At 63.6% G+C, this 106262-nt stretch carries 79 protein-coding genes, 1 other RNA gene and 4 pseudogenes; 58 read left to right on the top strand and 26 right to left on the bottom strand.

The window, feature by feature from the left end:
• Positions 1 to 213: 213 nt before the first annotated feature.
• The 6 genes from recC to ACNFHO_RS26120 all read left to right on the top strand — a co-directional run bounded on the left by recC (position 214) and on the right by ACNFHO_RS26120 (position 11866).
• A complete protein-coding gene (gene recC, locus ACNFHO_RS26145) occupies positions 214 to 3696 on the top strand; it encodes an exodeoxyribonuclease V subunit gamma (RefSeq protein ID WP_416767834.1) in 3483 nt (1160 codons plus the stop codon).
• Entirely contained in the window at positions 3693 to 7370 is a 3678-nt protein-coding gene (gene recB / locus ACNFHO_RS26140; RefSeq protein WP_416767833.1) for an exodeoxyribonuclease V subunit beta, read from the top strand. The genes recC and recB overlap by 4 nt, the downstream gene beginning before the upstream one ends.
• Positions 7367 to 9442 carry an exodeoxyribonuclease V subunit alpha gene (gene recD, locus ACNFHO_RS26135; RefSeq protein ID WP_416767832.1) on the top strand — a complete coding sequence of 692 codons (2076 nt, stop codon included), beginning with the start codon at positions 7367 to 7369 and terminating at the stop codon, positions 9440 to 9442. The genes recB and recD overlap by 4 nt, the downstream gene beginning before the upstream one ends.
• Positions 9443 to 9518: 76 nt before the next feature.
• Positions 9519 to 10094, top strand: coding sequence for a YfiR family protein (locus ACNFHO_RS26130; protein WP_416767831.1), 576 nt, complete (start codon positions 9519 to 9521; stop codon positions 10092 to 10094).
• Positions 10091 to 11335: a diguanylate cyclase domain-containing protein gene (locus ACNFHO_RS26125; protein ID WP_063546222.1), complete on the top strand. Its 1245-nt coding sequence runs from the start codon at positions 10091 to 10093 to the stop codon at positions 11333 to 11335. Before ACNFHO_RS26130 ends, ACNFHO_RS26125 begins: the two co-directional genes overlap by 4 nt.
• A 63-nt stretch (positions 11336 to 11398) precedes the next feature.
• Positions 11399 to 11866, top strand: a complete 468-nt coding sequence (locus ACNFHO_RS26120) for an OmpA family protein (RefSeq protein ID WP_416767837.1) — start codon at positions 11399 to 11401, stop codon at positions 11864 to 11866.
• 32 nt (positions 11867 to 11898) lie between these two features.
• Here ACNFHO_RS26120 and ACNFHO_RS26115 read toward each other — a convergent pair whose 3' ends face one another.
• Positions 11899 to 12849 carry a LysR family transcriptional regulator gene (locus tag ACNFHO_RS26115; RefSeq protein ID WP_063546220.1) on the bottom strand — a complete coding sequence of 317 codons (951 nt, stop codon included), beginning with the start codon at positions 12847 to 12849 and terminating at the stop codon, positions 11899 to 11901.
• Positions 12850 to 12980: 131 nt separating this feature from the next.
• Here ACNFHO_RS26115 and ACNFHO_RS26110 point away from each other — a divergent pair, with 131 nt between their 5' ends.
• Entirely contained in the window at positions 12981 to 14504 is a 1524-nt protein-coding gene (locus tag ACNFHO_RS26110) for a CoA-acylating methylmalonate-semialdehyde dehydrogenase (RefSeq protein WP_112899232.1), read from the top strand.
• Between the two features lie 10 nt (positions 14505 to 14514).
• Positions 14515 to 15402, top strand: coding sequence for a 3-hydroxyisobutyrate dehydrogenase (gene mmsB / locus ACNFHO_RS26105; RefSeq protein ID WP_112899231.1), 888 nt, complete (start codon positions 14515 to 14517; stop codon positions 15400 to 15402).
• A 103-nt stretch (positions 15403 to 15505) separates the two neighbouring features.
• Here the strand turns inward: mmsB and ACNFHO_RS26100 are convergent, their stop codons facing one another.
• The gene (locus ACNFHO_RS26100) at positions 15506 to 16189 is read right to left on the bottom strand and encodes a FadR/GntR family transcriptional regulator (protein ID WP_112899230.1); all 684 of its coding nucleotides are present in this window, start codon (positions 16187 to 16189) and stop codon (positions 15506 to 15508) included.
• Positions 16190 to 16530: 341 nt separating this feature from the next.
• On the opposite strand from ACNFHO_RS26100, the gene ACNFHO_RS26095 reads away from it, so the two are divergent.
• Positions 16531 to 17883 (top strand): MFS transporter, encoded by a 1353-nt coding sequence (locus tag ACNFHO_RS26095; protein WP_414154317.1) that lies wholly within the window; start codon positions 16531 to 16533, stop codon positions 17881 to 17883.
• 20 nt (positions 17884 to 17903) lie between these two features.
• Entirely contained in the window at positions 17904 to 19253 is a 1350-nt protein-coding gene (gudD, locus tag ACNFHO_RS26090) for a glucarate dehydratase (RefSeq protein WP_416767830.1), read from the top strand.
• Positions 19254 to 19350: 97 nt separating this feature from the next.
• On the opposite strand, the gene ACNFHO_RS26085 is transcribed toward gudD, so the two are convergent.
• Positions 19351 to 20457 carry a peptidase C39 family protein gene (locus ACNFHO_RS26085; RefSeq protein WP_416767829.1) on the bottom strand — a complete coding sequence of 369 codons (1107 nt, stop codon included), beginning with the start codon at positions 20455 to 20457 and terminating at the stop codon, positions 19351 to 19353.
• A 200-nt stretch (positions 20458 to 20657) separates the two neighbouring features.
• Here ACNFHO_RS26085 and ACNFHO_RS26080 point away from each other — a divergent pair, with 200 nt between their 5' ends.
• The 16 genes from ACNFHO_RS26080 (at position 20658) to ACNFHO_RS26005 (ending at position 39720) form a co-directional block, all read left to right on the top strand.
• Positions 20658 to 22136 carry a RimK family protein gene (locus ACNFHO_RS26080; RefSeq protein WP_416767828.1) on the top strand — a complete coding sequence of 493 codons (1479 nt, stop codon included), beginning with the start codon at positions 20658 to 20660 and terminating at the stop codon, positions 22134 to 22136.
• Between the two features lie 12 nt (positions 22137 to 22148).
• The gene (locus ACNFHO_RS26075; protein WP_054894285.1) at positions 22149 to 23081 is read left to right on the top strand and encodes a magnesium transporter CorA family protein; all 933 of its coding nucleotides are present in this window, start codon (positions 22149 to 22151) and stop codon (positions 23079 to 23081) included.
• Positions 23082 to 23499: 418 nt separating this feature from the next.
• Positions 23500 to 24891: a GABA permease gene (gene gabP / locus ACNFHO_RS26070; RefSeq protein WP_063546206.1), complete on the top strand. Its 1392-nt coding sequence runs from the start codon at positions 23500 to 23502 to the stop codon at positions 24889 to 24891.
• 148 nt (positions 24892 to 25039) lie between these two features.
• Entirely contained in the window at positions 25040 to 26065 is a 1026-nt protein-coding gene (locus ACNFHO_RS26065; RefSeq protein ID WP_416767827.1) for a PDDEXK nuclease domain-containing protein, read from the top strand.
• Between the two features lie 249 nt (positions 26066 to 26314).
• The gene (locus tag ACNFHO_RS26060; protein WP_416767826.1) at positions 26315 to 27664 is read left to right on the top strand and encodes an NAD(P)/FAD-dependent oxidoreductase; all 1350 of its coding nucleotides are present in this window, start codon (positions 26315 to 26317) and stop codon (positions 27662 to 27664) included.
• A gap of 12 nt (positions 27665 to 27676) precedes the next feature.
• A complete protein-coding gene (locus tag ACNFHO_RS26055; RefSeq protein ID WP_232233631.1) occupies positions 27677 to 29107 on the top strand; it encodes a gamma-aminobutyraldehyde dehydrogenase in 1431 nt (476 codons plus the stop codon).
• A gap of 98 nt (positions 29108 to 29205) precedes the next feature.
• A complete protein-coding gene (locus tag ACNFHO_RS26050) occupies positions 29206 to 30234 on the top strand; it encodes an ABC transporter substrate-binding protein (protein WP_416767825.1) in 1029 nt (342 codons plus the stop codon).
• 50 nt (positions 30235 to 30284) lie between these two features.
• On the top strand, positions 30285 to 31316 hold the full coding sequence (locus ACNFHO_RS26045) for an ABC transporter substrate-binding protein (protein WP_112899221.1): 1032 nt from the start codon (positions 30285 to 30287) through the stop codon (positions 31314 to 31316).
• A gap of 69 nt (positions 31317 to 31385) precedes the next feature.
• On the top strand, positions 31386 to 32468 hold the full coding sequence (locus ACNFHO_RS26040; RefSeq protein WP_063546196.1) for an ABC transporter ATP-binding protein: 1083 nt from the start codon (positions 31386 to 31388) through the stop codon (positions 32466 to 32468).
• Positions 32465 to 33349, top strand: a complete 885-nt coding sequence (locus ACNFHO_RS26035) for an ABC transporter permease (protein WP_416767824.1) — start codon at positions 32465 to 32467, stop codon at positions 33347 to 33349. The genes ACNFHO_RS26040 and ACNFHO_RS26035 overlap by 4 nt, the downstream gene beginning before the upstream one ends.
• A gap of 4 nt (positions 33350 to 33353) precedes the next feature.
• Positions 33354 to 34175, top strand: a complete 822-nt coding sequence (locus ACNFHO_RS26030; protein WP_054894290.1) for an ABC transporter permease — start codon at positions 33354 to 33356, stop codon at positions 34173 to 34175.
• Positions 34172 to 35635, top strand: coding sequence for a 2Fe-2S iron-sulfur cluster-binding protein (locus ACNFHO_RS26025; RefSeq protein ID WP_416767823.1), 1464 nt, complete (start codon positions 34172 to 34174; stop codon positions 35633 to 35635). Before ACNFHO_RS26030 ends, ACNFHO_RS26025 begins: the two co-directional genes overlap by 4 nt.
• Positions 35632 to 36801, top strand: coding sequence for an NAD(P)/FAD-dependent oxidoreductase (locus tag ACNFHO_RS26020; protein ID WP_323452673.1), 1170 nt, complete (start codon positions 35632 to 35634; stop codon positions 36799 to 36801). Before ACNFHO_RS26025 ends, ACNFHO_RS26020 begins: the two co-directional genes overlap by 4 nt.
• Positions 36802 to 36890: 89 nt before the next feature.
• Positions 36891 to 37682: an IclR family transcriptional regulator gene (locus ACNFHO_RS26015; protein ID WP_054894293.1), complete on the top strand. Its 792-nt coding sequence runs from the start codon at positions 36891 to 36893 to the stop codon at positions 37680 to 37682.
• A 180-nt stretch (positions 37683 to 37862) separates the two neighbouring features.
• A complete protein-coding gene (locus ACNFHO_RS26010) occupies positions 37863 to 38222 on the top strand; it encodes a RidA family protein (protein ID WP_054894294.1) in 360 nt (119 codons plus the stop codon).
• A 4-nt stretch (positions 38223 to 38226) separates the two neighbouring features.
• Positions 38227 to 39720 carry a CoA-acylating methylmalonate-semialdehyde dehydrogenase gene (locus ACNFHO_RS26005; RefSeq protein ID WP_416767822.1) on the top strand — a complete coding sequence of 498 codons (1494 nt, stop codon included), beginning with the start codon at positions 38227 to 38229 and terminating at the stop codon, positions 39718 to 39720.
• Positions 39721 to 39869: 149 nt separating this feature from the next.
• Here ACNFHO_RS26005 and ACNFHO_RS26000 read toward each other — a convergent pair whose 3' ends face one another.
• The 4 genes from ACNFHO_RS26000 to ACNFHO_RS25985 are packed head-to-tail and all read right to left on the bottom strand — an operon-like array spanning position 39870 to position 49655.
• A complete protein-coding gene (locus ACNFHO_RS26000; protein WP_416767821.1) occupies positions 39870 to 41711 on the bottom strand; it encodes a peptide transporter in 1842 nt (613 codons plus the stop codon).
• A gap of 8 nt (positions 41712 to 41719) precedes the next feature.
• Complete coding sequence (locus ACNFHO_RS25995; RefSeq protein ID WP_416767820.1) at positions 41720 to 45553, bottom strand: filamentous hemagglutinin N-terminal domain-containing protein; 3834 nt, start codon at positions 45551 to 45553, stop codon at positions 41720 to 41722.
• Positions 45554 to 45563: 10 nt separating this feature from the next.
• Complete coding sequence (locus ACNFHO_RS25990) at positions 45564 to 48596, bottom strand: porin (protein WP_416767819.1); 3033 nt, start codon at positions 48594 to 48596, stop codon at positions 45564 to 45566.
• A gap of 42 nt (positions 48597 to 48638) precedes the next feature.
• A complete protein-coding gene (locus ACNFHO_RS25985; RefSeq protein WP_414154304.1) occupies positions 48639 to 49655 on the bottom strand; it encodes an alpha/beta fold hydrolase in 1017 nt (338 codons plus the stop codon).
• Between the two features lie 285 nt (positions 49656 to 49940).
• Between ACNFHO_RS25985 and ACNFHO_RS25980 the strand changes: the two genes are divergently transcribed.
• From ACNFHO_RS25980 to ACNFHO_RS25965, 4 genes are all read left to right on the top strand, one after another.
• Positions 49941 to 51533: an argininosuccinate lyase gene (locus ACNFHO_RS25980; RefSeq protein ID WP_416767817.1), complete on the top strand. Its 1593-nt coding sequence runs from the start codon at positions 49941 to 49943 to the stop codon at positions 51531 to 51533.
• A gap of 581 nt (positions 51534 to 52114) precedes the next feature.
• On the top strand, positions 52115 to 52363 hold the full coding sequence (locus ACNFHO_RS25975) for a hypothetical protein (protein WP_197893281.1): 249 nt from the start codon (positions 52115 to 52117) through the stop codon (positions 52361 to 52363).
• Positions 52364 to 52376: 13 nt separating this feature from the next.
• Positions 52377 to 52616, top strand: a complete 240-nt coding sequence (locus tag ACNFHO_RS25970; protein ID WP_153774136.1) for a DUF3077 domain-containing protein — start codon at positions 52377 to 52379, stop codon at positions 52614 to 52616.
• Positions 52617 to 52830: 214 nt separating this feature from the next.
• Complete coding sequence (locus ACNFHO_RS25965) at positions 52831 to 55695, top strand: RHS repeat-associated core domain-containing protein (protein WP_416767815.1); 2865 nt, start codon at positions 52831 to 52833, stop codon at positions 55693 to 55695.
• 93 nt (positions 55696 to 55788) lie between these two features.
• On the opposite strand, the gene ACNFHO_RS25960 is transcribed toward ACNFHO_RS25965, so the two are convergent.
• The gene (locus ACNFHO_RS25960; protein ID WP_416767814.1) at positions 55789 to 57003 is read right to left on the bottom strand and encodes a cation:dicarboxylate symporter family transporter; all 1215 of its coding nucleotides are present in this window, start codon (positions 57001 to 57003) and stop codon (positions 55789 to 55791) included.
• A gap of 101 nt (positions 57004 to 57104) precedes the next feature.
• Here ACNFHO_RS25960 and ACNFHO_RS25955 point away from each other — a divergent pair, with 101 nt between their 5' ends.
• From ACNFHO_RS25955 to ACNFHO_RS25905, 11 genes and pseudogenes are all read left to right on the top strand, one after another.
• Entirely contained in the window at positions 57105 to 58052 is a 948-nt protein-coding gene (locus tag ACNFHO_RS25955; RefSeq protein ID WP_063546177.1) for a LysR substrate-binding domain-containing protein, read from the top strand.
• 269 nt (positions 58053 to 58321) lie between these two features.
• The gene (locus ACNFHO_RS25950; RefSeq protein WP_112899212.1) at positions 58322 to 59845 is read left to right on the top strand and encodes an MFS transporter; all 1524 of its coding nucleotides are present in this window, start codon (positions 58322 to 58324) and stop codon (positions 59843 to 59845) included.
• 95 nt (positions 59846 to 59940) lie between these two features.
• Positions 59941 to 60477, top strand: a pseudogene (locus tag ACNFHO_RS25945) (MCP four helix bundle domain-containing protein); the annotation flags it as partial.
• 66 nt (positions 60478 to 60543) lie between these two features.
• Entirely contained in the window at positions 60544 to 61605 is a 1062-nt protein-coding gene (locus ACNFHO_RS25940) for a methyl-accepting chemotaxis protein (protein WP_371105665.1), read from the top strand.
• Between the two features lie 173 nt (positions 61606 to 61778).
• Positions 61779 to 62690 (top strand): LysR family transcriptional regulator, encoded by a 912-nt coding sequence (locus tag ACNFHO_RS25935; protein ID WP_054895270.1) that lies wholly within the window; start codon positions 61779 to 61781, stop codon positions 62688 to 62690.
• 131 nt (positions 62691 to 62821) lie between these two features.
• Positions 62822 to 64279: a gamma-aminobutyraldehyde dehydrogenase gene (locus ACNFHO_RS25930; protein WP_323453056.1), complete on the top strand. Its 1458-nt coding sequence runs from the start codon at positions 62822 to 62824 to the stop codon at positions 64277 to 64279.
• Between the two features lie 84 nt (positions 64280 to 64363).
• Positions 64364 to 65509 (top strand): putative ABC transporter substrate-binding protein YdcS, encoded by a 1146-nt coding sequence (ydcS, locus tag ACNFHO_RS25925; protein ID WP_054895268.1) that lies wholly within the window; start codon positions 64364 to 64366, stop codon positions 65507 to 65509.
• A gap of 209 nt (positions 65510 to 65718) precedes the next feature.
• Complete coding sequence (locus tag ACNFHO_RS25920; RefSeq protein ID WP_112899210.1) at positions 65719 to 66744, top strand: ABC transporter ATP-binding protein; 1026 nt, start codon at positions 65719 to 65721, stop codon at positions 66742 to 66744.
• A 1-nt stretch (position 66745) separates the two neighbouring features.
• The gene (locus ACNFHO_RS25915) at positions 66746 to 67696 is read left to right on the top strand and encodes an ABC transporter permease (RefSeq protein ID WP_054895266.1); all 951 of its coding nucleotides are present in this window, start codon (positions 66746 to 66748) and stop codon (positions 67694 to 67696) included.
• Positions 67686 to 68492: an ABC transporter permease gene (locus ACNFHO_RS25910; protein WP_063546171.1), complete on the top strand. Its 807-nt coding sequence runs from the start codon at positions 67686 to 67688 to the stop codon at positions 68490 to 68492. Before ACNFHO_RS25915 ends, ACNFHO_RS25910 begins: the two co-directional genes overlap by 11 nt.
• Positions 68493 to 68527: 35 nt before the next feature.
• Positions 68528 to 69952, top strand: a complete 1425-nt coding sequence (locus ACNFHO_RS25905) for a gamma-aminobutyraldehyde dehydrogenase (RefSeq protein WP_416767813.1) — start codon at positions 68528 to 68530, stop codon at positions 69950 to 69952.
• Positions 69953 to 70189: 237 nt separating this feature from the next.
• Here the strand turns inward: ACNFHO_RS25905 and ACNFHO_RS25900 are convergent, their stop codons facing one another.
• Positions 70190 to 70651, bottom strand: a complete 462-nt coding sequence (locus ACNFHO_RS25900) for a hypothetical protein (RefSeq protein ID WP_054895259.1) — start codon at positions 70649 to 70651, stop codon at positions 70190 to 70192.
• 132 nt (positions 70652 to 70783) lie between these two features.
• Complete coding sequence (locus ACNFHO_RS25895; protein WP_063546169.1) at positions 70784 to 71728, bottom strand: helix-turn-helix transcriptional regulator; 945 nt, start codon at positions 71726 to 71728, stop codon at positions 70784 to 70786.
• 177 nt (positions 71729 to 71905) lie between these two features.
• Between ACNFHO_RS25895 and ACNFHO_RS25890 the strand changes: the two genes are divergently transcribed.
• The 3 genes from ACNFHO_RS25890 to ACNFHO_RS25880 are packed head-to-tail and all read left to right on the top strand — an operon-like array spanning position 71906 to position 73625.
• Positions 71906 to 72352, top strand: a complete 447-nt coding sequence (locus tag ACNFHO_RS25890) for a hypothetical protein (RefSeq protein ID WP_063546168.1) — start codon at positions 71906 to 71908, stop codon at positions 72350 to 72352.
• A 3-nt stretch (positions 72353 to 72355) separates the two neighbouring features.
• Complete coding sequence (locus ACNFHO_RS25885) at positions 72356 to 73006, top strand: hypothetical protein (RefSeq protein ID WP_063546167.1); 651 nt, start codon at positions 72356 to 72358, stop codon at positions 73004 to 73006.
• Positions 72999 to 73625, top strand: coding sequence for a hypothetical protein (locus tag ACNFHO_RS25880; RefSeq protein WP_204360748.1), 627 nt, complete (start codon positions 72999 to 73001; stop codon positions 73623 to 73625). Before ACNFHO_RS25885 ends, ACNFHO_RS25880 begins: the two co-directional genes overlap by 8 nt.
• Before the next feature lie 214 nt (positions 73626 to 73839).
• Here the strand turns inward: ACNFHO_RS25880 and ACNFHO_RS25875 are convergent, their stop codons facing one another.
• A complete protein-coding gene (locus tag ACNFHO_RS25875; RefSeq protein WP_112899206.1) occupies positions 73840 to 74757 on the bottom strand; it encodes a LysR family transcriptional regulator in 918 nt (305 codons plus the stop codon).
• 126 nt (positions 74758 to 74883) lie between these two features.
• Between ACNFHO_RS25875 and ACNFHO_RS25870 the strand changes: the two genes are divergently transcribed.
• The 8 genes from ACNFHO_RS25870 to dctM all read left to right on the top strand — a co-directional run bounded on the left by ACNFHO_RS25870 (position 74884) and on the right by dctM (position 83943).
• On the top strand, positions 74884 to 75723 hold the full coding sequence (locus tag ACNFHO_RS25870; protein WP_063546886.1) for an FAS1-like dehydratase domain-containing protein: 840 nt from the start codon (positions 74884 to 74886) through the stop codon (positions 75721 to 75723).
• A gap of 30 nt (positions 75724 to 75753) precedes the next feature.
• Positions 75754 to 76917 (top strand): acyl-CoA dehydrogenase family protein, encoded by a 1164-nt coding sequence (locus tag ACNFHO_RS25865; RefSeq protein ID WP_323453049.1) that lies wholly within the window; start codon positions 75754 to 75756, stop codon positions 76915 to 76917.
• A 10-nt stretch (positions 76918 to 76927) separates the two neighbouring features.
• Complete coding sequence (locus ACNFHO_RS25860) at positions 76928 to 78277, top strand: MmgE/PrpD family protein (protein ID WP_416767811.1); 1350 nt, start codon at positions 76928 to 76930, stop codon at positions 78275 to 78277.
• 20 nt (positions 78278 to 78297) lie between these two features.
• Positions 78298 to 79497: a CaiB/BaiF CoA transferase family protein gene (locus tag ACNFHO_RS25855; RefSeq protein ID WP_054895251.1), complete on the top strand. Its 1200-nt coding sequence runs from the start codon at positions 78298 to 78300 to the stop codon at positions 79495 to 79497.
• A gap of 19 nt (positions 79498 to 79516) precedes the next feature.
• On the top strand, positions 79517 to 80344 hold the full coding sequence (locus tag ACNFHO_RS25850) for an HpcH/HpaI aldolase/citrate lyase family protein (protein ID WP_416767809.1): 828 nt from the start codon (positions 79517 to 79519) through the stop codon (positions 80342 to 80344).
• Positions 80345 to 80958: 614 nt separating this feature from the next.
• Entirely contained in the window at positions 80959 to 81957 is a 999-nt protein-coding gene (locus tag ACNFHO_RS25845) for a TRAP transporter substrate-binding protein (RefSeq protein ID WP_416767807.1), read from the top strand.
• A gap of 70 nt (positions 81958 to 82027) precedes the next feature.
• Positions 82028 to 82660, top strand: coding sequence for a TRAP transporter small permease (locus ACNFHO_RS25840; RefSeq protein WP_416767806.1), 633 nt, complete (start codon positions 82028 to 82030; stop codon positions 82658 to 82660).
• Positions 82660 to 83943 (top strand): C4-dicarboxylate TRAP transporter large permease protein DctM, encoded by a 1284-nt coding sequence (dctM, locus tag ACNFHO_RS25835; protein ID WP_054895247.1) that lies wholly within the window; start codon positions 82660 to 82662, stop codon positions 83941 to 83943. The genes ACNFHO_RS25840 and dctM overlap by 1 nt, the downstream gene beginning before the upstream one ends.
• A 60-nt stretch (positions 83944 to 84003) precedes the next feature.
• On the opposite strand, the gene ACNFHO_RS25830 is transcribed toward dctM, so the two are convergent.
• Entirely contained in the window at positions 84004 to 84495 is a 492-nt protein-coding gene (locus ACNFHO_RS25830; RefSeq protein ID WP_416767804.1) for a hypothetical protein, read from the bottom strand.
• Between the two features lie 327 nt (positions 84496 to 84822).
• Between ACNFHO_RS25830 and ACNFHO_RS25825 the strand changes: the two are divergent.
• From ACNFHO_RS25825 to ACNFHO_RS25815, 3 genes and pseudogenes are all read left to right on the top strand, one after another.
• Positions 84823 to 84930 (top strand): annotated as a pseudogene (locus tag ACNFHO_RS25825) (C4-dicarboxylate ABC transporter permease); the annotation flags it as partial.
• A gap of 136 nt (positions 84931 to 85066) precedes the next feature.
• A complete protein-coding gene (locus tag ACNFHO_RS25820; protein WP_416767802.1) occupies positions 85067 to 86620 on the top strand; it encodes a GMC family oxidoreductase in 1554 nt (517 codons plus the stop codon).
• A 26-nt stretch (positions 86621 to 86646) separates the two neighbouring features.
• Positions 86647 to 86865, top strand: a pseudogene (locus tag ACNFHO_RS25815) (integrase core domain-containing protein); the annotation flags it as partial.
• 88 nt (positions 86866 to 86953) lie between these two features.
• Here the strand turns inward: ACNFHO_RS25815 and ACNFHO_RS25810 are convergent.
• The 12 genes and pseudogenes from ACNFHO_RS25810 to ACNFHO_RS25755 all read right to left on the bottom strand — a co-directional run bounded on the left by ACNFHO_RS25810 (position 86954) and on the right by ACNFHO_RS25755 (position 102288).
• A complete protein-coding gene (locus tag ACNFHO_RS25810; protein ID WP_414154286.1) occupies positions 86954 to 88657 on the bottom strand; it encodes a LeoA/HP0731 family dynamin-like GTPase in 1704 nt (567 codons plus the stop codon).
• On the bottom strand, positions 88657 to 91905 hold the full coding sequence (locus ACNFHO_RS25805) for a DUF726 domain-containing protein (protein ID WP_416767800.1): 3249 nt from the start codon (positions 91903 to 91905) through the stop codon (positions 88657 to 88659). The genes ACNFHO_RS25810 and ACNFHO_RS25805 overlap by 1 nt, the downstream gene beginning before the upstream one ends.
• A 290-nt stretch (positions 91906 to 92195) precedes the next feature.
• On the bottom strand, positions 92196 to 93107 hold the full coding sequence (locus ACNFHO_RS25800) for a restriction endonuclease (protein WP_416767798.1): 912 nt from the start codon (positions 93105 to 93107) through the stop codon (positions 92196 to 92198).
• A 329-nt stretch (positions 93108 to 93436) separates the two neighbouring features.
• Complete coding sequence (locus ACNFHO_RS25795) at positions 93437 to 94639, bottom strand: hypothetical protein (protein WP_125931399.1); 1203 nt, start codon at positions 94637 to 94639, stop codon at positions 93437 to 93439.
• Between the two features lie 62 nt (positions 94640 to 94701).
• Positions 94702 to 94815, bottom strand: a pseudogene (locus ACNFHO_RS25790) (WYL domain-containing protein); the annotation flags it as partial.
• 275 nt (positions 94816 to 95090) lie between these two features.
• Positions 95091 to 99983, bottom strand: coding sequence for a DEAD/DEAH box helicase (locus ACNFHO_RS25785; RefSeq protein WP_416767796.1), 4893 nt, complete (start codon positions 99981 to 99983; stop codon positions 95091 to 95093).
• A gap of 139 nt (positions 99984 to 100122) precedes the next feature.
• Positions 100123 to 100380 carry a tyrosine-type recombinase/integrase gene (locus ACNFHO_RS25780; protein ID WP_253781919.1) on the bottom strand — a complete coding sequence of 86 codons (258 nt, stop codon included), beginning with the start codon at positions 100378 to 100380 and terminating at the stop codon, positions 100123 to 100125.
• A 345-nt stretch (positions 100381 to 100725) separates the two neighbouring features.
• Positions 100726 to 100887: a phage integrase central domain-containing protein gene (locus ACNFHO_RS25775; RefSeq protein WP_253781921.1), complete on the bottom strand. Its 162-nt coding sequence runs from the start codon at positions 100885 to 100887 to the stop codon at positions 100726 to 100728.
• Positions 100888 to 100929: 42 nt separating this feature from the next.
• Positions 100930 to 101067 carry a hypothetical protein gene (locus ACNFHO_RS25770; protein ID WP_253781923.1) on the bottom strand — a complete coding sequence of 46 codons (138 nt, stop codon included), beginning with the start codon at positions 101065 to 101067 and terminating at the stop codon, positions 100930 to 100932.
• Positions 101068 to 101088: 21 nt separating this feature from the next.
• Positions 101089 to 101325, bottom strand: coding sequence for an Arm DNA-binding domain-containing protein (locus ACNFHO_RS25765; protein ID WP_253781924.1), 237 nt, complete (start codon positions 101323 to 101325; stop codon positions 101089 to 101091).
• Positions 101326 to 101497: 172 nt separating this feature from the next.
• Positions 101498 to 101889, bottom strand: a transfer-messenger RNA (tmRNA) gene (gene ssrA / locus ACNFHO_RS25760).
• A gap of 105 nt (positions 101890 to 101994) precedes the next feature.
• The gene (locus ACNFHO_RS25755; RefSeq protein WP_063546147.1) at positions 101995 to 102288 is read right to left on the bottom strand and encodes a hypothetical protein; all 294 of its coding nucleotides are present in this window, start codon (positions 102286 to 102288) and stop codon (positions 101995 to 101997) included.
• Positions 102289 to 102641: 353 nt separating this feature from the next.
• Here ACNFHO_RS25755 and ACNFHO_RS25750 point away from each other — a divergent pair, with 353 nt between their 5' ends.
• Genes ACNFHO_RS25750 through ACNFHO_RS25740 form a run of 3 tightly spaced genes read left to right on the top strand, consistent with a single transcriptional unit; the run spans position 102642 to position 105246 of the window.
• Positions 102642 to 104081, top strand: coding sequence for a cytochrome ubiquinol oxidase subunit I (locus ACNFHO_RS25750; protein ID WP_416767795.1), 1440 nt, complete (start codon positions 102642 to 102644; stop codon positions 104079 to 104081).
• A 3-nt stretch (positions 104082 to 104084) separates the two neighbouring features.
• Positions 104085 to 105092, top strand: coding sequence for a cytochrome d ubiquinol oxidase subunit II (gene cydB, locus ACNFHO_RS25745; RefSeq protein WP_054894034.1), 1008 nt, complete (start codon positions 104085 to 104087; stop codon positions 105090 to 105092).
• 13 nt (positions 105093 to 105105) lie between these two features.
• On the top strand, positions 105106 to 105246 hold the full coding sequence (locus ACNFHO_RS25740) for a DUF2474 domain-containing protein (RefSeq protein ID WP_063546145.1): 141 nt from the start codon (positions 105106 to 105108) through the stop codon (positions 105244 to 105246).
• A gap of 168 nt (positions 105247 to 105414) precedes the next feature.
• On the opposite strand, the gene ACNFHO_RS25735 is transcribed toward ACNFHO_RS25740, so the two are convergent.
• Positions 105415 to 105660, bottom strand: coding sequence for a DUF3077 domain-containing protein (locus ACNFHO_RS25735; RefSeq protein WP_054894036.1), 246 nt, complete (start codon positions 105658 to 105660; stop codon positions 105415 to 105417).
• A gap of 236 nt (positions 105661 to 105896) precedes the next feature.
• A partial coding sequence (locus ACNFHO_RS25730) for a hypothetical protein (RefSeq protein ID WP_416767792.1) occupies positions 105897 to 106262 on the bottom strand: 366 nt, incomplete at its 5' end.

Raw genomic sequence — 106262 nt, 5'->3', positions numbered from 1 at the left:
GATGGTAGTGTGGGGTTTCCCCATGTGAGAGTAGGTCATCGTCAAGATTCATTTCGCAAAACCCCTATCTGCGCGAGCAGGTAGGGGTTTTGTCTTTCTGGCGTTCGCCAGATCTCATCGCTCCCCCGCGCCGACACCACGCACGCCACGGGACAAGCCTGCCTCTACAGGGTATGGTTCCGTCAGCGCACCCCGTCTTCCAGAGAGCACCCAATGGCCAACAGCACGTCACTGCACCCAGGTTTCATGATCGTCCAGGGCAACCGCCTGGACGATTTGCGCAACCTGGTCGTGAGCGTGATGCGCAACTATCCCCTGGCGCCTCTGGAGAATGAAATCGCCCTGGTGCAGAGCAACGGTATTGCCCAATGGCTCAAGCTCGCACTGGCCGAAGATCCGCAGGACGATGATCAAGGCGGCTGCGGTATCGCGGCGGCCATCGACGTCCAGTTGCCCGGCACTTTCATGTGGCAGCTCTATCGTCTCGTGCTGGGCCGCGACGAGATTCCCGAGGTGTCGCTGCTCGACAAGGCACCGCTGACCTGGCGCCTGGTGCGCTTGCTGCCAGCACTGATCGAGCGACCGCACTTCGAGCCACTCAAGCGTTTTCTCACCGACGACAACGACCTGCGCAAGCGCTACCAGCTCGCCGAACGTCTGGCTGACTTGTTCGACCAATACCAGGTCTACCGCGCCGACTGGCTCAAGGACTGGGCCGCTGGAGAGCACGTGCTCAACACCGCCCGCGGCGAGCGCAAGCCCCTGGCGGATGGCAACCGCTGGCAGGCCGAGTTGTGGCGTGCATTGCTCGACGATGTCGGTGCAGAGGGGATGGCGCAGAGCCGTGCCGGCGTCCATCAGCGTTTCATCGCGCGCATGGATACTCTTGAGCAAGCTCCCGCGGGCCTGCCGTCGCGGGTAATCGTCTTTGGTATCTCGTCGCTGCCGGCCCAGGCCCTTGAAGCCCTGGCCGGGCTGGCCCGCTTCAGCCAGGTATTGCTGTGCGTGCACAACCCTTGCCGCCATCATTGGGGGGATATCGTCGCGGACAAAGACCTGCTCCGGCACCAGTACAAGCGCCAACAGCGCAAGCACGGCATGCCCCTGCAACTGGACGACGAATCGATGCACCAGCACGCTCATCCGCTGCTGGCGGCCTGGGGCAAGCAGGGCCGTGACTACATCAACCTGCTCGATAGCTACGATGATCCCAACAGTTACCGTGGTGTCTTCAGCGACGGGCGTATCGACCTGTTCAGCGACGCCCAGCCCACCACGTTGCTCAACCAGTTGCAGGACGACATCCTCGAACTGCGTCCCCTGGCTGAAACCCGCGACACCTGGCCTGCCATCGATCCCAGCCGCGACCGTTCGGTACGTTTCCACATCGCCCATAGTCCGCAGCGCGAAGTGGAGATCCTCCACGACCAGTTGCTTGCGCGCTTCAGCAGCGATCCGACCCTGCGTCCGCGCGACGTCATCGTCATGCTTCCGGCCATCGATGACTACGCCCCGCATATCCGCGCTGTCTTCGGCCAACTCGACCGCCATGATCCGCGCTACATCCCCTTCACCCTCACCGACCAGGGCCAGCGCGGCCGCGATCCATTGCTGATCGCCCTGGAGCATCTGCTCAAGCTCCCCGACAGCCGTTTCGCCGTGAGCGAGATCCTCGACCTGCTCGACGTCCCCGCCGTGCGCGCCCGCTTCGGGATCAAGGAGAGTGACCTGCCGACCCTGCACCGCTGGATCGAGGGGGCCGGCATCCGTTGGGGCCTGAGCGGTGAACAACGTGCCCGCCTCGGGTTGCCCGAAGGCCTGGAGCAGAACAGTTGGCGGTTCGGCCTGCGCCGGATGCTGCTGGGTTACGCCGTAGGTGTCGGCGAGGCCTGTGACGGCATTGAGCCCTATGACGAGATCGGTGGCCTCGACGCGGCCCTTATCGGCCCGCTGGTGGCCCTGCTCGATGCCCTGGACGTGGCGTTCCAGACACTCGCCGAGCCGGCCAGCCCCGTGGCGTGGGGGGCGCGCCTGCATGCGCTGTTGCAGGTGTTCTTCCTCGCCGAGGAGGAGCACGACGAGCTGCTGCTGGTGCAATTGCAGGACCTGCGTGATACCTGGCTGGAAACCTGCGAGACCGTCGGCCTGTACGATCCACTGCCGCTCACGGTCGTGCGCGAGGCCTGGCTGTCGGGGTTGGACCAGGGCAAGCTGTCCCAGCGTTTCCTGGCCGGCTCGGTGAACTTCTGCACCTTGATGCCCATGCGCGCCATCCCATTCCGCGTAGTCTGCCTGCTGGGCATGAACGACGGCGACTATCCTCGCGCCCAGCCGCCGTTGGACTTCGATCTGATGGCCAGCGATTACCGTCCTGGCGATCGTTCGCGCCGCGAAGATGACCGCTACCTGCTGCTCGAGGCGCTGCTGTCTGCCCGCGACCAACTCTATGTGAGTTGGGTCGGACGCAGTATTCGCGACAACAGCGAACGCCCCGCCTCGGTGCTGGTCGGCCAGTTGCGCGACCATCTTGCCGCCGGTTGGCAGCTGGCCGGTGCCCAGCAAGGCCAGCGTGATGACCCCGGCCAGCAGTTGTTGCATGCCCTGACCCAGGAGCATCCCCTGCAACCCTTCAGCCAGCGCTACTTCCAGAAGGGCAGCGCACTGTTCAGCTACGCCCACGAGTGGCAGGTCTTGCATCAGCCCGTCGAGCCGGCCTCGGAGGTCGATCAGGCGCTGCCGCCCTACGACAGCGATGAGCCACTGAACCTGACGCAACTGCAGGATTTTCTTCGCCATCCGGTCAGGCATTTCTTCAGCCAGCGCCTGAAGGTGTTCTTCGAAGCGCTGGAGGCGCCAACGCCGGACGAGGAGCCTTTCGTGCTCGATGCCCTGCAACGCTACAGCCTCAGCGAGCGGCTGCTGGGCGCTGCATTGGCCGCACCCGACGACGCCGAACAGGCGCTGCGTACCCAGGCCCGACGCCTGCAGGCATGCGGGCTGCTGCCATTGGCGGGCTTCGGCGAGTCGCTGCAGGCGGAATTGATCCAGCCCTTGCCAGACCTGCTGCAGCGCCATCGCCAGCTGTTGCAGCGCTGGCATACCGTGGTAGATGGCGCTCTGCCGCTGCACTTCGAGCGCGGCCCGCAGCGCCTGGAAGGTTGGCTTGGGCGCGTCTATCAGGATGATGAACAGAGCCTTCTGAGCATCACCACCGTGCCCAGCAGCCTGGGTGCCGGGCGCAACAGTCTCAAATGGCATCGGCTGATTCCTGCGTGGGTCATGCACCTGGCGGCCTGCGCTGCCGGTTATCCATTGCACACGGCCCTGGTCGCCAGTGACCGCACCTTGCTGCTCGCACCGATGGCCGCGGCACAGGCGGGGGATCTGCTTGCCGATCTTCTGGTGGCGCGTCAGGCTGCAATGAATGCGCCCCTGCCGGTGGCGCCCAAGACTGCTTTCGCCTGGCTGGCCCAGCCAGACCCGGACAAAGCCCAGGCTGCCGCCGAGCGCGCCTATGAAGGCGACGGCCAGAACAGCTTCGGCGAGCGCAGCGAGAGCCTTGCACTGATGCGTCAGTTCCGCGACTTTGCTGCGCTCACGGCTGACGAGACCTTCGAAGGCTGGTGCGAATCCCTCTACCGACCCCTGTTTGCCGCCGCCTGGCAGACCCAAGGCAATCCGGAGACCGTCGCATGACCCAGGCCCGTCCCCTGGCCCTGAGCTTTCCCCTGCACGGCAGCCAGCTGATCGAAGCCAGTGCCGGCACCGGCAAGACCTTCACCATCTCGGCACTCTACCTGCGTCTGATCCTCGGCCATGGCGGCGAGCAAGGCTTCGCCCGCGAGCTGCTGCCGCCGCAGATTCTCGTCGTGACCTTCACCGACGCTGCGACCAAGGAGCTGCGCGAGCGGATTCGCGCGCGCCTGGCCGAGGCTGCACGTTTCTTCAGGGGCGAGCTGGACGACGCCGACCCCTTGCTGCACCTGCTGCGCGACGATTATCCACAGGAGCACTGGGGCCGTTGCGCCAGTCGCCTGGAGGTCGCAGTGCAGTGGATGGACGAAGCGGCGGTCTCGACCATTCACGGCTGGTGCCAGCGCATGCTGCGCGAGCATGCCTTCGACAGCGGCAGCCTGTTCACCCAGAGCCTGGAGACCGATCACAGCGAGCTGCTCGGCCAGGTCATGCGCGATTACTGGCGGCGCTTCTGCTACGGCATGCAGGGCGAAGCGCTGGCCTGGGTGCGCAGCCATTGGGTGAGCCCGGACGCGTTGCTGCCGCGCATCCGTCCACTGTTCGGCCGTGTCAGCAGGGAAGACGACGGTGCCGATCCACAGGCGCTGATCGAATCCGCCCTGCAGCGACGTCAGGCGCAACTGGGCGCGCTCAAGGCTCCCTGGGTCCAGTGGGCCGACGAGCTGCACGAAATCTGCCGCGCAGCGGTGGCCGCCAAGCAGGTCGATGGCCGCAAGTTGCAGGCGCGTTTCTTCGACCCCTGGTTCGACAAACTGCGCGCCTGGGCGGGTGACGAGCAGGCCATGGAGCTCGACCTGGGTACCGGCTTCACCCGCCTGACGCCTGCAGGCATGGCCGAGGCCTGGAAATCGGGCGAGCCACCGGAGCATCCGGCATTACACGCCATGGAGACACTGCGCGAAACGTTGCAGGGGCTGCCTGGCCCCGATTCGGCGGTGCTAGAACATGCTGCCGCGTGGGTGGCGGCGCGTTTCGAAGTGGAGAAGCGCCGGCGCGCCGAAATGGGCTTCGACGATATGCTGTTGCGCCTCGAGCAAGCGCTGCGTAGCGAGGCCGGCGAGCGCCTTGCCGCGCTGATCCGCGAGCAGTTCCCCGTGGCCTTGATCGACGAGTTCCAGGACACCGATCCGGTGCAGTACGGCATCTTCGAGCGCATCTACCGGATCGCCGAAAACCGCCCGGAAACCGGCCTGTTCATGATCGGCGACCCCAAGCAGGCGATCTACGCCTTCCGCGGCGCCGATATCTTCACCTACCTCGGTGCCCGCCGTGCCACGGCTGGGCGCCTGCACAGCCTGGACACCAACTACCGCTCCAGCCAGGCCATGGTCGAGGCGGTCAACCGCGTGTTCCTGCTGGCCGAGCAACGCCCCGAAGGCAAGGGGGCGTTCCTGTTCCGCGAGGCCAACGACAACCCGCTGCCGTTCATCGAAGTTCATGCCAAGGGCCGCAGCGAGCGCCTGCTGATCGACGGCCAGCCCTGCGCCGCCCTGCATTGCTGGCAGTTGCACAGTGACGAGCCGGTTGCCAACACACTGTATCGTCAGCAACTGGCCGCCAGCTGCGCCAGCCATATCGTTGCCCTGCTCAACGGCGGCCAACGAGGTGTGACGGGGTTTGCCAATGCGCAGGGCGAAGTGCGCGGCTGCCTGCCTTCGGACATCGCCATCCTGGTGCGCGATGGCCGCGAGGCGCAGTTGGTCCGTGCCGAGCTGGCTGCCCGTGGGGTACGCAGTGTCTATCTGTCGGACAAGGATTCGGTCTTTGCCGCCCAGGAAGCCCACGACCTGCTGGCCTGGCTCAAGGCCTGCGCCGAGCCCGACGCCGAGCGCCTGCTCAAGGCCGCCCTGGCCAGCCTGACGCTGGACCTGCCGTTGCTCGAACTGGAGCGGCTTAACCAGGACGAGCGGGTCTGGGAAGACTGGGTGATGCGTTTTCGTCTGTACCGCGACACCTGGCAGCGCCAGGGCGTGCTGCCCATGCTGCGCCGCCTGCTGCATGACTTCCAGCTGCCACGCACGTTGATCGCTCGCACCGACGGTGAACGTGTGCTGACCAACCTGCTGCACTTGGCCGAACTGCTGCAACAGGCGGCCGGAGAGCTGGATGGCGAGCAGGCCCTGATCCGTCACCTGGCCGAGCACCTGGCCAATGCCGGGCAGGCCGGTGAAGAGCAGATCCTGCGCCTGGAGAGCGACGAGCAACTGGTCAAGGTCGTGACCATCCACAAATCCAAGGGCCTGGAGTACCCGCTGGTCTACCTGCCGTTCATCTGCACCAGCAAACCGGTGGATGGCCAGCGCCTGCCATTGGCCTGGCACGACGAGGATGGCCAGGTGCTGCTGACGCTCACCCCCACCGACGAGCAGATCGCCCTGGCCGACGATGAGCGTCTGGCCGAAGACCTGCGCCTGCTCTACGTGGCCCTGACCCGCGCCCAACATGCCTGCTGGCTGGGTGTTGCCGACCTCAAGCGCGGCAGCCAGAAAACCTCGCAATTGCACCGCTCGGGTCTGGGTTACCTGCTGGGCGGAGGCGTCCCATTGGCGGCTTCCGTGCAGTTGGCCGACTGGCTGCAGGCGCTGTGTGCCGAGGGTGCGCCCATTGTCTGTACACCGCTGCCCGAAGCTGACGAACAGTGTTATCGCGCGCCGCAGGACGGCGCTGAACACCTGCCTGCACGCAAGCCGCGCCGCGCCGCGGCAGAGCAGTGGTGGATCGCCTCCTACAGCGCCTTGCGCGTCGGCGACCAGAGTCTCGGCGCCGACAGCTCCCAGGCCCAGCAATTGCTCGACGATGAAAACGTCGACGCACAGCGGCTGCGTGAAGTCCCGGCGGAAAACGGCGATATCCACCGCTTCCCTCGCGGGCCGAACCCCGGCACCTTCCTTCACGGCCTGCTCGAGTGGGCCGGGCGTGAAGGGTTTGCCGACGTGGTCAGCCAGCCTGCGTTGATCGAACGCACTGTCGGCCAACGCTGCAACCGCCGTGACTGGACCGGATGGATCCCGACCCTGGTGCCCTGGCTGCAGCAGCTGCTGACCCAGGCCATGCCGCTGTCGTCGGATGGCCCGGTCCTGACCCTGGCGCAGCTTCAGCAGTACCAGATCGAGATGGAGTTCTGGTTCGCCAGCCATCAGGTCGACGTGCTGCGCCTCGACCAGCTCGTCGTCCGCCACACCCACGGTGGCGCCGCGCGACCGGCAGCGCTGGCGACCCAGCTCAATGGCATGTTCAAGGGCTTCATCGACCTGGCGTTCGAGCTGGACGGGCGCTACTACGTGGCCGACTACAAGTCCAACTGGCTCGGCCCCGATGGCAGCGCCTACAGTGCCCTGGCCATGGAACAGGCGATCCTCGACCACCGCTACGACTTGCAGTACGTGCTCTACCTGCTGGCCCTGCATCGCCAGTTGCGCGCACGGCTGCCCGACTACGACTACGACCGCCATGTGGGCGGTGCCCTGTTCATCTTCCTGCGCGGTATCGGCAGCGCCGGTCATGGCCTGTATTTCGCCCGGCCGCCCCGTGAGCTGATCGAGCAGCTCGATGCGTTGTTTCGGGGCGCCTGTGCGCCCGAGCAGCAGGACCTGTTTGCCGGAGCCGCACCATGAGCCGCACCCTCGATGACCTGTTGCCGACACCGTTGCAGGCCGAGCACCTGGCGGCCCTTGCGCCGTTGAAACACAGCCAGGACCTGCTGGCCCTGCTCGACCGTTGGGTCGAGCGCGGTTGGTTGCGTGCGCTGGACCGGGCATTCGTCAGCTTCCTCGAGGAGCGTGAGGCGGGCAGCGATCCCTTGCTGTTGCTGGCTGCGGCGCTGGCCAGTCACCAGTTGGGGCATGGGCATGTCTGCCTCGACCTCGAGCAGACCCTGGCCGAGCCCGATTTCGCCTTGTCGCTGCCGCCAGAGGGCGATGCACTGGCGGGGCCGTTGCTGTTGCCGTCGCAGTTGCTCGCCACGCTTGAACCGAGCACCTGGCGCCAGCGCATCGCGGCCAGTCGGCTGGTGGCGTTGGGCGATGCCGAGGGCCAGGACGCGCGGCCCCTGGTACTCAGCGGCCAGCGTCTGTACCTGCGCCGTTACTGGAGCTATGAACGGCGTATCGACCGGTCGCTGCAGCAACGCATCGTGGCAGATGAGTCGATTCCCGCCGACCTGCCCGCGCGCCTGGAGCAGTTGTTCGAGGACGGCGCCCCGGCCGGTCAGGTGGACTGGCAGAAGCTCGCCTGTGCCCTGGCGACGCGTGCCGCGTTCAGCATCATCACCGGTGGCCCGGGCACCGGCAAGACCACCACGGTCGTACGCTTGCTGGCCTTGCTCCAGGGACCGGCGGTGGAGCAGGGCAGGCCCTTGCGCATCCGCCTGGCCGCACCCACCGGCAAGGCTGCTGCGCGCCTGACCGAATCCATCGGCCAACAGGTCGAGCGTTTGCGGGTCAGCGCCGAGGTGCGGGCGCAGATTCCTACCGAAGTGAGCACGGTACACCGCCTGCTGGGCAGTCGCCCCGGTTCGCGGCATTTTCGGCATCACGCCGGTAACCCACTGCCGCTGGACGTGCTGGTGGTCGATGAAGCGTCGATGATCGATCTGGAAATGATGGCCAACCTGCTTGATGCCTTGCCAGCGCAGGCTCGCCTGGTGCTGCTGGGCGACAAGGACCAGTTGGCCTCGGTGGAGGCCGGCGCGGTGCTCGGCGACCTGTGTCGGTATGCCGAAGAAGGGCGTTACACGCCCGCCACCCAGGCCTGGCTCGAGCAGGTCGGCGGCCAATCGCTGCAGGGCAGCGGTCTGCAGCCAGGTGATGCGCACCAGCATGCGCTGGCCCAGCAGGTGGTGATGTTGCGTTACTCCCGGCGTTTCGGCGAAGGCAGTGGCATTGGCCAGTTGGCGCGCCTGGTCAACCTGCAGCAGGCCCGTCAGGCGCGGGATCTGCTTAGCATGCCGCCTGAGGATGTGTTCGGCCTGTCCCTGCGCGGCGAGCATGACCGCGCCTTCGATCGTCTGCTGCTGGACGGCCTGGGCCGCGGTGAGGACGGCCCGCAGGGGTATCGCCACTATCTGCGCAGTATCGGTCGCCATCGGCCGGCGCCCGGCACCCCCGCCGATGTTCCGGCGTGGGAGCAATGGGCTGCCCTGGTGCTCAACAGCTTCGAAAGCTTCCAGCTGCTGTGCGCGGTGCGCAAAGGGCCCTGGGGGGTGGAAGGGCTGAACGAGCGTGTGGCGCGGGTGCTGCACAACGCTGGGCTGATCGATACCCGCCAGCCCTGGTACGAGGGCCGTCCGGTGCTGGTCACCCGCAATGACTACGGCCTCGGCCTGATGAACGGTGATATCGGCATCGCCCTGCGCCTGCCCGACGAGAATGGCGAGCCATTGCTGAGGGTCGCCTTCCCGCGTAACGACGGCTCGGGCGGGGTGCGCTTCGTGTTGCCCAGTCGCCTCAATGAAGTGGAAACGGTGTTCGCCATGACCGTACACAAGTCCCAGGGCTCGGAGTTCAGCCATACCGCGCTGGTGTTGCCTGATGCGCTAAATCCTGTGCTGACCAAGGAACTGGTGTACACCGGCATCACCCGTGCCAAGCACTGCTTCAGCCTGGTGGAACCACGGGCGGGGGTCTTTGAGGAGGCTGTCGAGCGCAAGGTGCGTCGGATTTCTGGCCTAATGCTCGACCAAGGGTGACATTCGTCAATACCTTGGCACTGCGGCCTTATGCTATCGTGCGGGTTATCTGAATCTAATTTGAGAGATTTCCCACATGACAGTGGTTGTCTCGCCCAGGGGGCGAGTGACGGGCTGTGTGCTTTCGCTAGTGATTGCCGCCCTGTCGCTGTTCGCCTCACCGGCCTGGGCGGACCCCCCTGCCACTGCAGCCCAGGTGCAGCAACGCGCCAAAGCGGTGACCCAGGTCGTGCTGGGTATCTTCAGCTATGCCCGCTGGCCTGCTGATCCTTCGCCGCTGCGCCTGTGCCTGGTCGGCCCCACCGAATATGCCGACGACCTGATCAAGGGCAATGTGCAGAATGCCGGCCAGCCCCTACAGGTGCGTCGCCTGCTCGTCGACGATTCGGGCGTTTCCGGCGCCTGCGACGCGGTGTACATCGGCAAGCTCGACGCCGGACAGCGTGACCGCCTGTTCCAGGCTCTGGTCGGGCATCCGGTCTTGAGTATCAGCGAGGCCGATGACCCGTGCACCGTCGGCAGCCTGTTCTGCCTGCACGTCGATGACGAACAGGTCAGCTTCGATGTGAACCTCGACTCGGTGGCGCGCAGTGGCGTGCGCATCCACCCCAGCGTGCTGCAATTGTCGCGGCGCAGGGCGGCGCAACCATGAAACTTACCGGCAGCCGCAGGACGCGGCCGACCTTGCGGTCAGTGCTGGGGCGAGGGCACCTGGGTGTCGCGCTGATCGCCGTCGGACTCGTGGGCGTGTCCCTGACCGTGCTCGGGGTAGCGGCATTGCGCGTCTATGCCAATCACAACCTGCACCTGATCGCCCGCTCGATCAGCTATACCGTGGAGGCGGCGGTGGTGTTCGACGACAGCGGGGCGGCCAGTGAAGCCCTGGCGGTGATTGCCGCCACCGAAGAGGTGGCAGATGCCAAGGTCTTCGACAGCCAGGGCGAGCTGCTGGCGCACTGGCAACGCGATGACACGGGCTTGCTGGCACCACTGCAGCGCCAGGTGGCCAAGGCCTTGCTGGGCGAGGCCATCCACCTGCCGATCGTCCGTCAGCAGCGCACGGTCGGACACATCGAGCTGCTGGGCCAGGGCGGCAGCCTGCTGCGTTTCCTGCTCAGCGGCCTGGCGGGCATCCTCTTTTGCAGCTTGCTCAGCGCCGCAGTCGCCATCCACCTGTCGCGCCGGCTGTTCGGCGATATCGTCCGTCCTCTGCGGGGCCTGGCCAGCGTCGCCCATGCGGCGCGGCGCGAGCGCAGCTTCGACCGGCGCGTGCCCGAGACGCGGATTGCCGAGCTCAATGAGCTGGGCAACGACTTCAACGCGCTGCTCGACGAGCTGGAGGTCTGGCAGAGCCACTTGCAGAGCGAGAACGAGACCCTCGCGCACCAGGCCAGCCATGACAGCCTCACCGGCCTGCCCAATCGCGCCTTCTTCGAAGGGCGCCTCAACCGTTGCCTGCGCAACGCCGCCCGGCAGCAGGACCATTTGGCGCTGCTATTCCTCGACAGTGACCACTTCAAGCAAATCAACGACAACCTTGGCCATGCCGTTGGCGACGAGGTGCTGATCAATATCGCCAGCCGCGTGCGTGCGCAGTTGCGCGAGCACGACCTGGTGGCGCGCCTTGGCGGTGACGAATTCGCGGTACTGCTGACCCCCCTTCATTCGCGCGAGGATGCCCAGCGCATCGCCGAGAAGATCGTCGCCAGCATGAGGCTGCCGATCCTGCTGGACGATGGCCAGCGCGTCAGCACCTCGCTGAGTGTCGGTATCGCCTATTACCCAGACGATGGCCAGGATTCGGCCAGTCTGCTCAATGCCGCCGATGCGGCGATGTACCAGGCCAAGCGCAATCGCCGCGGCCATTGGCAAGTGGCCCAGACGGAACGCTGAGCCAAGGATATGAACAACAGGAGCTGAACCGTGAAACACCCCGTTTCCCTACTGCGTTTTTCCATGCTGGCCATGTTGCTGGCTGTATTGGCCTTGACCGGTTGCCAGACCGTACCGCCCAGCGGGCTGACCCCTGAACAGATTGCCGTGCTCAAACGCGAAGGGTTTACCCCAAGCGACGAGGGCTGGGCGTTCGACCTGTCGGGCAAGGTGCTGTTCGGCAGTGACCTGGACGGGCTCAACGGCCAGAGCCAGGCGATTGTCGAGCGGATCGGCAAGGCGTTGCTGTCGGTGGGTATCGAGCATGTCCGCGTCGATGGCCATGCCGATGCCTCGGGCAAGGCGGCCTATAACCAGCAGCTCTCCGAGCGTCGGGCCCAGAGTGTGGCCAAGGCGTTGATCAACGTCGGCATGCAGCCGCGCAACATCGAGACGCGTGGGTTGGGCAGCAGTCAGCCGGTGGCAGACAACCGCACCAGTGCCGGACGTACCGAGAATCGGCGGGTGTCGATCGTGGTGGCGTCGAACTGAGGAATCGGGGAATGGCACCGGTGCCATCCGTCTCAATCCTGCGCAAACACCATTTCCCGTGTCTGCCCCATCAACAGCGGCGCATTCGCCTCGGTCACATCGCGGATGTAATCCCACAGTAGGGTGATCCGCTTCAGCTTGCGCAGGTCCTCCCGGCAGTACATCCAGAACTGCCGCGTCACCTCCACCTCCTGCGGTAGCACCGTCACCAGCCGGTCGTCCTGCGCCGCCAGGAAGCACGGCAGGATCGCCAGCCCGCGTCCCTGCAGGGCAGCGGTGTATTGTGCGATCACGCTGGTGCTGCGCAGGTGGGCGCTGGCGTTGGGGATGAGGTTGGCCAGGTACAGCAGCTCGGAACTGAATGCCAGGTCGTCCACGTAGCTGATGAACGGATGGCGCACCAGGTCGGCGACCTGGCGGATCGGTTCGTGGTGGTCGAGGTACTCACGGGTGGCATAAAGGCGCAGGCGGTAGTCGCACAGCTTGCAGCACACGTAGGGCCCATGCTCGGGGCGCTCCAGGGCGATGACGATGTCAGCTTCGCGCTTGGACAGGCTGATGAAGTGCGGCAGCGGCAGAATGTCCACCGAGATCGCCGGCCAGGTGTCGACGAAGCGGCTCAACTGTGGGGTGACGAAGAAGCTGCCGAAGCCCTCGGTGCACCCCATGCGTATGTGCCCCGACAGCGCAACGCCCGAGCCCGACACCTGCTCGCAGGCCATGTGCAGGGTGCTTTCGATCGACTCGGCATAGCCCAGCAGGCGCTGGCCTTCGGCGGTCAGCACGAAACCGTTGGTTCGCGATTTCTCGAACAGCAAGGTACCCATCGCCCCTTCCAGCGAGCTGATGCGCCGCGACACCGTGGTGTAGTCCACGGCCAGGCGTTTGGCTGCACTGCTGGCCTTGCGGGTGCGCGCTACCTCAAGAAAGAACTTGAGGTCGTCCCAGTTCAGCGCGCTGAGGGAGGTCAGGTCTTTTTGCATGTTGATCCGGTTTTTTTGTGCATTCTTGTTGGATGTTTGCACATCTATACTCGAACTCAGCCCCTGCACGCCACCCCGTTCGCTGCGGCGTAGGCGTCTTCGTTCCGACAATAATTCCAAGGAGAGCGCAGATGAACGCACCCCACACGCCCCACACCCAGGTCGAGCAGGTCAAGCTGCTGATCGACGGCCAATGGGTCGAGTCCAAGACCACCGAATGGCGCGACATCGTCAACCCGGCCACCCAGCAGGTACTGGCGCGCGTTCCCTTCGCCACCCCCGAGGAAGTCGCCGCGGCAGTCGCTGCTGGCGAACGAGCCTTCAAGACCTGGCGTGACACGCCGATCGGCGCGCGCATGCGCATCATGCTCAAGTTGCAGGCGTTGATCCGCGAGCACAGCAAGCGCATCGCCGCGACCCTGAGCGCCGAGCAAGGCAAGACCCTGGCCGACGCAGAAGGCGATATCTTCCGTGGCCTGGAAGTGGTCGAGCATGCGGCGTCCATCGGCACCCTGCAGATGGGCGAGTTCGCCGAGAACGTCGCCGGGGGCGTCGACACCTACACCCTGCGCCAGCCCATCGGCGTGTGCGCCGGCATCACCCCGTTCAACTTCCCGGCGATGATCCCGCTGTGGATGTTCCCGATGGCCATCGTCTGTGGCAACACCTTCGTCCTCAAGCCCTCCGAGCAGGACCCGCTGTCGACCATGATGCTGGTCGAGCTGGCGCTCGAAGCCGGCGTGCCGGCCGGTGTGCTCAACGTGGTGCACGGCGGCAAGCAGGTGGTCGATGCGCTCTGCACCCACCCGGACATCAAGGCGATCTCCTTCGTCGGCTCCACCGAGGTGGGCACCCATGTCTACAACCTTGGCAGCCAGCACGGGAAGCGCGTGCAGTCGATGATGGGCGCCAAGAACCACGCCGTGGTGCTGCCCGACGCCAACCGCACCCAGACCATCAACGCCCTGGTCGGCGCGGCCTTCGGTGCGGCAGGCCAGCGTTGCATGGCCACGTCGGTGGCGGTGCTGGTGGGCAAGGCGCGTGAATGGCTGCCGGATATCAAGGCGGCGGCAAGCAAGCTCAAGGTCAATGCCGGCAGCGAGCCGGGCACCGATGTCGGGCCGGTGGTTTCCAAGCGCGCCAAGGAGCGTGTGCTGGGGCTGATCGAAAGCGGCATCAAGGAAGGCGCCAAGCTCGAGCTGGATGGCCGCGACGTGAAGGTGCCGGGGTACGAGCAGGGCAACTTCGTCGGCCCGACCCTGTTCTCCGGGGTGAAGACCGACATGCAGATCTACACCCAGGAAATCTTCGGCCCGGTGCTGGTCACCCTCGAGGTCGATACCCTCGACGAGGCCATCGCCCTGGTCAACGCCAACCCGTTCGGCAATGGCACCGGCCTGTTCACCCAGAGCGGCGCGGCAGCGCGCAAGTTCCAGAGCGAGATCGACATCGGCCAGGTCGGCATCAACATCCCGATTCCGGTGCCGGTGCCGTTCTTCAGCTTCACCGGTTCGCGCGGCTCCAAGCTCGGCGACCTCGGCCCGTACGGCAAGCAGGTGGTGCAGTTCTACACTCAGACCAAGACCGTCACCGCCCGCTGGTTCGACGACGACAGCGTCAATGACGGTGTGAACACCACCATCAGCCTGCGCTAAGGAGACTGCCATGCGCATTGCATTCATCGGTCTGGGCAACATGGGCGCGCCCATGGCCCGCAACCTGATCAAGGCCGGGCATCAGCTCAACCTGTTCGACCTGAACAAGACCGTGCTGGCCGAGCTTGCCGAACTGGGCGGGCAGATCAGCACCTCGCCCAAGGATGCTGCCGCCAACAGCGAGCTGGTGATCACCATGCTGCCGGCCGCGGCCCATGTGCGCGGCGTGTACCTGAACGAGGACGGCGTGCTCGCCGGCATCCGCCCCGGCACACCGGCGGTGGACTGCAGCACCATCGACCCGCAGACCGCCCGTGACGTGTCCAAGGCCGCGGCGGCCAAGGGCATCGACCTGGGTGATGCGCCGGTGTCCGGTGGCACCGGCGGCGCGGCGGCCGGCACCCTGACCTTCATGGTCGGCGCCAGCGCCGAACTGTTCGCCACGCTCAAGCCGGTGCTCGAACAGATGGGGCGCAACATCGTGCACTGCGGTGAGGTCGGCACTGGGCAGATCGCCAAGATCTGCAACAACCTGCTGCTGGGCATCTCGATGATCGGCGTGTCCGAGGCGATGGCCCTGGGCAACGCGCTGGGGATCGACACCCAGGTGCTGGCCGGCATCATCAACAGCTCGACGGGCCGTTGCTGGAGTTCGGATACCTACAACCCCTGGCCGGGCGTGATCGAGACCGCCCCTGCATCGCGCGGTTACACCGGTGGTTTCGGTGCGGAGCTGATGCTCAAGGACCTGGGCCTGGCGACCGAGGCCGCGCGCCAGGCGCACCAGCCGGTGATCCTCGGCGCTGTGGCGCAGCAGCTGTACCAGGCCATGAGCTTGCGAGGCGAGGGCGGCAAGGATTTCTCGGCGATCGTCGAGGGGTATCGCAAGAAGGATTGATACGCGAGTGGGCTTGATCGCGGGCTGGATGGCCTTTCCCCTGTAACTGCGCACCAGGGGGAGGGCGCCGGTTCCGCGATTTTTTTTGCCCGCTGCACGCAGCTCAGTCGGGTAGCAGGCGATCACGGCTGTTGGACAAGTGCAGGCAGATCGCTGCCCTGGCCGCGTCCGGGTCCTGGCGGCGGATGGCGTTGAGAATCGCCTCGTGTTCCAGGTTGGCCAGATAAGCATGCCCCGCCAGGTTGGCCCCGGCGCGCTCGGCCTGGGCCATGCGCTTGCGCGGGATCAGGCCGTCACCCAGTTGTGCCATCATCTCGCTGAAATACAGGTTGCCGGTGGCCTCGGCGATCAGCAGGTGGAAGCGCCGGTCGGCTTCGATGCAGCTGTCACCGGCGGCGGCCAGGTCCTGGTAGTCGTCCAGGGCCTGGCGCATCTGCGCCAGTTGCCGGTCGTTGCGGCGCAGGGCCGCCAGCGCGGCGGCCTGGCCCTCCAGGCCGATGCGCAGCTCCAGCAGGTCGCGCACGCTGGCCGCGTTCTCGGGGCCTACGCGCAGGCCGGAACGGGCCTGGCGTTCGATGACGAACGTACCGATCCCGTGACGTGCCTGCACCAGGCCCGCAGCCTGCAGCTTCGACAGCGCCTCGCGGACCACGGTGCGGCTGACGCCGTAGTCGCGCACCAAGGTGTTTTCCGAGGGCAGCTTGTCGCCCGGCTTGAACGTGCCCAGCAGCAATTGCTGGGTGAGGCTCGAGACCAGGTCGTGGGCGCGGCTGTGGGTGCGGGGCATGGCGTGGGCTCTAAGTAATACCTGTGGAAGCGGCGGCTCGCCGCTGCGACGTGTTCAGCGAAAGGACTCGGCTGAACGCCCTCACATTACTTGTATGACAAGTTATCCACAGAGATTTTTTTCATCCTGATATTCACCCTCCCATTGCCTTGGTTAATCGACGTGATAAAAGCATTTCGCCGATTTTTACCCAGTTAACCGCTTGTATTTTGCTTTTTTCGCTCAATTTTCAACTTGTCGTACAACCCAGCCGGGAATATGCTCATTTCCACCTGGATGTCAGACAACTGCCTCGTCTACCGCCAGCACCCTCAATAAAAACAATGACTGGGAGATATCCCGTGAACGACACCCCCCCTGCGTCTGCCCTGCCCGGCGACGATGCGCTGGCCAGCGCCGTGACCAAGGTCAAGCGCCATGTCCTGCCGCTGTTCGTCATCATGTTCGTGGTCAACTACCTGGACCGCGTCAATATCGGCTTCGTCCGCCCACACCTTGAAAGCGACCTGGGCATCAGCGCCGCCGCCTATGGTTTCGGTGCCGGTCTGTTCTTCATCGGCTATGCGTTGTTCGAGGTGCCTTCGAACATGCTGCTGCAACGGGTCGGTGCGCGTCTGTGGCTGACCCGCATCATGTTCACCTGGGGCCTGGTCGCCACCGCCATGGCCTTCGTGCAGAACGAAACCCAGTTCTACGTGCTGCGTTTTCTGCTCGGGGTCGCCGAAGCCGGCTTTTTCCCCGGTGTGATCTACTACTTCACCCGCTGGCTGCCCGCCGCTGAACGTGGCAAGGCGATCGCCATCTTTCTCAGCGGCTCGGCCCTGGCCTCGCTGATCTCCGGGCCACTGGCCGGTGCGCTGATGCAGATCCAGGGCATGGGCCTGCACGGCTGGCAATGGATGCTGTTCATCGAGGGCATGGCCTCGGTGATCCTGTGCTTCTTCGTGTTCTTCTGGCTCGACTCCCGCCCGCAGGATGCCAAGTGGCTGAGCCAGGCCGAGCAGCATGCGCTGGTCGAGGCCATCGACCGCGAGCAGCGCGAGCGAGAGGCGGGCGGGGTGATCAAGACCTCGGCCTGGCGCCTGCTCAAGGACCGCCAGATCCTGCTGTTCTGCCTGATCTACTTCTGCATCCAGTTGACCATCTACGCCGCGACCTTCTGGCTGCCGAGCATCATCAAGCGCATGGGCGAGCTGAGCGACCTGCAGGTCGGCTTCTTCAACTCGATCCCCTGGCTGATCTCGATCCTGGCGATGTACGCGTTCGCCGCCGGGGCCGCACGCTGGAGATTCCAGCAGGCCTGGGTCGCCGCCGCGCTGGTGGTGGCCGCCATCGGCATGTTCATGTCGACCACGGGCGGGCCGGTGTTCGCCTTCGTTTCGGTGTGCTTCGCCGCCATCGGCTTCAAGGCCGCCTCGTCGCTGTTCTGGCCGATTCCGCAGGGGTACCTGGATGCGCGCATCGCTGCGGCGGTGATCGCACTGATCAACTCGGTGGGCAACCTCGGCGGCTTCGTTGCGCCCACCACCTTCGGCCTGCTCGAGCAGCAGACCGGCTCGATCCAGGGCGGGCTGTATGGCCTGGCGGTGACCTCGGTGCTGGCCGCCATCGCCGTGTTCTTCGTCCGCACCCGTGCCAAGGGTGCCCCTGTCCCTGACCTCAAGGCCCCATCGGCCCTGGGCCAATCCCATTGAACGCCTGCCAGACAAGGACAATGACCATGCAGACGACGCCTCACTCCTCGACCCCGGTCGTCACCGACCTGCGCGTGATTCCGGTGGCCGGCCACGACAGCATGCTGCTCAACCTGAGCGGCGCCCACAGCCCGTTCTTCACCCGCAACATCGTGGTACTGCGCGACAGCGCGGGCAACACGGGCCTGGGCGAAGTGCCTGGCGGCGAGAACATCCGCCAGACCCTCGAAGACAGCCGCAGCCTGGTGGTCGGCCAGCCGATCGGCCATTACCAGCGCGTGCTCAATGCCATGCGCCAGACCTTCGCCAACCGCGATGCTGGCGGGCGCGGGCTGCAGACCTTCGACCTGCGTATCACCGTGCATGCAGTGACCGCCATCGAGTCGGCCCTGCTCGACCTGCTCGGCCAGCACCTGAACGTGCCGATGGCAGCGCTGCTGGGTGAAGGCCAGCAGCGCGAGTCGGTGAAGATGCTCGGCTACCTGTTCTACATCGGCGACCGTACCCGCACCGATCTGGCCTACCGCAACGAAGCCGAGGCCGATGACGACTGGCTACGTTTGCGCCACGAGCAAGCCCTGACGCCCGAGGCGGTGGTGCGCCTGGCTGAGGCCGCCAAGGCCCGCTACGGCTTCAACGACTTCAAGCTCAAGGGGGGCGTGCTGCGTGGCGAGGAGGAGATGGAGGCTGTCACTGCGCTGGCCGAGCGTTTCCCCGAAGCGCGCATCACCCTCGACCCCAACGGTGCCTGGTCGTTGAAGGAGGCCATTGCCCTGTGCCGCGACAAGCACGATGTGCTGGCCTACGCCGAGGATCCGTGCGGCGCGGAGAATGGTTATTCCGGCCGCGAAGTGATGGCTGAGTTCCGCCGCGCCACCGGCCTGCCCACCGCCACCAACATGATCGCCACCGACTGGCGGCAGATGGGTCACGCGATCCAGTTGCAGTCGGTGGACATCCCGTTGGCCGACCCGCATTTCTGGACCTTGCAGGGCTCGGTGCGGGTGGCGCAGATGTGCCATGACTGGGGCCTGACCTGGGGTTCGCACTCCAACAACCACTTCGATATTTCGCTGGCCATGTTCACCCAGGCGGCGGCTGCTGCGCCGGGCGAGATCACCGCCATCGACACCCACTGGATCTGGCAGGACGGCCAGCGTCTGACCCGTGAGCCGCTGCGCATCGTCGACGGCCATGTACGGGTGCCGACGCGGCCGGGGTTGGGCGTCGAACTGGATGAAGACCAACTGATGAAGGCCCATGAGTGCTACCGCAACATGGGCCTGGGCGCCCGGGATGACAGCGTGGCGATGCAGTTCCTGGTGCCGGGGTGGACCTTCGACAACAAACGGCCTTGCCTGGTGCGTTGAGGCGATTGACCCGCCTGTGTGCAGGCTTGCCCGTGAAAAGGATCGCGCAGTGATTGGGGCCAGCAAACCGCTGCCAATCACCGCGCCCCAGCGCCCTTTACGCAGACGTTATCCCCCGCTCGAACAGCACCACCGCCGCCCGCACCTTGCGCCCACCGAACAGGCTCATGCGCTGGAACTCGCCATGGCTCACCGGCAGGTGCTGGCAGTCCAGCGCCAACCGGTGCCGGCCGTGGTCGGTGTCCGGATGGTGCAGGTAGACGAAGTCGGCATTGCAGCCAGTCACCAGCACCCAGTGCGGCGCCTTGCTGCCGGTCAGGCGGTAGTTGCTGATCAGCACCAGTGCCAATCCGCCCTCGGCCAGCAGTGACGGTAGGTCGAGCGGGCCGTAGCCGAGTTGCACGTCGGTGCCCTGCAGTTGCGTGCAGAAATCCTCGTGCACCAGGCGCATCACCTCTTTCTTGTTGGCCTGGCGCACGCCATCGAGAAACAGCGGGCCGTCGCTGCTCAGTTGCAGACGCACGCGAAAACCGCGGCGCCAGGCTGCCAGGGCCAGACCGTGCGGGCTGCAACCGCCGTGTCCTGAGGTCATGAACACGGTGGTTGCCTCGCGCCACAGGCGCACCTCTTCCTGGCGTGTCGGTTGCAACTGCGGGCGCAGCGCGGCCATGGCCATCAACAGGCACGCCGGGCCACAGGTGAAGTCGGTGGTCTGCGGGTAATAGGGCACCGCGCGTGCCTCGCTGGTCGGGCGCTGGAGGATGCGCTTCTCGTAACGCAGTGCGCTGACGTGGTCCTCATAGTAGTCCTCGACCTGGGCGAAGCGTCGGTAGCCGTGGCGTTCGTACAGTGCGATGGCACGCGGGTTGTCGACGCGCACCTCCAGGCGCAGGTAGGCGCGATCGTGCTCCAGTGCGCAGCGCTCGGCACGCTCCAGCAGTCGCGCACCAAGCCCTTCACCGCGCGCCGCTGGGGCGATGGCGATGGAGTACAGCCGCGCCAGCGAGGTGTTGCGATGGAACAGCAGCAGCGCGTAGCCCATCAATTGCCCATCGCGCTGTGCCACTAGCAAGCTGGCGTTGGCGTGGGCAATCATCCAGCGCAGGCTGCGGGCATTGAGCCGGTCCGAGACGAAGCACTGGTTCTCGAGGGCCAGCAAGGCCGGCAGGTCTTCAAGTGTTGCCAGGCGAAATTCGATTTGCATGGGGCCGCCGTAAAAGTTGCGTAATGAAACGAGACATTCGAAAAACATCGTGCTTAATAGAAGCGTGTGTCCCAAACACAGGGCTTCAGGCAATGTCTTCGTTTCAAGAAACCTTATCGACCGGCTCCGAGGAAAGTGCGTTATCCGGCGTGCACGCTGCGAGTTATCCGCCGACGGGCACCCCCAAGTCAAGTCAATTGATGATTATCGTGGAGCGCCGTGAAGACTGGGCTTCGTACCTTCCAAGCGAAGATATGATGACCGCTCAGGAATACCTCGAACAATCGCCAGATCCTTCGCCAGGTCAACGTGTGCAAGTTATAAACTTGTGCCGAAACTATAAGTATCTGGGCCACGGTTATTATTGTTCTTTATTGGCCGAGGCCCGGGGTCATCATGTCATTCCGTCTGTAAAAAGTATCAGCGAACTGACGCGCAAGTCGTTATATGGGTTGGCGCTGGATGAGATGGCAGGCCGCCTGGAAAGTGCGTTGGTCAATCACCCTTATGGCGAAACCGAAGGTTTCACCTTGAGCCTGTATTTCGGTCGAACCGATCTGGAACCGCTGCAGGACATCGCTCGGCAGTTGTTCGAGGCGTTTCCCTGCCCGATCCTGCTGGTGGAGTTTCGCAAGACCACTTCCTGGCACATCGCCGGGGTCAAGGCCGGGGCGTTGCACAAGTTGCGGGAAAACCAGCAGGACCAGTTCGCCAACGCCCTGGACGGTTTCAGCCGCAGGATCTGGCGCCAGCCACGCTCACGGCGGATGGCGCGCTACGACCTCGCCATCCTGCATGACCCCGACGAGGCCCTGCCACCGTCCAATGCCAAGGCGCTGGAGCAGTTCATCAAGGCCGGCCACCGCTTGGGTATCGATGTCGAGCTGATCGAGCGCAAGGACTATGCGCGCCTGGCCGAATACGACGCCTTGCTGATCCGTGAAACCACCAGCGTCGACAACCACACCTACCGTTTCGCCAAGAAGGCCGAAAGCGAAGGGCTGGTGGTGATGGACGATCCGGCATCGATCCTGCGTTGCACCAACAAGGTCTATCTGACCGACCTGCTGCGCAGCAACCGCCTGGCCATGCCGGCCAGCGAGATTCTCTACCGCGACAACCCGCAGGACCTGGAGCGGGTCGGCGAGCGCCTCGGTTTCCCATTGGTGCTGAAGATTCCTGACGGTTGTTTTTCCCGAGGGGTGATCAAGGTCAAGGACCAGGCCGAGTTGCTCGAGGCGACCAGCGAGCTGTTCGAGCATTCGGTGCTGCTGCTGGCCCAGGAGTACCTCTACACCGAATACGACTGGCGTATCGGCGTGCTCAACCGCAAGCCGATCTTTGCCTGCCAGTACTTCATGTCCAAGGGCCACTGGCAGATCTTCAACCACCAGGCCAAGCGCGACGAGGTCAACGGCGAATGCCGCACCCTGGCCGTGCACGAAGCGCCACGGGCGGTGGTGGAGTTGGCGGTCAAGGCCGCCAACCTGATCGGTGACGGGCTGTACGGGGTGGACCTCAAGCAGGTGGGCGAGCGCGTGGTGGTCATCGAGGTCAACGACAACCCCAACCTGGATGCCGGCATCGAAGACGCCTACCTGCACGAAGATCTCTACACCCTGGTACTCGAAGAGTTCATCCGCCGCCTGGAGCAGAAGCGCCGCGGCCAGGCCTGGTAACGAGGATTGAGCATGATCACCTGCTATACCCTGGCCCACGGCCAGTTGCGCGAAGGTGACGGGCTGGACAGCGAGGTGCTGCTGTTCGTCGACCCCGACAGCGCCGAGCGCGAACTGCTGCAGGCATGGTTCCACCTGGATGCCCACGCCCTGGCCTCGGCGCTGGACCCGGACGAGGTGTCGCGCATCGAGGCGCATCGCGACGGCCTGTTCCTGATCTGGAAGCGCCCGCAGAACTACTCCGGTGGTGACAGCTTCGCCTTTCAGGTGTCCTCCTTCGGCCTGTTGCTGGATGACCGTCGCCTGGTACTGATCGCCCCGGACAGCTCGCCCCTGGACGGCCTGGGCAATCGCCATGCGCTCGAGCGCCCGCTGGATGTGCTGCTGGGCATCCTGCTCGACAACCTGCACCACTACCTTGGCCACCTGAAGGTGATCAAGCTGGTTGGGCGCGAGTTGCAGCAGCGCTTCGAGCAGTCGCTGGAAAACCGTCACCTGATGCAGATGTTCAACCTCAGCGAGAGCCTGATCCACTACATCAACGCCATCCATAGCAACGGCGCAGTGCTTGCCCGCCTGCGCAGCCACGGCGAGAAGCAGCATTTCGACGCCGCTGCGCTGGCGCTGATCGACGACCTGGTCATCGAGAACACCCAGTGCCACAAACAGGCCGAGATCTACTCGATGGTGTTCGCCGGGCTGATGGACGCGCGCGGCAACCTGGCCAACAACGCGATGAACGAAACCTTGCGCAAGCTCACCCTGATCAACGTGGTATTCCTGCCGCTGAACCTGATCGCCAGCATCGGCGGGATGTCCGAGTTCAGCATGATGACGGCCGGGGTGCCGTGGTGGGCGTCCTATTCGTTGCTGGTGCTGGCGATGATGCTGCTGGGGGCGGGAATGGTACTGGGGCTCAAGCGCATGGCGCGGAGGATGGCATGAGCAATCTGCAGATAGGGCTGTGCGTGGTGTCGGTGATCGTGATCTTCGCGGTGGTGAACTACTACTGGGATCACCGTCGCGACCAGTAGCAACTGTCTTGCTCAAAATCTGAAGGTCCAGCCCAATTCCTGTGGGAGCGGGCTTGCCCGCGAAAAAACTTTCGCGGTGGATAGCATCGATTTGACCCGCCTTCGCAAGTCCCGGTGTCGTGATCGAACAGCTTCATGGCGCGCTGGAACAATTTGCCCTGCACCCGCGCTGTTTGAATGAAGCCGATCTCGACGCCGCCGCTCGCCCAACCCGTGAACAACGTCAATAAAATCACTTGAGCCGCGTGCAACTCATTGTCCAGAAAGGAGATAGTTTTCGCCTACGCCTGCCCGTCCTTCCTTGTGTCAGCAAAAAGAGAACAAGATCAATGAACACCGTGGGAACTGATGGCAACCTTGCACAAGGTTTCAAGCCACGTCATGTAACGATGCTGTCCATCGCCGGCATCATCGGTGCAGGACTTTTCGTCGGCTCCGGACACGCCATCGCGGCTGCCGGGCCCGCCACCATTCTTTCCTATTTCGTCGCCGGCACGCTGGTCGTGCTGGTCATGCGCATGCTCGGCGAAATGGCCGTCGCCCATCCCGACACCGGATCGTTTTCCACCTACGCCGACCAGGCCATCGGCCGTTGGGCCGGCTACACCATCGGCTGGTTGTACTGGTGGTTCTGGGTGCTGGTCATTCCCATCGAAGCGTTGGCCGCAGGCCATGTGCTCAACGCCTGGTTCCCGCAGGTCGATAGCTGGATCTTTGCCCTCGCATCGGTATTGCTGCTGGCCTGCACCAACCTGTTCAGCGTGGCCAAGTACGGCGAGTTCGAGTTCTGGTTCGCGATCCTCAAAGTCACGGCGATCCTGGGCTTCATCGGCCTGGGCTTTGCCGCGCTGATGGGCTGGTTGCCCAACCGTGAAGTCAGTGGCCTGAGCACACTGATGAGCGAGCACGGCGGCTTCGCGCCCAAGGGCTGGTCGGCGGTGATCGGCGCCTTCATCACCGTGATGTTCAGCTTCATCGGTACGGAAGCGGTGACCATCGCCGCCTCCGAATCCAACGACCCGGCGCGCAACATCGCCAAGGCCACCCGCTCGGTGATCTGGAGGATCAGCACCTTCTACATCCTGTCGATCTTCGTGATCATCTCCGTGGTGCCGTGGAACGATCCGCAGCTTGCGGTGGTGGGCTCGTACCAGCGGGCGCTGGAGATCATGAACATCCCCAACGCATCGTTCATGGTCGACCTGGTGGTGCTGATCGCCGTGACCAGTTGCATGAACTCGTCGATCTACATCGCCTCGCGCATGATGTTTTCGCTGGCCAAGCGCGGCGACGCCCCGGCCATGCTCAAGCGCACCTCGAAGGTTGGCGTGCCGCGTGCGGCTGTGTTCGGCAGCACGCTGATCGGGGCGGCCATCGCCATCCTCAACTACTTCGCCCCCAAGGGCGTGTTCGAGTTCCTGCTCGCCAGTTCTGGCGCCATCGCCCTGTTGGTGTACCTGGTGATCGCCATCTCGCAACTGCGCATGCGCCGGCGCCTGGAGCGCGAGAGCACGGAACTGAAGTTCCGCATGTGGCTGTTCCCCTGGCTGACCTGGGGAGTGATCGTGTTCATCAGCTGCGCGCTGGCAGTGATGATGTATACCGAGGAGCACCGCGCGGAAGTCAGCGCCACGCTGAGCCTGGCGATCCTCATCTCGTTCCTCGGCATCGTCACCACGCGCGGGCATGACCGCAAGGTAGCGGTGCGGTCGATGGGCTAGGCAGGGCGCATGTAACGGTTTATGACGAGGGGCGCTTTTACCAGGCGCCCCTCTGTCGTTTACCACAGCGACCTCGGAGCGGTCCGACATCTTTAGGATGCACCCCTGGATAGGCTTCCTGGCTTCGAACCATGCCAGGAACCCTTCGATGAAAGACCCACAACAACATGACCACGCAACCACCGCCGCTCCCGCCAGGGAGGAGCGCTTCGACGAGGTCGTGAGCCTCATCCACTCGGCACGACAACGCTGCATGCAAGCCGTAAATACGCAGCTCATCGAGCTGTATTGGCAGGTCGGTGCCTACATCAGTCGCAAGATCGAGAATGCCGAATGGGGCGACGCCGTGGTCAGCCAACTGGCCGCCCACCTGGCGCGCACGCAGCCGGGTTTGCGTGGTTTCACGCGACCGAACCTGTTCCGTATGCGCCAGTTCTTCGAGGCCTATCGTCACGACGAGGTTGTCTCACCGCTGGTGAGACAACTGCCGTGGACCCACAACATGATCATTCTCGGGCAGAGCCGACGCGTGGAGGAGCGAGAGTTCTATCTACGGATGGCCATCAAGGAGGGATGGTCCAAGCGCGAACTGGAGCGCCAGATGAAAGCCGCCCTGTTCGAGCGCAGCGTTGCCGACCCGCTCAAGGCATCAGCCTCTCTTGCCCAGGCCCACCCGCAAGCCCTCTCGGTGTTCCGTGACGCCTACCTGCTGGACTTTCTCGACCTTCCCCAGGGGCATGCCGAAGCCGATCTGCACAAGGGCCTGCTGCAGCGCTTGAAGGACTTTCTCGTGGAGCTTGGCCGCGACTTCTGCTTCGTTGGCTCGGAGTATCCACTGCAGGTCGGTGGGCGTGACTTTGCCGTGGATCTGGTGCTGTTCCATCGCGGGCTGAACTGCCTGGTCGCGGTGGAGCTGAAGGTCGGGCGCTTCGAGCCCGAGTACATGGGCAAGCTGGATTTCTATCTCGAGGCGCTGGATCGCAACGAGCGCAAGACCCATGAAAACCCTGCCATCGGCGTGCTGCTGTGCGCCAGCAAGCATGACGAGGTGGTCGAGTACGCGCTCAACCGCAGCCTGTCACCGGCCCTCGTCGCCGAGTACCAGACCTGCCTGCCGGACAAAGCGCTGCTGCAGGCCAAGCTGCAAGAGTTCTACGCCCTCGACGCCCGCTGACCCTCCCCCGAAACCGACTCGATACCTGTCTAAACGCCAGCCCAACTGCTGTAGGAGCGGGCTTGCCCGCGAACACGGGCGTAGCCCGTGCCAGGCAGCGCGATGTCTTTTTCTCGGGCAGCCCGCTCCTGCAGGTGCGCCGGAGCTATCACCACTCGTCAAATAATCAATTGACGAATATCAAATTCACTATTAGCTTAACCATTAAAGCGAACAATAAATATCGCACAGCGATACGTGAGGCTTGAATTGTACGATCCATTGGTTGATGCGAACCCAGGCCGGGCCCAGCCCCATGCGCCGTCCTACTGGGCCGATACTGCAGGTTCGCCGGTCGCCGACGATGGCCCGGTGCGTGGCAACGAAGACGTCGAAGTGGCGATCATCGGTGCCGGCTACACCGGCCTCAGCTGCGCGCTGCACCTGGCCCGCGAGCACGGGGTGCGGGCGGTGGTGCTGGAGGCGAACCAGACTGCCTGGGGTTGCAGCGGACGCAATGGCAGCTTCGCGCGCATTTCCGGTGGCCGCGTACCGCTGGCTGCACTGATCGAGCGCTACGGCGCCGACACCGCGCGCCAGTACTTCAACGAGATGCGCCTGGCGCTGGACACCACCCGCGGCCTGATCCGCGACGGCAACATCGACTGCGACGCGCAGCCGGATGGCGTGTACAAGGTCGCCAGCAAGGCCATTCACGTCGAGTCGCTCAAGCGCGAAATGGGCCTGTACAACGACCTGCTCGACTACCCGGCCCGCTTCGTCGAAGCCGCCGACCTGCAGGCGGTACACGCGGGTGCCGAGTCGTTCGGTGCACTGCACATGCCCGACGGTTTCAGCATGCATCCGCTGAAACTGGCCTGGGGCGTACAGCGCATGGCCCGCGAGGCTGGCGCGCGGGTGCACATCGGCTCGCCGGTGACCGCCTGGACCAGCAGCGCGCTGGGCCATCGCCTGGTTACGCCAGGCGGAGTGATCACCGCGCGCAAGGTGGTGGTCGCCACCAACGGCTACACCTCGCGCCAACTGCACCCTGCACTGACCGGGCGGATCCTGCCGGTGCATTCGCAGATCATCGTCACCCGGCCGATGAGCGCCGCCGAGAAGCAGGCCAGCCTGCCGGGTGCCGACTGCATGTTCGACACCCGCAACCTGCTGTTCTATTACCGCCGCCTGCCGGACGATCGCATTCTCTTCGGCGGTCGCAGCGCGGTGAACGGCCGCGACGCGGAAAACCCACTGCACCGCGAGCGCCTGCTGGCGGCGCTGTGTCGCAAGTTCCCCGCGCTGCAGGGCATCGACGTGGATTACAACTGGGGCGGCTGGGTCGCGGTGACCAACAACTCGCTACCGCACTGCTACCCGATCCAGGGCGTGGCCAATGCCTACACCGGCGGCGGTTATGCCGGCAGTGGCGTGTCGTTCTCGCTGCAGACCGGCAAACGCCTGGCGCAGATGGCCTGCGGTGAAGCCCGGCCCACACCGGTGCCGTTCCTGCACCAGGCGCCCAAGCCGTTCCCGTTCCAATCCTTCCTGCGTGTCGGCCAGCGCATGGCCTACGCCTGGTATCGCTTCAAGGACGCCGAGCGCGCGTCCGTCTAACTGGAGAGCGTCATGATCTATAGCGAGTACCTTATCGACGGTGAGCTGGTGCGCGGGCAGGGCGACGAGTCGCCGATCCTGGCCCCAGCCGACGAGCGTGTGCTGCATGTGCTGGCCGATGCCTCCCCGGCCCAGCTGGATGCCGCCGTCGATGCCGCCGAGCGTGCCTTCACCGGTTGGGCGCGCACACCACCGCGCCAGCGTGGCTACCTGCTGCTCAAGCTGGCCGAGCGCATCGAAGCCGACGCCCAGGCGCTCGGCACCCTGGAAAGCCAGAACTGCGGCAAGCCGCTGCAAAAGGCGATTGGCCACGAAGTGCCGGCGGTCGCCGATGTGTTCCGCTTCTTCGCCGGGGCTGCGCGTTGCCTGCCGGGCAGCGCCGCCGGTGAATACGTCGCCGGTAGCACCAGCATGATCCGTCGCGACCCGCTCGGCGTGGTCGGGCTGATCGCGCCGTGGAACTACCCGCTGCTGATGGCCGCCTGGAAGCTGGCCCCGGCCCTGGCCGCAGGCAACACCGTAGTGTTCAAGCCGTCCGAGCTGACGCCACTGAGCGCCCTGTACCTGGCGCGGCTGTGTGCCGAGATCTTCCCGCGCGGGGTGGTCAACATTCTCTCCGGGCGCGGTGCCACCCTCGGCGCGCAGCTCAGCGCCCATCCCAAGGTGCGCATGGTCTCGGTCACCGGTGACATCGCCACCGGGCAGGCTGTGGTCCGCGCCGCTGCAGGCAACCTCAAGCGCACCCACCTGGAGCTGGGCGGCAAGGCGCCGGTGCTGGTGTTCGCCGATGCCGACATTCCGGCTGCAGTGCGCATGATGCGTACTGGGGGTTACTACAACGCCGGGCAGGACTGCACCGCAGCCTGCCGCGTGTATGTCGCCGAGTCGGTGCGCGAGCAATTCCTCGAACAGCTGGCTGCCGAGGTCTCGACCCTGCGTACCGGGCACCCGGAAGATCCGGCCAGCGACTTCGGCCCGCTGATCAGCCGTCGCCAGCAAGAGCGCGTGCAGGGCTTCGTCGAGCGTGCCGCGGCGCTGGCGCACAGCGAAGTGCTGGTCGGCGGCAAGGTGGTCGATGGCCCGGGCTTCTTCTTCCAGCCGACCGTCATCGCCGGTGTGCGCCAGGACGACGAGATCGTGCAGAAGGAAGTGTTCGGGCCGGTGGTGTCGGTCACGGCGTTCGACGATGAAGAGCAGGTGCTCACCTGGGCCAACGAAAGCGAATACGGCCTGTCGGCCTCGGTATGGACGCGCGATGTGAAGAAGGCCATGCGCACCGCCAGCCAACTGCAGTACGGTTGTGTCTGGGTCAACCAGCACATGACCCTGGCCACCGAGATGCCCCATGGCGGGCTGCGCCAGTCGGGCTACGGCAAGGACCTGAGCCTGTACGGTCTGGAGGATTACACCAGCGTGCGGCACATCATGATCGACATCGGCTGAGGCCGAGCAACCACACAACAACAAGCAGGGATGACTGCAGGACTGGATGTCCAGACGTTTCGCCAACTGTCTAACTACAACAAATGCAGGGGTTGAACATGAAACGATTCGAATGGCGTGCAGGCACCGTGGCGGTATTGCTGGGGCTGTGCACCTGGCAGGCCCACGCGGCCGAAAGCGTGACCTTCGCCGGCTGGGGTGGCGCCTTGCAGGACGCCGAACGCAAGGCCTACCTGGAGCCCGCGGCGAAGAACCTGGGCATCGCCGTCAAGGAAGACAACATGGACGGCCTGGCGGCGGTACGCGCCCAGGTGATGTCCGGCAAGCCCAAGTGGGATGTGGTTGAGCTGGCCTCCAACGACTGCATGGTGGCCGAAAAGGAAGGCCTGACCGAGCCGCTGGACTTCTCGGTCATCAAGACCGAGGGCGTCGATCCCAGGTTCTACGGCAAGAACTGGATCGCCAGCCACGCCTATTCGACGGTCCTGGCCTGGAGCACCGAAGGCGGTGCCACCAAGGCCCAGACCTGGAAAGACTTCTTCGATCCGTCCGTGAAGGGGCCGCGCGCCCTGTACCGCAACCCGTTCACCACGCTCGAAGTGGCGCTGCTGGCCGACGGCGTGGCGCCCAAGGATCTTTACCCGCTGGACGTCGAGCGCGCCTTCAAGGTGCTCGAGCGGATCAAGCCGCAGGTGGTCAACTGGTGGAGCAGCGGCACCGACTCGGCGCAGTTGCTGCGCAGCCATGAGGTGGATTTCCTGGCTATCTGGGCCTCGCGTGTCGAAGACCTGAAGAAGGCCGGCCAGCCGGTGGACTACACCTACGACAAGGCGCTGCTCGACTATGACTGCGTGGTAGTGCCCAAGGGCGCGCCGAACAAGGCCCAGGCCATGAAACTGATCGCGCAGATCATGTCGCCGCAAAGCCAGGCCATGCTTGCCACGCTGATCCCCAATCCGCCGGTCAACAGCAAGGCCTTCGACACCGGCATCATCCCGGCGGAGCTGGCCAGCAAGCTGCCCACGGCACCTGCCAACGTCGACAAGGTGGCCTTCTTCGACCCGGCCTGGTGGCAAGGTCGCCAGGCCGAACTCCAGCAACGTTTCGACCTGTTCATCCAGAACTGATCGACCTTTCCGCGCCCGCTGCGAACGGGCGCGCACCTGGAGAAAAGCACATGCACAAACACATGATCAAAGGCGCTGCGTTCAGCCTGCTGGCCAGCGCGCTGTTCGCTGCCACGGCACATGCCGACGGTGGTATCACCTTCGCCGGCTGGGGTGGCGCCCTGCAGGACGCCGAGCGCAAGGCGTACCTGGAACCTGCCGCCAAGGCGCTGAACATTGCCATCCGCGAAGACAACATGAACGGCCTGGCCGCCGTGCGCGCCCAGGTGATGTCGGGCAAGCCGAAGTGGGACCTGGTCGAGCTGGGCATCACCGACTGCGTGCAGGCCGAGAAAGAAGGGCTGTCCGAGCCGCTGGACAAAAGCGTGATCGATACCCGTGACATCGACCCGGCCGTGGTCGGCAACAACTGGATCGCCAGCCATGCCTACGCCTCGGTGGTGGCCTGGGCCAAAGACACCGGCAAGCCGGTGGCCCAGACCTGGCAGGCGTTCTTCGACCCCAACGTCAAAGGCGCACGGGCCATGTACACCAAGCCCTGGCAAACGCTGGAGGCCGCGCTGATCGGCGATGGCGTGGCCCCGGCGCAGCTGTATCCCCTGGACATCGACCGCGCGTTCAAGGCCCTGGAGCGGATCAAGCCGCAGGTCGTCAACTGGTGGAGCGCCGGTGCCGATTCGGCGCAATTGCTGCGCAGCCGCGAGGTGGACTTCCTGGCGATCTGGAACGGGCGCGTGGCCGAGGTGGCCAAGTCCGACGATGCGGTCGACTACAGTTTCGATGGCGCCATCCTCAGCTACGACTGCCTGATCGTGCCGCGCGGTGCGCAGAACAAGGACCTGGCCATGCGTGTGATCAACCAGATCATGCAGCCGACCAGCCAGGCGACGCTGGCGACCTTGATCCCCTACGCGCCGGTCAACAGCCGCGCCTACGAGGTCGGCCTGATCAGCGCCGAGCAGGCCAGTCGTCTGCCGACCTCGCCGCAGAACATTGCCAAGGTGGCGAAGATCGACCCGCATTGGTGGGTGCAGAACCAGCAGGCGGTGCAGCAGCGTTTCGAGTTGTTCATCGCCCACTAGGACGAGGCGGGCCGTGCTGGCCCGCGTCATAACCCGTGTTCCGTGCCGCTTGCGGCCCCGAGTCTGACCATGTCTGAAGATACGAAGCTCTCGACCTCCATCGACATCGAGCATGTCACCAAGACCTACGGCAGTTTTGCCGCGCTCGATGACGTCTCCCTGAACATCCGCAGTGGCGAGTTCCTGTCGCTGCTGGGCTCGTCCGGTTCGGGCAAGACCACCTTGCTGATGGCCCTGGCCGGCTTCGTGCGCCCGGACGCCGGCAGCATCCGCTTCGGCGGGCGGGAAATGGTGTTCGAGCCGCCGCACAAACGCGACCTGGGCATGATGTTCCAGAACTACGCACTGTTCCCGCACATGAACGTTTTCCAGAACGTCGCCTACCCGCTGAAGTTGCGCGGCTACAGCCGTGACGAGATCCGCAAGCGGGTTGGCGAGGCGCTGGAAATGGTCGAGCTGGACAAGCTGGTCGGGCGGCGCATCGACGAGATGTCCGGCGGCCAGCGCCAGCGTATCGCCCTGGCCCGGGCGATCGTCTTCGAGCCGAAGATCCTGCTGATGGACGAGCCGCTGTCGGCGCTGGACAAACGCCTGCGCGAAACCATGCAGCTGGAGATCCGCCGCCTGCACGAGCGCCTGGGCATGACCGTGGTCTACGTCACCCACGACCAGCGCGAGGCACTGACCATGTCCGACCGCATCGCGGTGATGAGCCAAGGCCGGATCCAGCAGATCGATACCCCCGAAAGCCTCTATGAACGCCCGGCCAACCGCTTCATCGCCGAGTTCGTCGGCGAGTCGTCGTTCCTGCCGGTGGCCATGCGCGAGGGCAGGGCGTGGTTCCGCGACCAGCCGTTGCAGGCGGTATTCAGCGAAGGCTGCCTGAACAACCCGAGCATCCTCCTGCGCCCCGAGAAACTGCGCTTCGTCGATGACGGCCAGCAGGGCCTGAACCTGTTCCGTGGGCAGGTCCACGACGTCATCTACCAGGGCGAAAGCCAGTTGCTGCAAGTGGACCTGGGCGAAGGCACGCAGGTGTCGATCCGCCGCCCCTCGCGCAGCTCCTCCGGTGACCGCCTGCCAACGCGTGGCGATCGCGTGGTGCTCGGCCTGCACCCGCAGGACAGCCTGATCGTGGGGGACTCGGCATGACTGTGCTCAACCTGCAAGGCGCGCTGCATGGCCAGGCCCTGCAACGCGCGGGCAAGCGCCACGGCTGGTTCCTGCTCTCGCCGATGCTGCCGGCACTGCTGCTGGTGCTGGTGACCTTCGTGCTGCCAATCGGCTGGCTGTTCGGCCTGTCGCTGTTCGATGCCGACGGCAACCTCAGCGCCGAGAACTACACGCGCCTGCTGCAACCGATCTACGTGCTGGCGTTCACCCAGACCTTCAAGATCGCCCTGATCGTCACCGTGGTCTGCGTGTTGCTCGGCTATCCCTACGCCTACTTCATGGTCCACGCACCGCGCCGCCTGGCGGGCCTGGCGATGGCGCTGCTGCTGATCTCGCTGTGGACCTCGCTGCTGGTGCGCACCTACGCCTGGCTGGTGCTGCTGCAGCGGCGCGGCCTGGTCAACGACGTGTTGACCTCGCTGGGCATCGTCGACGCGCCGCTGGCGCTGGTGCACAACCTCACCGGCACGGTGATCGGCATGACCCACATCATGCTGCCGTACATGGTGCTGCCGTTGTATGCGGCGATGAAGAGCATCAACCCGCTGTACCTGCAGGCCGCCTCGACCTTCGGCGCATCGCCGGTGCGGGCGTTTCGCGATGTGTTCCTGCCGCTGTCGCTGCCGGGCCTGGCTGCGGGCGCGACCTTGGTGTTCGTGCTCAGCCTGGGCTTCTACGTGACCCCGGCGCTGCTCGGTGGCGGCAAGGTGCAGATGCTGTCGATGCGCATCGAGAGCGATGTGTCGATGTACGCCAACTGGGGCGCTGCCTCGTCGCTGGGCGTGGTGCTGCTGGTGGCCACCCTGCTGATCCTGTTCATCGTCAAGAAGATCGCCGGCCTGGGCCGGCGCAGCGAGTGAAGCCATGAACCGACCCCTGAACCACTGGCTGGGCCTGGCCGCCCGCCGCGCCTGGCTGTACTTGCTGGTGCTGGCGATCATGGTGTTCCTGCTGACGCCAACCCTGATCGTGCTGCCGATGTCGCTGTCGGATGCGCGCTACCTGAGCTTTCCGCCCAAGTCGCTGAGCCTGCAGCCGTTCTTCAGCTATTTCGCCTCGATCGAGTGGCAGAGCGCTACGCGCATCTCGCTGATCACCGCGACCCTGACCATGATCCTGGCCACCACCCTGGGCACCGCGGCGGCCTACGCCCTGCACAACAGCCAGCAACGCTACCTGGGTGTGCTGCGCGGGTTGATGATGGCGCCGATGATCGTACCGTCGATCTTCATCGCCATCGGCCTGTTCTTCGTCTATGCGCGGCTCGACCTGAACAACAGCATTCCGGGGCTGGTGCTGGCGCACACGTTGTTGGCACTGCCCTACGTGATCATCAACGTCGGCGCCGGGCTCAAGAGCTACGACATGACCCAGGAACACGCCGCCTGCATTCTTGGCGCCAGCCGCCTGCGTGCATTCTTCGACGTGACCCTGCCGCAGATCCGCTTCTCGGTGGTGTCTGCGGCCATGCTGGCGTTCGCCGTGTCGCTGGATGAGGCGGTGATCTCGCTGTTCATCAGCGGCGGCGACAGCGCCACGCTGACCAAGCGCATGTTCAGCTCGCTGCGTTCGGAGATCGATCCGCTGATCGCCGTGGTCGCCACCTTGATGACGCTGTTGTCGATCATCATGCTGGCGGTCAGCCTCACTGCGCAGCGTCGTGCCCAGCGCCGGAGCGAGTCATGAGCCTGCGCCTGCCAGGCGCCAGTGGCGCGCCGCTGAGCTTCAGCTGGAATGGCCGCCGCCTGCAGGCCCTGGCTGGCGACAGCGTCGCCCAGGCACTGCTGGCCAACGGCATTCGCGGCCTGGCCTGGACGCGCAAGGCGCACCGGCCCATGGGCCTCTCGGGGCTCTACACCACGGGCGTGCTGGCGCGTGTCGATGGTGTACCCAACGTGCGCCTGGACCAGTGCCTGGTGCGCGAGGGCATGCAGGTCAGTCGGCAGAACAGCTGGCCGAGCCCACGCTTCGATCTGCTGCGCCTGGCGCGGCTGGTGCCGTCCGGCTGGATCAAGGGCGGTTTCGAACAGAGCAACCTGGTGCCCAGTGGCGGCCGACTGTTCCAGCCCTGGGAGGCGTTGCTGGCGTTCCTGGCCGGGGTGGCCGAGCCCGCCGACCAAGGCTTCGCCGGCCCACCTCCGCCAGGCCAGCGGCTGCAAGCCGAGGTGTTGGTGATCGGTGCCGGGCCTGCTGGCTGCGCAGCGGCCAACCGGGCTGTGCAGGAGGGGCGCGAGGTGCTGCTGGTGTCCCGTGGCGAGTCGCCCGCGCGCTATGCCCGGCAAGCCGGTGCTGCGCTGCCGACGCTCGATCCGCGGGTGCGCTGCCTGTTCGGGGTGGAGGTGTTCGGTGCCTACCGTGAAGGTCGCCTGCTGCTCGGCGCACCGATCGATTCTGCACGCGGCGCCGTGGCTCTGGAGGCCGGCGAGGTGGTCCTGGCCACCGGGCGCAGGGTGGTGCCGTCCTTGGTCGCCGGTGCCTGGCTGCCCGGGGTGATGGATGCGCGCACGGCCCTGGCACTGGCCAGCGACCGCCGCATTGCGCCGGGCAAATCGGTAGTCGTGCTTGGCGACGGGCAACAGCAGGCCTTGGCCAACCGCCTGCGCCAGTTGGGGGTGCAGGTGGTGGCCGTGGCCGAGGTCAGTGAGCTGCAACGGATCATTGGGCACAACCGGGTCAGGGCTGTGCAACTCGAGCGCCTGCAGCCCTGCGATGCGCTGGTGCTGGCCGGCCCCGGGCTGTTCGACGACAGCCTGAGCTTCCAGGCCTCGGCCAGTGGGCGGCTGCAACTGGTCGGTGCGCGTTCTTCGCTACGCCGCGCAGGCAGCGCCGCCGAACCGGACCCGGCGCTGGCCCCCGCGCAGGATGCTGCCGTGTTGCTGTGTCCCTGCTTCGACGTATCCGGACGCGAGGTCGATGAACTGCTGGAGCAAGGCATCGACGACCTGGAGGTGATCAAGCGCCTGACCTCCTGCGGCATGGGCCCGTGCCAGGGCCAACCGTGCTGGGACTCGCTGCGAGCCTACGTCGCCGGACGCCTCGGCGTGCCCGTGCTGCAACTGGCCCGACCGACCCTGCGCCCGCCGCGCCGGGCCCTGACCGTGGCCCAGGCCGCCGGTCTTTGCGACGTCGTGGAGCCTCTGCAATGAACCTGAATGCCCCGCTGCCCAAGCGCTGCAGCATCCTCATCGTCGGCGCCGGCATCCAAGGCCTGTCGCTGGCGTTCAACCTGGCCGAGCGCGGCGTGCGTGACATTCTCGTGCTGGATGCCGGCTACTGGCAGGGCGGTGCGTCGGGGCGCAACGGCACCCTGATCCGCGGTGCCTTCAGCTCGGTGGAGTGGACGCGCTTCTTTGCCTACTCCAACCAGCTCTGGCATGGCCTGTCGCGGCGCCTGGGCGAGAACGTCATGTACTCGATGCGCGGCTACAGCATGATCGGCGAGCGCACGGCCACCGCCGAACTGCTGCACCGTACCCGCGAAGTGCACCGCGAATGCGGCATCGATTCGCAGCTGCTCGACCCGGCACAGTTGCGCAGGGTGCTGCCGGCCCTGGCCCACGAACGGGTCAGCGCCGCCCTGCATCTGCCGGGCAGTGGCGTGGCACCGCACCATGCGGCGATGCATGCCTATCACAAGGCCTGCGAGCGCCTGGGCGTGACCCTGCGCTATCGCACGCCGGTCGCGGCCATCGACCGCAGCGCGGGCCGCGTCAGCGGCGTGCGGGTAGGGGAGCAACGCATCGATGCCGACGTCGTGGTGCTGGCCGGTGGCGCCAACAGCAATGCCCTGGCGCAGATGGCCGGCGTGCCGCTGGAGGGTTACCCGATGCGCCTCGAAGCCATGGCCCTGGAGCCGACCCGCCCGCTGATCGGCCCGGCCGTGGCCCTGCTCGACCGGCTCTGCTACATGCACCAGACCGCCCGTGGCGAAGTGGTGGGCGGCGCCGAGGTGGCCGAGCGCCCGCAGGACACCCTCAATGCCGACGTCCCGGTGATGGCGGCGACCGCGAAGGCCTACATGGAGATGTTCCCGCAACTGGGCCAGGCGCGTATCCTTCGCCAGTGGGCCGGGCTGGTCCACATTTCGCCCGATTTCGGGCCATTGCTGGGGGCGCATCCCGCCTTGCCGGGGCTGTTCGTCAGTGCCGGCTGGTGCTACGGCCATGCCGGGGCGCCGGCGGCCGGCGAGCTGCTGGCCAGGGCCATCGTCGAAGGGACGGTGGACGAACGCATGAAACCCTTCGCTGTCGAGCGCTTCGTACAAGGGCGTCCGGTGGTCGAGCCGGGCATCGTGCTGAGTCATTTCGAATGAACAACCGTGAATGGGAGCATCCTTTCGCGGCGGCCGAGCCGGCCGTCCGGGTTGCCTCCCTCAGAGCTGTCAAAAAAGGATCGAACGCCATGAGCGCCGCTGAAGAATCGCCCCTGTTCGTCACCGCCCTGTCCAAGGGGCTGGCGGTCGTCACTGCGTTTCGCAGTGGCCGGCCGAGCATGAACCTGGTCGAGCTGGCCGAAGCCACGGGCCTGAACAAGAGCACGGTGCAGCGCTCGGTGTACACCCTCGAAACCCTCGGCTACCTGGCCAAGGATGCCGTGACCAAGCGCTATCGCCTGACCCCGCGCTCGCTCGACCTGGGCTCGGGCTACCTGCAGACCAGCGAGCTGGTCGAGCGCGCCAACCCCTACCTGCACGAGCTCAACCGCGACACCGGCGAGAGCTGCAACCTGCTCGAGCCCTGCGGCATGGACATGCTCTATGTGGCGCGCTTCCCCAGCCACAAGCAGATCCCGATCCACGTGCCATTGGGCCGTCACCTGCCGATGTACTGCACCGCAGCCGGCCGTGCCTACCTGGCGGCGCTGCCGGAGCGCGAGAGCGAGGCCATCCTCGATGCCTCGCAGCTGATCGCGCACACCTCCAGCACCGTGACCGACCGCGAGCGTCTGCGCGAGATCATCGCCAATGCGCGCAAGGACGGCCATGCCTTCGCCAGCGAGCAGTACTACGTCGGTGACATCAGCGTGGCGGCGGCGGTGGTCAATGCCGATGGCTACCCGCTGGGCGCGGTCAACGTCGCCGTGCCGCTGGGGCGTTGGAGCCTGGAGGAGGCCAGGAAGGACCTGGCGCCGAAGGTGATCAACACCGCGCGTTCGATTGCCAGTGCCGTGCGCAGCCTGCGCCCCTTGACCTGATCGATACCCCGTAAACCGGGGTCGCTGCGCGCCCCAATCGCGGGACAAGCCCGCTCCCACACGAACAGCTTTTGTCGGTAGGAGCGGGCCCCGCGATGGGCCTCGCAGCCACTCCACCCATGCCAACGCACCCCCGTATGCGTGACGGCCCCCGTTTGTCCGAAATAACCTGGAGTCCCCATGTCCATCCAACGTTTCCAGCCCAACAACAACCGCCTCAGCCACGCCCTCGTGCACAACGGCATCGTCTATGTCACCGGCCAAGTCCCGGCCGACCGTACCCAGGACGTGCGTGGCCAGACCGCCCAGGTGCTGGCGCGCATCGACGAGCTGCTCGCCGAGGCCGGCTCCGACAAGTCGCACATCCTCTTCGCCCAGGTGTGGCTCAAGCACGCCGTGCAGGACTTCGCCGAAATGAACGCCGCCTGGGACGCCTGGGTGCCGAAGGATGCACTGCCAGCCCGCGCTACCGTCGAGGCCAACCTTGCCGCCGAGAATATCCTCGTTGAAATCGCCGTTCAGGCCGCAGTCAAGGAGTAAGGTCATGGCGACGATCAAGCATCTGATCCACGGCGAATCGGTCGCCAGCGGCGGGCGCACTGCCGAGGTGTTCAACCCCGCCACCGGCCAGGTCATCCATCAACTCGAACTGGCCAACCGTGCCACCGTGCAGGCGGCCATCGATTCGGCCAAGGCCGCGTTCCCGGCCTGGCGTAACACGCCACCGGCCAAGCGCGCCCAGGTGATGTTCCGCTTCAAGCAACTGCTGGAGCAGAACGAGGCGCGCATCGCGCAGATGATCAGCGAAGAGCACGGCAAGACGATCGAGGATGCCGCTGGCGAACTTAAGCGCGGTATCGAGAACGTCGAGTTCGCCTGTGCTGCGCCCGAAATTCTGAAGGGCGAGTACAGCCGCAACGTCGGCCCGAACATCGACGCCTGGTCCGACTTCCAGCCCCTGGGCGTGGTGGCCGGTATCACGCCGTTCAACTTCCCGGCGATGGTGCCGTTGTGGATGTATCCGCTGGCCATTGTCTGCGGCAACGCCTTCATCCTCAAACCCTCGGAGCGCGATCCGAGCTCGACCCTGTACATCGCCCAACTGCTGCATGAGGCTGGCCTGCCCAAGGGCATCCTCAACGTGGTGCATGGTGACAAGGAAGCGGTGGATGCGCTGATCGAAGCACCGGAGGTCAAGGCCCTGAGCTTCGTCGGTTCGACGCCAATCGCCGAATACATCTATGCCGAAGGCACCAGGCGCGGCAAACGCGTGCAGGCGTTGGGCGGGGCGAAGAACCATGCGGTGCTGATGCCCGATGCCGAGCTGGACAATGCGGTCAACGCGTTGATGGGCGCCGCCTACGGCTCGTGCGGCGAGCGCTGCATGGCGATCTCGGTGGCGGTGTGCGTGGGCGACCAGGTTGCCGATGCGCTGATCGCTAAACTGCAGCCGCAGATCAAGGCGCTGAAGATCGGTGTCGGCACCCAGTGCGGCCTGGACATGGGCCCTCTGGTGACGGCGGCCGCACGCGACAAGGTGCTGGGCTATATCGACGATGGTGTCGCGGCAGGGGCCGAGCTGGTGGTCGATGGTCGCGGTTTCTCGGTGGCGGGCAACGAGAACGGCTACTTCGTTGGCGGTACCTTGTTCGACCGGGTGACGCCGCAGATGCGCATCTACCAGGAGGAGATCTTCGGGCCGGTGCTGTGCGTGGTGCGCGTGCAGAGCCTGGAGCAGGCCATGCAACTGATCAACGATCACGAATACGGCAATGGCACCTGCATCTTCACCCGCGACGGCGAAGCTGCGCGGCTGTTCTGCGACGAGATCGAAGTAGGCATGGTGGGTGTGAACGTGCCGTTGCCGGTGCCGGTGAGCTACCACAGCTTTGGTGGCTGGAAGCGCTCGCTGTTTGGCGACCTGCATGCCTACGGGCCGGATGGCGTGCGCTTCTATACCCGACGCAAGGCGATTACCCAGCGCTGGCCGCAGCGCAAGAGCCACGAGGCGTCGCAGTTCGCGTTCCCTAGCCTTTGAGGATGATCTGACTGGCGCTTTCGCGGGCAAGCCCGCTCCTACAGGTTTATGAGCAGCCCCTCAAATGTTGGACACCCGTCCACTTTTTGGGGGCCGCTCATGTGGGAGCGGGCTTGCCCGCGAAAGGGCCGGTCAGGCCACCACAACACTCAGCTACGGCACGCCAGCAACGCCAGCAAATGCTCGGCAAAAATCTCCGGCCTGCCCTCGAACAACCGCTGTAACGGCTTTCCACTCCCCAGATGCCCATACAGCGCGCCACGCTGCGTCGGCTCGCTCACCATGCGCACTGCCGCCTCGATGTACTGCTCCACCGTCGCGGCAATGGTCCACCCAGGCAACCCCGCCCGCCTGAACAACCCCTCGTCGATATGCTCGAACACCTCCGGCCCGGTCTTGCACACCCCCGGCAACCCCAAGGTGAAGGCGTCGATGATGCCGTTGGTGTTGCCGAACGGAAACGGACTGAGGAACAGGTCGCAACGGTCGAAGGTGTCCAGGTACTGCGCATAAGGCTGGTGCGGGTGCACTACGGCATCCGGGACATAGCGGCGGATCAGGCGCTGCAGCTGCGGATAGAGCAACCCCTGCGCCTGGCCGATGAGAAAGTGCAGGCGCACGCGGCGGCCATGGCGCTCGCTGCTGCGCTCGACGATCTGCTGGCAGGCCTGGAGAAACTTCGGATTGAGCTTCATGGTGGTGGCCGCCACGGCAATGGCCACCTCGGGGCTGTCGAGGCGTTCGCGGGCACCGAGCCTGACTTCGATCGCCGAGGGGCGGTACGGCTGGCCGTCGCTCGGCAACAGCAGCAGGCGCTCGCTGAAGCACGCCGGGTCGCCGACGAAGTCCTCCTCGACACTGATGTAGTCCACATGCCGCGAGCCGGTGGTCGCCGGGTGCCCGAGCGCGGCCACCTGCAACGGCGCCAGGCGCAGGTTGGCGACGAACAGGGTGAGCGGGAACATGCCGACACTGGGCATGTACAGCACCTGCGGGCGCGCTTGTTCGGCGAGGCTGCGCACCTGGCGCACGCAGGCGAGCAGGTCGTCCGGGGCCTTGAGTTCGATGAAGCGGTCGAACACCTTGCGCCCCAGTTCGTCGACATTGCTGGCATAGCCGACTGCCCACAGCTCGAAATGCTCACGGGCCGCTTCCAGGGTCCGCGAGTGGGTGCGGTAGATTGAATGAGCACCGGAAAACCATTCCAGCACCACCAGCATGCGCGGCTTGCCTTGGCGCGTGCTGGCTGGCGCAGGCAGCGAGGCGATGCCTTCGGCGTCCAGCTTGCGCTCGATCAGGCGGCAGATCGAACGCTTGATGCGGTGACGCTGCGGCAGGTCAGCGTAGCTGCAGTGCATGTAGACGTCGTGGATGATCGCCAGCGGCAACTGATCGAGGCTGTCGAGGCTGTCCAGCCGTTCGGGCAGCCAGGCCAGCAGCGCCTCGCGCTTGGAGTGCGCCGCAGGCGTGCCGAGAAAGCGCGGCGACAGCAGGGCCATGAACAGCGCCATCGCCAGTTGCGGGTTCTGCGTCCACAACAGTTCCACATCCAGCGGCAACTGCGACTCCGGCGAGTAGAGGATGCAGAACTTCACCCGTTGTTCCGGCGCCACTTCGAAGCGCTGGCTGTCCTGGCCGTGCAGGTTGAGGGTGCGCAGGATGTGGTCGGCGTTGATGAAGGCGCTGGCGGCGAACAGCGCCGACAGCCAGCGCTGGAAGTTGATCAGCTGGTCGAAGCCACCGGGGCTGATCTGGAACTGCGGATCGCTGAACAGCGCGCTGATCGCACAGGTCAGGCGCGTCAGCACGTGGGCTTCGAGTTCGTCCTCGGGCACTGCCGGCGACACCGACAGCCTGAACTCCCCGGACAGCTTGCCGTAGTGGCGGTCGATGATCAGCAGCAGGCGCACCAGCTCGCGCGCCGCCTCCTCGTGCTGGCGCGTGTAGCAGAGCTGTTCGAAGTGTTCCAGCGCGAACGGGGTCTGGTTCATGGCGGGCCTCAGTCTTGCGCGAGCGTGTCGTCGCCGAGCAGGGCCAGGTCCAGCTGGATCTGGTCGAGCTGCGGCTGCAACGGCGTTTGCCGGTAGTCAGGGTAGAGCACCTGGCTCCAGTTGGCGTTGGCCATCTGTTTTTGCTGGTAGCCCCGTACATCGGCGCTGCTGCGCTCGAGCAGCGTGGCGTTGACCCGCCCGCCCAGGCGCTGCACCACCGCGCCGCCGTTGGCGGTGAGGGTGGTGCTGTCGCTGCCGTGGACGATATAGGCGCCGCTGTCGCTGTCGGCATCGATCAGCAGCACACCGTCGTCGACCTGCAGCAGGTTGCTGCCGCTGGCGAAGTTCAGCGCCGTGCCACTGTCGCTGTGGGCGGTGAGCGTCAGGTTGCCGTGGCCAGCGGCGATCAGGCTGTTGGCACCGCTGCCTGAGCCGTTGAAGGTGATGCCGGTGGCGCCGTTGCTGCCGGAGCCGCTCAGGCTGATATCGCCACCTGCCGACTGGATCATCACGCCATTGGGCCCGGTGCGCAGGAATACGCCGTTGCCGCTGGCGCCGCCGTCGCTGCGCCCGTTCAGGCTGATGGCGCCATCCTGGGTGGCGATGGTGACCGAGCTGCTGGCGCTCGAAGGGTAGAAGTGGATGCCGTTGGCCTGCTGCGAATAGCCCTGGAGGCTGATCGAGCCGCTGCCGTTGGCGCGCAGGTCGGTCTGCCCGGTGAGGATGCTGATGCCATGGGCAGCGACCGCACTACCGTCGAGGCTGAGGGTGCCGTTCTCGACGCTCAGGCGGTTGATGCCGCTGCTGTAGAAGTCGATGGCATCACCTGCGGCGGTAGCGCGGCCGACCAGGCTGACATTGCCGGAGCCGGTGGTCTGGATGATGTTGGTGACGCTGAGCAGGGCGATACCGTGGTCGAGTTCGTCGTTGTTGGGCGAGTGGAAATGGCCGTCGAGCAGGATGTTGCCGCCGTTGGAACTGATGCGGTTGGTCGAGGCGGTGCCGCTGCCGCCCAGGGCGATGGCATCGGAGGTGCCGACCGAGTCGCCACGCAGGGTGATGTTGCCAGTCCCTGTGGTGATGGCTACGCCGCGCGAGCTGCCGGTGGAGTTGAGGAAGATGCCATAGCCGCCCCAGCTGTTGCTGCTGGTGCCGCTGATCAGCACATCGCCGCTGTCGCTGCCCAGGTCGATGGCGGCGCCACGGCCGGATGGCGCGATGTCGACGCCGCGCCCCGAGGCGCTGGTGCCTTCCAGCACCAGGTTGCCGCTGGCGCTGTTGACGCGGATGTTCGAGTAGTCGCCGCTGGCATCCAGGTAGAGCGCACGGAACGAGCCGGAGCCGGTGTTGATCACCGCGTTGTCGGCCCTGAGCCGCACGTCGCCGGCGCTGCTGGCGATGTTGATGCGTGAGCCCGGTGTGTTGGCGTTGCCGTTGCCCGCCGCGATCAGCGCCAGGGCCGGGGTGCTGCCGCCAGTGGTGTCGCCTTCGACGGTAATGTCGCCAGCGCTGGTCAGGTTGATCGAAGCGCTGGCGCCGGTGACGTTGAGCGCGGTGCCATAGCTGCCGCCGCTGTCGCCACCGAGCACGATGCGCCCGCCGTTGTCGCCGCGCAGGTTGACCGCGCCGGTGCCGGAGGCGGCCACATACAGGCCGCGGTTGCTGGCGCTGCTGCCCTTGAGCGTAAGCGTACCGCTGCCCACCGAAAGATTCTGCGTGGAGCCTGCGGCGGTGGAGCAGACCAGCACGCCGAAACCTAAGACGGCATTGCCGCTGAGGGTGACATTGCCCGCGCCGCGGGCGGCGATGTTGTTGCTGGTGCTGAACACCCGCGCGCCGTTGCCGCCGCCGAGGTTGTCGGCGCTGATGGCGATCGAGCCTGCGCCGTCGGTGAGCAGGTTGCTGCCGCCGGTGAGGATGAAGGCATCGCCTGTGCCGCTGGTGCTGGCCTGGCGGGCAATGATGTTTATGTTGCCGCCACCGGCATCCAGGGTACTGCCGGAGATGTTCACCGCCGTGGCGCTGGCGCCTGATGCCAGGGTGCTCGAGGTCGCGCCACGGAGGCTGATGTCGCCGCCGTTGGTGGTGATCCGCGTGCCGTTGCTGATGGCCACGCCCGTGCCGTTGCTGACGTTGGTGCTGGCGTAGCCGTTGACCGGGTCGGCCGCGCTGCCGAGGGTGAGCTTGCCGCCGTTGGTGTTGATGGTGGCGTTGTTCAGGGCGATGGAGCCGTTGCCGCTGTTGTTGAAGTTCGACAGCATCGAGACGTTCAGCGACTTGCCGTCGGCGTTGCTGATGCTGGTGCCGTTCATGTTGACGTTGCGGTGGGCGATCAGCGTCAGACTGGCATTGCCTCGGGCCTTGACGTTGTCCAGGACGTTGATGTCGCCGGAGGTGCCCGCCCCGGAAGAGGTCTGCACGATGATATTGGCACCTTCGCTGAGCGAAGCGTTGAGCGTCGCCGAGCTGAGGTTGGAGCTGCGCCCGGCGTTGGGGGTGAACGGGCTGCTGCTGGAGGTGCCATTGCTGGCACCGCTGGTGATGTTGATGTTGAACGGATCGAGCAGCCAGGTGCCGCCCTGGCCGGACGCTGCCGCCAGGTTGACCAGGCCGGTGACGTCCAGCGCGTTGCCGGAGGTCTCGACCAGCCCGCCCTTGCCGGCACCGGCGCCCGTGGCGCTGATCACTCCTTCGAAGCGGGTGCTGTCACGCGACCAGAGGATGACCTTGCCACCGTCGCCGTCGCCCAGTGCGTTGGCCTCGATGCGCGCATCCTCGCCCATGTAGGTCGCCGTGGCCTGGTGCAGCGGGCCGCTGCCCTGATAGTCGCCGCCCAGCAATACGGTGCCGCCGCCGGTGCTGCCGGAGGTGTCGATGTGGCCTTGCTCGAACAGGCCGACGTATTCGCCGGTCAGGGTCACGTTGCCGCCATGCTCGCCTGCGCCACGGCCGGAGGCGTCGATCACCCCGCTGTTGGCGACCACGCCATTGTCGCCGCCGTCCAGGACGATCCGGCCGTTGCGCTGTTGCAGGCTGCGCGCCTCGATCACGCCTTCGTTGTTGACCACGCTGCCGACCATTGCATCGCTGGTGCGCGCGCTCATCAGCACGGTGCCGCCATCGGCCTGCAGCAGGCCGCGGTTGGCGACGCTGGCACCGACCGCCGCTTCATCGACCTGCAGGTTGATCAGGCCGTCGCCGTTGTAGTCGAGGGTAATCTTCTCGCCGCCGCCGAGCACCACCGAGCCCATCCGCGCGATCACCGCGCCTTCGTTGCGCACCTCGCCGCCGAGCAGGGCAACGCTGCCACCGTCGGCGGCGCGCAGGGTGCCCTGGTTGATCACCGCGCCGCGCTGGCCGTCACCCTGGAAGCGCAGGCGACCGGCCTTGAAGTCGTCGTCGTTGATATCCAGGGTACTGGCGACCAGGCCGCCGACGTTGACCGATGCACCGTTGCCGAACAGCACGCCGCTGGGGTTGATCAGGTACACCTGGCCGTTGGCGTTGAGCTGGCCGAGGATCTGCGAGGCGTCGCTGGCGGTCACCCGGTTCAGTGCGACCGCCGAGGCGTTGGGCTGGTGGAAGTTGACCTGGGCGTCCTTGCCGATGTTGAAGCGCTCCCAGGTGGCGATCAGCTGCTGGCTGTTCTGGGTCACGTCCAGCACATTGCCGGCCTGGCTGATGCCGCCGCTGCCGGAGGTGATCTGGCCGTTCGTTGGCAGGGCGCCTGCGTCCAGCGCCATGGCGTGCTGCGGCATCAGGCCGTGCACGGCGCAAAGTACCGCGAGGGCCAGGGGTTTGAGTGTCGGTCGTTGGCGACGACGGGAAAGGGTGGCGTGCATGGTCGTCTCCTCAGAACGAATAGTTGAAGCCGGTGCCGATGGCGTTGATCGTGGTGCCCACGCCCGGCGAGTAGCCGCTGGCGGCAAAGGCGCCGACCACGGCGAAGTTGTAGTTGGCCAGCGACTCGTTCTGCAGCAGCACGTAGTGGGCGAAGATCTCGCTGTTGCGGCTCAGGCGATAACCCACGCCCAGGGCGTACTGGCGTGCACCCATGCCGCTGGTGTCGCACTGATAACCGGCCGCCGAGATCATCTTGCAATCGCCGGCCAGGGCGCGGGCGTAGCTGGCACGCAGGCGCCAGGCGCCGAGGCGGTGGCTGACGCCGAGCATGTAGGCGCGGCGCTTGTAGTCGGACAGGTCGCTGACGTTGAGGCTGTTGTTCACCACGCCGTCCTCGGCGTAGTGCAGTTCGTCGGCCACCAGCGACAGCTGGGTATTGCCGATCTGGTAGCCCAGGCCCAGGCGGTAGCTGTAGTCGTTGGACGAGGTGCCGTCGGTGACGTGGGTGTTGCTGCCGACCCCACGCGAGTTGCGGCCCAGGCTGGCGATGCCGAAGTAGTCGACATGGCGCTCGGCCGCAGCCACCGCGGTGAAGCCACCGTTCTGGTAGGTCAGGCTGCCGCCATAGAGGTAGCCGTTGCCGACGTCTTCGGCGGCGCGGGTGCCGTTGTTGGAGTAGGCCAGCTTGAGCGTCAGGCCGTTCCACTCCGGCGACCACCAGGCGACCATGCCGGACTGGCGCCGGTTGAACGCGGCATCGGAGCTTTCGCTGCTGTCGGCCCTGCTGGCCGGGCCGTTGACGTTGCTGGCCATGCTGACGTTGAAGCCCGGCGAGCCGATGATGTTGTAGTAGGCGCCAGCGGTCTTGCCGTTGAACGGATCGAGGCTGGTGGTGCTCTCCTTGAGCGGCATGTCCCAGACCCCGTAGAGCAGGGTGCCGTAGCGGTCGTCGTCGAAGGCCACGGCGGAGTTGCGCAGGCGGGTGTTGGGCGAAATCGACTTGGGCGCGGTTTCGTCGCCCGACAGCGTGTAGTTGACCGAGATGCCGTATTCGAGCTGCCACAGGAAGCGCGAGGTGTCGTTGATCGGGATACCGGCACGGGCACCGACATAAGAAACGTTGTCGCGGGCACGCAGGTAGCTGTTCATGTTGCGCCCGTTGGGCGTGGCCAGTTTGCTCTGGTCGGCGGGGGCGGCGCGGGTCGAGTCGCGTCGGTCGACGTACTCGGGCACCAGGCCCAGCGAGCCGTAGAGGGTCAGCTCGGTGCTCTTGTCACGAAAGTCCTCGCGGGTGCCGAGGTCTTTGGCCAGGCCCGCGAAGGCCTGCGGCGAGCCGCTGACCGAGAGCCAGAAACGCTTGGCGTCGCGCTCGTCGCTGGTCGGATCGTCGCCGTTGGAGAAGGCCAGGCTGGCGTTCATCACCAGGTCGCGGTGATAGATGTTCAGGCCCACCCCGTAGCCGTGGCGGCTGAGGCTGTTCTCGCTGTCGTCCCAGGGCTTCTTGTTGACCTTCACCCGCCCCGCATCGGCGAACAGCGCACCTTCGGCGATAGCGCCATGGATGTTGCCCAGGTACTTGCGCAGCTCGACCCGGCCGAGCAGGCCTTCGTCACCGGCCGCTTCGCCGACCCCATAGGCGCGCACGCCGTTGGGGCCGCCGAGGGTGAATTTCTCCGAGCTGTCGAGGTTCTTGTCGGCCCACTGACCGCTGATGGCGGCATACAGCGAGTAACCGCCGCCGAGCGCCTGCAGGCGGCTGAACGACAGGGTGCCCTTGTGGTAGGTGCCGGCGGCCTCGGCGGTCAGCGCGTCGAGGGCTGCGTCGAGCGGGGTGTTCTTGTCCAGGTGGCCGATGCCATAGCCCAGGCTCCAGCGGTTGCTGCCGGCCCAGCCGTCACGCCAGTCGCCGTACAGGGTCAGGCCGCGGAACACGGCGCTCTTGCGCACCTCGAAGGCGCCAGCGGCGTCGTCGAAGTAACGGTGTTCCTGGGCCAGGTTCAGGCCGATGTTGGCGTCGCGGCTGCGCAGCAGCGAGGCATCGACGAACAGTGCCGAAACCTCGGCGCTGCCGCTGGCGTTGGCGGTCTTCAGGCCCTTGCCGATGCTGTAGTCCATCTCGGCGTAGCTGGCGCCGACGCTGATGCCGCTGGCACCCAGCGGCAAGCGCATGCCCACGCCCTTGATATCCAGACCCTCGAAGCTGGCCTGGTTGTTGAAGTACAGGCTCTCGCCGAAGCCGAAGGCGTCGTTGAGGCTGACGTTGGTGCTCATCCGGTTGCTGCCGGTGTAGTAGTTGCCGTAGTTGTCGAAACTGACCCGGCCGGTCCAGGCAGTCATCTCGCTCAACTTCAGTACGATGTCGGCGGCGCCCGGCTGGCGCGAGGGTTGCAGAACCGCGCGCACGGAAACACCGGCAATATCGGAGAGGCGCAGCAGTACGCGCTCCATGTCCTGCTCGCGAATCACGCTGCCGCTGGGCAGTGCGTCGACGAAACGCTGTTGCATGCCGGCATTCAGGCGCACACCCGGGCCCGGCTCGGTGCGCACCGTGCCGACCTTGCCCTCACGCACCTCGAGGGTGACCACGCCGCCTTCGATTTCCTGCGGCGGCAGGTAGGCGCGGGCCACCAGGTAACCGCGGCTGCGGTACAGCGCGGTGACTCGGTCGGCGGCGGCGCGCAAGCCGTTGAGGTCGAGTTCGCGGCCGAGGTCGTTCTGCAATTCCTGTTGCAGGCGCGATTCGCTGATCTCGCGGTTGCCGGTGAGCTTGAAGGCCGTGACCTTGAAGCTGAACGACGGGCCCGCCGGATGATTGCCTTGGGCCTGGCGCTGGTCGTCCTCGGCCTCGATGCGCACGCTGCCTTGGGGCTGCTGGCTGCGCTGCGCCGGGCGCAAGCTGTCGCGGTTGGTGTCGAACAGTGAGCCGGCGCTGGGCAGGGTTTCACCCTGGGCCTGGCCGGCGAGCACGGCGGCGGTGAGGAAGGTCAGGGCGCGCGGGTGCAACGCCCGGCGCACGGAGGCGGCGAGATAAGTCCGGGTCATGGCAGATTCTTTTTGTTGTTTTTGTAGGAAGTGCGAACGGCGTCAGCGGGTCGGGAACAGGGTCCTGGCAACGCTTTTCGCGGCGAACAGGCGGGCGGCGTTATGGCCGACCTTACTGACCTGGAATTGCAGGTGGTCGATGGGGATGTGCCATTTCTGCGCGAGGAAGGCTTCGTAGCGCAGGTAGTTGAGCTGACGCTCGACACGGGTAGCGCCCTGCATGGCAGCGCCACAGGCGCGGTCCATGACCCGGTCGTCCGGTTTGTTGTCGAGCTCGCCGACCATGTAGGTCAGGTTGCGTGCGGCATAGCGCTGGAACACCTGGGTGGCGTTCAGGCCCTGGCGGGTGAAGTACGCCGGCGCCCGCTCCAGGCCATAGCGGTACTGGTTGTAGCTTGGGCACATGACCGTGAGCACCGGCTTGAAGGCGCCGTCCTGCACGCGGTTGTCGTCCAGGTAGAGGTAGGACGAGGGGCTCGACACCACGTAGCGCACCTGGATGCCGCTGGCGCGCAGGCGTTGGTCGCCGTCGCCGAGCAGGGTGTAGCGCTGCATCAACTGACCACCGGCGGAGTGACCGATGAGCACGATTTCCTTCAATGCAGGGAAATGCTGGCGGTTGCCGAGGTAGGCGAGCAGGTCGTCGAGCACGGTGAAACCGGCGATACCGGCGCGCCCGCTCTGCGACTCGGTGCCGTGCATCCACTTGTCCTTGGGCCACAGCGGCATGTCGTCGCCGGCACGGCGGTCGCTGGGGGTGAGGAAGTTGGGCGCCAGCAGCAAGGTGTCGCTGGCGCTGAAACCCGCGTTTTCCAGCAGCTTTTCGCCGCTGTCGTAATAGTCGTCGGCGTTGCGGCGCACACCATGCAGCAGCACCACGGCGCGCTGCACGGGCAGGCTGGCACGCTGCAGGTCGTTGTTGGCGAAGGCAAGGAAGTTGTAGGGGGCAGTGTCGCCCAGGCGCAGGGTCTGGGGGGCGGCGACGGCCTGGACGGCCAGCAGGCTGGCGGCCAAGAGCAGCAGGGAGCGGGCGAATGTGCGCAGGACGTGATGCGGCATGTAACCACCTCGTAAGCGTGCGGTCCGGTCGTATCCCGTGGCAGTGTGTGGGATCGGCCGGTTTGATTGGAGTTATGGCGCCGATCCTAGCAGCGGTTTTTGCCGAGATAAAATATCTTGAATCGAGTGTCTTGATATCTTGAAAGTATCAAGTTGCCATCGCCGCTCTCCATACTAGAGAGATATTGGTTGGATATTTTTAATATATTTTTAATCTTCCAAACCCGCCGCTAGCATCCCGCCATGTTCGCCCCTCCTGAGCGACACACTCGCGGAACCGAAACCATGACAACAAGAAAGACCCCGCTCTACCTGGCCATTACCTACGCCCTGTTCGCCGCTGCCACGGCCCAGGCCGCCAACACTGCCGACCTGCCGTGCAAGACCACCGCCGAATGCGCCGAGCAGGCGCGCAAGATCGGCGCCACCGTCGACAAGTCCGCGCTCAAGGGTGGCCAGCAGGAAAGCCAGTTCGACTGGCTCAACCGCATCAACAAGGCCTCCATCGTCATGCTCACCGAGCAGGGCATCGTGCCGGCCGACCAGGGCAAGGTGATTGCCGGCGGCGTGCGCTATGCCATCGACCAGGCCAAGCAGCCCGACGGCAAGCGCCCCAGCGATGTGTTGCAGCTTGAGCAGGTGATGATCGACAAGATTGGTCCGCAGGCTTCGTTGATCCACTCCGGGCGCAGCCGCCAGGACATGTACGCCACCTATCGCCTGGCCTCGCTGCGCGCCGAAGTGCTGGACTACAGCGACGCCCTGAACGCCACCCGCCAGCGTCTGCTCAAGCTGGCCTCGGTCAACGTCGACACTCTGGTGCCGGCCTACACCAACGGCGTGCAGGCCATGCCGATCAGCTACGCCCACTACCTGCTGGCCTACGAGGCGTCGTTCCAGCGCGATGCCCAGCGCATCCATGACCTCTATGCGCGCCTGAACCTGAGCCCGATGGGCACCGCGGTGCTGGCCAACTCCGGTTACCCGCTCAACCGCGAGCGCCTGGCAACGCTCTTGGGCTTCGATGGCCTGCGTGAGAACTCGCTGGATGCCAGCCAGGTGTCGACCTACGACATTCCGCTGGAGGCTGCGAGCATTGCCTCGTCGTCGGCCATTCGCGTGGGCGCGATCATTGGCGATATCCACACCCAGTACCACCAGACCCGCCCGTGGCTGCTGCTCGACGAGGGTTCGACCTACACCAGCAGCGCCATGCCGCAGAAGCGCAACCCGGGCTTGCTGATGCGCACCCGCGAGTCGGCTTCCGATGTGGTCGGTCTGGCCAACGCCACCACCGTGCGGGCGCATAACGTCACCACCGGTATGACCGACTACAAGGCCGCATTCGACGACCTGGGGCTGTTCAAGTCGGCCAACGAAATGTTCGAGCGCATGGACCTGGTGCTCGATGCCCTGCAGATCAACGCTGCTCGGGCCGAAGAGGAACTGGACGCAGACTGGACCACGTCGATGGAGCTGGCCGACACCCTGGAGCGCCAGCACCACGTGCCGTTCCGCATCGGCCACAGCTTCGCCTCGCTGATCGTCGAGAAGGCCCGCGCCGAGGGCACGCTGCCCAAGGACTTCGCCTACGCCGATGCCCAGGCGCTCTACACCCAGGCGGCGAAGAAGTACAAATGGCAGGACGATCAGCTACCGCTGAGCGAGGCCGCCTTCCGCGCCAGCCTGTCGCCGCGCGCGATGGTCGAGAGCCGCCAGGGTACTGGCGGGCCACAGCCGAACGAAGTGCGGCGCATGCTGATGGAAGCGGGCAAGCGCCTGGCGGCGGACCAGGACTGGATGAAGCTGCACCGGCAGAAGCTGGTGGATGCCGATGCGGCGCTGGACAAGGCCTTCGACAAGCTCGCCGGGCAATAACGGCATCGCAATCTCAAAAATCTAAGGCGTGCCCAATCCCTGTGGGAGCGGGCTGGTCCCGCGATCGGGCGCGAAGCGGCCGCAAACCAGGCAACCGAGAGACGTCCAGATACACCTTAGCGCCTGATTTTACGGCCGCTTCGCGCCCGATCGCGGGACCAGCCGGCTCCCACAGGGATTGGGCTGGCTCTAAGATTCTGAGCAAGACTGTTGCTCCTACAGCTTGGTAGATGCCTGGGGAGCGGCGGTGTCTTCATACTTCAGAAAATTCCGAATCTCGCCGGCAGCCCTTCAGTTCAAGGCTGCTTGGGAATTATCCTACGCGCCGCGCAGCCGTTTCTCTGTTGTTGAAGATAAGCATCGGGACTAACTTCCCCGGGTCGCCCATATGGCGACCGGGTGTGAGAGCCTGCTACACAACACCGAGCAACGCTGTTATGGCAGCTGTGCGTGGGCAGGCTTTATGCCTGGCCGGTTTTTGCTCTGTGTTGGTCCGGTCTCTCACCCCACCACAGCTGCCACCCTATCCTGTGAGAGGGATGGAGTAGTCGGCTTTCGACAACTCAACACAGGGCAACACCATGAAAAAGATCGTCCCCGATCCACCCCGCCTCAAGCTCATCAATACTCCCTACTTCTCCATCCACGCCGACCTGATTCCCCCGGACGCCCTGGCTCACGCCAGCGAGCTGTTGCGCGGTGTCAGCGAGACCCTCGACGAGCACTGTCGCTTCATGGCCGGCACCCCCGGTCTGAACATGCTCGCCAACGCCGCGCATGCCGCGGAAACAGCGCGCGCCTTGATCGAACACGCCCTCAAACGGATGTGATGGAGGTTTGTCCATGAATGAAAACACCACGCCAGGCATCGCCACGGCCCTCGGGATGTTCCGCGTACAACCCGGTATTCCCGTGGATCAGGCATTCGACGAAGTGTCGTTGCTGCTGGGCTGCGTGCGCGATCTGAGCCAGGGCAGTGACGAGGACATCGCCCCTGCTGCCCTGACAGCATTGAGGTATCTCAGCGCGATGGCCAAGGCCTTGCTGAACGACCTTGAGGTGGCCAGAAACCAGGAGGTCTGACTGCAGGCCTGCTCCCACTGGGAGGGTTGCTGACCGGCCCGCTTGTTGACCCATCACCTGATAAATCTGTCAGTTTCGCGGACAGTGAGGCGTCTCTAATATCACCGAACAGCTTACGAAGCATGGCTCAAGGCGGCTCGTATTTCCCGCATCACAGATAATGGTGGGCGACATGGATGCGCCAGTGGTGCACGCAGGTACTCCTGGGGGCCGGGTGATCGATAGTCGCGGTTTGGATGTACGCGATATCGCTGGCTATCGCCATCCGACGCTGGCGCAGGCCTTGGCCTGGCGTATCACCCGTCACAGGCATGATGCCGTCAGCCGTATCAGCGAAAGTCGTGATCCGCGCCTGCATGCCACGGGGCGGGTGAACTTCGCGTGGCAGTGCTCGTTGGGCGGTGTCACTGTGCGCACCCAGAGTGCCGACGCCGGTATTTGCCTGCACCTGAGTGATGTGCAAGGCCGACCGCTGTTGGCGCTGAGCCGGATCCGGCTGGGCGAGCGGGGTGACGAAGGTGTTGGCGAGGCGGTGGTGGACCGCTTTCATTACGAGCCTGTGAATCTGCCCGGCCGTCTGCTGGGCGTCACCGAGCAGATCATTGCGGGGGCCGTGCGTTGCAGCGAACGGCTGACTTATGCAGAGCCAACCCAGGAAAGTAGAGACCGCAACCTGGCGGGGCTATGCAACCGTCACTACGACCCGGCTGGATTGTTGCAGTTGGACGAGGTCGCGTTGACCGGCGACCCCCTGGTTTCTCGTCGACGCTTGCTGGCATTCGCGGATGATGCAAACGCACAGGCCGACTGGCAGGGCGAAGACGCCTCGGTGTGGGAGGTGCTGCTGGCGCCGCCGGGCCAGGCTTATGTCAGCCACACGACGCGGGACGCGACAGGCCTTCCCGTGAGTGCGACAGATGCCTGCGGCCACAGGCAGCGCCTGGCGTATGACTTGGCCGGGCATTTACTGGGCAGCTGGCTCACGCTGCAAGGCAGACCTGAGCAGCCGATTGTCGCGGCGTTGCACTACTCGGCTGGCGGACACAAGCTGCATGAAGCGCATGGCAACGGCATCAGCACCAGGTTCACATTCGATCCCCGCAGCCTGCGCCTGACGGGGATTCTGGTGCAGCGTCCGGCCACTTCTCCTTCCGGTGCTCGTACCCTGCAGCACCTGCGTTACAGCCATGACCCAGTGGGCAATGTGCTGCGTGTGCGCAACGAGGCCGAGGCCGCACGCTACTGGCGCAACCAGAAAGTCATGGCCGAGGGCACCTACGTCTACGACAGCCTGTATCAATTGGTCGAGGCCAGTGGCCGGGAAATGGCAGGTGCTGCTCGGCACGGCACTCGGCTGCCCGAACCTGCCGTACCGGTCGATGCGAGGGTCTACAGCCGCTACACCCGTGATTACCGCTACGACAGCGGCAACAACCTGACGCATATGCACCATCGCGCGCCTGCCTCCGGCAATGGCTACAGTGTGCAACTTACCGTTTCCGACCGAAGTAACCGCGCAGTGCTGGCTCAGCCAGGACTGCTGCCCGGCGAGGTGGATGCACTGTTCGACGCTGGCGGCCACCCGTGTGCGCTGCTTCCCGGCCAACCGTTACAGTGGACTGCGCGCGGTGAGCTGTCTCGGGTTTCGCCGATTCAGCGTGACGAAGGCGCGGATGATTGCGAGTGGTACCGCTATGCGGCGAATGGCATGCGCCTGTTGAAAGTCACACAGCAGGCCTGTGCAACCGCGCGCGCAGAGCGAGTGGTGTATCTGGATGGCCTTGAGTTGCGCAGCAAGTCGGTTGCCCAGGCGGAGGTCGAGCAACTGCAGGTGATCACTGTGGCCGCTGGTGGCGGTGCCGAGGTGCGGGTATTGCACTGGTCGAGCGGCAAGCCAGCTGAGATCGAGAATGATCAACTGCGTTACAGCTACCACGACCTGATCGGTAGCAGCGGCCTGGAAGTGGATGGGCGAGGTGGCGTGATCAGCCAGGAGGAGTACTACCCCTATGGCGGCACGGCGGTTTGGGCGGCGCGCAGCCGGCTCGAGGCGGGTTTGAAGACGATCCGTTATTCGGGAAAGGAGCGGGATGCGACGGGCTTGTATTATTACGGAAGTCGCTATTACCTGCCTTGGGCGGGACGTTGGTTGAGTGCCGATACGCTGGATGATGACGGGAAAGCGGTGGATGGTTTGAATCTGTACCGGATGGTCGGGAATAACCCGATCACGCTGCATGACCCGGAGGGGCGAGAGGGGAGGACAGGATACATTTACACGCCTTTTTCGCGCGGAGATGCAGCGAAAATTGTGGCCGTTGAGAATGCCAAACGCATACAGCTGGGAAAGAGCATTCGATCAATGGCATTCGAGAATGACCAAGAACGCGAGATCTTCAAAAAATTGCTGAAAAATGAAGCCCAGCAGCTTGAGGAACTCAATGAAAGAACTCAGGGACAGATCGAACGGTTAAAGAGCAAGCGTTCGTTGACCGCTAAAGAACGTCAGTATTTTGATCTATACAGTCGGAATATCATCGCTCGGAACGGGCAATGGGAAGCAATAAAATACCTGATGGCCGACCGCGGATCGAAATTATTTAGCGAACTGGACCCTGTACGTACAAAGTTATATGTCGTGGGACATGGCGGGCCGGGTATCAGTCGTGTTTACGCTGCTTCAAATGGCGAAAACAACAAAGGCATGTCCATGAAGAGACTGGCTCAGGAGTTTTCCGGGGGCGGATTGAACTTGGACTATGAAGATATCCGTCTAGTGCCTTGTAATAGTGCAGATGTGATTGAGCCTTCGTCATTTGAAAAGGATAGTTTGGAGCAGGCGCGTCAGCCGAAACATGATGAGAGTGCGGGAGGGCCCGGCAAGCCAGGAAAGATCTACCCACCTGCTGAGTCGCTGAGCAACGAGATGCGCGGTAAAGGGTACTCCAAGCTCACTGTGAGTGGTTATCACGGTAGAGGGATTAGCAAAAGCCAAGACGGTCATTTTTACCGCTCGCTCGGTAAGGGAGGGGCTATCCAGCGACGCTCCCAGGTCAAGCAGCAGTGGAAAAGCTACTGATCAATGTAGAGCGCTCGGGAGTTACTGCAACACAGAGTGCGGTTGATATGACTGGCCAGTGATTTTCGTGGGCGGGGCCAGGCTTAGTAGCGACTAACCCAACACCTCGCGCAACCGCCCTCGATCCACTTTCCCGTGCCACCAGGCAATCGCCAGGCACGCCACGCAATTGCCCACCACATTGGTCACCGACCGGCATTTCATCAGCCGCTCCACGCCAATCAGCAAACCGATGCTCTCCAGCGGCACGATGTCCAGCACGCTCAAGGTCGCCGCCAGGGTGACGAAGGCCGAGCCGGCCACGCTGGTCGAGCCGAGCGAGGTGAACAGGCTGACCAGCACGATGGTCGCCAGCAGCGAGGGAGTCAGGTCGATATGCCCAAGCTGTGCGAGAAACAGCACCGCGACGATCAGGTACAGGCTCGAGCCATTGAGGTTGAAGCTGTAGCCGGCAGTGAGGGTCAGGCGCAGGGTCTGGCTGTCGCAACCCGCCGCTTCGAGCTTTTCCACCAGGCGCGGCAGGGCGGCCACCGACGAACCGGTCGAGATCACCAGCAGCAATTCTTCCTTGATGTAGCCCACCAGCCGCGCCAGGCGACAGCCGAGCAGACGCATCACCAGCAGCGGCACCAGCAACAGGTAGGCCAGGCACGCGGCGTAGGCAGCAACGACGAACTTGGCCAGAGGAATGGCGGCGTCCAGGCCGTACTTGCCGATGATGAAGGCGATGGCACCAAACGCGGCCAGCGGCGCGAAGCTGACGATCAGGCGCATGATGCGGAACATCCAGGCCATGGTCCGGTCGAGCTGGCGGGTCAGGCGTCGGCCGGTTTCGCCGCTGCGCCCCAGCAGCAGGCCACACACCAGCGCGACCAGCAGCACCTTGAGGATCGGGCTTTCTTCCAGCGAGTCGAGCAGCAGGGTCGGCAGGCGCGAAAGCATCGGACCGTCGCCGGCCAGCAGCGGCACTGACCACACATGGCTGGAGCTTTCCAACCCCGCCCCAGGGCGCAACAGCAGAGCCACCACCAGGCCGATCAGCAGCGACAGCAACGACATCGGTTGCCAATAGGCCATGGCCTTGAGGCCGAGGCGGGCGGTGGCGCGGTAGTCGCTCAGGGCGGCGATGCTGGAGCAGACCAGGATGAACATCACCACCGGGGCACAGACGCCGATGATGGAAATGAACAGGTCACTGAGCGGCTTCATCTGCACCGCCAGGTCTGGCTGCCAGACGCCCAGCAGCGCACCGGCCAGCAGGGCGAGCAGGAGCAGGGCAAGGTCTGAGCGAGAGCGATTACGGATCATCGGGATTTTTTGTTGTTTTCCGGTTTGCCGATTCTAGCGTGAATGGTGCGAGGACTGCGCATGCGCCACAATGCTCCTCGCCACCCGTCCCCGGAGCCTGCATGGAACTTCGTCACCTTCGTTACTTCGTCATGGTCGCCCAGGAAAAGCACTTCACCCGTGCCGCCGCGCGGCTGAACATGCAGCAACCGCCACTCAGCCAGCAGATCCGCGCACTGGAACAGGAACTGGGCTTCGACCTGTTCATCCGCCATGCCAAGGGTGTCGACCTTACCGCTGGCGGCGAGGTGTTCCTTCAAGAGGCACTGGACATCCTGCAACGGGTCGAGAACGGTGCGCAGAAGGCGGCGCGCACGGCCAAGGGCATAGAGGGCAACCTCAAGGTCGGCTTCACCAGCTCGGCGGCGTCCCATCCATTGATCCCCCGCATCATCCGGCGCTACCGCGACCTGTACCCGGACGTCGATATCGCCTTGCACGAAGGCAACGCCCGCGAGCTGACCGACGAGGTGAGCGACGACAGTGTCGATATCGGCATCCTTCGCGCGCCGGTCGATCGTCCACGCGGCATCGCCTATCACCGGTTGCTCAACGAAGAACTGGTGCTGACCCTGCCGGTTGGCCATCGCCTGCTCGACAGCGGTGCGGCCATTGCCCTCAAGGACCTGGCCGACGAGCCGTTCATCCTGGTGCGTCGCCCGGGGGCGCCGGGGATGTACGCCAATTTGCTGCAGGCGTGTCGCAATGCCGGGTTCGAGCCGAAGGTGGCGTTCGAGGTCGAGCGCATGCTGACCAACGTCAGCCTGGTGGCCGCAGGTGCCGGGGTGTCGGTGGTGCCGACCTCGATGCGCGGCTTTCACGAGCACAGCGTGGCCTATCGGCCAATTCGCGACGCCCGGCCACGGCTGGCGGCGCCTATTACCTTGCTGTGCCGGCAGGACAACCCGTCGCCGCAGGCGGTGAATTTTGTGGCGTTGGCGCGGGAGCTGGGCAGCGAGTTGCGCCGTGAACGACGGGAGGCCGGTGGTGCTGCGTTAGCTACAGGCTAATGACAACGCGGCCCCTGGCTAACAAGGCCGGGGCGCTGGGAGGGTAGGGTGGTCGCAACACTGCAAAGCCTGCGGCGAAGCGATTTTGGCCGACAGGCTTGTGGTGGCTGTTCCGGCCTCATCGCGGGACAAGCCCGCTCCCACAGGGATTGGGCTGGCCTTTAGATTTTGAACAAGACAGTTGCTCCTACATGTTGTACTACCTCTGTGGGAGCGGGCTTGTCCCGCGATGAGGCCCTGAAGATCACCCCCCCTTCGGGAGCCTCACCATGTCATCCGCCCGCTTCACCCTGTTCACCGCCTCGGCGGTGTGCGCCCTGATCATCCTCGACACCAACATCGTCGCGGTCAGCCTGCCCAGCATCGCCCGTGACCTGTCCGGCTCGTTCGCCGACATCGAATGGGTGGTCAGCGCCTACCTGCTGGCCTTCGCCGCAGCCCTACTCCCGGCCGGCAGCCTGGCCGATCGTTTCGGCCGACGGCGCATGCTGCAACTGGGGCTGGGCCTGTTCGGCCTGGCCTCGCTGGCCTGCGGCGCCGCGCCGACACTGATGTTCCTCGACCTGGCCCGGGCCGCCAAGGGCCTTGGTGCGGCGCTGCTGCTCACCGCCGCGCTGGCGGCCATCGGTCACCGCTTCCACGAACCCGAGGAGCGCCTGCGCGCCTGGGCGTTCTGGGGCGCGTGCATGGGCGCGACCATCACCTTCGCACCGCTGCTTGGCGGCCTGATCGCCAGCACCTTGGGCTGGCGCTGGATCTTCTACATCAACCTGCCGCTGGTGGGGGTGCTGTCGATCATGGTCCGGCGCAGCATCGAGGAATCGCGCGACAGCGCTGCCGCGCGCCTGGATCCGTTCGGCAGCCTGACCTTCGCAGGTGCGCTGGGCTACCTGATCTGGGCGCTGATCGATGCCAACCGCGTCGGCTGGGACAGCGCCCCCACCCTCGGGCGTCTGGTGATCGCGGCGTTCCTGTTCTTCCTCTTCGTGTTGGTCGAGCGCAACCAGTCGCGGCCGATGATCGATCTGCAACTGATGCGCAGCGGGCGCTTCATCGGCGCTCTGCTCGGCATGTTCGCCTACGCCGCCTGCGCCCAGGTGATGATGACCCTGCTGCCGCTGTACCTGCAGAACGGCCTGCAACTGCCAGCGCTGGCCGCAGGTGCAGGCATGCTGCCGTTCGCCCTGGCGATGCTGCTGACACCCCGCCTGGGCATGCGCCTGTCGGCACGGCTCGGCTCGGCGCGCGTGTTCGCCCTGGGCTTGCTGCTGGTGGGGCTGGGCAACCTCTTGTGCTCGGCCGCAGCCGCGTACGGCGGTTATACCCGCTTCGCCCTGGCCAGCCTGGTGCTTGGCGCCGGGGCCGGGCTGCTCAACGGCGATACGCAGAAGAACATCATGGCCTGCGTACCGCGTGAGCGCACCGGCATGGCCTCGGGCTTGAGCACCACCACCCGCTTCGGCGCGATCGTGCTGGCCATCGGTGTGCTGGGCGGGATTCTGGCCAGCCGCAGCGGGCAGTTGTTGCGTGAGGCGGTGGCGGGCGTGGCGCCGGGGCAACTGGACAAGGTCGGCGACATGGCGACCCGGGTCGCGGCGGGCGATCTGCCGGCGGCGCTGGCGGTGGTCGATCCGAGTCTGCGCGACACCCTCGCGCCGCTGGCACGCCAAGCCTTCGTCGGCGGTTTCGAAGCGGTGCTGACGAGTGCCGGGGTGGCGGCGCTGGTGTTCGCCGTGGTGGTCGGGCTTCTGCTGAACCGACCACTCCCCGTGCCAGTCACGCAGCCGACCTGATGATTTAATTTCATGGTCGTTATCAATCAACGCGATTAGAAGGCTTCACATTCTCTGGGTATAAAGCATGCAAAAAATGATGGCAAAAAGCTTTTATGCACTCGGGGGAGGACACCATGTTCAGAGGAATCAGCATCACCATGAGGTTGGCGCTGGGGTTTGCATTGGTCGTTGGGTTGATGCTGGTCATCACCGCCATCGGCGTGCACCGGGTGGGCGGGATCGACGCGCTGCTCACCGAGGTCAGCGGCAACACCACGGTCAAGCAGCGCTATGCGATCAACCTGCGCGGCAGCGTGCATGACCGCGCCATCGCCATCCGCGATGCCGTGCTGACCCACGATGACGGCCAGCTTTCTGGCTTCCTCCAGGACATCAAGCGCCTGGACGACTTCTACCAGACCTCCGCGGTGCCGCTGGCCAAGATGCTCGGCGGGCCCAAGGCTGGTGCTGACGAGCAACGCCTGCAGCAGCAGATCCAGGGTATCGAGCGTACCGCCCAGGCCGCCACCGCACAGTTGCTGGAGCTGCGCCACAAGGGCGACTTCGAGCAGGCTCAGGCGCTGTTGCTGGCCCAGGTCGCGCCGGCGTACAAGGAATGGCTGCGCAGTATCAACGCCTTCATCGACCTGCAGGAGAAGGATGTGGTGCGTGACATCGGCATCGTGCGTGACAGCGCTTCGGGCTTTGCCGGTTTGATGCTCTGGGCCGCGGCCCTGGCTGCGCTGCTCAGCGTCGGCGCCTCGCTGCTGATCATCCGCAGCATTCGCTCGACCCTGGGCGCCGAGCCCGAGGAAGTGGCACAACTGCTGCGTGGCCTGGCCCGTGGCGAGATCGACCAGAGCGTACGCAGCCAGCATCCGGACAGCGTGATGGGCGCGCTGGGCACCACCAACCGTCACCTCACCGAGATCATCGCCCAGGTCAACCAGGTGGCGACCGACCTGGTCGCCTCGTCCAGCCGCATGAGTCAGGGCGCCGCCGCCAACCAGGGGCGCATGCAGCAGCAGAGCGACGACACTCAGCATATGGCCAGCGCCGTTTCGCAGCTGGTGGCCGCGATCAACGAGATCGCCGGTTACGCCGCCGCGGCAGCGCGGGCCTCCGAGGCGGCCGACCAGGAAGTGGATGCTGGCAAGACCGTGGTCGAAGGTACCGCCAGCTCCATGCACGAGCTGGCCCAGGTGCTGGAGTCGGCCACCGAGGCGGTGTTGCAGGTCGCCTCTGACAGCCAGGCCATCGAGAGCATCATCGAGGTCATCAACTCCATCGCCGAGCGCACCAACCTGCTGGCGCTCAATGCCGCGATCGAGGCGGCGCGTGCCGGCGAGTTCGGCCGGGGCTTCGCGGTGGTCGCCGACGAGGTGCGCTCGCTGGCCAACCGCACCCAGGAGTCGACTCGCGAGATCCGCGGCATGATCGGCAAGCTGCAAGAGGGGGCCGGCAAGACTGCGCAGATCGTCGGCGACAGCCGCGAGCTGGCGCAGGGCACGGTGGAGCGTACCCAGGTCGCACAGCGTTCGCTGAACGAGATCCGTCGCGAGGTGGCAGCGATCAGCCAGATGAACAACCAGATCGCCGCGGCTTCGTCGCAGCAGGATGTGGCGGCGAGCATGCTCAGCCAGGACATCAATCGCATCCACGCCTCCTCGCGTGATGCCCACGCAGGTTCCACGCGCCTGGCCGGAGACAGCCAGGAGTTGCTGGAGCTGGCGGATGCACTGGGCAGCCGGATGGGCTTCTTCAAGACTGCCGGGTAGTTCCCCCAGGCCCGACCTTTTCGCGGGTAAACCCGCTCCTGCAGGGATTGCTGTGGGAGCGGGTTTACTCGCGAAAAGGCCAACACTGCCCTCAACCCTGTTCGATAAAAAAGAACGCTCAATCACCCATTCGATAAACCATACTGCGGAAAAAACAACAGGTGTTTTTCCGCATGATGACCCTGCGCCAGATCCGCCACTTCATCGCCGTCGCCGAAACCGGCTCGATCTCCGCCGCCGCGCAGGCGGTGTTCATCTCCCAGTCGACCCTCACCCAGGCGATCCAGCAACTGGAAGACGAGATCGGCGTGACCCTGTTCACCCGCCACGCCAAAGGCATGAGCCTGACCCACCAGGGCCACCAGTTCCTGCGCCAGGCGCACCTGATCCTGGCCACCGTGGAAAACGCCAAGCGCAGCCTGCAGCAGAGCACCGACCAGGTCGATGGCCTGCTCACCATCGGCGTCACCAGCCTGGTCGCCGGCTATTACCTGGCCGACCTGATCACCCGCTTCCAGCACGCCTATCCCAACGTCCAAACCCGCGTGGTGGAGGACGAGCGTCCCTACATCGAGCATTTGCTGGTGGCCGGCGAGATCGATGTCGGCGTGCTGATCCTGTCCAATCTCGAAGATCGCCACGCCCTGCAGACCGAAGTGCTCACCCACTCGCCACACCGCCTGTGGCTGCCGCCGCGCCATCCGCTGCTCGAGCGCGACAGCATCAGCCTGGCCGATGTCGCGGGCGAGCCGCTGATCCAGCTCAACGCCGATGAAATGGGCCTGCACACCCAGCGCATCTGGAGCCGTGCCGGGCTTACGCCCAAGGTCACCTTGCGCACCGCGTCGGTGGAAGCGGTGCGTAGCCTGGTGGCGGCGGGGCTTGGGCTGTCGATCCAGGCCGACATGACCTACCGCCCGTGGTCGCTGGAAGGCGACATCATCGAAGCCCGCCCGCTGGCCGACCTCAACGAGACGCTCGACGTGGGCCTGGCCTGGCGCCGGGGCACGGCGCGCACGCCGCTGGTGGACCCATTCCTGACATTGGCCAGGGGGCAGGGCAGCCAGCGCAAGGTATCGCTTTAATCGAACGAGACTTTCTATATTTAGAATTTGTGAAGCTGCCTGTCGGGCCCTAGTCTCGTTTCTAGTGAACGCGCCCGACCCACAGCGGAGGCGCCATGCACGACGACACGAAAAAAAGAAGAAGTCCGAAAATGCCCACCAGTCTTCCGCTGTACAGCGCGCAGTTGATCGATGGCCACCTGGTTGCCGGGGAAGGGCTGGTCGAGCCCATCGTCAACCCGGCGACCGGCGAGTTGGTGCTGAGTGTCGGCGAAGCCTCCCTCGAACAGCTTGAGCGCGCGGTACAGGCGGCCCAGCGCGCCTTTGCCGGCTGGTCGCGCACGACCCCTGCACAACGCGCTGCCACCTTGCTCGCCATCGCCGACGCCATCGACGCCAATGCTGACCTGCTTGCCCGTCTCGAGGCGCTGAATTGCGGCAAGCCCCTGCACCTGGCGCGCCAGGATGATATTCCCGCCACTGCCGACGTGTTCCGCTTCTTTGCCGGGGCCGTGCGCTGTCAGCAGGGCCAGCTCACTGGCGAGTACGTCGCCGGGCACACCAGCATGGTGCGCCGCGACCCGGTTGGCGTGGTGGCGTCGATCGCGCCATGGAACTACCCACTCATGATGGCCGCCTGGAAGATCGCCCCCGCCCTGGCCGCAGGCAACACCGTGGTGTTCAAGCCGTCCGAACACACGCCGCTGTCGATCCTGGCTCTGGCGCCGCTGCTGGTCGATATCCTGCCGCCTGGCGTATTGAACATCGTCTGCGGTGGCGGCGAGGCGGTCGGCAGCCATCTGGTCGGCCATCCCAAGGTGCGCATGGTGTCGCTGACCGGCGATATCGTCACCGGCCAGAAGATCCTCCAGGCCGCTTCGCGCACGCTCAAGCGCACCCACCTGGAACTCGGCGGCAAGGCCCCGGTGATCGTCTGCGACGATGCCGACCTGGAAGCCGTGGTGCAGGGCATTCGCACCCATGGTTACTACAACGCCGGGCAAGACTGCACCGCCGCCTGCCGCATCTACGCCCAGGCTGGCATCCACGACCGGCTGGTGGCCGCACTGGGCGACGCGGTGGGCAATATCCGCTTCGCCCGCAAGAAAGACGCCGACAATGAGATCGGCCCGCTGATCAGCGCCCGCCAGCGCGACCGCGTGGCCAGCTTCGTGGAGCGTGCCCTGGGCCAGCCGCACATCGAGCGGGTGACCGGTGCCGCAGTGCATTCGGGCCCCGGCTTCTACTACCAGCCTACGCTGCTGGCCGGCTGCCGCCAGCAGGACGAGATCGTCCAGCGCGAGGTGTTCGGGCCGGTGGTCACCGTGACCCGCTTCGAACACCTGTCCCAGGCGCTGGACTGGGCCAACGACTCCGAATACGGCCTGGCCTCCTCGGTGTGGACGCAGAACCTCGACAAGGCCTTCCAGATCGCCAACCGCCTGCAATACGGCTGCACCTGGATCAACACCCATTTCATGCTGGCCAGCGAGATGCCCCATGGTGGGCTCAAGCGCTCCGGCTACGGCAAGGACTTGTCCAGCGACTCGCTGCAGGACTACAGCGTGGTGCGCCACATCATGGCGCGTCACGGCGAGCTGCTCGACTGACACAAGAATCCGCTGGCGCCGCCAGGGACGTTGTTCGCTTGATACTGCCCCCGACAATAGAAAGAACAATTTGGGAGATGAACGATGTACAAGACAGCGTTGCTCAGCGGGCTCGCCACCGCGCTCCTGGCCAGTGGCAGCCTCCAGGCCGCCGAAGCCCTGAAGGAAGTCGGCAAGGGCGAGGGCCAGCTCGATATCGTCGCCTGGCCGGGTTATATCGAACGTGGCGAGTCGGACAAGGCCTATGACTGGGTCAGCAAGTTCGAGCAGGACACGGGTTGCAAGGTCAACGTCAAGACCGCTGCCACCTCCGACGAGATGGTCAGCCTGATGGCCAAGGGTGGCTACGACCTGGTCACCGCTTCGGGCGATGCCTCGCTGCGGTTGATCTATGGCAAGCGTGTACAGCCGATCGACCCGAAACTGATCCCCAACTGGAAGAACCTCGACCCGCGCCTGCACGACGCGCCCTGGTACACCGTCGATGGCAAGACCTACGGCACGCCCTACCAGTGGGGCCCGAACCTGCTGATGTACAACACCAAGGTGTTCCCCGCCGCACCGGATAGCTGGAAAGCCGTATTCGAGGCCGAGAACCTGCCCGATGGCAAGCCGAACAAGGGCCGTGTGCAAGCCTACGACGGCCCGATCTACATTGCCGACGCCGCGCTCTACCTCAAGGCGACCCAGCCGGCGCTGGGCATCAGCGATCCGTACCAGCTCGATGAAAAGCAGTACGCCGCCGTGCTCGACCTGCTGCGCAAGCAGCACGCCTTGATCCACCGTTACTGGCACGACACCACGGTGCAGATGAGCGACTTCAAGAACGAAGGCGTCGCCGCGTCCAGTGCCTGGCCTTACCAGGCCAACGCGCTCAAGGCCGAGGGCCAGCCGATCGCCACGGTATTCCCGAAGGAGGGCGTCACCGGGTGGGCCGACACCACCATGCTGCATGTCGAGGCCAAGCATCCCAACTGCGCCTACAAGTGGATGGACTGGTCGCTGCAGGACAAGGTGCAGGGTGACGTGGCGGCCTGGTTCGGTTCGTTGCCAGCGGTGCCGCAGGGCTGCAAGGCCAGCGAATTGCTGGGCGCCGAGGGCTGCAAGACCAACGGTTTCGACCAGTTCGACAAGATCGCCTTCTGGAAGACCCCGCAGGCCGAGGGTGGCAAGTTCGTGCCCTATAGCCGCTGGACCCAGGACTACATCGCGATCATGGGCGGGCGCTAGGCCTGGTTGTTGTGAGAGCCGGCATGTGGAAGCGGGCTTTGTGGGAGCGGGCTTGCCCGCGAACACCGGCAAAGCCGGTGCCATTCACCGCGGTGTTCTTTTCGCGGGCAAGCCCGCTCCCACAGAAAGCCGCTCCCACAAAGGCCACCTCCACAAAGGCCACTCCCGAAGGTCCGCCCCCGATAACTTCCAGTCCCGGAGCCTCCACCATGCCCCCAGCCGTCCAGTTCACCCAGGTCTCCCGTCAGTTCGGCGAGGTGAAGGCCGTCGACCAGGTGTCGATCGACATCCAGGACGGCGAATTCTTTTCCATGCTCGGCCCCTCGGGCTCGGGCAAGACCACCTGCCTGCGCCTGATCGCAGGTTTCGAGCAGCCCAGCGCCGGCTCCATCCGCATCCATGGCCTCGAAGCCGCCGGCCTGCCGCCCTACCAGCGTGACGTCAACACGGTGTTCCAGGACTACGCGCTGTTCCCGCACATGAACGTGCTGGACAACGTCGCCTATGGCCTGAAGGTCAAGGGTGTGGCCCGCACCGAGCGCTTGCAGCGTGCCGAGCAGGCGCTGGAGATGGTCGCCCTCGGCGGTTATGGCACGCGCAAGCCAGTACAGCTTTCCGGCGGGCAGCGCCAGCGTGTGGCCCTGGCCCGCGCGCTGGTCAACCGTCCGCGGGTGCTGCTGCTCGACGAGCCGCTGGGGGCGCTCGACCTCAAGCTGCGCGAGCAGATGCAGGGCGAACTCAAGCGCCTGCAACGCCAACTGGGCATTACCTTCATCTTCGTCACCCACGACCAGAGCGAAGCGCTGTCGATGTCCGACCGCGTCGCGGTATTCAACAAAGGGCGGATCGAGCAGGTCGACACCCCACGCAACCTGTACATGAAACCGGCCACCGCCTTTGTCGCCGAATTCGTCGGCACCTCCAACGTGTTGCGTGGCGAACTCGCCAGCCAACTGGTCGGTGATGCCCGGCCGTTCTCCATTCGCCCAGAGCACATTCGCTTCGCCTTGGGCGAACGGGGAGCCAGCGACGTGGAGGTCAGCGGCCTGCTGCACGATATCCAGTACCAGGGCGCCGCAACGCGCTATGAGATCCGCCTGGACAATGGCCAGCACCTGAGCCTGAGCCAGGCCAACAGCCAGTGGGGTGACGGCCCGGCCAGCCACCAGCCGGGCCAGCGCGTCACCGCCCGCTGGGCGCGCGAGGCCATGGTGGCGCTGAGCGAGGGCGTGTGAGATGAGCCTGACCCTCGATGCCACGGCGCCGGTAGTCCGCCACGGCGCCCTGCGCGGGCTGTCCAACCTGCTGTACCGCAAGCCGACGCTGTACCTGTCGCTGCTGCTGGTGCCGCCGCTGCTGTGGTTCGGCGCGATCTACCTGGGCTCGTTGCTGACGTTGTTGTGGCAGGGCTTCTACACCTTCGACGACTTCACCATGACGGTGACGCCGAGCCTGACCTGGGCCAACTTTGCCGCGCTGTTCACCCCGGCCAACTTCGACATCATCCAGCGCACCGTGCTGATGGCCGTGGCGGTGTCCATCGCCAGTGCTGCGCTGGCGTTTCCCATTGCCTACTACATGGCGCGCTACACCAGCGGCAAGACCAAGGCGTTCTTCTACATCGCGGTGATGCTGCCGATGTGGGCCAGCTACATCGTCAAGGCCTATGCCTGGACCCTGCTGCTGGCCAAGGGCGGGGTGGCCATGTGGTTCGTACAACACCTGGGCCTGGAGCCGTTGCTGAACCTGCTGCTGGGCGTGCCCGGTGTGGGCGGCAACACCTTGTCGACCTCGAACCTGGGGCGCTTCCTGGTGTTCGTCTACATCTGGCTGCCGTTCATGATCCTGCCGATCCAGGCCTCGCTGGAGCGCCTGCCGCCGTCGCTGCTGCAGGCCTCGGCCGACCTCGGGGCGCAACCGCGTCAGACCTTCATGCAGGTGATCCTGCCGCTGTCGGTGCCCGGCATCGCCGCGGGCTCGATCTTCACCTTCAGCCTCACCCTCGGCGACTTCATCGTGCCGTCGCTGGTCGGGCCGCCGGGCTACTTCATCGGCGGCATGGTCTACGCCCAGCAGGGCGCCATCGGCAACATGCCCATGGCTGCGGCCTTCACCCTGGTGCCGATCGTGCTGATCGCCGTCTACCTGTCCATCGTCAAACGCCTGGGGGCCTTCGATGCACTCTGAAAAAGCGTCCTGGGGGCTGAAGCTTGCGGCCTGGGGAGGGCTGGTGTTCCTGCACTTCCCGATCCTGATCATCTTCCTGTACGCCTTCAACACCGAAGAGGCCGCGTTCAGCTTTCCGCCGCAGGGTTTCACCCTGCACTGGTTCAGTGTGGCCTTCGCACGCCAGGACGTGCTCGATGCCGTGACCCTGTCGGTGAAGATCGCCGCCCTGGCCACGCTGATCGCCATGGTGCTGGGCACGCTGGCGGCGGCTGCGTTGTACCGGCGTGACTTCTTCGGCAAGGAAAGCATCTCGCTGATGCTGATCCTGCCGATCGCCTTGCCCGGCATCATCACCGGCATTGCGCTGCTGTCGGCATTCAAGACCCTGGGCATCGAGCCCGGCTTCATGACCATCGTCGTCGGGCACGCGACCTTTTGCGTGGTGATCGTCTACAACAACGTCATCGCCCGCTTCAGGCGCACCTCGCACAGCCTGATCGAAGCCTCGATGGACCTGGGCGCCGACGGCTGGCAGACCTTCCGCTACGTGATCCTGCCCAACCTCGGCTCGGCGCTGCTGGCTGGCGGCATGCTGGCGTTCGCCCTGTCGTTCGACGAAATCATCGTCACCACCTTCACCGCCGGTCATGAACGCACCTTGCCGATCTGGCTGCTCAACCAGCTCGGTCGCCCTCGCGATGTGCCGGTGACCAATGTGGTGGCGATGCTGGTCATGCTGGTGACCATGCTGCCGATCCTGGGCGCCTACTACCTGACCAAGGGTGGCGAAGGCGTTGCCGGCAGCGGCAAGTGAACACGCGAACAAGAACCTGAGAAAAGGAGCGCTTCATGCAAACCAAACTGCTGATCAACGGCCAACTGGTCGCCGGTGAAGGCGAGTCGCTCGCCGTGCTCAACCCGGCGCTCGGCACCACCCTGGTGGAAATTGCCGAAGCCACGCCGGCCCAGGTCGACATCGCCGTGCGCGCAGCCGACGCGGCGTTCGAAGGCTGGTCCCAGACCGCCCCCAAGGATCGCTCGCTGCTGTTGCTCAAGCTGGCCGATGCCATCGATGCGCATGCCGAGGAGCTGGCGCGGCTGGAGTCGAACAACTGTGGCAAACCCTACCAGGCTGCGCTGAACGACGAACTGCCGGCAGTGGCCGATGTGTTCCGCTTCTTCGCCGGCGCCAGCCGTGTGTTGCAGGGCTCGGCGGCGGGTGAGTACCTGCCGGGGCACACCTCGATGATCCGCCGCGACCCGGTGGGTGTGGTGGCGTCGATCGCACCGTGGAACTACCCGTTGATGATGGCCGCCTGGAAGCTTGGCCCGGCCTTGGCGGCGGGCAATACCGTGGTGCTCAAGCCGTCCGAGCAGACGCCGCTGACGGCCCTGCGCCTGGGCGAACTGATGGCGGGCATCTTCCCGGCGGGTGTGGTCAACCTGGTGTTCGGCCGAGGCCCGAGCGTGGGCGAGCCGCTGACGACCCACCCCAAGGTGCGCATGGTCTCGCTGACAGGCTCCGTGGCCACCGGTAGCCGCATCATCGCCGGCACTGCCGATACCGTTAAGCGCATGCACATGGAGTTGGGCGGCAAGGCGCCGGTGATCATCTTCGACGATGCCGACATCGATGCCGCAGTCGAAGGTATCCGTGCGTTCGGCTTCTACAACGCCGGGCAGGACTGCACGGCGGCCTGCCGGTTGTATGTTCAGAAGGGTGTGTACCAGGCCTTCGTCGACAAGCTCACGGCGGCGGTGGCGAGCATCCGCCTTGGCGAGCAGGACGATCCCGAGACCGAGCTGGGACCGTTGATCACCCAGCAGCACCTGGAGCGCGTCAGCGGTTTCGTCGAGCGGGCGCGGCAGGTGCCGCATATCCAGGTCACCACCGGCGGCAAGCGCGCCGACCGGGCGGGGTTCTTCTTCGAGCCGACGGTATTGGCGGGCGCGCAGCAGGACGATGAAGTGGTGCGGCGCGAGATCTTCGGGCCGGTGGTGTCGGTGACCGAGTTCAGCGACGAGGCCCAGGCGCTGGAGTGGGCCAACGACTCGGACTATGGGCTGGCGTCGTCGGTGTGGACCCAGGACGTTGGCCGCGCGCACCGGCTGGCGGCGCGCTTGCAGTATGGCTGCACCTGGGTGAACACCCATTTCATGCTGGTCAGCGAGATGCCCCATGGCGGGGTGAAGTTGTCCGGGTATGGCAAGGACATGTCGATGTATGGGCTGGAGGATTACACAGCCATTCGGCATGTGATGATCAAGCACTGATGGGGCATCCCTGGGAGCTAGCCCATTCCCTGTAGGAGCGGCGGTTCGGCGTCCCGACTTGCCCGCGAAAAAGACACCGCGCTGCCTGGCACGGGCTACGCCCGTGTTCGCGGGACCAGTCGGAGCGCCGAACCGCCGCTCCCACAAGGGATTGGGCTGGCCTTAGAGTTTGAACAACACAGTTGTCCCCACAAGGTACTGAGCGGCAGCAGGGGAGAACCCGCATACCGCCTTGAATCAGTTGCTCGGCCGCTGCTTGGTCGCATCCAGCTCGGCTTTCTTGCCTGTGGTCACTTCAGTGATCTTCGCCGACTTCTCGATCGCCAGGTCGAAGGTGTCCTGCATCTTGGCGATGGCGTCGGTCGGCGTGCCGGCCAGGCCGCCCTTGGCCGCCCAATCGAAGTTCCATACCCCGGACAGGTTGTCGGCGCCGGGTACGTCATGGGTTTCGATGGCAGTGAACACATCCGGGTGGCGCTGCATGTATTTCGCCGCATCCGACACATTGGCCGGCACGTTGCCTGACTTGTTGTCGGCCAGCTTGTCGAGTTCGTCCTTGGTGATGGCCGACTTGCCGGTCTGGCGCATGTAATCGGCGATTACCTGGCTCGACTTGGCGGTGTCCAGGCGGTTGTCGAAGGCCGAGCTCGAGGCTTTTGGAGTATTGGACCCGCTACCAGCGGGGGTGATGGTAGACATTGGCGCTGCTCCCGAAACGGAAATGAAGGGGTCGTCTTGATGACGGCTCCGGACGGTAGCATGGGCAATTGGCTAGTATTGTGAGGCTTCACAACGATTCACAACAGCTCACAGCTTTCACAGCGCAGGCGATCACTCCATACCCGGCGGATGCCCGTGGTAGGCCTTGTAGGCGTTGCTGAAATTGGCCGGGTTGGCATAGCCCAGGCGATAGGCGATCTGTGCCACCTGCCATTTGCGTTGCAGCAACAACGTGCGGGCCAGCTCCATGCGCTGCTGGCGCAGGTACTGCAGCATCGACTGGCCGAACACCTTGGCGAAGGCGCGGCGCAGGGTGGTTTCGCCCACCCCTAGCTGTCGGGCCAGCGCCAGGCTGCCGGGCGGGTCGACCAGGTTCAGGTCGAGCAGGCGCCGCGCCTCATGGGCCAGGTCGCGCTGGCCGCGAACCGTCGGCGCAGGCGCCAGCGGACGGTTGCCGAGGTGCGTGGCCAGTTCCACCAGCACGGCGAGGCTCAGGCTTTCCTGGTGCAGGCGCTTGAGCGTGCCGTGGTAGGGCGAATGGTAGAGCTGCTGCAGCAGGCGACCCAGCGCCGGGCAGCGTTCGAAATCGGTGAATTTCATGCCGTCGTCGAGCAACCCGATCAAGGACTGCAGGTGCGGATCTTCCTCGGCCAGTTCGCGCAGATAGTCGGCACCGACGCGCAACCCGGCCATGCGCGCATGGCTGTCGGCGGGCAACTGGTCGAAGGCTTCCATGTGCTCGCTCAGGCCCAGCGCATAGGTCTTGCCGGTGAGGTAGTGGTTGAGCTGGCCGTCGACCCGGTGCTGCCATTGGCCGCTGAGCATGTGCACCAGGCACAGGCTGTCGGGCAACACCTTGTGGATGCGCAGCGGCTCGGGAAATTGCAGGTCGCAGTCGAAGTACTGCAGGTGCGCACGCACGGTGTGGGCGCGGTAATGACCGATCGCACTGCCCATGACGTGGCTGGCGGCGCTGTCGAGGACGCCCGCCTGGGCCAGCGAGCCTGGGCGGTCGAAGCTGAACTGCATGTCCAGGTAAGGGGTCCAGTGTTCCATCTGCCAAGCCTGTCCATAGGGTGTCGTGGCGGGTGGCGGAATGTTAACGCGAACACGCCTCGGGCGTCAGCCATTGTGCGCGACGGCCTGTTTGTTGTGCGCAGCGGCCAGGCCGGTTGGCAGGCTGGCCCATGCCCCTTTCAATACAAGGCCCCAGAATTTCGAGGAGCAAGCAGTATGTCGATTCATCGCAGATGGGCGGCCGGCATGGTCGCAGCGCTGGCGCTTGTGGGCGCCATGGCCCAGGCCGAGGAGCGTCCATCGGTGGCCGAAAAGGTCGTGGCGTATGCCGGCGAGCAGGGCGTGAAGGTCTGGACCCTGCGTATCGGTGAGCGCAGCGCCAACGAGGCGCTGGTGCAGGTCGAGGGCGTCGACCACGACTGGAACATGCGCATCCAGAAGATGAAAGTCGAGAAGACCGACAAGCTGACCCGCTACTACACCACGGTCGACGGCCAGAAGTTCGCTGCATTGGTGATCCAGGGTTCGGACAGCTGGAGCGCCAGCGAACTGTACCTGCCGGGCGAAGCCCAGGCGCTGAAGATCGGCTACTCGCAGGCCCTGTCCGAACAGGGCAACGCCCAGGCGTTCCTGACCGATTACCTCAATGCCCGTAACGAGTAAGCCATGAACACGCCACAACACCCTGATCCCTCCCTTTCTCCCGATGAGTACGGCCAGTCCCGAGCGGCCCAGCGCGACCGCGTGATCGCCGAACTGCGTCTGATGATCGAGCGAGTTCCTGAGCAGACCGAATTCACCAACTCCCGACGCTACAAGCTGTGGGGCCCGATCATGTTGCTGGTATCGCTGGGCATGCTGGCGATGGCCATCAACATGGGGCGAACCGGGCTGACGGTATGCGCTGGCTTCCTGGTCGTGTTTTCCCTGCTCGTCACCTGGCAGCACCGGGACGCGGGCAAGCAGGTGTTCATGCGCCTGACCCGTCGTCAGCTGTTCGTCGATACGCTCGATGCGCCGATCGAAATGGCCGAGGTGCAGGACATCCTGGTCAAGGACGAAGGGCTGCTGACCCTGCAGAAACTCACGCTCGACTCTCACGCCCATCTGCCCACGCACCATGTGGCGAGGTTGCAGGTATTCGGCAACCAGGCCATGGCGCTGAACAAACCCGAGCCGCATGTACGCATCCACTCTGCCGGGCTGATGACCGGTGGGCGCAAGCTGGACTGCGACGAAATCGCTGCGCTGCTGGGTGCCTACCGCGACGCCGCCTGTGCACAGCAGCAACTGGATGCCCTGCAGGTTCATGGCTGACACCGACCGGGAAACCTTGCTGGCCTGGCTCAGGGCTCACGCGGAGGAGTCCTGCAAGCCATGGGCGCTGCACGAATCCTCGCGTGGCAAGGCGCTGGCCTGTGCGTTGCTGGCGTTTTCGCTGGTGTTGGTCGGCGGCTGGCTGGCCAGTTTGCCTACGCAGTGGCAGATGCAATCCGGGCACTGGTTGCTGTGGGGGCCTGGCGTGCTGCTGCTGGTTGCCGGCGTGGCTGGGCTGGCGCTCGCCGAGGGGCTGCGCCGCCGACATGGCAAGTGTGTGTTGAGTGTGACTGACGACTCTGTGCTGTTCGCCAACTCGCACGCGCCGACGCCCTTGTACTGTTTCGATGGGTTCGAAATCTACCAGCGTCATCTGAGCATGACGCTGGTGTTTTCGCTGGCAGCCATCAGCCGTGCACCGCAGCTCGCGCCGGCCTGCTTCAAGTCACTGGTGGCGCCGGATGCGTGGCCAGTGGCCGGTGGCTTGCGGGTGAAGTTGTGGGTGTGCACGCCGGTGGTGGACGGGCGGCGCGTCGATCTGCAGGCGCTGACCGACCGGCTGTATGTCTGCATGGAAGCAGCCCAGGCGCGGCGTACGCTGGGGCAGTTGGGGATGTGATCTTGAGGGAGCTTTGGGGGAACAACTGTCTTGTTCAAGACCCCAACGCCTGCCCAATCCCTGTAGGAGCGGGCTTGCCCGCGAACACGGGCGTAGCCCGTGCCAGGCAGCGCGGTGTCCTTTTCGCGGGCAAGCCCGCTCCCACAAAAGCCCCCCGCAGCTGTGAAGGCAACTGTCTTGTTCAAAATCCAAAGGTCAGTCCAATCGCACAGGGTCACCCGCGAACACCGTCAGCGTCGGTGCCATCCGCTTGCGGCATCAATGTCGCGATCAACGCCCGTACCGTCCCCGGCAATGCATCCAGCTCGCGCACCAGGATGCTGCGCTCACGCACCGCCCACGGCTCATCCAGCTCGATGGTCACCAGGTTCATGGTGTGGCTGTGCCGGATCGCCGAAGACTCGGGGATGATCCCGATCCCCACGCCGGCCTCGACCATCCGGCAGATCGCCTCGAAGCTCGACATCTGGATCCGCAGCGCCAGGCTCTGGCCAATACGCTCGACGTGATCGCGCAAGAAGGTCAGCAAGGTGCTGCCGTCATGCAGGCCGATGTGCTGGTAGGCCAGGGTCTGCTTGAGCGTCACCTGCTTGCGGCCCGCCAGCTCGTGACCGGCCGGCACGATCAGCACCAGCCGGTCGGTACTGAAGCGCATCACCTGAAGCCCGGCCGCCTCCACGGGCCCGGCGATGATGCCCATGTCGCTGCTGCCATCGAGCACCCCGCGCACGATATCGCGTGACAGCCGCTCTTGCAGATCGACCGTCACTCCCGGCCGCTGGGCGAGAAACCCCGCCAGCACTTCGGGCAGGAACTCGGTCACCGCAGTGGTGTTGGCGAAGATGCGGATGTGCCCGGCCGAGTCGGTGCCGAACTGGGTGAACTCGGCCTTGAGGTACTCCACCTGACGCATGATCAGGCGCGCATGGGTCAGCAGTTTCTGACCGGCGGGCGTCAGCTCCACGCCACGGCTGTCGCGGTACAGCAGGCGGGTGTCGAGCTGCGCCTCGAGGGCCTTGATCCGCGCGCTGGCTGCGGCGGGGGAGAGAAACGCACGGCGCGCACCTTGGGTGAGGCTCGGCGATTCGCCGATGTGGATGAAGAGCCGCAAGTCAGCCAGGTCGAAGTGCATGGGGGAGTCCTGTCGTAGCAGAGGCGTTCGGCATTTATGAACGCTGGTTTACGCAAATGCAAATTCACAGAATGCCGGGCGCCTCGCATGATCGGCCCATAACAACAAATGCAGAGGCCCATGCTCATGACTGCTTCGACTTCGCCCACCGACTTCAGCGCCTGGATCGGCCGCACCGAAGAGGCCTGGGATGTGCTCAGCCGCAATCTGGTCAAGCGCATTGCCGCGACCTTCGGCGAGGCCGCGCCAGGCCATGGCGACGCGCTGCCGCACCTGTGGACCTGGTGCTTCTTCCAGGAGCCGCTGCCAGAGCCGCAACTGGGCAGCGACGGTCATCCTGCCCGTGGCGGCTTCCTGCCACCGGCCGACAACCGCAACCGCATGTGGGCTGGTGGGCGGGTCGAGTTCATCGCGCCGCTGAAAGTCGGCGGTGAAGCCCACCGGCTGTCGACCATCCTGCACATCGAGGAAAAGCACGGACGCACCGGCGCACTGCTGTTCGTCACCGTGCGCCACGACTACTCCCAGGACGGCCGCCTGTGCATCCGCGAGGAGCAGGACATCGTCTACCGCGAGCCCAATCCGCCCAAGCGCGGCAGCGGCACGCCGAGCGAGGTGGGTGAGTGGAGCGAAACCATCACCCCGACGCCGACGTTGCTGTTCCGCTACTCGGCGATCACCTTCAACGGCCACCGCATCCACTACGACCACCCCTACGTCACCGAGACCGAAGGCTACCCCGGCCTGGTGGTGCATGGCCCGATGATCGCCACCCTCAACCTGCGCGCCTTCGTGCGGGCCCACCCCGACAAGCCCGTGCGCCACTTCGCCTACCGCGGTGTGCGGCCGCTGACCTTGCCTGCAGCATTCCAGGTCAGTGGCTGCATCGAGGCGCCGGGCAAGGCACGCCTGTGGGCCGGCAACGCCGACGGCACTGCACAGAGCGCCGAAGTGACCTTCGACTGACTTCCTCAAGCCTTCGCAGAGAGTCCACACATGCACAGCTACGACAGCGATGACCTCAATGCCATCCGCGAGGGCGTGCGCGCCCTGTGCGCCGAATTCCCCGCCGAATACTGGCGCCGGATCGATGAAGAAAAAAGTTTTCCGGAAGCCTTCGTCAAGGCCATGACCGATGCCGGCTGGCTGTCGGCGATGATCCCCGAGGAGTACGGCGGGTCGGGCCTGGGCCTGGCCGAGGCGTCGGTGATTCTCGAGGAGGTCAACCGCTGTGGCGGCAACTCCGGCACCATCCACGGGCAGATGTACAACATGTTCACCTTGCTGCGAAACGGCAGCGACGAGCAGAAGCGCTTCTACCTGCCCAAGCTCGCCAGTGGCGAGCTGCGCCTGCAGTCGATGGGCGTGACCGAGCCGACCACCGGCACCGACACCACCAAGATCAAGACCACTGCCGTGCGCCAGGGCGACAAGTACGTGATCAATGGGCAGAAAGTGTGGATCTCGCGCGTGCAGCATTCGGACCTGATGATCCTGCTGGCGCGCACCACGCCGCTGCCGGAGGTGAAGAAGAAATCCGAAGGCATGTCGATTTTCCTGGTCGACCTGCGTGAAGCGATCGGCAACGGCCTGACCGTGCAGCCGATCGCCAACATGGTCAACCACGAGACCAACGAGCTGTTCTTCGACAACCTGGAAATCCCGGCCAGCAGCCTGATTGGCGAGGAGGGCAAAGGCTTCCGCTACATCCTCGACGGCCTGAACGCCGAGCGCACGCTGATTGCCGCCGAGTGCATCGGCGATGGGCGCTGGTTCGTCGAAAAGGCCAGCCAGTACGCCCGCGACCGCGTGGTGTTCGGTCGCCCGATCGGGCAGAACCAGGGGGTGCAGTTCCCCATCGCCGAGGCCCATATCGAGATCGAGGCCGCCGACCTGATGCGCTGGCGCGCCTGCGCCGAATACGACAGCGGCGCCAACGCCGGGGCGGCGGCGAACATGGCCAAGTACCTCGCGGCCAAGGCCTCGTGGGAAGCGGCCAATGCCTGCCTGCAGACCCACGGCGGCTTCGGCTTTGCCAACGAATACGACGTCGAGCGCAAGTTCCGCGAGACCCGCCTGTACCAGGTGGCGCCGATCTCCACCAACCTGATCCTGTCGTACGTGGCCGAGCATTTGCTCGAGCTGCCGCGCAGCTTCTGAGGAGCCGACCATGCGTGATACCCAAGCCCTGGCCAGCTTCCTGGCCGACCTGCGCTATGAGGCCATCCCCGGCAGCGTGCTGGACCGCACCGAAGACCTGTTCCTCGACTGGCTCGGCTCGGCCCTGGCCAGCCAGGGATCGCACCCGATCCCGCTGTTCGAGCGTTACGCCGAGCGCATGGGGCCCTCGTCGGGTCGCGCGCGGGTGCTGACCAATGGCCGGCGCACCTCGGCCTATTTCGCCGCGCTGGTCAACGGCGCCGCCTCGCACCTGGTCGAGCAGGACGACCTGCACAACAGCTCCGTGCTGCACCCGGCCACCGTGGTGTTCTCCGCCGTGCTGGCGGCCGCGCAAGACCTGGGCAAGTCCGGCCAGGACCTGCTGCTGGCCTCGGTGGCTGGCTACGAGGCCGGCATTCGCATCGGCGAATTCCTTGGCCGTTCGCACTATCGGATCTTCCACACCACCGCCACCGTCGGCACTCTGGCTGCCGCTGTGGGCGTGGGCAAGCTGCTGGACTTCAACCAGGAGCAGTTCATCAACCTGCTCGGCAGCGCCGGTACCCAGGCTGCCGGCCTGTGGGAGTTTCTGCGCGACGCCGCCGACTCCAAGCAACTGCACACTGCCAAGGCCGCCGCCGACGGCCTGCTTGCCGCCTACCTCACCGCCGATGGCCTGAGCGGGGCGCGCAACATTCTCGAAGGTGACCAGGGCATGGCTGCGGGCATGTCCAGTGACGCCGACCCTGCGCGGCTCTCCGACCGGCTCGCCACGCGCTGGGCGCTGGCGGAAACCTCGTTCAAGTTCCACGCCTCGTGCCGCCACACCCACCCGGCGGCTGATGCGCTGCTGCACCTGATGCAGCGCGAGGGGCTGGGCCATGAGCAGATCGCTGAAGTCATCACCCGCGTGCACCAGGGCGCCATCGATGTGCTGGGGCGGGTGACCACGCCGAGCACCGTGCACCAGGCCAAGTTCTCCATGGGCACGGTGCTCGGCCTGATCGCCGTGCACGGCAGCGCGCAGTTGCTGGAGTTCCGCGACCTGGCACTGACCGACCCGCGCATCGCCGCGTTCCGCGACAAGGTGCGCATGCAACTGGACCCCGAAGTGGACGGTGCCTATCCAGCGCGCTGGCTGGGTCGGGTCGAGGTGCGCTGCGTCGATGGCCGGCAGTTCAGCGCGGCCATCGACGAACCCAAGGGCGACCCCGGCAATACCCTGTCGCGCCCGGAGCTGGAAGCCAAGTTCCAGCGCCTGCTGGCCTATGCCGGGCAGCGCAGCGAGGCCGAGGGCCGTGCGCTGATCGAGCGCGTCTGGCAACTGCGTGACGCGCAGTCGCTGGCGGACCTGCATTGAACACCGAACAGGAATTTGCCATGACCCAATCCGCTCCCCGCCCGCTGGACGGCATCACTGTCGTCAGCCTGGAACATGCCATCGCCGCGCCGTTCTGCACTCGCCAACTCGCGGACCTGGGCGCGCGCGTGATCAAGATCGAGCGCCCCGGCAGCGGCGACTTCGCCCGTGGCTACGACCAGCGTGTCGATGGCCTGGCCTCGCACTTCGTCTGGACCAACCGCTCCAAGCAGAGCCTGACCCTGGACCTCAAGCAGGACGAGGCCGACGACATCCTCCTGGCGCTGCTGGCCAAGGCTGACGTGCTGGTGCAGAACCTCGCGCCGGGTGCGGCGGCGCGCATGGGGTTGTCGTTCGAGGCCCTGCACGCGCGTTTTCCGCGGCTGATCGTCTGTGATATTTCCGGCTACGGCGAAGGTGGCCCGTACGAGAAGAAGAAGGCCTACGACCTGCTGATCCAGAGCGAGGGCGGCTTTCTCTCGGTGACCGGCGGGCCGGGTGACGAGCAGATGGCCAAGGCCGGATGCTCCGTCGCCGATATCGCTGCCGGTATGTATGCCTACACCGGCGTGCTGTCGGCACTGCTGCTGCGTGACAAGACTGGTATCGGCAGCCGCATCGACGTATCGATGCTGGAGAGCCTGGTGGAATGGATGGGCTACCCGATGTACTACGCCTACAACGGCGCGCCGCCACCACCGCGGGCCGGCGCTTCGCACTCGACGATCTATCCGTACGGGCCGTTCCCCACCGGCGGTGGCGGCACCATCATGCTCGGGCTGCAGAACGAGCGGGAATGGCAGTTGTTCTGTGAAAAGGTCCTGCTCGACCCGGCGCTGGCCAGCGATGCGCGTTTCTCCGCGAACTTCCGGCGCTCGGAGAACCGCGAGGTGCTGCGCCAGATCATCATCGACGGGTTCGCCGAACTGTCGCTGGATGAGGTGGTGGCACGTCTCGAAGACGCGCAGATCGCCAACGCCCGGGTCAACGACATGCAGGGCGTCTGGCAGCACCCGCAGCTCAAGGCTCGCGACTGCTGGCGCGAGGTCGACAGCCCGGCTGGCAAGCTGCCGTCGTTGCTGCCGCCGGGGCGCAATGCCGCCTTTACCCCGCGCATGGACCCGGTGCCGGGATTGGGGCAGCACAGCGCGGCGATCCTCGAGGAGCTGGGTTTCTCGGCCGACGACCAGGCCCGACTGGCGGCTGCTGGTGTCGTTTGATGACAAGGAGTGATTGCTGATGCCGCAAACCATCGTCCGTTCGGCGCTGTTCGTGCCGGGCAGCCGTCCCGAGCGTTTTGCCAAGGCCCTGGCTGCGGGCGCCGATGCTGTCATCGTCGATTTCGAGGATGCCGTCGAGGAGCCGCTCAAGCTTCAGGCGCGTGATAATCTCGCGGCCTTTCTCACGGCCCATCCGCAGGCGCGGGTGTGGGTCAGGGTCAATGCCCCGGAGCATGCCGGGCATGCCGATGACCTGGCGTTCTGCGCGCAGCAGTCCGGCGTCAGCGCCGTGCTACTGCCCAAGGTGGAAAATGCCGCCCAGGTCGCAGTCGCTGCGCGCACTGGCAAACCGGTGCTGCCGATCATCGAGACGGCCAAGGGCTTGCTGGCACTGGAGCGCATTGCCGGTGCCGAGGGGGTCGAGCGTTTGTCGTTCGGCAGCCTGGACCTGGCGCTGGACCTGAACCTCAACACCGACAGCGCCTCGGCCCAGCGTTTTCTCGACCAGGCGCGCATGGCGGTACAACTGCATTCGCGCGGCGCCGAGCTGGCGCCGCCGCTGGACGGCGTGTTTCCGGCGATTGGCGACCCGCAAGGGCAGCAGCGGGCCATGCGCCATGCCTATGACATGGGCTATGGCGGGGCGCTGTGCATCCATCCCAGCCAGGTGCCGTTGATTCATGGCGTGCTGGCGCCGAGCAGCGAAGAGCTGGCCTGGGCACGGCGGGTGGTGGACGCCAGTGTGGCGGCCAAGGGTGCCGGGGCGTTCCAGCTCGATGGGCAGATGATCGATGCGCCGGTGCTGTTGCGGGCGCAGCGGCTGTTGGCATTGGCCGAAAGCACCTAGGCCTTTCGCGGGGCAAACCGGCGGCATCCCCACCGATGCATTTGTGGGTGCAACTGTCTTGATCAAAATCTAAAGGCCAGCCCAATCCCTGTAGGAGCGGGCTCGTCCCGCAAACACCGGCAAAGCCGGTGCCCGACACCGCGGTGTCCTTTTCGCGGGCAAGCCCGCTCCCACAGGAGCTGGGCTGGTTTAAGACTTTGAACAAGACAGTGGCAGCTACAGCGCTGACTCTCGGCTCAACGCTGTACCTGTAGGAGCGGGCTTGCCCGCGAATACCGGCAAAGCCGGTGCCATACCCACTGATGTATCTGTAGGAGCGGGCTTGCCCGCGAATACCGGCAAAGCCGGTGCCATACCCACTGATGTATCTGTAGGAGCGGGCTTGCCCGCGAACACCGGCCAAGCCGGTGCCATACCCGCTGATGTATCTGTGGGAGCGGGCTTGTCCCGCGATCACCGGCATAGCCGGTGCCATCCGCCACCCAGGAGCGTTCACCCCAGCCAAACGCGGGCTTACACAAAAGCTGATTCTCGAAACACGCCCGATTGGGCCATCGTACCCTTGGCAACGCTTCCCTGCTGACCCCTTCCAACAACAATAAAAGGTGACACCGATGTTGAAGCTGACCCAGGCGCTGTTGTGCGCCGCCGCCGTGTCCATGGCCGGGCTCGCCCAGGCTGCCGATCCTGTGATCATCAAGTTCGCCCACGTCGTGGCCGACAGCACGCCCAAGGGCCAGGGCGCGCTGATGTTCCAGAAACTGGTCGAGGCCGACCCGCAGCTCAAGGGTAAGGTCAAGGTCGAGGTCTACCCCAACTCCTCGCTGTTCGGCGATGGCAAGGAGATGGAAGCCCTGCTGCTGGGCGATGTGCAGATGCTCGCGCCGTCGCTGGCCAAGTTCGAGCACTACAACAAGCAGGTGCAACTGTTCGACCTGCCGTTCCTGTTCAACGACCTCGCCGCCGTCGACCGCTTCCAGCAAGGCCCGCAGGGCAAGGCGCTGCTGACCTCGATGGAAGACAAGGGCATCCGTGGCCTGGCCTACTGGCACAACGGCCTCAAGCAGCTGTCGGCGAACAAGAAGGTGATCCTGCCCAAGGACGCCCGCGGCCTGAAGTTCCGCGTGCAGGCCTCCAGCGTGCTCGAGGAGCAGTTCAAGGCCATCCGCGCCAACCCGCGCAAGATGAGCTTCGCCGAGGTCTACCAGGGCCTGCAGACCGGTACCGTCAACGGCACCGAGAACACCTGGTCGAACTACGAGAGCCAGAAGGTCAACGAAGTCCAGCCGTTCTTCACCGAGACCAACCACGGCCTGATCGACTACATGGTGATCACCAACGCCAAGTTCTGGAACAGCCTGCCTGAAGACGTGCGCGGCGAGCTGCAGGCGATCATGGACAAGGTCACCGTCGAGGTGAACAAGCAAGCCGAGGAACTCAACCAGGCTTCCCGGCAGAAGATCATCGACGCCAAGACCAGCGAGATCGACCCGCTGACGCCCGAGCAGCGCGCCCAGTGGCGTGAAGCCATGCGCCCGGTGTGGGACAAGTTCTCCGACCAGATCGGCGCCGACCTGATCAAGGCTGCCGACGACGCCAACAAGCCGTCCTGATCGTCGCCCCCATCACCCATGGCCACCTGCAGCGCAGGTGGCCCGGCTTCCTTCTGTCCGGAGAATGCCCATGCACAGGATCAGACGCGTCTGGGAGCACTTCGAGGAGGGCATGATCGCCTTCCTCCTGGCAGCCATGACCTTGATCACCTTCATCTATGTGGCGCTGAACAACCTCTACACCCTGTTCTACACCCTCAGCGACCACTGGAGCTTCGCCAGCGAGCTGATGCTCGGCATCGGCGACCACCTCATGGGCTACGCCCAGGAAATGACCTGGAGCATCGCCCTGACCAAGGCGCTGTTCGGCTGGCTGATCTTCTTTGGTATCGCCTACGGCGTGCGCACCGCCGGCCACCTTGGCGTCGATGTGCTGGTGCGGCGTGCGCGCAAGCCGGTGCAACGCATCCTGGCGATGATCGCCTGCGCCTGCTGCCTGGCCTACGCCGGGTTGTTCCTGGTCGCCAGCATCAGGTGGGTGAGCGCGGTGTTCGTCGCCGGTATCGGTGCCGAAGACCTCGACCGCTACGGCATCAAGATCGGCCATATCGCGCTGATCGTGCCGTTCGGCTTCGCCCTGATCATCGTGCGCTACCTGGAAATCCTCTACCGCATCTTCACCCACCGCCAGACCAGTCTGGGCCTCGCGGATGAAGCAGCGGAAGCGAGCAAACTGGCCAACCCGGGCGAGGAGTCACACTGATGACCGTTATCTGCCTGTTCCTGCTGCTGTTCGTGTTCATGTTTCTCGGCGTGCCGATCGCCATTTCCCTTGGCCTGTCGGGCGCGGTGTCGATCCTGCTGTTCAGCCAGGACTCGCTCAGCTCGCTGGCGATCAAGCTGTTCGAAACCTCCGACAGCTACACCTTCCTGGCGATCCCGTTCTTCCTGCTGTCGGGCGCGTTCATGACCACCGGCGGCGTCGCCCAGCGCCTGATCGACTTCGCCAACGCCTGCGTCGGCCACATCCGCGGCGGCCTGGCCATTGCCGCAGTGCTGGCATGCATGCTGTTCGCCGCGCTGTCCGGCTCCTCGCCCGCCACCGTCGCCGCAGTCGGCTCCATCGCCGTGGCCGGCATGGTGCGCTCGGGCTATCCGAAGGAGTTCGGCGCCGGGATCATCTGCAACGCCGGCACCCTCGGCATCCTCATTCCGCCATCGATCGTCATGGTGGTGTACTCGGCCGCCACCGAAACCTCGGTCGGCAAGCTGTTCATGGCCGGTGTGATACCCGGGATCCTGCTGGGCGTCTTCCTGATGGTGACCATCTACATCGTCGCCCGCATCAAGAAACTCCCCGCCCAGCCGCGTGCCAGCTTCGCCGAATGGCTGCGCACCGCCCGCCGCGCGTTCTGGGGCCTGTTGCTGCTGGTGATCATCCTCGGCGGCATCTACAGCGGCATGTTCACCCCCACCGAAGCCGCGGCCGTGGCGGCGGTGTACTCGGCGTTCATCGCGCTGTTCGTCTACAAGGACATGAGCTTCAGGGACTGCCCCAAGGTGCTGCTCGAGTCCGGCCGCCTGACCATCATGCTGCTGTTCATCATCGCCAACGCCATGCTCTTCGCCCACGTGCTGACCACCGAGCAGATTCCCCAGCAGATCACCCAGTGGGTGCTCTCCGAAGGCCTCACGCCGATCGGCTTCCTGATCATGGTCAACGTGGTGCTGCTGGTGGCGGGGAGCTTCATGGAGCCCTCGGCGATCATCCTGATCCTGGCGCCGATCTTCTTCCCGATCGCGATGAAGCTGGGCATCGACCCGATTCACCTGGGGATCGTGATGGTGGTGAACATGGAGATCGGCCTGGTGCATCCGCCGGTGGGGTTGAACCTGTTCGTGACCAGCGCGGTGACTGGATTGACGCTGGGGCAGACGATTCGTGCGGCGTTGCCGTGGTTGTCGATTCTGTTGTTGTTCCTGGTGCTGGTGACGTATGTGCCGTTTATTTCGCTGGCGTTGCCGGAGTGGTTGGGGATGCCGTAGGGGGAGGTGGCTTCTCGGACCGAAGGCGCTGGCGATGTCAGCGCCTTCGGGCCGCAACACTCAGGAGCCCTTGATCTGGGCGAGTCCATGGGTGACGGAGATCAAACGCATCGTCAGTCCGAACTCTTCCACGGGGCCTTCGTAGACTGCTCGATAGATACCGGGGCCGGAATACTTCACAACGGTTCCGGTATCAACAGAGGCCTCGTGCAGCGGGTTGCCATCCTTGTCATAGATGACCACACGGCTATAGCCCCAGGAAGAAGAGAAGCATTCCAGCGCTACATAGTTTGTCGAATTAGCGAAGGTCAGTTCAAAGGACGCCTCAACCGGCCAATGCCCGTTATTTCCGCCGACAATAATGCTCTTAGTGCCTTTATCGTCATCTTCGACCACAAAGAACATGGCGTCGCCGGTGTCGGGATTCAGCGTGAGCGAGTATCCAGGTCTTTTCACTTTACCTTTGAGTTCACTGCCGGGTTTCAGGTCTTTAAAAGAGTCAGTGATGTAGGATATCTTGCGTTGCTCATAAAGCTCATTCATCTTGGTCATCTTGTGCTCCTGAAGGGCGAACCCCTGAGTTTCGGTTTGGATAACGACGAACGCATGAGGGCCGGCTGTATTCCAGGTTAAACAAGAAGGAGAACTACCCGCCCTACAGGCTTGGGGGCCATGTTGGGTGAGGAATAACAGGGCCGGCAACTGGCAGACTTGTCAGTTGCCGGTTGCCTGTAGGGCTTCTATATTCAGCGCTTTTGTTTGCATTTGGATTGAGTCGGCTACGAGTATTCACAAAGCCAGCACCCTGTGTCGGCAGGGGAGCAGCATTCAGTCATACAGCCACGGCTTGAGCTCGGTCAGGTTGCTGATGACCACCTGCTGCGCCAATTCACCCCGTGGCTGTCGATCCTGCTGCTGTTCCTGGTGCTGGTGACCTACGTGCCGTTCATTTCGCTGGCGTTGCCGGAGTGGTTGGGAATACCGTGAAAACAGCGAAGGGCGCACGATGCGCCCTTTCTTTTTGCCGGCGCGCCCTGCGCCGGGTCGGATAATCGACCGATACCTGCGCGGCACGCTGCGCAGCAGAATCTTCGGTTCCTACTGGCACTCAGGGACTGAACGCATGCAGCAACTGATTGATCGCACTTACGACTTCATCGTCTGCGGCGCCGGCACCTCGGGGTGCGTGGTCGCCGCCCGCCTTGCCGACCAGCCCGGCGCCCGTGTCCTGCTGATCGAAGCCGGCAGTGCCTACACCGGCCCGGAGGTCACCGACCCCGCGCAATGGCCGGCGAACCTCGGTTCCGAGCGCGACTGGGGTTTCGAGGCGCAACCCAATCCCGCCTTGAACGGCCGCCGCATGGCGTTGAACATGGGCAAGGGCCTCGGTGGCGGTTCCAGCATCAACGTGATGGTGTGGGCTCGCGGGCACCGCACCGACTGGGACCACTTCGCCGAGGAAAGCGGCGACCCCGGCTGGGGCTACGAATCGGCGCTCGGCTACTACCGCCGCATCGAAAACTGGCAAGGCCGCCCCGACCCCCTGCGTCGCGGCTCGAATGGCCCCGTGCACGTCGCCCAACCTAGCGCGCCCCAGCCCCTCGCCTTGGCCACCCTGGAGGCCGCCGGCCAACTGGGCATCACCCGTTTCGACAGCCCCAACGGCGAGATGATGGAAGGCCCCGGTGGCGTCGCCATCGCTGACCTGCGCATCAAGCAAGGCAAGCGTGACTCGGTGTACGACGCTTATATCGTGCCGCGGCTGCACAACCCGAACCTGCACATCCTCACGCAGGCGCTGGTGGCTCGCGTGTTGTTCGATGGCCGTAAGGCGAGAGGTGTCGAGGTCGTGGTCGAAGGCCAACTGCAGCGTTTCTACGTGACGGGTGAAGTGATCCTGTCGATGGGTGCGGTGAACACCCCCAAGGTCTTGATGCAGTCCGGCATCGGCCCGGAGGCCGAATTGCGCGCGCACGGCATCCCGTTGCTCAATGTATTGCCAGGCGTGGGACAGAACCATCAGGACCACGTCGCCTTCGGCTGCACCTGGGCGTACTCGCAGCCGCAGCCGGTCGGCGGCGGAGGTTGCGAGGCCACCTTGTACTGGAAGAGCGACGCCCGCCTCGACGCGCCGGACTTGCTGCACTGCCAACTGGAATTCGCCGTACCTTCACCCCCCGAAGTCGGCATTGCCCCGCCGGCGCAGGGTTGGACGATGTTCGCCGGCTTGGCCAGGCCCGTCAGCCGCGGACAGTTGCGGCTGTCGGGCGCTGGCGTGCTGGACAGGATGCTGATCGAGCCGAACACCTTGAGTGCACCGGAGGACATGGCCGCCGCGTTGGCTTCGGTCGAGTTGTGCAGGGAGTTGGGGAACCATCGGGCGTTTGCCGGGTTGGTGAGCGGGGAGGTGGTGCCTGGGCCGCGGGATAGGCAGGGGATGGAGAGGTTCTTGCGCAACTCGGCGGTGAGTTTTTGGCATCAGTGCGGGACGGCGAAGATGGGCCGGGATGAGAGGGCGGTGGTGGATCGCGCGTTGAGGGTTTATGGGGTGAGCGGCTTGCGAGTGATGGATGCTTCGGTGATGCCGCGGATCACGGTCGGGAATACGATGGCCGCTTGTGTGGTGATTGGGGAGCGCGGTGCGGACCTTTTGGTGGGCAGTCGAGCGGTGTTGTAAGGGGGCTGCTGATACGCAGCTTTTGAGGGGACGGGTGGGATAATGCACCGATGGAGCGTGTATTTCGCAGTTTGAAATCAGAGTGGATACCGACCACGGGCTACCTGACCGGGCAACAAGTTCAACGAGACATTGGCCAATACCTGATGAGCCACTACAACTGGATCCGACCTCATCAGTTCAACGATGGACTGGCTCCGGCGAAAGCTGAAGAAAAACTCAAAACTGTGTCCGGGATGAATTGACCACTACATATCGACGATAGGGCACGAGCCGATGAAGCCTGGGGTTGTAGCCCAGGCTTCTGTCTGCCCTATGTGGGTATTGGGGCGGTTAGTTCAACGTTCTGAACTCAGCATCGATGGTTTCAGCTTCAACCCGCCATGCCTGGAAGAGCTGTTGACGCACCCGGCTTTCATCCAGATTGCTTTGCAGCTCTTGTCGGCGAGTATTGAGCTGAAGGTAATCGGGGAAGAATTCTTCCTTGAAACGTTCAGCGTTCACCAGAGCGATGAAGTCCTGGCGCTGTTTTTCGAAGTTGTCGACCATCGTTGCAATGGTTTTCTTGAAGGCTTCTTCGCGCTTGTATTGCTCCCAGCTGTCCCACGCTTCGAGTGCCACACCCAGCAAAGCCAGGGCACCATTAGCGCCCTTGGCGAATTTCACCGCGCCCCAGGGTTTAAACTTCAGGTACTTGCCGATGTCCATGCCAACCGTCTTGGCAATTGTCGAGATGCCATCTCGAGCGGCCAGTACCGTGGTGTTGTTGATGAGATTGCCCTTGAGCACGTGGTTGATGCCTTGTTTCCCCAGAGCTTTGACCGTCGTATTGAAGTGATTGACCTCACTGTCGAAGCCAACCTGCATCTTCTCGACCTCAAGCGTGATCGACTGGGTCTGGCGGCTGAACTCGTTTTGCAGCCGTGTAGCGAGGATGATGCCTTCGGCACCGACCTCTCGTTCGAAGAAATCGGTGAACGTTTCAAGGCTACAGCCTTTGGCCTGCAGGATCAGATCGGCGAAGTAGCGCGTGGCAAACTCGCGCAGGCTGATACGTGCTTCTTCGATCTGCTGACCGGTGCTTGCCAATTGCTTACCTAACCGACCATTGAGCTCGTCGAGCTTGCTGACTTCGAGGGAAACCTTGTGCTCGTTCTCGACAGCGATCGGCAGTTGGTTGTTGAGCACATCGCGAATTACGCTGGTGCGCATTTCATTGGCCAGCGCAGCGCTGCCACCATTGTGCTCGATCTTCGCTGTGGTCGCCGTCTGCAGCGTTGCGATATGCGACAGCGCCTTGAATTCTTCAAGGTTGGACAGCCAGTGCTCGGCCCCCAGGTCAAAGGGATTGGCAGCCACTGCAACTATCGAAAGATCGGCTGCTTCCTGATCGCTCAGACCAATCTGTTCGCGAAGCCTGCCCGTGACGTTATCGCGCTTGATCTGCAGATTGGACTGATAGTCCTGTTCGTCTTCAACATCAGCCACCTCATCGAAGCGACTGAGCACGAACACCGTGCGCGGCAGCAGACCCAAGGTACGGAACAACCAGGTCAGGTCTTCCTTATGGCTTTCCTTGATCGGGTTGGTCGAGTTCATCACGTACAGCACCAGGTGAGATTCGCTCACGTACTTCTTGGTGATGTCCTTGTACTTCTCGATGGCATGGGTTTCGGCGTTTTCCTGCTCTTTGAAACCGAACAGGCCCGGGGTGTCGATCAGTACGAAATCATCATCGACCTCGTAGATTTTCACCTCGTTAGAGGACTCTGCATGACTGATCTTCATACTGGATTTATCCAGCTTCTCCATCCAGGCTGCTGCAATCGATGTCTTGCCCTCGGAGAAGCCGCCGATCAGTGCGACCTTGAGTTTTTCACCGGATACGCTGTTGATGGCGTTCCTCAACTTGCTGCTCAGGGCCCCGTCGATTGGCACACCGGCCTGTGCACCCTGATCGAGAAAACCTTGCAACCGTTCGAGCAGCGACAGTGCGTCGGCCTGTTGGGCCTTGAATGTCTTGAGGGTATTTTTCATTACAGTTTTCCTGCGATTTCGATTTGGCGGGAGAGCACTTTCAGGCGTTTGGTGGAGCGCGCCAGCGCTTCAACCTGGCTGGAAGCTTGCTTGGCAGGCGCTTCCAGCGCCCGATCAAGTTGCTCGATCGTCTTCTGCATTTCGTTCAGTGCGCTTTCCAGATTTTCACGTAGCGCACTGCGCAGTTGTTCGGTAGCGCTGAGCAGGTTTTTATCGGTTGCCTGGCGTTGCTGAGATTTCTTGAAGTCGGAATCGAATGCGCCCCAGATCGCTTTGCCAACCGAGATCAAAGCGGTCAGTACCGAAGCCCCCACGAACCACAGGCTGGCACCGCCGGTGAAGGGTGCTGCTGCGATTCCCAGAAGGCTGGCGATCAGTCCCGCAACCTTGATGCCATTGTCGATTTTGATATTGAGTTTGAACGGCTGATTGAACTTCATGCTGCCGAGCTTTCCATAGCTCGCGGTCAGTTCCTGAGCATGCTTTTCGAATCGCTTGAGAATATCTTCGGCAGCCTTCTGGAAGGTGCCCACTTCAACGTTGATGACCTTGGGCAACTGCTTGCCCAACGCGTGTTGCTGTTCCTCAAGCTGTTCGCTCAGGGCTGCCTTGAAGGCATCGTTGCTGATATCTCCTTCGATCTTCGCATAGACGCAGTTTCGCACCTTGCTGGCGAAGCTGTGGATCAAGGTCTCGCCTGATGATTCAAGACGCTTCTTCAGCGCATTGAAGCTGCTGTTCAACTGACTCTTGGCGCTTTGCTCTTCTTCGTTGAGCTTGGCCGCCAGCGCCGAAAGCGTTTGTTGAACACCTGAGAGCGTGCCGGTGGTGTCGGTGAGTGCTTCATTGGCCTTGTTGAAGTTGGCCCGAATGATCTTGGACTGGCCGTCACGGATCAATTTCTCGTCGAGCAACTGCAGGAAGCCTCGCAGGCGAGACTTCTCCAGGAGTTCGTCGGCACCAAAGTCCGCGAGCACCTTGGCCCGACGATTGGCGTTCGATGAACCCGGCGCGAAGTGATGGGTCGAGGCAAGGAATGCTGGCAATGCGGTCAGCGCGAACACCTCCCGGTAGTGTTTGCCAAGCTGGTCGGCCATCTTCTGATCTAGGCCAGCAAGACTCGTGGTTTCGTCTTCGGAAACCAGCGGTCGGCCGTTCAGGGAGTTTTTGGGGCTGGTGATCTTCTTGTTGAAGATTGTCCAGACTTCGGTTTGTGCAGAGAGATGCTTCTTGATCTTCTCCAGTGTGCCCAAGTTCTGCCCATCGCCCGTCTGCGGAGGTGCTGCCTGGTTGGTGACGTAGAATACGGCGTGAGCAATTTGTACGGCGCGCTCGATTTCCTCCAGTACCAACCCTTCCTTGCCTTCGATACCCGGTACATCCAGCAAGGCGAAGGGGTGGCCGTCCAGCTCGAGGTCATAACGCTGTGTTTTCCGGGTGAAGTCGGCACTACCGTCACCGATGATCTGCCCGTCAGCGTGGACCTTCAGCTCGGTCACCAGTTGCACCAACTGAGTTTCAACTTCCAGGCGCTGTTGTACGAGCGTCCGTTGCTGCTCAGTAGTCGCTGCCTGTTGAGCGGTAAGCGCCGTACAAGCATCGTCGCGTGCACGGGTGACTTCGGCTAACTTCTGCTCGAGTTCAGTGCGGGCGTGCTCGGCTTTCTGCCGTTCGGTGTCCAGTGTCACTGCAGCGCTGTCGCGTGCTGCCGTGGCGGTGGCCAACCGGGCAGTGGCATCGTTGAGCTGTAGTTCTTCCGGCATTTTTCTGAACAGGTTCAGCAGCCTCTGCCAGAGCGAAGCCGTGCTTTTACGTTCGGCGAGAAGGCTGTGCAAACGGGTAACGGCAGCTAGAGCATCTTTGTGTGCGTGCTCGTGTTGCTGGAGCGTGTTGTCCAACCTCTGTGTCAGCTCGCTGGACTGGGCATTGGCCCGATCCAACGCTTCGCGAGCCTGCTGGTAGGGTTGCTCGTACTGCTGCACTGCGGCGGTCAACTGCCGCGTGAGTTCATCAAGTCGCGCTTCGGTCTCCTCAATGCTTTGTTGCAAGCGCTGGAGGTTTTCTTCAGTCAGTTCGTACTGTTCGTGCAGCTTGCGGAAGGCCTCCTGGCTCGCCCGCTTGCCTGGCTCCTGCAGCAGAATCCGCAACGTCTCGATGAGTGTCGACTTGCCTGCCCCGGTTTCACCATAGAAGGCGATGGTGAAGGTGTTCCACTCGGCGTTCTTCTCCAGTTCCGCCAACCGATCGAACAGCGCAGTACGATGTTCGGTGAGCCGCCGCAGCGCTTCCTTCCTGGCCAGGTTCAAGGCTTCGTCGTCCGAAGAGTGCCTCAGCTCACCGATAATGAGGGCCAACTCATCGTTGATTTGCTGGTAAACCTCGCGGGGGCTGTTCAGTTCGAGAGTCATGTAGGGTTCTTCGGTGGATTTTTCGGGCGCCTGGGTTGGCGGGAAAGCATCAGCATGAACGAGGGGGGGCTCAGGAGCGTTCGGCGTAATTGCTTTGAAGCGTGTTTCGGTCAACACCTCGGGGAGTCGCTCCCAGTAATCTGTGTGACCGAAGTCATTCATTTCGACGCTTTCGAAATGCTCGACCACGTTGCGCCCCAGGCAGGTTTCGCCCCAATTGAGCAGCAACGTCCGGTCTGTCTTGGAATACGCGTTGATCATCCTGCCTTGCAGGCGCTTGCGCATCTGACTCGCTTCAATGGCTGAGACCTCGACTGCCGCAGCCATCAGCAGTACATCGTTGATTGCCAACTGATGCCTTTTGGAGAAGCTTTTCAGACTGCTGACGATCACCCGACCGCCAAGAGAGTGGCCGATCAGATTGATGGTTTCTACCTGAGGGTGTTTGGTGCGCAGGTACTCTTTCAGTTGATCGAGCAGCACAACACCCATGCTCTCGGCACGAGCGCGGGCATCGCTGAAGTTCTTCAGACGGTCTTTGACCACAGCCCCCACCAATCCCAGGGAAGGACCGAAGCCCCCGGTAGCGCCGACCGGTACGAAGTTAAGGCTGCCCGCACCCAGCGACCAGAATGAAGCGATGTCGAAGTGCAGATAATGGTTTGATGGCCAGAACGCAAAGATATTGATGAAGTTACCGAGTTGCGCGGGAATTCTTTCAAGCAGGAGTTGCTTGTCTTCTTCGTTGTGCCCGGCGCTGTAGCCGTGGATGAAGATATTGGCTTCGGTCGTGTTGGTGCTGGAGGACGGCGACGACTGGAACAGGAATGGCAGGGACATCGGCGGCTCCCTATCTGCAGGCGTGCTGCTTGCGGGGCGGTATTGGCCGAGAGGGGGAGTCTGAGTACTCCATACACAGATGCGATGAGGTCTGGCGCCTGAGGAGGGAGTCCTTGGCTTGGTCCATAGCTGCAACTTCCTTGTGATCGTGAACCGGGTTTCGTGTGGATGCCTGGAAGGGAATTTACCTCGGTTAGGTGGCAGATTGCCATGCCTGGAGTAGGGACGACGCAGATTCCCTGCGCAGATCGGCGCAGGCGCATGGGCAGGAGGTCAACGCCACGGCGCAGTTAGTCCTCGGTGAAGTAGTCGCTATCCAGATGCTTCACTTCGTAGACCTGTTTAACGCTGCAGCCCAGGTTGTAATCGACCATCAGGCGGGCGAGTTCGGCGCCATCGATAAGCACTACTTTGATGTCCAGGCTCAAGGCAGCGTCGCGGGCTCCGGCGGAGAAGTCGGATGTCGTGATGAAGACGCCTTTACGGGCGCGTTTACGGGTCAGCGCCCCGATGAACTTATCGATCTCCGGCCGATGCACCGTGTTACCCCAGCGCTTGGCTTGCAGGTAGATGACATCCAGCCCGAGCTTGTCTTCCTTGATGATGCCGTCGATACCATCGTCGTTGGTTTGCTGGGTTGCGCTGCCGGCCTCTTTGCGTGAACCCCCGTAGCCCATGGCGATCATGAGATCGACTACTAATTGCTCGAAGAATGTCGGCGAAGCGGCACGGACTTGGGCGAGGAGGTCGTCTGCCAGCGATTGCATCAGTGCTTGATGGGCTGTGGACAGTTGTTCATCAGGAGTGGATTGCTCGGTGGGGTCAGGTTGGGCTGCCAGTATTGAGTTGGTGGCAGGGTTCGCGGTGTGGAACGCGGCGAACTCTGGAAATTGCTTGAGCCAACTGACAGTGATGCGGCCAGGGCCGTTGTTAAGGGCCTCAAGGCCGCGTGGAGTGATCTGGACCAGGCCTTTGGCCGGGATCACGAGCAGACCGGCTTTGTTTAGATAGGTGCGCGCCCAGCCGACTCGGTTGTTGATGACTGTTTGCTTACCGGAGGGGAGGCGTTCGGTGCGTTCTTCCTCGGTTAGGTTGAACTCGTTGGCTACGTGCTCGCGTAGGTCACTGAGCGTGAGCGGAGCGCGGTCGGCGACGATGGCCAGGATTGGGCGCATGAGGGTTTGGAAGTCTGGGATGGGCATGAGGGAAGTCCTTTTCAGAATTTGGGGCTGATGGCGAAGCGGGATAGGGGAAGCTTGGGGAGGTTGGGCGTTTTTGTCGAGCCGGGGTAATCTGAATCCAGTCGGTATCTATCTGTTTTGGCGCGTAAATAATTTTTTGGTGAGCTTGCTTGGAATACCATTTGGAACGCTGCGTGGTCTGGATTCCCATGGACGGTGCATTTTGAGGCCTGCCCCCAAAACGAATCGTGGCCAACTCTATCAAGTAAGCGCGATAAAAGGGGACAGATTTATATTTTGCGTTCCGGTATTCAATCAACACCGGAACGTGGGTAGGCATGGGGGCAGGATCAATTCGGCTTGGCTACCGTCGCGGCATCCTTACTTAATACAGGAGCGGCTACATGTACCTTGGCCTCGGACAACGCAATACAGCGATGTGCGTAGCTGTCGATCTCTTTCAAAGCGATATTTCGGTAGCTAGCGGGACAGATCAATAACGTATCGCCGAAGCGGAACTGACGAAACGCCCTGACGCTGTACAAACCATTTGGCCCCTCGTAGCTCTCCAGTTGCCACGGGGCGCTACTGAATACCTCCTTTGGATAATCCTTTTCATTCAATACATAGCTTAGCTCGGTATTGTCCCTGATCTTGATCAGATTGGCGGCGGAATAGACCCACAGGTCCAAGAGGGCCGGCAACAGCATGGCGTTGACGAAGATGCACCCGAGCAGCACCAGTGCGGCTCGGCCGGTGCGCAGCATCGCATTGCCGTTTGTCAAATAAAAGACGAGGACTGGCGCTAGGTAGAGGCACATTATCAATAAGCAGAGAGCGATACCCCCGAATGCCTCTTCGTCGCTCTCTCCGCCTCGCCACGTCATGATGGCTAGCTGGGCGGGCATGACTCCACTCACCGAAGTAAACGCTAGCAGCGTACCTAGCCAGCCAACGAGGGCTGTGTAATAGAGTTTGCGATGCAAGGGTTTGCGGGGACCAGGCGGCAGCTCCAGTACTTTGTTGTGCAGGGGCGCATCGCGGCGAAGCAGAACTATCACGGCACATGCGGCAGCTACTACGACGATAGGAAAGAAGTAGCCTGGGGCCATGGTGTGATCAAAGAGGGCCCCCAGCAGGTTGAGCGATAGGAGTAGGTAGCCCCCGCCTACGATGAGGCCGAAGCGTAAGGCGAGCCTCTTTTCCAGCTCTCTATCGACGGTGCATACAGACATGCTCAACGTGAAGACCAAAGACGGTACCGATACGATGAGCAGCAGCGACGCGAGTATCAGCAGGCTGAAGAATAACCAGGCGACGAGGTTCGAAGGGTTACCTAACGAACTCAGGATCAATTCGGGGTGATGGATTACCCAGAGGTACTTGGTGAGGAGTGAGATTGAGATAAGCGTTGAAACTACCGGCAGCCACCATTTGATATCGGCGAGGAGTTTGAATAGTGCTTGTCGGGGGCTGCTGGAGGCGGAGGGGTCGGGCGGTGAAGCGGGGGATGAGCTTTGCGGGATGGTTGTGGGGGGAGATACGGCTGTCATGAGCGTATGTTTCTTCCTTTAGTGCAGTTTTCGTGGTTATGGGATACAACGAGCGCGTTGAATCAGCCGTAGGGCCAAGGTGTCAGCGCGTTCAAGGTGGCGATCACGACCTGCTGCGCTTCTGGCGTCGGGTCCAGGTTCTTGGGGTCGATTTGATAGCATTGCAGCACATACTTTGCGTGGACTGGATTCCGACGGCCGGAGCAGTTTGAATCCTGCCCCTTCATGCCGTTGGCATCGAACTCATCAAATAAACGGTCGTGAAAACGTAGTTATGGCTAGTGAAGCGTTGCGATTGATGGATGCGCGCTTACCGCGCCATCATTAAGCCATCCAGTTTATAATTCTTCCCTGAGCATTGCACAGCGATGGCTGACTCAAGGAGGATCTCGATGGTTGTGCTCCCACCAGTGGTATGTTGACTGAATGCTCAGCGTTCTATCGGACTCAACTAGTCATCTTTGCCGATATCGAGTTTGGGCAGCGCCTTGACGATTTTCTGGGTTTCCAGGCTCACGGTGACCACGCGCTGGAAGAGCTCCAATGGATACTTGGGGTTGCCCATGGTTTCGTTGGCCCAGTCGTTGGCGTCGTTGACGATGCCACTGGCCTTGTCGATACGCACCGCTTGGCGCTCCATCACCCAATCGAGTGCGGCTTTGCCGTTGACGACGTAATCCCACGCCGCTTCAGGAATGCCCTTTAGGGTGATGCGGTGGTTGTAGATGACGGTGGTCTTGTCGCCCTTCTTGGCGAACTTCATCTTCTCCACGCGGTAATCGGCATTAGTCAGCGTGCCCTTGGCCTCGATGGTCAGCGGGTAGGGCGCGACGGTTTCGTAGTTCAGGTGAAGATCAGCCAGGGCGCGGCCTGCTTTGCTGAATGCCCAGAAATCGGCAGCTTTCTTCACAGCCGGAATGCGCGGCAGTTCCTTGCTCAGGTTGTCGGCGTAGCGATCTCGGTAGTCGGGCGAATGGAGGATGCCGTAGACGTAGTAGAACAGATCCTCCTTGCTCATTTGCTCGCCGGCGTAGGCTGTTTGGAAGTGAGCTAGGCCGGTATCGGTGATGGCATCGCGGCGGCGTAAGCCATCGTCAACTTGCTCGGCAAAAAGATCGTCATCGGCAGTTTTGGCTGCTTCGCCATAGAGGTAGAGGGGGAAGCACTGACCGCCGCCGTCGGGCTGCAAGCAAGTAACGCTATCGATCAGATAAGCAATCTGGCCATCGCCCCGCCAATTACCTTTAACCATGATGGCGACGTTTTCAGATTTGGCATCGGGGAAGATGCGCGGCATCTGATAAACCCTTTCATTAAAGCGGCGATTGAAGTACAGCCATTGTTTGGAAAAGGGGCGATACAAACCGGGCACCAAGCAGTCAGCCTCCATGGTATGGCTGCGACCTTTGCCTAAATCCTGTTTGAGATTGACCGTCCAGCTGATGTGTGCCGGGTTGGTATCAATAAAGTCATCCACCTGTGCCAGCCGTGTCTTGGTATCTAGCTCTGGATACGCCTCGTTGAAGCGCCGCACTTCGGAGTTGTAGGAGTCAATCATGCTGGTCATGTTGGTCGCCAGCTTTGACTGGCTTGCGTTATAAGCCCAAGCGTCTCGTCCGGTCGCAACACCCAGTGAGAAGTTGTCAAATAGCTTGGGTGCATCGCCCTTCTTGTCTCCCATCACGATGAACTGACTGAAACTATCGTCACGCTGTTTGAGCCAGTCGCCGTGCTCATCGGGAGTGATTGACTGCCATTGCTCAATACCAGCTACGCTGACGCAATCAGCGATTTTCTGCAATTTGTCATCGCGGCTGAGATAGTCACCAATGTCATGGAAATAAATCTTCCCGCGAGTCAGCGCCTCGGGATTCTTGACCAGCAGCGAAATGGCGATAGGTGTGCGGCTGCCGCTACCAAATATCTTGCCCCCTTCTTTCCGAGAGGTTTCGCCACTCGTGCGTTGGTTGCCGCGCAGATGAAACACATACAGGCTAGAGAACTCATCAGCCAGGCACTTACGCATGCCGTCGGAAGACGTTGACTCCAGGTATCCAGCATTGGTGACAAAACCTATAACTCCCGCGTCGCCAATACGATCGCTGGCCCAGCGGATTGCGCGGATATAGCTGTCGTATATGTTCTTAACAGATGTCATTTTGGAGCGTGCTGCGTATGTGGAAGCGATGCGGGCGTCGAGTGACGGGTACGCCAAATTGGTGTTGTTATCGTTTGCACTACCTTGCCCAATCGAATAGGGCGGATTACCCACAATTACCCGAATATCCAGTGCTTTCTGCCGCTTGCGCCTAGCGCTGTTGTCCTCCAGCAGTGCATCCACCAAATCATCCTTCTCATACATCTGGAAGGTGTCTGTCAGGCATATGCCTTCAAACGGGGTGTAATCGGCCAGCACTTCGCTGTGATAGGCCGCCTCGATATTGATGGCGGCGATATAGTAAGCCAGTAGTACCAGTTCGTTGGCATGGATCTCGTGCCTGTACTTGTGTGCTAGCTCTTCCGGCTTGATCAGACCCGATTGGATTAAGCGGGTAATAAAGGTGCCCGTGCCCGTGAATGGATCGATGATGTGAACACCTCTGCTGCCCAGAGTCTGGCCGAATTCCTTTTGCAGCAGGTGATTGACGCTGTGGAGGATGAAGTCCACCACCTCGACCGGGGTGTAAACGATGCCCAAGCGCTCGGTCATCTTGGGGAAAGCGTTGCGGAAGAACTTGTCGTACAGCTCGACGATGATCTTCTGCTTGCCTTGAGGGTTGTCGATGCCGGCAGCGCGTTGACGAACGCTGGCGTAGAACTTTTCCAGTGTGTCGGCTTCCTTGGCCAAGTGATGCTCATGGAGTGCGTCCAGCACGCCTTGCATGGCTTTGGACATGGGGTTGTGGCTGGCGAAGCTGTACTCCTCGAACAGCGCATCGAACACTGGCTTGGTTACCAGATGCTGGGCAAGCATTTCGACGATCTCGCCATCGCTGATGCTGTCGTTGAGATCATCGCGCAGCTCAGCGGCGAAGGCCTCGAAAGTCGATCTCTCCTGGATATATTCGGGGTTCTCCAAAATGCCCTGAATACGATCGATATGGGTGCGGGCGATCTTAGCGATATCGTTGGCCCAGTCTTCCCAGTGGTGGCGGTTGCCGCACTTGGAGACGATCTTGGCGTAGATGGCCTTCTCGATTTCCCCGACCTCATAGGCCAGCTCGGCCTGCTGGGTCATCTGGCCTTCGACATCGTACTTAGCTCGTTTCTCACCAATGCCGTACTGGCCTTTGCCTGCCTGGCCGTTGCTGGTGCCGCTAGTTTTCCTTACCTTTTTATCGGCCTTGTCGGTGATAGCAATGACTTCCATCTTGCGCGGGTCAGAGCCGATCAGGTCGAGCTTGTTCACCATGGCGTCGAAGCTGTCGTCGTGCGAGCGCAGTGCCTGAAGCACCTGCCAGACCACTTTGTAGGTCTGGTTGTCATTTAGCGCTTCGTGGGGCTCCATGCCGGCCGGAATGACCACGGGCAGCACCACGTAGCCGCGCTTTTTACCAGGTGCGTTTCGCATCACCCGGCCCACCGATTGCACCACGTCCACCTGGGAGTTACGCGGGGTGAGGAAGAGCACGGCGTCCAGCGCTGGTACGTCCACGCCTTCAGAAAGGCAGCGCACGTTGCTGAGGATGCGGCAGCTGTTGGCTGGCGGTTCTTCCTTAAGCCAGTTGAGCTTGGCTTCCTTGGAACTAGCGTTCATGCCGCCATCGACGTGTGCGGCTTCGCAGATGATGCGTGAGGCCTCATCGATGTTTTCTGACTCCTGATAAGCCTCCACCACCGACTGGAACATGCTGGCGATGTTGACCGAGCTGACCTTGTGCTTGGTGCCCTTGTAATTGGGCGAGATGACCTGGCAGAAAGCTACAGCGCGCCTCATGGGCTGATCATCACCCACCAAGTTTTCGGCCAATCCCTGCTTAGCCAGCGCCTTCCAGCAACCGACTATCTTGGCGGCGTCGTCTACCTTGAGCTGGTTGTTCTCGTCCTTCAGCATCTCCTGAAGGCGGCGGCTGATGGTGCTCTCCTCGACGGTGAGTACTAGCACCTTGTAATCGGTGAGCAGGCCGCGCTGGACGGCCTCGGAGAAGTTGATGACGAACAGCTCTTTGCCGTAGAGCTCTTCGTCATCCATTGAGCACAGGGTGACTTCGCCGGACTCGGCCTTGAGCTTGGCGTTGTCACCGTAGATGCGCGGCGTGGCGGTCATGTACAGGCGTTTGGTGGCGCGGATGTAGTCGGCATCATGAACGCGCACAAAGTTGCTTTCATCATCGTCGCCAAAGGTGGCACCCGTGGTGCGGTGCGCTTCGTCGCAGATCACCAGATCGAAAGCGGCCAGGCCATGATCAGCCTGGGCACGGCTGATCACATCGATGGAGTGATAGGTGGAGAACACCACACTCATGTGTTCGGCATCGTGACGCTTGAGCATTTCTGCCGCGAGGCGATCTGCCTTGGTAGTGGCCGGGTATCGCAGTTCATGGGTGAACACCTGAACCGCGTCATCCTCTGCTTTTCGCTTCTTGCCTACGTCACTGTCGGAGCAGACGGCAAAGCTGTGGAGAGGGGTGGCGCTTTCCTGCGTCCATTCGGTTAGGGTCTGCGATAGCAGCGACAGGCTAGGCACCAGGAACAGTACACGCTTACCCTTGCCGGCCTGCTGCTCGGCAATTTTCAAGCTGGTGAAGGTCTTGCCGGTGCCGCAGGCCATGATTAGCTTGCCGCGTTCGGCGTCCTTGAGGCCAGCGGCCACGGCATTCAACGCGGTTTGCTGGTGCTCGCGCAGCTGCTTTTTGGCCTTGAAAGCGACTGCCTGATTGGGCTGGTACTTGGCCCAGTCTATCTGACTGTCTTCCAGGGCTTGCAGGTCGATTTTACTGACCGGAGGCTGCTGACCCTGCAACGCGTCCTCGGCGTGCTCGCTCCAGTTGTTGGTGGTGGCGACGATGACGCGGTGCGAGAACGGCGCCTTGCCCGAGGCGGTGAAAAAACTGTCTATGTCCTTCTTCTGGACTTTGTAGTCCTCGGCGTACAGCTTGCACTGGATAGCGTGGTACTCGCCGGTGCCCTGGGTGCGAGCCACTAAATCAACGCCCGCATCCTTGCCACTGAGGCTCTGTTCCTTCGCCCACTCCGCATATGTCCATACTTTGTCGTAAAGGTCGCGGTAGGTGGCTTCGTTGCGTAGGTAAGTGCAAATCAGCTCTTCGAAGTAAGTACCTTTTTCGCGTCCGGTGACAGAAGCGCTGCGGTAGGTATTCAGCAAAGCTGATAAGGCTGACATCGGTAGGAATTCCTTTTGGATTGCGTCTGGCGCATTACAGGCGCCAAATCGGCGCAGTTTAGCAATTCAGCCAGTACTGGAGCGACAAGATAGTGCTCGTATTAGCTTGAGGGCTCGCTGACTGATGGGGCGCTTGCATTCAGCGTTTTATCGAGTCCAAAAAATCGGCCCAGATCTGCATCATTTCACGCCGTTCTGGCAAGAAGCTGGTTCGATCGTACGCGCGTCCCAGCGGATTTTTTACTGTGTAAGCAAGCTGATGCTCCAAGAGATCTGGGCGAAATCCCAGCACCTCCGTACCTGTGGTTCTCGCTGTCGCACGAAAGCCGTGCCCAGTCATTTCGTCGCCGATGATGTCCATGTGGCGTAATGCGCTGAGTACGGCATTGTCGGACATCGGCCGGTCGCCTCCTCGTGCCGAGGGGAAGGCGTATCGATGTCTGCCGGTGAGTGGTTACAGCTCGCGCAGAACAGCGATTGCTTGCTGGCTCAGGGGAACCAAATGATCCGGACGATCCTGTTGGGTGGCAGTGAGCCCTTTCATCTTGTGGCCGGGAATCAACCACTCGCCCGCATCCAGATTGACCTCCGACCACTCCATGTGGCGCAGGTCACCGGGCCGGCAGAACAGCAATGGGGCCAGTTTGAGTGCACTACAAACAGGCATTTGTCCCCGTGTAGCTATCCAGTGCTTTGAATAGTGCCCCGAGTTTTTCAGGATCGGTCACGGCAGCAAAGTGTTTCACCCGCTTGGCTGGGAGCGTACGTGATTGCCAATCTGGTTGGGCGGGGTGATACCGACAGCTTCGGCGAACTCGAAAATCTGTTTGTAGATCTGGGCAACACGACGTGCCGTCTCGCGAGCGCCGCGCTTGATGATGCGCTGCAGGTTTTCGACCAGCATGGGCGTGCTGATGCTGCTGATCGGGAGTTTTCCCAGCCAGGGTTAGGCATTGAGCTCAAGGCGCTGCCGCACCGTGCGGGTATATTCCGGATCCCAGGTTGACTCGCGAATAGTGAGCCATTGCTTTGCGACCGACTCAAAGGTGTGTTGGTGATCGAGCTGGCTGACCACCTTGGCCATGCGTCTTTGCAGCGAAGGATCTTAGCCGCCGGCAAGCTGAATGCGAGCATCATCACGCTTGCGCCGGGCCTCCTGCAGGCCGACCTCAGGATAAACACTAAGCGCTAGGCGCTTTTCCTTTCCCAGAAAGCGGTACTTCAAGCGCCAGTAACGACCTCCGTTGGGCTGCACTTCCAGGTACAAGCCCTGTTCGTCATACAGGCGGTACGGCTTGTCCTGGGGCTTGGCGTTGCGGCAGTTGGTGTCTTTCAAGGGCATTGGGGGCACATCCTCTCCGAACGAGCAGATGAGCGTTTTATGCCCTCATATGTGCCCCCGTCAATCGTGGGATGCCTTGGGATAAGGTGGGAAAACGCGGGCAACAAAAAGCCGTAAAGCTTTGATTTCTCTAGGCTTTACGGCTTTTCTGGATCTTACTGAGAAGAGAAATTGGTGGAGCCGGGGGGATTTGAACCCCCGTCCGCCAGTACTCCGCTGTCGGTACTACATGCTTAGCCGTGTCTATTGAGTTAATCCGCAGCCGCCCGACGGGCAGGGTGCTTTGGACGAGTTGGGTAAGTTTTAGTCGCTTTGCCCCCAACGTGCTACACGACGATCCTGTTCTGTATGACAATCACTTCGGGTTTACAGGCATCCCCTAGTGATTGCTGGAGCCGAAGCTACCAGGAGAGCGGGCTCAGCTGCTTACGCAGCGAGAGCGTAGCCCTCGTAGTTTTCGTCATTGGCAACTATAGAAAGTTGCAACAGTGGATTTACGAGTTCTGTTACCAACTCGGCATGCACCTAGAGTTTCGCTACCGGCGTCGAATCCTGATCGGCCCCACACTCAGCTCTAGCTGACGTATCTCTCGACACGTGCCGCCGAGTATACGCCTTTGCGCGGGCGGCGTCGACTGCTGGTGCCGCCGCCCGTTGCAACAGAGCGGCTCAGGCGCCGCTGCCGCCGGCCGAGCCGCTGCCTTTCTCGGTTTTCTCAAGACGCTCCAGCACCTTGCTGGTGATGGCGATGCACTCCTTGGTGTCGCCGCTGGCCTGGGCGGCCTTGGCTTTGTCGACATGCTCGGTGAGTGCCTTGTCCAGGCCTTCGGACGTGGCGCCGGCGGTAGCCATGCTGTCGTTGATCTTCTGCAGGTTGATCGCGCACAAGTCATCGGCAGCGAATACAGGCGAGGCCAGCAGGGTGGCGGCCGCGAAGAGGGCGGAAAGCGCTGTACCTTTCATGGGTGTCTCCTGGTGAAGGCCTCTGGAAGGTGGGCCTGAAAGGTGGACTGTGGCCATTGGCCAAGGGTTCCATCGGGGTTGATCGGGCGATCCACCAAACCCGTCGCGAGTAAAGAGGGTGAGGCAACCGGTCACGCGGCAAACAACCACACAGCCTGCCCTGGCATTCGGGACTATGCTTCCCAACAGTCGTTGATCTGGATCAATCGTTCCAGATGAAACGAGTTGGCCGCCTGGCCAGAATCCCTGCGATCGAACAGAACAATTCGACAACAGCGCACTCGATTACCGTGGGGGCAGTGAGCGCGAGGGTCACGAGCCCGAACGCCCGGATTACCTGAAGAGGAAGCACTATGTTCGGTTTAGAGGCCTTGGAGCTCGCCCGAATCCAGTTTGCGTTTACCGTATCCTTCCACATCCTGTTCCCGGCCATCACCATTGGCCTGGCGAGCTACCTGGCGGTCCTAGAGGGCCTCTGGCTGAAGACCAACGACAATGTCTACCGCGACCTCTACCACTTCTGGTCGAAGATCTTTGCCGTCAACTTCGGCATGGGGGTGGTCTCGGGGCTGGTCATGGCCTATCAGTTCGGCACCAACTGGAGCCGTTTCTCCGATTTTGCCGGTGCCGTGACCGGGCCTTTGCTGACTTACGAGGTGCTCACTGCCTTCTTCCTCGAAGCCGGTTTCCTCGGGGTCATGCTGTTCGGCTGGAACCGCGTGGGGCGGGGGCTGCACTTCTTCGCCACGGTGATGGTGGCGCTCGGCACGCTGGTGTCGACCTTCTGGATCCTTGCCTCCAACAGCTGGATGCAGACGCCCCAGGGCCACGAGATCATCGATGGCCGGGTGGTGCCGGTCGACTGGCTGATGGTCATCTTCAACCCTTCGTTCCCCTACCGCCTGATGCACATGGCCACCGCTGCGTTCGTGGCCACGGCGTTCTTCGTCGGTGCCTCGGCGGCCTGGCATCTGCTGCGTGGGCGGGATAATCCGGCGGTGCGCAAGATGCTGTCGATGGCCATGTGGATGGCGCTGATCGTCACGCCGATCCAGGCGGTGATCGGTGACTTCCACGGCCTGAACACGCTCAAGCATCAGCCGGTGAAGATCGCCGCCATCGAGGGCCACTGGGAGAACAAGCCCGGCGAGCCGACGCCGCTGATCCTGTTCGGCATTCCCGACATGCAGGCCGAGACCACGCGCTTCAAGGTGGAGATTCCGGCGTTGGGCAGCCTGATCCTGACCCACAGCCTGGACAAGCAAGTGCCGGCGATGAAGGAGTTTCCGCGTGAAGACCGGCCGAATTCGACCATCGTGTTCTGGTCGTTCCGGGTCATGGTCGGACTGGGCTTCCTGATGATCTTCGTCGGCCTGTGGAGCCTGTGGCTGCGCAAGCGCGGCACGCTTTATACCTCGCGGCCGTTCCTCCACCTCACGTTGTGGATGGGGCCATCGGGGTTGATCGCGATTCTTGCGGGCTGGTTCACCACCGAGATCGGTCGTCAGCCGTGGGTGGTGTATGGGCTGATGCGCACGGCGGACGGGGTATCGAACCACAGCTATGGGCAGCTCGGCTTCACCCTGGTGATGTTCGTGGTGGTGTACTTCGCGCTGTTCGGTACCGGACTGGGCTACATGATGCGCCTGGTACGCAAAGGGCCGCACACCGGGGAGGGTGACGCACAGCCGCCGGGCGGTCCGGGGCAGAAACGCACGCCAGCGCGGCCGTTGTCGGCTGCCGACGATGGTGGTGCGGACCACGATACTGCCAGCCTGAACAAGGGGAACTGAGCCATGGGTATCGATCTTCCGCTGATCTGGGCCGTGATCATCATCTTCGGGGTGATGATGTACGTGGTCATGGATGGCTTCGACCTGGGAATCGGCATGCTCTTCCCCTTCGTCAAGGGCGAGCGTGACCGTGATGTGATGATGAACACCGTCGCCCCGGTATGGGACGGCAACGAGACCTGGCTGGTGCTGGGCGGTGCGGGGCTGTTCGGGGCTTTCCCGATGGCCTATTCGGTGGTGCTCGAGGCGCTGTACCTGCCGCTGATCCTGATGTTGGTGGGCCTGATCTTCCGTGGCGTGGCCTTCGAGTTCCGCTTCAAGGCCAAGGACGACAAGCGCCACCTGTGGGACAAGGCGTTCATCTGGGGTTCGCTGGTGGCCACTTTCTTCCAGGGCGTGGCACTGGGGGCCTTCATCGAGGGCTTCAAGGTGGTAGACCGCCACTACGCTGGTGGCGCGTTTGACTGGCTGACGCCGTTCAGCATCTACAGCGGCCTGGGGCTGATCGTGGCGTACACGCTGCTGGGTTGCACCTGGCTGATCATGAAGACCGAAGGGCCGCTGCAGAAGCAGATGCACGACCTGGCGCGGCCGCTGGCGCTGGTGCTGCTGGTGGTGATCGGCATCGTCAGCCTGTGGACGCCGCTGGCTTATCCACAGATCGCCGATCGCTGGTTCAGCATGCCCAACCTGATCTGGTTCATGCCGGTACCGGTGTTGGTGCTGGTGACCTTCTATGGGTTGCTCAAGGCGGTGGCGCGCAACGCCAACTACACGCCGTTCCTGCTGACCTTGGTGCTGATCTTCCTGGGCTACAGCGGGTTGGGTATCAGCCTGTGGCCGAACATCATCCCGCCGTCGATCTCGATCTGGGATGCCGCTGCGCCAGCGCAGAGTCAGGGCTTCATGCTGGTGGGGACGCTGTTCATCCTGCCGTTCATCCTGGGGTACACCTTCTGGAGCTACTACGTGTTCCGCGGCAAGGTGACCCACGACGATGGCTACCACTAGGGAGTGCCGGGCGATGGATATCGAGGAGAAGAAACCGTTGTGGCAGCGCCTGGGCTGGCTGGTGCTGATCTGGGCGCTGAGTGTCGCGGCGCTGGGCATCGTGGCCTATGGCATGCGCATGTTCATGAGTGCGGCGGGGTTGAGTACGCATTGAGCCGGGTAGGAGCACCTTCCTGGTTCAAAATCTAAAGGCCAGCCCAGTCCTTGTGGGAGCGGGCTGGTCCCGCGATCACCGGCGCAGCCGGTGCCAGACACCGCAGTGTCTTTTTCGCGGGACCAGTCGGGACGCCGAACCGTCGCTCTCACAGAGGTCACGTCCGGGTTAATGGACGCTGTTGCGGGCGATTTCCAGATCGTTCAGCAGGCCTTTGGCCAGTGCGCTGAGGTAATGCAGTGCTGTGATGGAGGCCGGGGCGGCCTGTTCCTGGTCGCTCAGGTCGCGAATGCAGCCCAGCAATACCGAAACTTCCTCCAGCACCCGCTCCGGTGACAGGCCGGGTTGCACGCGGAACATGTCCAGGAAGCTTGCGACGCCTGCGGTGGTGTAGTCGTTGGGGTGATCACTCATGCTAGAGCCCTCGCATCAGCGGGGCTGGGGATGAAGCGGGGTGGGTCGGGGACGATCTTTTTCATGGCGAATATCCAGTATCGATAGATGAAACCGCCGTTCATCCTTCTCACCAGATGAGGGTGGCAGCCGCGTATGGGGTGAGAAAACCGAGGACACTGGAACCCGGCCAGACCGAAGTCTGCCCATACACGGCCGCCATGACTGCAAGCCTGGGTCAATATCGTTCGGGTTTCTCACGCCCGGTCGCCAACTCGACGACCCAGCGACGGTATCCCTGAGACATTTCCCCGACAATCAAGACGCTTCCGCAAAATGCGTAGGATAGTTCTCAGGAAGATTTGCTTGAAGCTGGCAGGCTGCAGATTCAGAAACATCCTATCCGGCGCCTGCATTTTTTTTGTGGGAGCGGGCTTGCCCGCGAAAAGGACACTGCGGTGCATGGCACCGGCTTCGCCGGTGATCGCGGGACAAGTCGGGACGCCGAACCGCCGCTTGTGTCTTGATAGGGGATTAGAATCTGGAGTGAGAGCGGTGAATGGCAAGCTGAATGCCGCGTGTGCCTTGAGCACGAGTGGGAGCACAAGCTGCCATTCACCGTT

This window comes from Pseudomonas sp. NY15374 (genome assembly GCF_048068255.1).
Taxonomy (GTDB): Bacteria; Pseudomonadota; Gammaproteobacteria; order Pseudomonadales; family Pseudomonadaceae; genus Aquipseudomonas; species Aquipseudomonas machongensis.
This window is presented reverse-complemented; position numbering and strand designations above follow the sequence as displayed.

Excerpts from the sequence above, each read along its gene's own strand:
- ACNFHO_RS25830 (WP_416767804.1), bottom strand. The coding sequence starts at position 84,495 with ATGACCAAGATGAATGAGCTTTATGAGCAACGCAAGATATCCTACATC.
- ACNFHO_RS26035 (WP_416767824.1), top strand. The coding sequence starts at position 32,465 with ATGACTGTGCTCAACCTGCAAGGCGCGCTGCATGGCCAGGCCCTGCAA.
- recB (WP_416767833.1), top strand. The coding sequence starts at position 3,693 with ATGACCCAGGCCCGTCCCCTGGCCCTGAGCTTTCCCCTGCACGGCAGC.
- ACNFHO_RS25850 (WP_416767809.1), top strand. The coding sequence starts at position 79,517 with ATGCCGCAAACCATCGTCCGTTCGGCGCTGTTCGTGCCGGGCAGCCGT.
- ACNFHO_RS25755 (WP_063546147.1), bottom strand. The coding sequence starts at position 102,288 with ATGAAAGGTACAGCGCTTTCCGCCCTCTTCGCGGCCGCCACCCTGCTG.
- ACNFHO_RS26085 (WP_416767829.1), bottom strand. The coding sequence starts at position 20,457 with ATGCAAATCGAATTTCGCCTGGCAACACTTGAAGACCTGCCGGCCTTG.
- ACNFHO_RS25855 (WP_054895251.1), top strand. The coding sequence starts at position 78,298 with ATGACCCAATCCGCTCCCCGCCCGCTGGACGGCATCACTGTCGTCAGC.
- ACNFHO_RS25970 (WP_153774136.1), top strand. The coding sequence starts at position 52,377 with ATGAATGAAAACACCACGCCAGGCATCGCCACGGCCCTCGGGATGTTC.
- recC (WP_416767834.1), top strand. The coding sequence starts at position 214 with ATGGCCAACAGCACGTCACTGCACCCAGGTTTCATGATCGTCCAGGGC.
- ACNFHO_RS25930 (WP_323453056.1), top strand. The coding sequence starts at position 62,822 with ATGCCCACCAGTCTTCCGCTGTACAGCGCGCAGTTGATCGATGGCCAC.
- gabP (WP_063546206.1), top strand. The coding sequence starts at position 23,500 with ATGAACACCGTGGGAACTGATGGCAACCTTGCACAAGGTTTCAAGCCA.
- ACNFHO_RS25890 (WP_063546168.1), top strand. The coding sequence starts at position 71,906 with ATGTCGATTCATCGCAGATGGGCGGCCGGCATGGTCGCAGCGCTGGCG.
- ACNFHO_RS25750 (WP_416767795.1), top strand. The coding sequence starts at position 102,642 with ATGTTCGGTTTAGAGGCCTTGGAGCTCGCCCGAATCCAGTTTGCGTTT.
- ACNFHO_RS26045 (WP_112899221.1), top strand. The coding sequence starts at position 30,285 with ATGCACAAACACATGATCAAAGGCGCTGCGTTCAGCCTGCTGGCCAGC.
- ACNFHO_RS25800 (WP_416767798.1), bottom strand. The coding sequence starts at position 93,107 with ATGCCCATCCCAGACTTCCAAACCCTCATGCGCCCAATCCTGGCCATC.
- mmsB (WP_112899231.1), top strand. The coding sequence starts at position 14,515 with ATGCGCATTGCATTCATCGGTCTGGGCAACATGGGCGCGCCCATGGCC.
- ACNFHO_RS26130 (WP_416767831.1), top strand. The coding sequence starts at position 9,519 with ATGACAGTGGTTGTCTCGCCCAGGGGGCGAGTGACGGGCTGTGTGCTT.
- ACNFHO_RS26080 (WP_416767828.1), top strand. The coding sequence starts at position 20,658 with ATGATTATCGTGGAGCGCCGTGAAGACTGGGCTTCGTACCTTCCAAGC.
- ACNFHO_RS25805 (WP_416767800.1), bottom strand. The coding sequence starts at position 91,905 with ATGTCCCTGCCATTCCTGTTCCAGTCGTCGCCGTCCTCCAGCACCAAC.
- ACNFHO_RS25910 (WP_063546171.1), top strand. The coding sequence starts at position 67,686 with ATGCACTCTGAAAAAGCGTCCTGGGGGCTGAAGCTTGCGGCCTGGGGA.
- ACNFHO_RS26055 (WP_232233631.1), top strand. The coding sequence starts at position 27,677 with ATGATCTATAGCGAGTACCTTATCGACGGTGAGCTGGTGCGCGGGCAG.
- ydcS (WP_054895268.1), top strand. The coding sequence starts at position 64,364 with ATGTACAAGACAGCGTTGCTCAGCGGGCTCGCCACCGCGCTCCTGGCC.
- ACNFHO_RS26075 (WP_054894285.1), top strand. The coding sequence starts at position 22,149 with ATGATCACCTGCTATACCCTGGCCCACGGCCAGTTGCGCGAAGGTGAC.
- ACNFHO_RS25885 (WP_063546167.1), top strand. The coding sequence starts at position 72,356 with ATGAACACGCCACAACACCCTGATCCCTCCCTTTCTCCCGATGAGTAC.
- ACNFHO_RS26120 (WP_416767837.1), top strand. The coding sequence starts at position 11,399 with ATGCTGGCCATGTTGCTGGCTGTATTGGCCTTGACCGGTTGCCAGACC.
- ACNFHO_RS25865 (WP_323453049.1), top strand. The coding sequence starts at position 75,754 with ATGCACAGCTACGACAGCGATGACCTCAATGCCATCCGCGAGGGCGTG.
- recD (WP_416767832.1), top strand. The coding sequence starts at position 7,367 with ATGAGCCGCACCCTCGATGACCTGTTGCCGACACCGTTGCAGGCCGAG.
- ACNFHO_RS25915 (WP_054895266.1), top strand. The coding sequence starts at position 66,746 with ATGAGCCTGACCCTCGATGCCACGGCGCCGGTAGTCCGCCACGGCGCC.
- ACNFHO_RS25960 (WP_416767814.1), bottom strand. The coding sequence starts at position 57,003 with ATGATCCGTAATCGCTCTCGCTCAGACCTTGCCCTGCTCCTGCTCGCC.
- ACNFHO_RS25990 (WP_416767819.1), bottom strand. The coding sequence starts at position 48,596 with ATGACCCGGACTTATCTCGCCGCCTCCGTGCGCCGGGCGTTGCACCCG.
- ACNFHO_RS25785 (WP_416767796.1), bottom strand. The coding sequence starts at position 99,983 with ATGTCAGCCTTATCAGCTTTGCTGAATACCTACCGCAGCGCTTCTGTC.
- dctM (WP_054895247.1), top strand. The coding sequence starts at position 82,660 with ATGACCGTTATCTGCCTGTTCCTGCTGCTGTTCGTGTTCATGTTTCTC.
- ACNFHO_RS25980 (WP_416767817.1), top strand. The coding sequence starts at position 49,941 with ATGACAACAAGAAAGACCCCGCTCTACCTGGCCATTACCTACGCCCTG.
- gudD (WP_416767830.1), top strand. The coding sequence starts at position 17,904 with ATGACCATGCAGACGACGCCTCACTCCTCGACCCCGGTCGTCACCGAC.
- ACNFHO_RS25810 (WP_414154286.1), bottom strand. The coding sequence starts at position 88,657 with ATGAAAAATACCCTCAAGACATTCAAGGCCCAACAGGCCGACGCACTG.
- ACNFHO_RS25955 (WP_063546177.1), top strand. The coding sequence starts at position 57,105 with ATGGAACTTCGTCACCTTCGTTACTTCGTCATGGTCGCCCAGGAAAAG.
- ACNFHO_RS25795 (WP_125931399.1), bottom strand. The coding sequence starts at position 94,639 with ATGACAGCCGTATCTCCCCCCACAACCATCCCGCAAAGCTCATCCCCC.
- ACNFHO_RS26040 (WP_063546196.1), top strand. The coding sequence starts at position 31,386 with ATGTCTGAAGATACGAAGCTCTCGACCTCCATCGACATCGAGCATGTC.
- ACNFHO_RS25880 (WP_204360748.1), top strand. The coding sequence starts at position 72,999 with ATGGCTGACACCGACCGGGAAACCTTGCTGGCCTGGCTCAGGGCTCAC.
- ACNFHO_RS26110 (WP_112899232.1), top strand. The coding sequence starts at position 12,981 with ATGAACGCACCCCACACGCCCCACACCCAGGTCGAGCAGGTCAAGCTG.
- ACNFHO_RS25985 (WP_414154304.1), bottom strand. The coding sequence starts at position 49,655 with ATGCCGCATCACGTCCTGCGCACATTCGCCCGCTCCCTGCTGCTCTTG.
- ACNFHO_RS25975 (WP_197893281.1), top strand. The coding sequence starts at position 52,115 with ATGAAAAAGATCGTCCCCGATCCACCCCGCCTCAAGCTCATCAATACT.
- ACNFHO_RS26065 (WP_416767827.1), top strand. The coding sequence starts at position 25,040 with ATGAAAGACCCACAACAACATGACCACGCAACCACCGCCGCTCCCGCC.
- ACNFHO_RS25895 (WP_063546169.1), bottom strand. The coding sequence starts at position 71,728 with ATGGAACACTGGACCCCTTACCTGGACATGCAGTTCAGCTTCGACCGC.
- ACNFHO_RS26115 (WP_063546220.1), bottom strand. The coding sequence starts at position 12,849 with ATGCAAAAAGACCTGACCTCCCTCAGCGCGCTGAACTGGGACGACCTC.
- ACNFHO_RS25860 (WP_416767811.1), top strand. The coding sequence starts at position 76,928 with ATGCGTGATACCCAAGCCCTGGCCAGCTTCCTGGCCGACCTGCGCTAT.
- ACNFHO_RS25780 (WP_253781919.1), bottom strand. The coding sequence starts at position 100,380 with ATGTCCGACAATGCCGTACTCAGCGCATTACGCCACATGGACATCATC.
- ACNFHO_RS25905 (WP_416767813.1), top strand. The coding sequence starts at position 68,528 with ATGCAAACCAAACTGCTGATCAACGGCCAACTGGTCGCCGGTGAAGGC.
- ACNFHO_RS26030 (WP_054894290.1), top strand. The coding sequence starts at position 33,354 with ATGAACCGACCCCTGAACCACTGGCTGGGCCTGGCCGCCCGCCGCGCC.
- ACNFHO_RS25765 (WP_253781924.1), bottom strand. The coding sequence starts at position 101,325 with ATGCCCTTGAAAGACACCAACTGCCGCAACGCCAAGCCCCAGGACAAG.
- ACNFHO_RS25840 (WP_416767806.1), top strand. The coding sequence starts at position 82,028 with ATGCACAGGATCAGACGCGTCTGGGAGCACTTCGAGGAGGGCATGATC.
- ACNFHO_RS25940 (WP_371105665.1), top strand. The coding sequence starts at position 60,544 with ATGCTCTGGGCCGCGGCCCTGGCTGCGCTGCTCAGCGTCGGCGCCTCG.
- ACNFHO_RS25950 (WP_112899212.1), top strand. The coding sequence starts at position 58,322 with ATGTCATCCGCCCGCTTCACCCTGTTCACCGCCTCGGCGGTGTGCGCC.
- ACNFHO_RS25900 (WP_054895259.1), bottom strand. The coding sequence starts at position 70,651 with ATGTCTACCATCACCCCCGCTGGTAGCGGGTCCAATACTCCAAAAGCC.
- ACNFHO_RS26100 (WP_112899230.1), bottom strand. The coding sequence starts at position 16,189 with ATGCCCCGCACCCACAGCCGCGCCCACGACCTGGTCTCGAGCCTCACC.
- ACNFHO_RS26000 (WP_416767821.1), bottom strand. The coding sequence starts at position 41,711 with ATGAACCAGACCCCGTTCGCGCTGGAACACTTCGAACAGCTCTGCTAC.
- ACNFHO_RS26025 (WP_416767823.1), top strand. The coding sequence starts at position 34,172 with ATGAGCCTGCGCCTGCCAGGCGCCAGTGGCGCGCCGCTGAGCTTCAGC.
- ACNFHO_RS25870 (WP_063546886.1), top strand. The coding sequence starts at position 74,884 with ATGACTGCTTCGACTTCGCCCACCGACTTCAGCGCCTGGATCGGCCGC.
- ACNFHO_RS25935 (WP_054895270.1), top strand. The coding sequence starts at position 61,779 with ATGATGACCCTGCGCCAGATCCGCCACTTCATCGCCGTCGCCGAAACC.
- ACNFHO_RS26020 (WP_323452673.1), top strand. The coding sequence starts at position 35,632 with ATGAACCTGAATGCCCCGCTGCCCAAGCGCTGCAGCATCCTCATCGTC.
- ACNFHO_RS26010 (WP_054894294.1), top strand. The coding sequence starts at position 37,863 with ATGTCCATCCAACGTTTCCAGCCCAACAACAACCGCCTCAGCCACGCC.
- ACNFHO_RS25735 (WP_054894036.1), bottom strand. The coding sequence starts at position 105,660 with ATGAGTGATCACCCCAACGACTACACCACCGCAGGCGTCGCAAGCTTC.
- ACNFHO_RS25845 (WP_416767807.1), top strand. The coding sequence starts at position 80,959 with ATGTTGAAGCTGACCCAGGCGCTGTTGTGCGCCGCCGCCGTGTCCATG.
- ACNFHO_RS25995 (WP_416767820.1), bottom strand. The coding sequence starts at position 45,553 with ATGCACGCCACCCTTTCCCGTCGTCGCCAACGACCGACACTCAAACCC.
- ACNFHO_RS25875 (WP_112899206.1), bottom strand. The coding sequence starts at position 74,757 with ATGCACTTCGACCTGGCTGACTTGCGGCTCTTCATCCACATCGGCGAA.
- ACNFHO_RS25920 (WP_112899210.1), top strand. The coding sequence starts at position 65,719 with ATGCCCCCAGCCGTCCAGTTCACCCAGGTCTCCCGTCAGTTCGGCGAG.
- ACNFHO_RS25740 (WP_063546145.1), top strand. The coding sequence starts at position 105,106 with ATGGATATCGAGGAGAAGAAACCGTTGTGGCAGCGCCTGGGCTGGCTG.
- ACNFHO_RS26015 (WP_054894293.1), top strand. The coding sequence starts at position 36,891 with ATGAGCGCCGCTGAAGAATCGCCCCTGTTCGTCACCGCCCTGTCCAAG.
- ACNFHO_RS26125 (WP_063546222.1), top strand. The coding sequence starts at position 10,091 with ATGAAACTTACCGGCAGCCGCAGGACGCGGCCGACCTTGCGGTCAGTG.
- ACNFHO_RS25820 (WP_416767802.1), top strand. The coding sequence starts at position 85,067 with ATGCAGCAACTGATTGATCGCACTTACGACTTCATCGTCTGCGGCGCC.
- ACNFHO_RS26050 (WP_416767825.1), top strand. The coding sequence starts at position 29,206 with ATGAAACGATTCGAATGGCGTGCAGGCACCGTGGCGGTATTGCTGGGG.
- cydB (WP_054894034.1), top strand. The coding sequence starts at position 104,085 with ATGGGTATCGATCTTCCGCTGATCTGGGCCGTGATCATCATCTTCGGG.
- ACNFHO_RS26005 (WP_416767822.1), top strand. The coding sequence starts at position 38,227 with ATGGCGACGATCAAGCATCTGATCCACGGCGAATCGGTCGCCAGCGGC.
- ACNFHO_RS25770 (WP_253781923.1), bottom strand. The coding sequence starts at position 101,067 with ATGGCCAAGGTGGTCAGCCAGCTCGATCACCAACACACCTTTGAGTCG.
- ACNFHO_RS25775 (WP_253781921.1), bottom strand. The coding sequence starts at position 100,887 with ATGCTGGTCGAAAACCTGCAGCGCATCATCAAGCGCGGCGCTCGCGAG.